The following is a 115,343-nucleotide window of genomic DNA, read 5'->3' on the forward strand; positions in this document are numbered from 1 at the left end:
CGTGCTGCGCACGATTGTTGCGCTCCGCTCCGCGGGAGCGCCAAGACCCTCACTGCGTGAGGGTCCATCAACTCGCCTGCGAAGCAGGCGAGTTGGACTCGTTCCGCTGCGCTCCACGAGCCACGGCCGCGATGCGGCCGGCCCGGCTCCCGTCCGATCCGGGGCCTCCGCTGCGCTCCAGCCCCAACAGTCCACGCCCCACGGGGAACGGTGGGGAAAAGCAGCAGCAGTAAGGGGAGGGGGTGGGGGGCGGAAAGCAAGGTGACAGGGAGTCAGGACGGCATGGAAACACTGGGTCGGGGGTGGAGTTGAAACCACGATCGCGTGACCTCCCGTCAAGCTGCTTTCCGGCCTGATAGGGACAGGCTAACAGGATCGCGCCACGTTCGAGGGATTTTCTCGCTTGTTGCTGCTTCATTTTGAAGCACGAGATAGACTCTGGACTCAGAGCACGCCACCCCAGAACGCTCAGAGGCTTATGGAGATCCACCGCAGACCCTTTTCGGTGATCCGGTGAGGCAGAGCAGTCAGTCAACCGAGCCAGTCCAACCCCAGCCCTCACAGCTCATCTACGTGCAGGTTTCCTGCTCACCGCCGCTCGAATCGACCGGACGACACCCAGCAGAAGGCAGACAGAAATGTCGACCACGAACCGCGCAGATCAGCGCGAGGCAGCCCAGCGAGAAGCAATTGACGCGGTCCTCCGTGCCCTCGAACTGCCTGCAAGATCGCTGGTGCCGGAGGGTGGCCTCCGGACTCAGGTGATCATGGCGACCGGGTCCGGGAAGACCCGGGTGGCGGTCCGCAGTGCGGAAGAGCTCCACGCGGGCCGCGTGCTGGTGCTCGTGCCCTCGCTGGACCTGCTCGCCCAGACCGAGGCCGCGTGGCGCGAGGGTGGCCGCCGGGGCGCGATGATCGGGGTCTCCTCCCTGCGGGGTGAGGAGGCGTCCTTCCCCAACACCACGGACGTGGACGAGCTGGTGGAGTGGACGCGGGGCCTGGACAAGGTCACCGTGTACGCCACGTACGCCTCGCTTGGTCTGGGCACGCTGGAGCGGGCGCACGCCGCCGGCCTTTCGGGCTGGGACCTGATCGTCGTGGACGAGGCGCACCGGTGTTCGGGCCGGATCGGTAAGCCGTGGGCGGTCGTGCATGACAACCAGAAGATCCCGTCTCTGCGCCGGTTGTACATGACGGCCACGCCCCGGGTGTGGCAGCTCGGGGACGAGGACCAGGACGGCGCGCCCGGCGAGCTGGTGGCGAGCATGGAGGATGATCCCAACTCGCCCTTCGGTAGCCGGTGTTTCACCCTGACGTTGTCGGAGGCGATCGACCGGGGGATCTGTGCGCCGTACCAGGTGGTGTGTGTGGACATCACTGACACGCAGTTCCAGGCGGCCATGCTGCTGGGTGCGGAGGGTCGTTCTGATGAGATGCGTGGGGCGCGTCTCGCTGCCCTGCAGACGGCGCTGGTGAAGGCGTCGTCCGAGGAGGGCTTCAAGCGCACGCTCACGTTCCATCACGTCGTGAAGGAGGCCGAAGCCTTCTCGGTAGGGATCCCGGATGTCGCGGCGCAGCTGCACGTCGATGATCCGGAGCTGTACCCGGCCACGGTGTGGGCGGACTGGCTGTGCGGCGATCACAAGCCGCTCCACCGCCGGCGGGTGCTCGGGGAGTTCTCCTCCCTGATCGCCACCGACGGCACGGTGGTGGAGAAGGCGTTCCTCAGCTCCGTGAAGGTGCTGGGTGAGGGCGTCGACACCCGCAACTGCGACTCCGTGTACTTCGCCGACGTGCGCGGCTCGATGCCGGACCTGGTCCAGGCGGTGGGCCGTGCGCTGCGGATGCAGCCGGGCGAGGGCAAGATGGCGTCGCTGGTCGTGCCGGTGCTCCTGGGTCCTGGGGAGACGGCGGACAACATGCTCACGAGTCGGGCGTTCGGCGGGCTGGCGAAGCTGCTGGAGGCGCTCAGGGCGCACGACGCCCGCATCGTGGAGCAGCTCGCTGAGCAGCAGGCCCCGAGCCGCTACAAGCCCGTTCAGAAGGAGTCCAAGGCCAAGCAGGGCGGTGGGGACGGGGCTGGGGGTCCGTCGGCTTCGGCGAAGGCGTTGTTGAAGTTCTCCACGCCGCGTGACCCGGCCGCGCTGGCCGCGTTCATCAACCTGCGGGTCCTCAACCCCGAGCACGAACACTGGCGGCGCGGTATCGAGGCCGCCGTGCTGTATGCGCGTGAGGCCGGCGACCTGAAGGTGCCGTTCACGTACCGCGTGCCGAAGGGGCCCGAGGCGGTGGAGGCGGGGTGGCCGGCCACGCTCGCCAACTTCCCGCTGGGGCAGTGGATCGCCGACAACAGGCGGTTCTACGCTCGCGGGGACATGGACGAGGATCGTGTCGAGCAGCTGGAGAAGCTGGGCATGGTGTGGTCGCACTTCGACGTCGCGTGGGAGGAGGGTCTGGCCGCCGCCCGTGGGTGGGCTGCCGAGAGCGGGCACCTCCTGGCACCGCTGGACGCCACCTACCAGGGTGCGAAGGTGGGCATCTGGCTCAAGAACGCCCGGGCCGCCGCGCGGAAGGCGGTGGACATCGAACAGCGGCGTGCCGAGGGTCTGCCGGTCGGTTCGGTGGCCGGCGCGCTGTCGGAGGACCGGCGGGAACAGCTGGAGGAGATCGACGCCTCGTGGTGCCCGGCCTGGCCCGTGGAGTGGCAGAGGGCGTTCCACCTCACCCGGCTGCACCTGGACGAGGCCGGCGAGCTGCCGACCGAGCCGGGTTATCTCCTGCGCCAGGGCGAGGATCTCGGACGGTGGGTCAAAGCGGTTCGCTTCGGCTGGGACAAGCTCACCACCGTGCAGCAGTGGATGTGTGAGCAGGTCCTCGGGATCGAGCCCGCAACCGAGGACGAGAAGCCGCCTCCGCGCCGCACGCAGGCCGACAAGTGGGCGCTCAACTTCGCCGCCGCACAGCAGTTCTACCAGCGCGAGGGACACCTGCGGGTACCCCGAAAGCACATGGAGACGCTGATGGTCGGCGGGGACGGCGACGGGGACCAGGAGGAGCGGGAGTTCAAACTGGGGGCCTGGATCGGCAACCAGCGCAGCAGGGCCGCGACGCTCTCCCCGGAACGTGTGGAGCAGCTGTCCGCGATCGGCATGCGCTGGGGGTAGAAGGTGCGTGTCACACAACGTAACAAGAGGTCGCTGACTGCCTGCTAGTCGATCGGCTCCTTCGAGCTTCTCCGAGGCCCGGACCATTCGGTTCGGGCCTCTGCGTTGAGCTACGGCCCTGTCCGCCCTTGTAGGAATAGAACGTCATCACGCAACGGCGACTTCGTCGCCTCGTAGGCGTAGTAGGGGCGGTAAACGATCGCTGTCGTTTCCCAAGAGCACTTCAAAAGCCTCGTCTCGCCCCGTCGAGGAAAACCACAACAAGAAAAAATCTTCGGGCAGTCGTGACGTTCTCGCTTTGGCCCTGCATAGGAGCGAGTGAGCGCGTACAACATGCAAGATGCTCACCTCCCGCGCGCGGCTCAGTAAATGGGGTCAGTTGAGGTGGCGTCACACACCGGAGTGAGATGTATGTCTGACATAGATGTGATCGCGGAGGCGGTGGGCGGCTTCCTCGCCGATCCGAGCGCGCTGCGGGTCCAGCACGATGCCGCCGTCGTCGCGGACCTCGCCCTGGGCGGCTTCCAGGGCCTGGAGTACGACCTGTTCGAGGAGCGTCTTCTCGGGGACAGCATGCCGATCTTGCGCGGCATGCTCCGCTCCGGCACGTTCATCACGCTCTCCGTCAAGAAGTTCGCGAAGCGGGACATCACCTTCTTCGTGAGCGGTGAGAACAAGCGGCTCCTGCACGACAGCGACGCCGACCGGGACGAGATCATCGTCGATGTCCTCATGGGCGCGCGGAAGACCTTCCGGAAGAAGGCCCTCGTCAACGGCGGCTGGAACCCTGACTTCAGGGGCCCCAAGGGGCCCTGCTGCCTGATGACGTACTTCATCGGCCGCTGCATGTGGGAGTTTCGCCGGGTCTACCTGCGTTGGGTCCGGCGGCGGGAGCGCATCGCGCGGGTGGAGGCCGCTCTGTTCGACCCGGAGGCGTTCTTCCGCCTGCTGTGCGCTCTGCCCCACCACGGGGAGCCGGAGGCGATCCTCTTCTCGGGGGACTTCACGGAGCTGCTGGACGCCCAGCCGGCCGAGAGCCGGGCCGTAGTCCGTCTGACGTGCGAGGGATACGCGGCCGGGGAGATCGCCGACCGGCTCAAGTCGACGCCCGGTGCTGTCCGCAACCGCCTGTACCGCTTCAGGCGGGTTCTCTACCAGGCCGCCAGCGAGGGGAAGATCTGGATCCCCGCGCAGTTGCACGTCAACGGTGCCCGCGAGCAGCAGGGGAGCACGACGTGAGCGTGCCTGACCTGGTGCTGCTGATCCTCGGGTTGGCCGTACTCGTCATAGCGGCCGTCCTGGTGGGCGTGATCGGCTTCGGTATCGCGCGGTGGGCCGGCTCGCCCGTCCCTGAGGCGGTGGTCAGTGGGGTGATGGCCTGTGCCGGCGCCTTGACGATCGGTCTCGCGGTGCTCGGAGTGCTCGTCACGGCCATCCAGTAGTCCTGGCCGCGCGTCACAAACGGGCGCCATTCCCCCATGACGTATGTGAAAGACACCGCTGGGGCCCCGACATGTCGGGGCCCCAGCGGTGTCTTTCGAACTTCCCCTTCTCCCCCGGTCCTGCCCGTGGCCCCGCCCGGTGCTTCAAGGGGTGATGGGACACCGGCATCCACGAGCCCGCGACCTAAGTACCAGTCATCGGTCATGGTGCCGCCCACCCGACAACACCACTACAGAAAGGTGCTGCTGATGAGCACTCACCAGCCGCCCAGGGGAACGAATCCCCACGCCGCGGATACTCTGGACGAGCCACCCTGGGCCAGAGCCGAGGCTTCACAGGGACGCTCTCAGGCAGAGAGCCGCAGGACCGCCGACCGCGCGGCGCACACCCCGCGGACGACACCACCGCAGGTGTCAGCGATCCCCGTTCTCCCCTCTCAGAGGAGTCCCACCATGTCCCGGGACATCGATCCCGCGCTGCCCGCGCAGCCCTGTCCCGACCGCCGGGCCGCCGTACTCGCCAACCCGAACCGAGCTCACCGCCTCACCCGGCGTCTGCGCATCATGACCGCCCGCATGCGGGCCATCACCTGGAAGCTGGTGACACTGTCCGGCGAGGAATTCGTCAAGGGCTTCGCCAACAAGGCCGGCGGGATCGCCGCACTCGTCCTGGGTGTGGCCGTCGTCGCCTACGTGCTGGGCGTGGACCCAGACGATGCAGTACGCCGCATGCTCGGCATGTAGCTGCCGTCGTGCCCGGAACCCGGCCGCCCGCGGTTCCGGGCACGACGGCGATATGCCACTCCGCTGCGGTTGTCCGAGCGGCCCTCGGGACGCCAGGCCAAGGACATCTCCACCTGGAAGGGCGTGCCCTTGGTAATGGGAGAGTCCCTCAGAAGGGAGGTTCGTCGCTGTATCCACCTGGTTGGGCGGGGGTCTTGGCAGGGGATCCGGTAGCCCATGGGTCGTCTGCCGGGTGCGATGCAGAACCACCCCACCCGCCGGAAGTCTGCCGGGCCGGCGGCACCGGCGCGGCGGGTGGAGGTGCCGGTGCTTCGTCCGGCTCGAGGCCGTCAATGTCGTCGTTCCACAGTCGGCGTAGATGTTCGCGGCAAGTCGTCGGATCGTTCTCGTCCCAGCGGTTGTCGTCCGGCTCCGGCCAGCGACGGCCGTCGGGATCCCGATGTTGCATCTGGCACAGGGCTCGCAGGAGAGCGTCGACTACTGGCCATTGGCTGGTGGTCTGTCCCTGCAGGAGACGCCGGATGGTTTCTCGGCTCACCTTGTAGGCGTCGGGCATGGTGCCGGTGAGCGCCTCGATCTTCGGGAGCGGGGGCCGTCCGGCTTCCCGGTAATGGAGGTAGAGCTCGGCAACGAAGTCCCGCTTGGGGCCGGGCGGCAGAACATCCTTACCGGGCATCCGCAGCATTCGTGGCATCCGGCAACTCTGTCACGGGCAGGCCCAGTTAGACACAGGAAGACCTATTTACGCCTGTTAGCACACCTCAGGAAACCCTATATCGCCTCATCTCAACCAGACTTTGCCTCGTATGAGCCTGTGTCAGCTGCTCTTAGACCACTGACGACTTGGGAAAACATGCTTTGGGAAAATGCTGTTTCCGCTGGTCAGAGGCCTATCCGAGGTGCTTTTGTTGGTGCCGTTCACCCTGGGACTTGCCATTCGTCCCAAGGAATGGACAGCGGCGCAGCCGTCACCGGAAACGGCGACGGCCCCCTGGGGCACAGGGAGCCGTCTGCAGAAGACCGAACATCCCCGACGAAGGAGAAGCCCATGTCCAAGCCCGAGAGTAAGGGCAACAGCCCGGACCCGGAACCCCTCCCCGCCCGGTGGATCCGGCGTGCCCGGCGGCTGCGCAACGAGGCGGGGCTGCATCTGCTCCGAGGTGCCGCAACCGCGGCCGGCGGCGCCGTCGTCGCGTACGGAGGCCTCTGGATCCAGACCCGCTGATACTCCCCTCCTGCTGGCGAGGAGCAGGATGACGGCGGTGGGCTCGAAGGCGCCCACCGCCGCTGGGCCGAACACCGAGCCCGCTCCATGCAGTCGACGGCGCTACGGCAGGTCTTCCAGTCGGGCGAGCAGGCCTGCGGCGGTGGCGACGGCCGAGAGGGCGTCGGCGCGGGTCCAGGTGAAGTTCTCCGTGGTACCCGAGTCGTCGTGCGGTGCGCCGCTGAAAAGGTTGTAGGCGCTCTGGGTGAACACCGCCCAGCGCTCCTCCTGGTTCCGTTCCCCGGCCTTCTTCAGCAGTGCCTGGTCGTGGAGCTTCTTGGTGTCGCAGGCCTCGCGTACGGGATCGAGGGCCGCTCGGGCCAGGGATACGGCGTGCTCGTACCGTCCGTCGCGGATCGCAGTCTTCGCCTCGCGGATGCGTCGTGCGCCGGTGGCTCGGGCCTCCACGGTGGTGACCGAGATGAGAACGTCGACGAAGGCGCCGGCATCGAGCTGGGTGAGGGTGTTGCTCCACTTCGCGTGCGGGATGCGGATGATCTCCTGGCCCTGAGCAACGGGCCAGTTCTTCGGGTCTGCCAGGGCGGTCAGGGTGAGGTCGGCGAGCAGGACCAGGTCCGCGCCCGCGCGCATTTTTTCCAGGCCGCGCAGCTGCTGGTCCGTCACGGTCGTCTCCAGCGTGAGGTGCTTCTTGAACGGCCTCAGCCCGACGGGTCCCTTGGGGGCGTGGAGGACGCCGATGTAGCTGGCGGGGTTGGGCATCTCGTGTGTCGAAAGGCTGCCAGAGACGAGGAAGGGCGCGTCCACGGTGTAGTTACCGCGGGCGGTCACCTCGAAGGCTAGGGCGAGACGGTGCACGTCCCAGCCCTGACTGAAGGTCACATCGTGCTGCGCCTGGACGTCGACGCTGTAGTCGTTCATGCCGAATGAGAAGTCGGTCATCGTTCCTCGCCTGGTTGAACCTTTGCCTGATGGTCGCAGGTCAACCGGCCCCGGCGGCAGCGGTTTTCCCCGGACCTGTACGTGAGGAACGCGGTCCGGCTCGGTGGCCCGGCGGGCGCCGCTCTGTCGAAGAACGCAGCCCGGGCCTGAGTATCTGCGAGTCGCACAATTCTCCAGATCCTCGTACCGGATGGTGTCCCTCCCACCACGGGCGGTACGCCGGACAGTCGGTTCGTGGACACCCGGCAAACAAGGTGAGGACCGCCGGATCACCGGCGGTCCTCACAGGAGGGTGTTGCCTCAGTTGCCCTTACACAGGGTCCGGATCTTCTGCTGCGCGCCCTTGATGGCCTGCACCAGGTCGATGCGGGCGCGCTCCTGCTTCATGGCGAGTTCGAGCCGCTCGATGTACTTCTCGACCGTGAGCCTCTGCGCTCCGATGGGGGGAAGGACCTTCGTGAGGTAGTGGTCGAAGCTCGTGGCGACGGCTACCAGCTCGGTGCGGATCGGCTTCATCTGGTCCTCGTCGGCGATGTCCTTGACGAGGTTGTGCAGCCGGGTCAGCGGGGTGAAGTCAGCGGCCTGGCAGGGCTTCTGTGCGTACTCGCAGAGCTTCTCCAGGAGCTCCTTCAGGTATGTAGTGGCGTTCTCGAAGTCCTTCGAGTCCTCCTGGTTCTTGTTGATCCGCTTCATCAGGGCGAAGACCTGCTGGTGGTGGCGCAGGGCGAGGTAGGTGAGGATGCCCGTGGCGGCGCCCACCACGACGGTCACCAGGAGAGAGCCTGCGCTGGTACCAATCGCCAGGATGGTGGGGTTCGTGATCATTTGGTGGTCCGTTCAAAAGATTGCTACCGCTTGCCTGGTTAGTGGCCAGGCATGTGAGCGGTGCGGATGGCGGGTCCGGTGATGCCCTATGCGCCAGCGGCGCTGTGGTGTAGGGCGTCGAGATCGTGGACGATGAACTTGCGGTACCCCACGTCGATCGTTTCGTCGGTGCGGAGAGAACGGATCGCGTTCTCCACTGAGGAGATACCGAGTTGCAGTGCGGCGGCCAGATCCTTCTGGGACGGGCCGACGATGATGGTGCTGCGTGTGACGGTGGGGTCGGGTACGCCGACGGTCTCGGCGAGATGAGCGAGAAGCATGGCGACGCGCTGGGACGGGGGAAGTGCGAAGGTCGCATAGATCCGCTCGTCCTCGCGGTTGCGGTCCTCAATGCCGCGCAGCAGCGCAAGTTGGACTTCAGGGTGCTGCCGCTGCAGAGCGATCATGTAGCGGGTGCGCCAGGGGATCACGCATGTCTCGGACAGGCATGTGGTGAGCACTGAGGAGTCGGGGTTGATGAGCTTGGCCTCGCCCACGAGTTGGCCGGTTCCCCTGAACCGGGTGATCGTGGGGTCCTTTCCGGGTCCCATGGGGAACCGTTCCTGTCGGAGGCACCCTTGTACGACGATGAAGACACTGCGGTCGTCTGGCCCGAGCGGGAGGGGTTCATTGCGTTCGAAGACGCGGACACGCTGGTCCCACTCGTTGGTCATCATCTGCCAGGTCTTCTGGGGGAGATGGTCCAGAAAGCTTCCTTCTGGCATCTTGTGCCGACCGAGGAGAAGGTCGGTCAGGCGCGGTGCGCGGGCAGTGAAGGTCATCCGTCACTCCCCAGTCCGCGAGGCTCCCGCGTCCTGCCGGGCGCGGAAGAGCAGGTTTCGTGACGGTGCGTCGCTTCCCGGATAGTTTTCCAACAGCCGGTCCAGCGGGACGACGCCGCCGACGATGGCGGTGTGCACGGGTCTGATGTCCTTTGGTCGTTCATGTGGTGGGTACGCCCGCTTTGTTGCGGGCGTACCCGGGTGGTGGGTCCGGCGCCACTCCCCCTGCGCTGGGCAGCCCGGTGTGGTGGGACCGGGCCGCGCACGGCGAGAACGTCAGTTGATAACGCTACCTTGAGCGGCAAGACAATATCCACCCACCCGGTCGCGGTCGGCGAAGATCCCGCTCACCGAGGGCTTTTCACTTTGGTTCCCGCTAACGGCCAATCGGTTTCACGGTGACTTCCGTCACACCGATTCCATAACGTCGCCACCAAAAGAAAGTAATTTAATTGCCGGACTGTCAAATGCAGAATTCCCGGATGTACAGATTCCGCCATCTATCAGATGAGCAGCACGTGGCGCACATGTAAACAAGGCGCAAAAAGGGGAGGTCTCGGAGCACCACACTCACGAGACCTCCCGGGAATGGCCCGGACCCACCAAGGTCAGACCAATGCTCAGTTAACACCATGACCCTGCCGAAGACACGGTGACGCCCTTCTTTTCCACGCCATCCGCCCCACTCGTAGGGCTTGCCCGTGCGTCAGCTGGGGGATCAAACAAGCACAGAGAGCGGGATCACATCATCACAAGGCGTGGGCGTTTTGCTCCGTAAGGGCGATTTACGCTTCTCGTGCCAGAGGGCCCCCAGGCACCGCTCGGACCACATGCGACAACTGTGATCACAAAACATCCGGCCCACCTGGCAAAACAAGGCAAGGGTCCCCTCACTTCCTCGACAGCCCTCGGTCCTTGAAATCTTAAGAATAAATCAATAGCGCCGCGCCGATTATCTACCCCCCCCCCCCCACGCATAGGGGATCAGCGCCAATTAACGGAACATCAAACGGAGGGGATTCCCGTACCCATTTTAAGCAGGATTCCCGCCGTTATCGCTTCGGTTAATACGCCAGCCGAGCACACGACAGATTGTCGATAGATGCCCTTGACCACTTGCGCCCCATTCACGCCCCTCGGGAGGACTCTCGCGCGGCGCACAAACTTTCACGCCGTCAAATTCTTTCTATAGGCGTGCAGTTACCGTCAGGTTCGTCCAGCCGTTACACAAAGTGCTCGCATACGCACCATCCGCCACAGGTTCGCCAGGGGGCGCACGGGGCTCGTAAGGCGCACTTGATCAGCGCTGCGCCCCCTGCAGAACATGGAGGTCGTCTCGGGCACGACAGCCACCGTCGGCGGGTGCCTCGTCGCCCGGACCCGGCCTGACCGTGTCGCCCGCCGACGTATGCGGGCAGCTCGGTCAGGAGACACGCAGAAAGGCGCCAGCCGGTCCGATCACGCCGGGCCCGAACTTGTCGCGGACCCGGTCGGCGGCTTCTTCCGTGATCAGGCGGGCGTCCCGGCCGGGATCGAGGCTGAGCTGCTCGACAACAGCATCGGCACCGACCGCGTCCTCGCCCTTCAGCGTGATCCCCCTCAGTCGCCCGCGCTGGAGACCGGCGGCGTCCATCAGCTGGTAGGCGGCCGTACGCAGGTCGTCCTCGTGCGCCGACGGCTCCCGGAGCCGCCGGCTCTTCTCCCACCGCGCGTCACCGGCGAAGACCAGCCGGAGCGTCACCCCGCGCGCCGCCTGGCCGCGGCGGCGCAGCGTGATGCCGAGCCGTACGACCAGTTCCAGCAGCCGGGCCCGTACCTCTGCCCCATCGAGGCGGTCCCGCCCGAAGCGATGCCCGACACTCACGGATATTGGGAGGGCTCTGGGGGTGACGGGTCGGAGGTCCCGGCCGCGCGCCCGCTCGGAGGCGGTCCGCCCGGCCCGGGCACCCGCTGCACGGTCCCCGCCGGTAGCGCGGCGAGCAGGGCCACGGTGTCGATGCCGTAGCGGCGCAGCGTCGCCGCGTGCTGAGGGCCGATACCGTGCAAAGCCTCCACCGGCAGCGTGGCGAGCCACTCCTCGGTGCTCTCCGGGCTGACCGCCAGGACACCGCCGGGCCCGGTCACCCGACCGGAGGCAGTCGCCGCGACCGTCCAGGAAGTCCCGATCCCGATCCGGAGATCCACCCCGAGAAGGGCGACCGACCTCAGCCGTACGACACCGGCGATCCCGCACTCGTCCATACCGAGGTACCCGACGGCGCCACGGAGTTCGACCAGTGCCGCGCCCGGCGGGATCACCTGCACCACCGGCGAGAACCCGTCCAGCACCTCCAGCACCCGGTGATACCCCTCCTCCGGCAGCCCCACCGGACACCGCACATGCATCACCGACCCCACCCTCCCCGCTCCCGTCCGCTGCCCCGCCATCCCGCACGGTCGACGCCGACCGCGACACCTGCAACACGAGGCAGGAGGTCCTTCTGGAGGAGGCCGTCACCGCCCCCGCCCAGGACGCCAACTGCGTGCTGAGCGGCGGGTCCTGGTAATTCCCCCTACGACGACACCTACTTCACGCAGGCCCGCGCCCTCGACATCGACCACCTGGTTCCCCTCGCCGAATCCTGGGACTCCGGCGCCTCCACGTGGACAGCGGCCGAACGCCAGGCCTACGCAAACGACCTCGGGGACGAGCGCGCCCTGATCGCGGTCTCCGCCACCAGCAACCGGTCCAAGTCCGACCAGGACCCCGCCACCTGGCAGCCCCCAGCGGTCGGCTACCGCTGCACCTACGCCGCCGACTGGATCACCGTCAAAACCCGCTGGAGCTTGACGATCGACCCCGCCGAACAGAAGACGCTCACCGACATCCTCTCCAGCTGTCCGAACAGCCCGATCGAGGTCACCCTCGCCCGCTGACCCGGCCCTCCTCAGGAAAATGCGTCCGGTTCGGCGGGCCGACGCGAGGAGAATCGTGTGTATGGTCCGTTCGTCCAGATTCCCCATCTCCGACCACGAGTACGTCCAGCGGGTCCGCCGTCACCCGCCCAGCTCCCTGCTGCCCCTGATCGCACAGGTGAGCTCGCTGCTGCCGACGAAGGTCGACTGGCAGCAGGACTGGGTGAGGCTGAACCGGCACCGGAGCATCAAGGGGCTGTACCGGCCGTGGGCGTTCGCCGACGCCGCATGGGTGTCACTGACCCGTGGGAACGAGCATCGGCAGCGGCTTGCGGCCATGGACGACCTAGAGGAGATCCATGCCCAGTACGTGGCGCTGGACGACCTCTACCGGCACTTGCCGGTCGGTGATCGGATGTCGGGACTTCTGTTGCGGGTGGCCGGGCAGCAGTTCACCTGGCAGGAGGACGACTTCTCCGAGCTTGCCCGCAGTGTGGCCATGTTGGTCCAGACGGAGCCGACGAAACCGCTGAAGGCCCTCGTCGACGGCTGGGAGCAGGAGGTGCTGGGCTGCCCCGTCTCGGACTACGTGTGGCTGGGGCAGCTGCTGTTCACCGCGGCGACCTACCGGCAGGGCCGGGTCGACCTGGACTGGGTGCCCGAGAACGAGCTCGCCGTGTTCACGGAGCTTACGAGCCGCGCCGCCGTGGAGGCCGTCCTCGAACGGCACTTCGCCACGGGGGCAGAGGAGGAACGCGCCCGTGCTGCCGCAGGACTGATCTCGTCCGACCCGCTGATGCGGAGGTACACGCCCAACCCGCTGCGCTCCAGGCCCCTGGTGAGGGGTTTCGGGTGCGACTACCTGATCCCGGTGACGCCCGCGGCGCTGGGCAAGGTCAGCCCGATGGGCCTCTACTACACAGGGATGGAGCACTTCGGCCCCGGCAGCAAGGCCTTCGAGCTGTTCGCGGGAGACCTGGGCGAGCTGTTCGAACAGTACGTGGGCCGGCATCTGCGGCTGCTCCCGGATGCCGAGGTCCATCACGAGATCGCCTACGGCAAGGGCGGCGGCCAGAACAGCGTCGACTGGATCGTGGTCCTGCCCGGCCTCGTGCTGCTGCTGGACGCCAAGGCGGCCCGGCCCACCGCAGGCCTGCGGCTCGGGCCGCAGGAGACGTTCGGCGAAGAGCTGAATCAGAAGCTGGGCAAGGCCATCGGGAAGCAGATCCCGAACACCGCGAAGCTCATCCGGGAGCGGCACCCGAAGTTCGCCCACATCCCCCACGACCGGCCGATGTTCGGCATCGTGATGACGATGGAGCCGTACCACCTGGTCAACACCCCCGAGTTCCGGCACGTCCTGCCGACCTCGGACGTGCCGACGGTGGTGGCCTCGGCAAGCGAACTGGAGGACGCGGTCGTCGCGACGGACCCCACGCTGGAGGAGGCAGTCCTGGCCCGGATCGAGCAGCCACCTCCCGCCGGATGGTCCCTGCGGGCCCTCGCCGACGGACGGCCCGTCATCAATCCGATCCTGGACGAGGCGTGGGCGCTCTACCCCTGGGGCGCGGAACCCGCCACGCCCCCAGGCAGCGGGGCTTCAGCAGAGTCCTGACCGGGAGCCCCGACAGCGGCCGGCCGCCGGAGGGGGAACTGGCCACCCGTGGCGGTGAACGCGCTCTGGCGGGTGCGGGGCCGTGGCCAGTACGTTCCCGGTGGCCAGACGACCGAGGGGGAGGGCCAAGGGATGAGCGAGCGCGGCGCGTTACTGGGACTGCGGGCCTTGATGTAGGTGGTGATCGCCATCGAGGTGCCGGTGTACCTGGTGTGGCTGGCCCAGGTCGGCTACCTGGCCGGGCAGCAGCTGCCCCGCGGCGACGTCGCGCGGTGGGCGCCGCCCGTGCTGCTGCCTCCGGCTGCCGTGCTGTTCTGCGTGATGGCGGGATGGACCTGGTGGATGAGCGTGATGGCCGGCACCCGTTCCCCGCTGCGGGAGCGGTGGATCGTCGCCTCGCTGGTGTTCGTCGCTGGCTTCTCGGTGTTCTGCGGGGTGGCCTCGGTCGACGACCCGTCGGTTTCGGTGAGCCTGCTGAGCGCCGCCGTGACCGGGCTCGGCATGACCGGGCTGTTCTTCATCCCGGCCGCCGCCTCCCGCCAGCTGCCCGACGTCATCCCCCGGCGCTCCCGGCGTACGGCATCCCCTCCGGGTGAAGCGGACCCGCAGTAGGCCCGGTCGGTCCGATTGCCCGCCGCGCCGGGCGGCGGGCATGCTGCGCGTTCTGGAGATGAAGGGGTGAACGTGTCCGAACACGACGACGCACATGCGACGGAAGCGTCGCTCAGGAAGGCCGTGGAGCAGCTGAGCGGCGATGGGACGCGCAAGGGCGGCGAGGCCGTCCAGGAGGTCGTACAGGCGCCCCATGAGGGCGCCGGGCAGAAGTGGACGCCCGAGCAGGAGACGCAGATCTGGGCCATGGTGGAGCAGATCCGCAAGGTGCGGGACCTGAACCGGCCGGACGCGGGCTGGTGGCGCCGACGCCGGGAGTGGCGGGCCCGGGAACGCCTGGTGGACCTGATGATGACCGGCGGCCCGGAGCTGCTGAACGAGGCGGAACTTCGCCACTGGAAGAGCCACGCGATGGTGGAGCTACTGCTGGAGCTCACCGGCAGTGCGATGAAGAAGGACGACACCACGAAGGCGCTGACCCGGATGGAGACGCTGCAGGCCGCGACGTACGAGGACTGGCAACAGGCCACGAAGACGCTGGCAGACCGGCAGGCCGCCGGCTGACCTTGCGGCGGTGACAAGGGCCCCGAACCGGAGCGCGGTTCGGGGCCTACCTGTGTACGGCACGGGCTACGGGTGTGTCCTGCCCGGAAATTCGGTCGGCGGCTGCGACAATGCATACAGAGGCAGCGGGATGCTGGTTGTGGGCCGATCCGCGTCTGCCTGTCGCCTGGCCGTGGCCGGGTTCGGACCTTGCGAGGTTCCATGTCTCTCAGCGAGTTCGTCGAGGTGTACTGCACCACCGGACAGCTGATCACCATCATCTTCACCTTCTTCAACGGCCGCGGTGGTGGTGGCAACTGAGACTGAACGCTTCCCGCTCCGTGCCGGTCGGCAGGGAGCGGGAAGCACAACGAACCTGTCAGCCATGACGGTGTATCTGCCCTCGTGGAATGCGTAAACGCCTCGTCCCCGGCAACTGAGTTGCCGGTGTGACTGAGTACTTCAGTTGGCCAGTTGAGCGTGCCGTCCAGTGCGCGGCCCGCCGACCCGACTGCCATCGCGTTACCCGACGTTGAGGTCCTGATCCCAGTCCTCGATGGTGCAGTCGCCTGTGTGTACCTGCGCTGGGTCATCGGCGAGGTCCCAGTCGGCCACAAAGGAGAACGTTCCGCTGACCGTAGCGTCGCCTTGCAGGTCGTCCGTCCCGCCCCCGTCTGAGCTGCTGCGGACCACGGACGCTGCGAAGCCTGCTTCGAAGGCGCCCTGGAAGGTGAACTCGACTTGCCCGGCGTAGCGTAGGAAGTCGAGAGAGTCGATGTTGAGGTTGATGAAGTCGCTGGTGGGCGGCCCGGCGGTGATCGGGTCACTCGTATCCATGGACTCGAACCCGGCTGTGACGCGGCTGCGGATCTCCTGGATGAGCTGCACTACCGGATCTTGGAGGACGTCCTCCAGTTCGGCGGCGCACAGGTTCTCCAGGAGTGCGATCGTGAGCCGTCCTCGGTCGTCCAGTGCCACGTCGATGCGCTGCCACAGCCCATCCTCGTCGTCGATGCATACCTCTGCCTCCCGGAACGACCGGTAGTCGCCGATGCCTTGGTCTGTCATCGCCAGGACCCGGACGACCGCGGGGGCGGTGTCCAGGAACTCACGCCGGATGTCGGGTTGGCTGAGATCGGCGGTGGCGGCCTCAAGCACGTGGGCGGCCACCTTGCCCGACCTGCCGAAGTTCTGAACTCGTTTGAGCACGGCAGGACGGCGCTTCTCCGCGCTGGCCAGATAGTTCATCGTGACGCCCGCTTGGCGTATGGAGTTGCTCTTGCCCTCCACTCCGTTGCACGGGCGGCAGATCGGGGCGAGGTTCTGCGGGTCATGGAGGTCGAAATCGGCCCGTAGACCGTAGGCCGTCTTGAGCTCTGCCAGGTCCGCTTCGGTGACGTCCTTGGGGATGATGTGGTCGATCTCGGAGAAGCTGAACTCCACGGGCTTGGTACACCAGTAGCACTTCGAATCCCACGCTTCCCACAAGGCCATACGTAGAACTCTGTTGGCCCGGCCTGCTCGATAGCGGACGACGGTGGCTGTCGTGTGTCCCATGCTCTTCCCCCCAGCAGGCACCAGTTGCGTGAGCAACCGTTGTACCGCAGGTCGTACGAGCGCGCCGACCAGTCCGACGAACGAAGATCTAGACGGCGAGCGCGGGGAGTAAGGTCCCGCGCAGGCCGGGTGGTCCCCCGCCGGGACGGCGGTAGGGGCCTGGGTTTTCAGAGGGGTACCGGCCTGTGAGGTTTCCGTCAGTGGCTCAGGCAGAACAAAGTGCCTCTCTTCCAGCAGATGAAGCTCCTCCTCGATGCCCAAGCCGAGCAGCTCTGCCACAACATCGACACGGAATACTCAACCGGCCAACCCGCACGCTCACTGGCCAACTGAAGCGCTCAACCGCGTTCGATGGTCGATGGTGGGTCACGCTGGTTCGACGGGGAGCCATAGCTCGCACGTCGCGGTGCTGAAATCGTCCGCGCGCTCGAGGACGGAGACGACCGAGGGGCCCGGGCGCAGCCGCCACGGGTTGGAGGGGAACCACTCGGTCGCGGTTGCCGCCCAGGTCGTCTGAAGGGCCTGTGGATGCGGTCCGCTGGTACGGAAGACTGCCCACATGCCAGGTGGTACCTCGATGGTGTCGAGCCCGTCCGGGACCGGTGTGTCCCGGCTGAGGGCGACTCCGTGCAGGTAGGTCAGTTCACTGCCCTCACGGCTGTCGGGATCGAGGTCGTCGGTGACCTGCAGCAGGCCCTTCGGTTCGGTGTCGCTGAGGGCCTTGAGCCGCAGATGCTCCTCCGGCGGCAGCGCGGCGATGTGCTCCTGGATGTGCGGGTTGACGCCCTGGTGAATAAGCGGAACCCGGGTTGCGTGTCCAGCCAGCCGGAATGCAGGGCGGTCGACGAGGCGGGTGTCCATGGGGATACTCCCTTCAACAGTCAGGCGGAACCTGAGCTGCGGTTGTGTGCGCAAGGGGCCTCCATTACGGCGAACGTCACCGGGGCCGACACCGTGGACCGCCCGGAACGCGCGTCCGAACGCCTCGCTCGAGCCGTATCCGTGCCGGACGGCGATACCCAGCAGATCCTCCTTGCCCCGCACGACGTCGGCGGCGGCAACTGTCATCCGGCGCCGCCGCACGTACTCCAACAGCGGCATACCGGCCAACGACGAGAACATCCGACGCAGGTGGTACTCGGTAGTGCCGAGCGCCCTGGCCAACTTGTCGACGTCGAGCTCCTCGACGAGGTGCTCCTCGACAAGATCGACAAGTTGGTTGAGTGCCGAGATCATTAGGAAGCCTCCCTTTCGACTCCCACCCTGGCAGCAGGCACCCCGGCAATACCCGACCGTTGCGATCCGATCCGGTCAGACGCCTGGACTGACGCGGTTCGCCACTTCCGACCTATCGATCTGGGGCTCAACTCGCCGACTCGACCTCTCACTCGCCAACTGAAGCGCTCAGTCACAGTTAGCGGGACTCTCGGGGCTTGGTCACTACAGCTCGATCTGGATGTGCTCCACGTCGGTGAACTCCACGCCCAGGCCGGCCGCCCGGGTGTTGTTGTTCCGGAAGTACATCTCCGCAAGTCCTTTGGCTGCGATGCGCTGGAGCTGCTGCTCGTTGGCGCCGCTGTCGCGGGCCTCGAAGAGGCGGTCCGCCCAGCGGGGCGGCAGGGCCTGGGTGATGTCGCGGATCCGGGCGTCGTCGGTCGTGCCCGGCGCGGCGGTGAATCCGAACCTCGCCCGGGTGGAGACGACCAGACCGCCCGTGCTTGAGGCCTTCTTCTTGGCTTTCGCCCGGATCTGCGGCTGCCACCGCTTCCTGACCTCCCGCTCGATGCGCTCGCGCAGGTCGCGGCGGGGCCGCTTGAACTTGCCCGCGACGTACCGCTCCACGGTGCGCTGGGAGATCCCGAGCGCCTGCGCGGCGGCCTTGGTGCCCTTGAGCTGCTTGACCAGGTACTTCACCTGCGCCTGGGCGCTTTGCGGGATGCGGCAGGCGAACGCCCCTTCCAGCGCCTGGTCCAGGCTGTCCCCGAGCGAGTCGGTCATGGTCGGCTATTCCCCTTCTCCGGCGGTCGGGTCGTTCTTGATGAGGTTGGCGATGTTGAACACCGCGCCGGCTTCCTCGAACTGCTGCTCTGCCCACAGCACGGTCTGGGTGCCCTGGTGCTTGACCATGCCCGGCGAGACCCCGAGCCGGAACGTGCCCGCCGCCAGCTTGCCCTCGTCCGTGTAGGGCAGGACGTCCAGCGGGGACGGGCCCGGGGAGGGGTAGACGATGGCGTCGGTGCCGATCGCGACCGGGTACAGATCGGCCGCGGCGGCGGTCTTCATCAGCTTGCGGTGGATGCCGACCCGCTGGCTCGCGAGCACGGCGGCCCGGATGTCCGGGCGCCACGTCTCCCGCTTGAGTGCCGGCCACGGCTCGTAGTACGCGACCTGGCCCCGGTTGCGCTGGCGCAGTTTGCCGATGCCGCCCTTCGCGGTTGCCTTGATCGCCTTTGCGAGCAGCGCCATCGTCGGGTCGGTGTTCCTCGATCGGGCCATCGCGTCCAGGAACTCCTGGCCGTTCATCGCGGTGGTGACACCGAGGTCGGCCATTGTCGTCACGTACGCCTCGCGCAGCCGCTTGTACCAGGGGTCCAGGTAGCGGCCGGTCTGGGTTCGCACGTGTGCCTCGATCGGTGCGACGTCGAAGCCGAGCTCCACCGCGTACGCGACGGTGGGTGTGGCGTACCAGGCCGGTCCGGTCGGGTGGTCGCCCTTCGGAGTGAACGGGCTCGGGAGCCGGCCGTGGTCGACAGCGCGACCGAACACGCGGGCGAGGTCGACGTGACTCAGGTCGACCAGCCAGGAGCCGGGCAGCGAGGCGTCGAACGTCGGGTTGTTCTTCAGGTGGGTCGGCCCGTTCAGCCCGACCGTGAGGCCGTTCGCGGCTGCGGCGAACGACATGTTGATGTCGATGGCGATCAGGTACGGATTCCGGCACTCGTCATCGGTCAGCGGCCGGCACCAGTCGTACGGCTCCTCCATCAGCATCTCTGCCGGGGTCCGCAGGTGGTGGCGCTCGAACTTCCCCTTGAGGACCGGGTGCTCGTCCGGGACTTCGCACTCCACGACGTCGTACACCGCCGTGAGCGCGTCCGCGTTGAACGCCCGCTCGAAGTTCCCGGTCGACTCGTCCTTCTCCGCGCGGGTCGGCGGGCGCAGCGCGGTCATCAGCTCCAGGCCGGTCGTCGACGCGGTGCCGCGCGGCGTGATCACCAGCTGCGCGTACGTGCCGAGATACCGGGCGAGGTCGGCGGGGTGCATGAACGGGATCTGCGGGTCGTCCTTGTTATCCCACTCCCTGGCGTCCAGCGCGTTCCACGAGGGGATGCACACCTGCACGCAGCGGCGCCAGGAGCCCTCCGGGTCCCGGTAGATCCGCGCCCACGGCCCGAACCCAAGCTGGGTGAGCTGGAGTTCGGCCTTCTTGATCTGCTTGACCACCTTGTGGCTGTCCGGGAGCCGGCCCGCGCGCCGCTCCTCATCCGACAGGGCGGCGGGCAGGCCGTAGCGCTCCAGCGCGGCCGGGGTGAGGACCAGGACCGGGTCGGCGTCACGGCCGTTGCGGTGCAGCCGGGCCTGCCCGAGCCGGGCTTCGGTCAGCGTCCAGTCGACCAGCGCCGGGATCGACTTGGCGGGCACGTCCAGGACCAGGCCGCCGACACAGTACGCCGACACCTGCCCGTCCTCGCAGTCGACGACCGCCAGCGGCCCGTTCTCGAAACGCGCGTCGGCCACGGCCGCCGTTGAAGTGGTGGCCTTCGCGGCCTTCTTCGCGCCCGGGCGCCGTGACGTCGACGACGACCTGGTCGTGCTCGCCGCCGGTCGGGCGGGTGCCTTCGCGGCGGCCGGCGCCGACGGAGCAGGAGCCGCCTCCGGGGCGGGCGCGGCGGTGAACGCTTCCGGCACGGCTGGCTCGTCAGCCGCCTCGATCTCGGGAGCGGGGAAGCGCGCGGCGAGGCCTTCGAGCAGCCGGGCGTAGGCGGCGCGCTTCGGCGGCCGCGGCTCGGTCCGCCCGGTCTCCCAGTTCCCCACCGCCTCCCGGCGCGCGTCCAGCGCCGTGGCGATCTGCGCCTGGCTCAGGCCCGCCGCCTCACGCAGACGCTTGCGCTCTGCGGGGACCGGTAGATCATCCTGCGCGACTTGCTCCAGCAGCGCATCGACAGCACTGAACAGCTCGTTCTCAGTGGACACAGAGGTCACCTCCAATGAACATCATACCTCAATCGCTCCCTTATTCGCGCATTGGATCGCTCATCCAATCGCACATCTCGTCAGATGTAACACGGGGTTGCGAAAGACGTGCAACGGCTTCCTCCCAGATCAGGGCTGCAACAAGGGGGTGTTGCACAGCGGCGTCGGGCACCGCGCTGCGGCATGGCGACGGTGCAGCGCCGGGGCCGACTGCCAGGCTGAGCGCGTCCGGCCCGCAGGTGATTGGGAGATCCGCCGTGTCCGTCACGTTCCGCATCAGGTGCTGCCTGTGCCGCAAGAACATCCCGCTCGCCGGGGACGTCATCGCCCTCGATGGCGAGTGGCAGCGCCGATACGCAGCCATGCACGGCACCCTCGCCTGCGAACGCTGCGCCATCGACTACGGCTGGAACTGCTGCACGACGACCAGAGGCGCCTTCGTCGACGGACACATCGCCGCGCCCGAGGATGAAGACGACGTCGACTCCATCAGCCACCAGCTGGAGCGCGGCACCCACCGCGCCCTGGTGACGCTCTACCCCCGCTCCGGCCTGCTCCAGGGAGCTGAGGCGTACCTGCGCAGCGTGGCCGCCCGCAAGAGCACCGACCCCGAGATCGCCGCAATGTTGCGCACGGCCATCCAGGAGTGGGACGAGCAGCACAGCACTGCCGGCGCCCCGCAGACAACCGGCTGAGGCTGCAGCCGTCCTCTCCGGCTCGGAAGCTACGAGGCCGTTGGCGCGGTGCAGGTCATCGGGCAGTGCTCTCAGCGGTCGCCGCGGGTCTCGTTCACCATGACCGTCCACTGGTCGGGACCCTGACCCGGCTTCGGCGCGGGGCGTCCGTGCACCGGGCGCGGGAAGGCGGAGGGCAACTCCGGGCTCGGCGGGGCCTCATGGTGCCCGGCGTGGAGGCGCTGTGTCCTACCGGCGGAAGCCTCGTCCGGGATCGCGGACGCTGTGGCTACCGAAGGGCTCGAACCAGGCGGCCGTCCTGAGGTCGCCCACACCCATGGACTGGTTCGCTGGGTCCTCCGGGTCTGCGATGCCGCCGAGTTTCGGGTCGAAGAGCATCAGGACGTCGTGGTCCTGGAACAGCAGTTCGGAACAGTCGTCCCAGCTGTAGTCGTCTCCGTGTTCGGGGAGCGTGTGGTGGGGGTCCGTGGGAGGGCGGTCTTCCAGGTGGGTGGGGGCGTCCTCGATGGCCAGGTGCAGGGCCATCTCCTCCGCGGTGCAGGTGGGTTCGGGCCACTTGCCCCGGGCGAGATCTGCGGCCAGGTCGTCGAAGGCGCGCGCCATGCGCCGCCGCCATCGGTGGTCGGCCGTCCAGGTGAGCGTAGGCAGCCGGTCGAAGACTTCCCAGGTGGTGGCGTTGGCGTCCGGCAGGAACTGGTCCCCCAGGCGGTGTGCGTCGTCGTAGGCCTGGTCTGCGAGGAGAACCAGGGCTGTGTGGAGCAGGTCGGCGGTGCGGGGGGTGAGCTGCCAGCCGCACTCCTCGCAGTCGGGGTCCTCGCCCTTGCAGGGGCAGTCCCGGACGGCGAAGAGGGCGGCGAAGTTCGGCGTCTGCTCACCGGCTGTGGGCCTTTTGCGCTGCTGGCGCAGGCGCCATCCGTGGACGAACCGGGTGACGACGGGCGCTGCGCTCCAGTCGGCCAGTTCGTCGCCGTCTTCGATGCTCAGCACCTCTGCCGAGCTTTGGTCTTCCAGCGTCTGGCTGCCGGTGACGTCGCTGTCCTCGGTGAGGGTGATCACGGCGCCGGCCAGGTCGCGTGGGTCGTCGTCGCCGAGTTCGGACGCCGGCAGCGGCTCCCAGCCGCGGCGGGCAGCGGCGTGAAGGAGCGCGTCTTCGTCGGTGATGTGGAACTCGCGCAGGTGGGTGATCCGCACGACCTTCCCCGGCAGGTCCTTAAGCCGGGAGTGGCCCGCCGCTGCGGGCGCTGCCGAGGAATCCGGTTCGTCGTCGAACGGCTCCGGGTCCGGGTCCGTCGCCGTGAGCAGGGTTCCGGGTTCCGCGGGCCAGGTCCCGCTCGCGGCTCGCGTGACGGCCTCGCGCAGGGAGCCGGCCGGTGCATCCGGCATCTGAGCCGTGAGAGCGGTCAGTTCGTCGTCGACGGCTGCGGCGTCACGCAGCGCCAGGACCCGGCGCAGAATGCCTGTCGCCTCGAAGGCGTGCTCGGGGTTTTTGCAGGTCAAAACGGCGGTCAGGGAACTGGGCCCGTAGTCGTGCACCAGCAGGGCCAGCACCCGACTCTTGCTGGAGGTGTGTTCGCACAGGAAGTCGATGGCCCGGGCCACGGACAGCGATGACGTCATCGCGGGACTCCAAAAGGGGAAGAACGCGGGGCGCACCGGACGGGCGGCGCACGCGCACAGACAGGAACCCGCTGGTGAACACGGTGCGGCCGCGTCCCCGGACGGTGAAAGAGGCAAGTTGGGATGCCAGTTGGTGTCCTCGCTACGAACGATGACCCTGACTCGGCTGACACAGACACTACCCGTGCCTGGCGGCGCGTACCCCGGACATCTGTAAAAGAGCGGGATCTGCCGGGGCACCGCCACCGCCCGCCAAAGGTCAACTCGGAGCAACGAAAGAGCGCCACGCTGCGGTAGGAGGTCGTGCAGCGTCTGTAACGACGGCGCGATGCAACACCCCGGCCGAACAGGTTGGCTCATCGTCCTACGGCTGCTGACCAGCCTGGACGGCGAAACGCACGGGAAGGCCCTCAAGATCCTCCCCGCAGCCCGACCAGTTCCCGATCCTTCTGCCGTGTGCAGACGCCGGTCCGCGCCCAAACGGTACGGCCTTTTCGTGAATGGGTGGTCAAGGTCGCTCAGCAGTGCAACCTGGCCTGCGACCACTGCTACGTCTACGAGCTGCAGGACACCAGCTGGCGGCACAAACCCGGTGTGATCACGGAGGAGTCGGCCGTCCGGCTCGCCGAGCGGATTGCCGAGCACGCCCGGGCCCACGCTCTGCCCGAGGTCCGCGTCGTGCTGCACCGCGGGGAGCCGCTGCTCGCCGGGAGACAGCGAATCGAACACATCGTCTCAGCCCTGAGGGCCACGCTGCAGGCAGTGTCGCGCTGTGATACCTCACTACAGCGCAACGGGACACTCCTCGATCCTGAGTGGTTGGATCTGTTCCGCCGGTACGGGGTGTCGGTGGGGGTCAGCCTCGACGGCGACCGCACGGCGAACGACCGCCATCGGCGTTCCAGGAACGGCCGGAGTAGCTACACCGCAGTTCTGAAAGGGCTGGAACTGTTGAGGCGACCGGAGAACAGAGCGCTGTACAGCGGTCTGCTCTGCACGGTGGACATAGCCAACGATCCGGTGGCGGTGTACGAGGAGCTGCTCTCGCACGAGCCCCCGATGATCGACTTCCTCCTCCCCCACAGCACATGGGAGCACCCGCCGCCAGGCCACGACACCGCGGCGACGCCCTACGCCGACTGGCTCCTGGCCGTCTTCGAGCGCTGGTACACCGCGCCGGTCAGGGAGACGGGGATCCGTCGCTTCGAGCACATCATGGAACTGTCGCTCAGCGGCCGGCTCCCGTCGGCGCCCGTGGTCTCCGACTTCATCGTGGTGGAGAGCGACCTGTCGGTGGAACTCCCCGACAACCTCAAAGCCGCCTACGACGGCGCCGCGGCGACCGAACTGAACCTGCTCGACCACGACTTCGACACGGTGGCGCGTCATCCGGGTGTGGTGACGGCCCGAGGAGCGCAACCGGTCCCGCTCGCCGCCGACTGCCTCGACTGTCCCGTCGTCCGGCTGTGCGGCGGAGGACTGCGGACCCACCGCTACCGCCCGCGCAACGGATTCGACAATCCGAGCGTCTTCTGTGCCGATCTCGGCCGGCTCACCACGCACATCCGGGACCGTGTGGTGGCCGACGTCAGGGAGCTGTTCGGGAGGGCCTCGTGACCGAACCCATGGCGTTACGCATGACGGCCGAGGACTTCCCGAGCGGGATCCGGTGCTGCTGACCGAGACCCTGCTCCACGAAACGAACCACGTAGCCCTGGCGGCGCTGACCGACCTGGTCGACCTGACCGACCCGCAGGACCGGACCCGGCACCGGGTGGGCTGGCGCCCCGATCCCCGGCCGTTGGGCGCCGTGTTCACCGGGACACACGCCCACATCGGCGTGCTGGAGTTCTGGTCGCGCGTCTACCACACGCTCGACGGCGCACCGGCCCGCGCGGCCGAGGCACGGCTGCACCAGTACGGACGGCAGGTGGCCGCGGCTCTGCGGGGCCTGTGGCGCAACGAGGCCGCTCTGACGTCCCGGAGAACCTACTTCCTCGAATGCATGACCGACGAGGCGGAGTTGCACGGCTTCCCTGTGCGCGGACCTCGCGTGATCCACCCATCCGTGAGATCGGGCGTCATGGGACGCACCCCCTCTCGGGTCGACCAACAGTGCGGTAAGCAGCGGTTCCGCCGTCGTGCAGAGCGCGGGCGGTGCGGTCGATCAGGAGGAGGAGAGGGCGTGGGCGGAAAAGGTCGCGCGGCGGTGCGCCTGCAACGAGCCGTGGAACTGCCGGGTGTGGCGGGAAGACGGCCGACGAGACGACACCGGGGGCGGATCCACTATGAGGATGCGGTGGCACGACGGAGACGCGACGGCGCGGCGGGTGGTCGCGGGCGCGCGGGAGGCGGCGGCAGGCGGCACGCTCCCGGCCTCTGTCCGGCGCAGCCCGAGGCTGCCCGCGCCATGGGGCCGTGCCAGGCAATTGGAGTCACCGTGAGCCACTTCTATCTGAGTCACGTTCGCACCGTCGACGAGGAGTGGGTCGCGTCGTTCTTTCACGACCTCTGCCGGGTCGTCGCTGAGCGCACCGGGCGCTCCCCGGAGGTCGTGGGCGTCCACGGGAAACCTCACTCGCCGGACGTGTCGGCGGATCTGCTGGCCCGGTCCACCGTCCTGGTCGTGCTCCACTCACCGCGCTACTTCAGCCAGTCCTACTGCCGGGCCGAGCTGTCCTACTTCCAGCGCCGGCTCAGCATGCAGCGGTCCAGGACCGGCCGCAGTGCCGACGCGGTCATCCCCGTCATGTGGGAACCCGACCCCGCCCACCCGCTGGACGCCGTCGCCCCGCAACTGCCCCTGCGCGCCCGGTCGGACGCTTTCAGCGCGACGGACTGCACCTCGGCAACCCCCGCACCGGCTTCGCGAACCCACCGTCTGCTGCGCCGTGTTCTGGGTCTTGTCCCGCTGTCGACCACCGTTTCGCCGGAACCTGTCGACGGCTTCGGTGGCGTCGGCAAGACACAGATCGCGCAGGAGTACGTCCACAGTCATCATTGGGAGCGCGAGGAGGGCAACGGCGCGTCAGCGAGCAGGCTGTGGTCCCCCGAGCCTGCCAATTCTCCGCATGGGGCCAAGTTTTGGGGCGTCGGCGTGAACCCCCGATAGATCGTCGTTGACACGAAGCGAGGTGAACGCGTAGCTCCCCAGGTCCTACGATGCGCCGTCATCAGACCTTGTTCTCCAGGTTAGGGAAGAGGCCCAACGCTGTGAAGGTCCTGCGCCATGTCGGTGATTCGAACCGCCGACGTGGCAGCCCACGTCTCGGGAAGCGTCCCGTTCGCTTCGAGTCGAATGGGGCCCCGGGCCGTCACCGGTAATGGGAAGCCGTCGCCGACCGAGCCGCTTCCCGCCCGGTACACCGCCTCATCGCCTCAGCCCGAACTACGCAAGGACACCCGCCGCTCCCCAGGATTCTCAGGCCACCAAGGAGCGGCGGGGCCCACACCAGACCCAACCCCCTGCAGGGAGGCAGGCCGTGTCAGGCCAGCATGCCATTTCAACCAAGGACGTCAGTACCTCAGGCCTTGATGGGCGCCGACCTCGCTCAGCTCCCGCGGACGCTGGTCCTTCTACCCGCAAGGCGCACGAGGGCTGGCCCGCACTGTCCCTGTGGGGCAGGCGCCTGATCGCGACCGCGACGCTAAGTACAGCACTCATGCTGCCGCACCATCCTGCACAGGCACTGCCAGCCGATCAGGTCACGTGGGTCGGCGTCACCTCCCCTGCACCGTGGGCGACGCCTCAGGAGGTTCCGCCTACCGTGCAGTCCCAGTCGTCCGATTGGACCCCCGCTGCCAAGGTCGCGGGCGCCGCTGTACTCGTCGGCGCCGCGGGGACGTGGGGCGTCTTCTGGTTCCACCGCCGGTGGCGCAGGAATGACCAGGCCAACAAGGACGTCGACAAGACCATCGCGGTCCTGGACGAAGTCTCCGTCGAAGCGTGGCGTATCAAGCGCCTCAACGGCAGGGCAAAAGATGATGATCTCGGCAAATTGGCGGACCTGATCCCCGGCATCGAGCACTCCACCACACAGCACCAGGACACCCTGCACGAACACCTCACCCACGTGAACAACTTGATGACGGCTCTGGTGAGCAACCCCGTGGAACTCGACACTGTCGAGAGCGTGCTCATCGCTTCAGCCGCCCTCGCCGACGTCCCCGAACCGATGCGCCTCGCCCATCTCGCCGAGCGCATCGGCCTCCAGATCCAGACAGTCGATCAACTGATCACGGCAGTCACCAACGCCACCACCGGAGCAAAACGACTCCGCAAATGAAGCGTGAATGGGCGACTGTTTGGGCGTCCGTGGCTCAGAAGCCATCCGCTTTCCGAACGTGATCGGTTGGCTCGGGGTGGGTGGGCATGATCTCCGGCCGGAGGCGGGAGAGATGGGCGTGGTTCGTCCGCTCGTCTGGCTCGTGGAGGTGGCTGGTGGCGTCGGTGCTTGGTCTGCTGGAGGCCCGGGAGAAGAAGGTCCGGGAGGAGATTGCGCGGTTGCGGGAGGAGGCCGAGCGGGTGCAGGCTGCGCTCGGGGCGGCGGAACGCGCGCTTGAGCGGCTGGTGGATGCCCGGGGGACGGTGGCCGAGGTGCTGGCCCAGCCGCCTTCCGCGGTCGCCGAGCCGCAGCGGGGTTCGGTGGCGGGATCGCCGGTGCCGCACCGGACCGACGGCATGGCGGCGTCGGTCCTCGCGCCGGACTACCAGCGGATTGTGTCGGTGCTGGGGTCGGAAGCGGGCCGGGAGGGCATGCGCTGCCAGCAATTGGCCGTCGCGTTGGGGTTGGAGGCGGTCCCGGCGAAGGTGGAGGGGCTGAGGTCGAAGGCGAAACGCCTGGTGGAGCGGGGGTGGGCCCTGCAGGTGCGACCGGGGGTGTTCACCACGCTCGCGGTGCCGGCCGGCTGAAGCCGGCTGGACGGTGTCCGGCCAGGCGGCTGCTCATGAGCATGGCCATCGACCACAGCACCATGGCTTCGTGCATGGCGGGCAGTGTCTCGTAGTCGCGCGCCAGGCGGCGCGAGCGCATCAGCCAGCTGAGGGTTCTTTCCACCACCCACCTGCGTGGCAGCACCACGAACCCCGTGGTGTCGTCAGTGCGTTTGACGATCTGAAGGGTGAGCCGGAGCTCCTCGGCCGCCCAGTCGACGAGCCGGCCTGCATAGCCGCCGTCCGCCCACACCAGTCGGATGGAGAAGTACTGCCGTCGCAGCCGCTCGAGCAGAGGGACGGCGGCGTCGCGGTCCTGGATGCTTGCCGCGGTCACCGCGACGGCCAGGACCAGGCCGAGGCAGTCCACCACCAGATGCCGCTTTCGGCCGCCCACCTTCTTCCCGCCGTCCCACCCGGACGTCGATCGCGGGATGTTCGCCGCCGCCCGCACCGACTGCGAGTCCACGATCGCGGCCGTCGGGTCCGGCAAGCGGCCATCCTTCTCCCGGACGCGGTCGCGCAGCCGATCGTGGAGTTCGGCGAGCAGACCCGTGACCTGCCAGCGGCGGGCGAAGGCATGCACGCGCCGATACGGAGGGAAGTCTGCGGGCAGATTGACCCACTTCACGCCGTTGTCCACGACATAGCGGACCGCGTCGAGCATCACGCGGTGGCAATAGCCCTCCGGCCGCCCGCCCCGCCCCGCCCCTCCAGCCAGGCCGGAACCGGAAGCAACGGCCGGACGACCCTCCACTCCGCCTCCGTCATGTCGGAGCCATAACTCGGAGTGCGCTCCGGCCCGTCCGCCGCGTTGCCGAACCTGTGCGCGAGGCAGTCACACGACGGTGGCAGCGAGTTGGACTCCACGCACGCGAGCGCGAAAGACTGCGGCAACAGGGCCTCCTGGTACTCGGTTTGGTTCGCACCCCCGAACTACCAAGAGGCCCTGCTCTTATGCGCGTGCCCCCGCGCGACCACCCGATCAGGAATCCTGTTCGACCAGACCAGCCCCGTGATCGATAAGCGGATGGCGTCTCAGAACAAGTGCTCGTAGGCGACGGCTGTGGTGATGGCGTGTTCGATGGAAGCACGGCCATCCGCGGCGCCTCTTTGCTGGCTTGCGCGGTGAGGGCGGGTACGGTGCGGGGATCAAGAGGGGCGACGCTCACGGGGGCATTGCATTGCCATGCTGATGTCATACGATGCAAGGGCACCCGGGGACTCACCGGGAGTGGACGGGACTCTCCGAGAACTGGCCACGCTGGAAGCCCCCGAAGGGCCTGATGCTGGGTGCAACCAGCAATCAGGCCCCTCAGAGGTGCCGCAGTCACGAGCCCGGCCGAGAATCAGGCGGTCGGGCTCACTGCGTGAGCGCCTACCAGTCGGCCGTACTCTGCTTCTGGTCAAGACCAGAAGGACTGCAGCAGTACCCATATGACCTTGACAGTCACCGGCGCCCAGTCGAGCAGCGTCTGTCGTTTCGACGGCCGGCTGCACCGTACGCAGTGACCATCAGGAGATTCCTCCCTGGCCATGTGCCTCCTCCTTTCAGCCCCAGTAGGGGTCCTGAGTACCGCTCAGGACTTCGCCTCGACATAAGGCGAACAACTCGGTGGGACTCTCCGGAAGGAAGCAGCCCCCAGCATACGATCCCGCCGAGGACCCGAAGACCCAGGGGACCACAACTTCTGGGCTACAGCAGCAATCCAACCACTAGATGTGGGGATTGGCTTGTGCATCCATCGCGTAGCGCGTGTCGCACAAGTATTGACGTATGCCGACCTGCCACACTGGCTGAATTCCCGTGTCTCCGCACACCGATCGCCGCCACAGGGCCTGCGGAAATACCGTGTGGGAGCCACAAAGACAAGTCGTACGCCTCGCGTCATCAAGGCGGCGGAGAGTCCAGCAATGGACCCGACTGCCCAGCAAGCGCCACGTCAGCGGTACGCCCAGCCACTTGATCGCGATAGTCGATTCGCGATCAACCACTCGAACGTCTGTTTGATGCAGCCTCCCGTAAGCAACTACCGTTGCACTGCACGGGAGACCATCGAGAGGGGCCGACGTGACCACCACCCCTGACAGTGCCACCATCACTGCCCAGGACCGCTCCCAGAGCCGAGCCGGTGCATGCGATGAACGAAGCCACGAATCCTGAGGGACCCAAGCGGTCTCTCCCTGGACGACCTCCAGGAATCCGAGCGGACAGCTCGGGACTCACCGACCGGCAACGGCGCGTGAATGAGGTCATCACGCCCCCACGCGCAGGGTGGAGATGTCCATCGCTGCCCTGCGCCGTGGGGCCGTGATGACCTCGTTCTGGTACTGGACGGACGTGATGTCGTCGCCGCCCAGGTCCATGTCGAAGCCCGCGTCACGCAGGGCGCGGATCTTCTCCTCTTCCTTCACCTTGGTCTCGATGAAGCCCTCGATGTCGGGGTGGTCGACGTCGAGGATGACCATCTTGGCCGCACGGCGGGTGGCGCCGCCCGACTTGATCGTTCCCGCCGACGCGTCCGCGCCGCGCATGAAGGAGACCGGGCCCGAGGCGTTGCCGCCGGAGGAGAGCAGCTCCTTGGAGGAGCGGATCCGGGAGAGGTTCAGGCCGGCGCCCGAGCCGCCCTTGAAGATCATGCCCTCTTCCTTGTACCAGTCGAGGATCGACTCCATGGAGTCGTCGACGGACAGGATGAAGCAGGCCGAGACCTGCTGGGGCTGCGGGGTCCCGACGTTGAACCAGACGGGGCTGTTGAAGCTGAAGATCTGGTGCAGGAGGGCGTACGCCAGCTCGTGCTCGAAGATCTCGGCGTCGGCCGGGGAGGCGAAGTACTTGTAGTCCTCACCGGCCTTCGTGTACGTCTTCACGATGCGGTCGATGAGCTGCTTGAGGCTCACCTCGCGCTGCGGGGTGCCGACAGCACCGCGGAAGTACTTGCTGGTGACGATGTTGACCGCGTTCACCGCCCACTCGGCGGGGAACTCGACGCCACGCTGCTCGAAGTTGACCGAGCCGTCGCGCCAGTTGGTCATGACGACGTCACGGCTCGCCCACTCGACCTCGTCGTACGGGTGCACGCCGGGGGTGGTGTGGATCCGCTCGATGCGCAGCCCGTTGCCATAGGCCTCAGCGATGGTCACGCTCTTCATCCTCACTCTCGGCTATCTGGTGTTGCAGGCGTCCGCTCGCTACGGCCCGCAACAGGTCCTCTCATTGCCGCCGCCGGCCGGATCCACAGACACAGGCTCCGGGTCCGGCCCGCCGGTCAGTCGGCGGCGTTGGCGAGCACGGGGACCTGAGCAGTCCCCCCGGACCCGCGATCGTCCTGCCGGCGCCCCACATCCGGGTCTTCGTCGTCCACGGCGGGGCGGCACGGCACTTCCCTGAGCTCCGCGATCGCGGCCTCGAAGTCGTCCAGCGAGTCGAACGCCCGGTAGACGGACGCGAATCGCAGATAGGCGACGAGGTCGAGTTCCTGCAACGGACCGAGTATGGCCAGCCCCACGTCATGGGTGGTCAACTCGGCACTTCCGGTGGCGCGCACCGCCTCCTCGACCCGCTGGCCGAGCTGCGCGAGAGCGTCCTCGGTGACAGGCCGCCCCTGACATGCCTTGCGCACGCCATTGATGACCTTCGTACGACTGAACGGTTCGGTGACCCCGGACCGCTTGACCACCATGAGCGAGCACGTCTCGACGGTCGTGAACCGGCGGGAGCAGTCAGGACACTGGCGGCGCCTGCGGATCGACGTGCCGTCGTCGGTCGTACGACTGTCGACCACGCGGCTGTCGGGATGCCTGCAGAAGGGGCAGTGCATGTTCTCCAACCCTCCCTCACAGCAGACTCAATAGCCCCGCAAGGGCCCTTGAGCCCCTCGAAGCAGCGATCTGCGACTGAGTCACCGTCCACCGCGAGCCGGTCGCCGAGAACGGCGACATCGTGGCCGCGATGCTGGACGGCAAAGCCACCGTCAAGCGCTTCAAGCGCGAGGACGGCCACGCCTGGCTCCTCCCGCACAACTCCGCGTATCGCAGCCTCCCTGCGGGCCGAAAAAGGGTCCCGCTCGACACACGCGAAACCCAGTACAGCCAGGTGATTCACGCCGCCCGGTACTGCCCGCGCTGAACGCGGACAACCCGGCCAGCCTTAAGAAGCCCGTCGATGTAGACGGACACCCCATTGCGGGTGCTCAGCTTGCCCGCCGCAGTCATCGCCTCCGCAATATCGCCGAGCGTCATGGGACCGTCCGCCCCCTTGAGGAGCGTGACAATGGCCTCAGCCTTGGTGAGCTCTTCTATCCCCTGACCAGGGATTACAGCAGTCTCAGCGAGCTTCCTGAGAGCATCGCGCTCAGCCCTCAACCCCTCGATGCGGGCACCAATCAGGTCACGCTCACGCTCCGCCTCGCGCAGACTCTTCTCAACACGCTCAAGGTCATCCGTGTAGTCACCCATAGAGGAATCTTAGACATAAAGCTTAAGAAAAATCTAGAGTTTAATTAAATCTCTTTAGGGTTCACTGGCGGTGCCCCGCACCCGGGTACGGCCGTCCGACCGAGCCGGCTGCAGGGGTGCGGAACCGGCCGTGCTCGGCCGTTCAGGAACCGAGACGGTCCATCCGCTGGAAGACTCTGCCCGTAAGCAGTCGCACCGAGCGGGGGATGTGTAGCTGTGGCGAAGGCGAAGAACCGCAAGGGGCACTACCGGGCAGCGCACTACGTGAAGCCATCCTCGGCATCCAGCCGATGGAAGAAGCCGTCACTGGGACTCCTTCTGGGCGCTGCTGTGCTGGCCATCGCCGCATGGAACACCCTGTTTCCAGACAGCCCCGACGACTCGGTCAAGACGCCCCAGCCGTCCGGTGTCTCAGCTTCCGCCGTACCCGGTCACTGAGCCCGCCCCCGGCGGAAGACCGAGAAAGGCCGCCGCCTTCCCTTCTCAGAGACGGTGCCGGGAGCAGCTACCGGGATCTCCGCGCCAGCCGACGCCTCCGCCGTGCGCAGCTGCTGCCAGACAAGCTGCCACAGCGCGATCCGGTCCTCGGGGACACCACAGGCCGAAAGGTAGGCCTCAGTTGTCTCCCAGGTGGCCGGAAGCTCGGCGCGGTTGACCAGCCGGCCGACGCTGCCAGCAGAAATACGCCCGTCAGAGCGCCGGCTCACTGCCTGCTGAGTCAGTCCGCTGACCACCCGCACGTCCGCGAGGGAGGTGAAAAACCCTGTGACGGTACGGATCGCAGCCGGATCCGGCCAGGGACGCTCCCCGACGGCCTCACCGGCCGCAACCGGTACGGCCGGCAGATCAGCGTGATTGCGTGCGAGCGCGACCTGGGCACCGCTGTTGCGGTCCCGGGCCTGCGGAACGGGGTGCCCCCTCGCTCCCAGCGTCAGACGCAGATGCCGGTAGAGGGAACCCAGATCGAGCAGCGCGGGACCGCCGGGTATGCCCTGGCGCAGCGTGTCGAGCAGCGCCCCGGTGAAAGCCGTATAGGTCTCCCCCACCGGCGCCAGAGCCGTACGGGTCTCCGCGGCGGCCGCCAGAAGAAAACTGCCCTCCACCGCCGCCTGGTCAGCAAGCCCCGCCCCGGCGCTCATTCTCCCCAGCGCCCGACCGCTGTAACAGCAGTCCAGGATCACCACGTGCCGCTCGGCCCTGGAATCCAGCAGAAGAACCTGGCGCACCCAGTCATACGGAAGAACCGTCTCGATACGGCCCGCCTCGGTGTGCGGCAGGGCCAGACTCAGCTGATCCTGCGCATCGACCAGCCCGTGCCCGGCGAAGTAGACGATCAGCGTGTCGGTGGCCTCGGCGGCTGCCTGCCGCACCGCGCCCACCACCGTGTGCGCGGCAACCGGATTCTCCACGACGCTCACATGCCGGTCCGGCAGCTGCAGCGACAGCGGCCCTCGTAGAAGACCGGCCAAGGCGTGCACGTTGTTAGAGACGGCCGGCAACTGCTCCAGATACTCGTACCGGCCCGTGCCCACCAGCACGGCCCGCGACGCCCCCGGATCCGGCAGCACGCTCACTGCTCCCCGCCCTCATCACCGTCAACAGCCTCCAGCACCCGAACCGCCCGCCCGAGTTCCTCCTCAGAACAATCCGTCAGGACGATGACCGTGGCCCCGCGGCGGATCTCCACACGTGGCCGATCCGGCCGGCTCTGCCGCCACGCCGCCACCGCCAAAACGAACGACGCCGCACTCCACCCGTTCCCCGTCACCAACTCGAGCACGTCAAGGACCGTGCCCATCTCCCCCGGCCCAGGCACACTCCCCCGCACCTCAACCACGGCAGACCGGCGCACCCCCGGATCGGCACGCAACCAGCCCTGCAACGAACGCAACTCCCCCGCGCCCAGCCCGACCCTCACCTCAAACCGCACCCAGACCTCCCCCGACCGACGCACAACACCCGACGACAACACACAACCGATCAGGAAACCCGCGACAACACAACACCCCAACAGTGACCAGGCAAAACATCGTTGAACAGCACGACTCATACGCCGGGCCCCGGAGGTGTCTTCACTCCCCGGGGGCCCATGGCGTCAGGTCGGGGGCTATCAGGATTAATTCAAGACACTCCCGCCATGGAAGCGTTCGGCCGGGCCTTCAACGCGGTCACCGCGCCGCGGCTGTGGTGGGCACATCGGCGTGCCGCACGCGTGACCTGACGCAGGAGTTCGTCGGGGCTGAGGCGTGTGAGCGGGCGGTTGACCGCTGTGTGTCAGTGGCGCTCGATAGCCTTTGCAGTATGGGAACTTACGACGACAAGTCACGTGACTACGACCGTCGCGCCGGCCAGGCGCTGGTCGCCTTCTACAACCTGGCCAAGGCTGGTGGCGGGCATAGCGGGGAAGCGGTAGCGCCTGCGTACCGCGACCTGCTGGATGCGGCTGAGTCCACGTTCCGAGCGGGTGTCGAGGCGGGTGACCTGGAGAAGGCCAAGGCTGGCTGGGACGAGCTCGTTGACGTGACTGCGCACATCGCGCACGCCAACGCCCGAGTTGGGACGGTGCTGCTGGCGACGGCGGTGAATCGTCTGGAGGAGACCCCGGAGGAGGTCGTCGCCCAGGTCATGGTGGAAGTGGAGAAGCACAGTTCCTGCCCCCCCGAGGCGAAGAACCCGTCAGCTGTGGCTGTGGATCTGCCCTCGCGGAATGCGTAAACGCCTCGTCCCCGGCAACTGAGTTGCTGTGACTGAGCACTTGATTTGGTGAGTTGAGCGCAAGGGGAGTCGCGTTGAGGCTGCTGCGTTCCCAGGGGCTTTGAGAAGGTGACGCCGTCGTGGGCGGACTCAGTCAGTGGACGGTCATAGGCGAAGGCCGGGCAGCGGTTACGCAACATCTGACGGTTGACAGCGTCGAAGGGCACCGAGACTCTGAGATATGGAGCCGCTTTCTTTGATCGCTACCGCCGTCATGGCCGGTGCGGCCGTCGGTCTGAGGAATACCGCGAGTGACGCGGTCAGGGATCTCTACGCGGGCCTGAAGAGAAGGATGAGCAACCAGGACGCCGAGCGCTTACCTGCCACGTCGGCTCTCGAGGGCGCCGACGAAGAAGCCGGGGAACCGGAGAGCACGGACGAAGTCACGGCGCAGGATGCGCCTGAGACGCGCACTACCGACCCGGCCGGTGCCCGGGGAACGTCCGGCGGACATCACGTCGCCGTCATAGACAGTGAGGGCATCGTTGTGGGAGACCACACCAGGACGCAAATGACCTTCAACGGCAAGAAGAGCCGGAAACGGCGCTGAAGACGTCCTTGGGTTTCGACTGCATGCGGGAAGGGATCGCCGTGCGCGTGATCGGTGCTGCCCTCGGGGTGATCGTGGTCGTGCGGCTCGGTGCATGGGCATGGTCGGCCGCTGGCCGGGCCTGGCATGCCTTCATGTCGGCCCTGCTGGACGCCCTGATACACGTTGGGTTGGCCGTCGGAGTCCTGTGCACGGCGGTGGTCGTCCTGTTCGTCGCCGGTTTGGTCGTGAGCGCGTTCCACGAAGCGCTGACGTCACGGCGTAAGAGGCGTACGTCGCCACAGCGACGCCCGGTTACGGCCGAGCCGGACGCCGTCCCGCAGACCCCTTCAGCTCCCGCGACGACTGGTCCGGTAACGCCGGTCATCACGGGCACCCCCATCTACAGTCCCGACACCTCAAACAGTTCCGAGACCACGCCCATGCCGGACACACCGGTCATCCTCATCATCGGCATCCCGGACACACCAACCACCCTCATGATCGCGGTCCCCGCGTCATCACCGACTTCCCGAGGCAAGCGCGCCACACCACCGACCACTTCGTTCCCACGGGACGATGCCGACGTCACTCGCGGGCGAAAGGTCCCTTCCCCCGGTGGCTCCCGGCCCCCGCGCCCCGTTCCCGCGCGCCCCAGCCGTACGCTAGACAACGCGGCGGCTGGCCAACAGGCACCAGCTCAGCAGGTCTGCTCGACAGGCCTGGAGCAAGCCAGTCCGGACGAGCCGGTTCCACCAGTCCTGATGCTGGAAAACTGCCGCGGCATACAGATAGGCGATCGCACCAAGAAGTACGTGCTGTATGAATACCGCGTTCAGGCCCCCGCACCCCAACTCGCCACACTGCTGCGCCGAGCAGACATCCGTGAGGACCTGGTCCGCCTGTGGCTGTCCCCCGGAGACGATGCCCGACGCGCAGCAGTGGTCAACAAGCTGTGTCAGGGACGTCCGTATCACCTGGTGCCCCGTGCCGCCCTCGACCTGGGTTCCGCACGGCGGCCGGGCTCCGCCCACACCTCACGTCCCTCGTCGCCAGACGTTCGCCTGCGGACAGTCCAAAGCCCCGACGGACCGGTCGTCATCCGCCGCTCAGAAGGAGTACAGATCGGCGACCGCACACGCCAGGACTGCCACTTCGTCTACCAGTGCAAGGGGCCGCGGATGGACACCCGCGAGCTGTTCGCCGCTTCGCCTTCCACTGCCTCCGCCCTTGTGGACGCCCTCATCAGCCGTAGCAAGTCCGTCGACACGGAACCTTTTCAGGCGGCGTTCACCGACGCTCTGCGGGACTGTCCGGTGTCGTCCTCCGAGCGGGGCACCGTGACCCGGACGCCCTCCACCACCGTCGTCGACGGCGTGGACGGCGTCAGCTACGGACGGAAGAACAAGATGACCGTCGATAGCGCCATCGACCCCGTGGTGTCGGCCCGGCGCGTGCACAGGGAGGTGGTGCGGCAGCAGCACGCCGTCCAGCGTTATGCCGAACGTCAGATGCGCTCCGCCCCGCCGGATAGCCGGCCGAGTGTCAGTGACACAGCGAGCGATCTCGACCGGACGGCATGGCGTCCTCAGCATCGGTACGAGTCACCGTCGGAGCGCGGCCCCGACCGGGACTTTCCCTCAGCACCCGGCATGTCGTTCTGAAGATGGGCGCCGACGGCCTGCCGACCTGGTCGCCACGTCACCGCCCGGCCTCGGTGAATGAGCGTCCCTCGGATTCTTGGGCCGTCCCGCCGCCCGTGTGCCTTCGCTCCACTGCTTGATGAGCTCGGACAGCGTCATGGGCGGGGCGAGCACGTCATGCAGGGTGTGGACGCGGGCCTTCGCTGGTTGTCGCGCTCCGACGATAGCTGAGTGCCACCCGGCGTTGATCAACAACTCTGAGCACCAAAGCGGCCAACTGAAGCACTCAATGGCCAACTGGAGCGCTCAGTCACAACAACCGGGGACGAGGCGCTGACGTGGGGCCGGAGCTACAACTCGATGTCGAGCCGTTCCACGTCGGTGAACTCCACGCCCAGCCCGTGCGCACGGCTGTTGTTGGCGCGGAAGTACATCTGCGCGAGGCCGTCGGCCGCGATCTGCTGGAGCTGCTGCTCGTTGGCGCCCTGCTCGCGGGCGGTGAACAGGCGGTCGGCCCACTGGGGCGGCAGGGCCTGGGTGATGTCGCGGATCCGGGCGTCCTCGGTCGTATCCCCGGCGGCTTCGAATCCGAAGCGGGCGCGGGTGGAGACGACCAGCCCGCCCGTGGACGCCGCTTTCTTCCGCGCCTTCGCGCGGATCTGCGGCTGCCACCTCTTCTTGACCTCGCGCTCCAGGCGGCCTCGGAGGTCCTGGCGGGGCCGCTTGAGCTTGCCCGAGACGTACCGCTCCACGGTGCGCTGGGAGATCCCGAGTGCCTGGGCTGCGGCCTTGGTGCCCTTGAGCTGTTTGACCAGGTACTTCATCTGCGCCTGGGCGCTCTGCGGGATGCGGCGGGTGAATGCCCCCTCCAGCGCGCGGTCCAGGCTGTCCCCGAGTGAGTCGGCCATGGGTTACTCCCCTTCTCCGGCGCTCTGGTCGGTCTTGATGAGGTTGGAGAGGTTGAAGACGCCGCCGCGTTCCTCGAACTGCTGCTCTGCCCACAGCACCGTTTGGGTGCCCTGGTGCTTGACCATGCCGGGCGAGACCCCCAGCCGGAACGTGCCCGGTACGGGCTTGCCTTCGTCGGTGAGCGGCAGGATGTCCAGCGGGGACGGGCCGGGCGAGGGGTAGACGATGGCGTCGGTGCCGATGGAGGTCGGGTACAGGTCGGCGGCGGCCGCCGTCTTCATCAGCTTGCGGTGCAGGCCCACGCGCTGGTTGGCCAGCACGGCGGCCCGGATGTCGGGGCGCCACGTCTCCCGCTTCAGCGCCGGGTATTCCTCGTAGTACGGGACCTGGCCCCGGCTGCGCTGGCGCAGTTTGCCGATGCCGCCCTTTGCCGTCGCCTTGATCGCGGTTTCCAGCAGCGCCATCGTCGGGTCGGCCTGCTTGCGCTGCGCCATCGCCTCGAGGAATTCCTGGCCGGTGAGGTCGGTGGTGACGCCCATGTCGGCCATCGTCTCCACGTACGCGTCGCGCAGCCGCTTGTACCAGGGGTCCAGGTAGCGGCCGGTCTGGGTTCGCACGTGCGCCTCGATCGGCGCGACGTCGAAGCCGAGCTCCACCGCGTAGGCGACGGTCGGGGTGGCGTACCAGGCCGGGCCGGTGGGCCGCTCGCCCTTCGGCGTGAACGGGCTCGGCAGCCTGTCCCCGTCGACGGTGCGGCCGTTGATACGGACGCGGGACAGGTCGACGTGGGAGAGGTCGACCAGCCATGAACCGGGCAGCGACGCGTCGAACGTCGGGTTGCCGGTCAGGTGGGTCGGTCCGTTCAGCCCGACGGTGAGGCTGTTCGCGGCCGCGGCGAACGACATGTTGATGTCGACCGCGACCAGGTACGGGTTCGCGCACTCCTCATCGGTCAGCGGCCGGCACCAGTCGTAGGGCTCCTCCATCAGCATCTCTGCCGGGGTCCGCAGGTGGTGCCGGGCGAACTTGTCCTTCAGCTTCGGGTGTTCGTCGGGGACCTCGCACTCCACCACGTCGTACCGGGCGGTGAGCGCGTCGTCGTTGAAGGCGGGCTTGAACTCGCCGGTCGCCTCGTCCTTCTGCGCACGGGTCGGCGGGCGCAGGGCGACCATCAGCTCCAGGCCGGTCGTCGCGGTGCTGCCGCGCGGCGTCATCACCCGCGCCGCGTACAGACCGAGGTAGCGGGCGAGGTCAGCCGGATGCATCGTCAGCAGCAGCTGCGGGTCGTTCTTCGTGCCCCACTCCCGGGTGTCCAACGCGTTCCAGGACAGGATGCACAGCTGGACACAGCGCCGCCGGGAGCCCTCGGGCTCACGGAAGACGCGGGCCCACGGACCGAGGCCGCGCTGGGTGAGCTGAAGGCCGGCCTTGGCGATCTGCTTGACCACCTTGTGGCTGTCCGGCAGCCGGTTCGCATGCCGCTCCTCATCCGACAGGGCGGCGGGCAGGCCGTAGCGCTCCAGCGCGGCCGGGGTGAGGACCAGGACCGGGTCGGCGTCACGGCCGTTGCGGTGCAGCCGGGCCTGCCCGAGCCGGGCTTCGGTCAGCGTCCAGTCGACCAGCGCCGGGATCGACTTGGCGGGCACGTCCAGGACCAGGCCGCCGACACAGTACGCCGACACCTGCCCGTCCTCGCAGTCGACGACCGCCAGCGGCCCGTTCTCGAAACGCGGGTCCATGGCGGCGGCCGGCGCCGTGGTCTTCTTCGCCACCGACTTCTTCGCACCCGGGCGCCGCGACGACGCGGCCGCCGGCTCGCTGCGGCTCGCTCTCGGACGCGGCGCCGCCTTGGGCGCCGGCGCTTCCGGCGCCGGAAGGTCAACCGGGACCTTCGGCGGGGGCACGTATCCCCCATCGCCGGTCTGCCCGATCGTCTCCGCGAAGTCCGGCATCGGCGGCGGCTTGTACGGGTCAGGAGTTGGGGCGGGGAACCGCACGGCGAGGCCCTCCAGGAGCCTGGCGTAGGCGGCGCGCTTCGGCGGCCGCGGCTCGGTCCGCCCGGTCTCCCAGTTCCCCACCGCCTCCCGACGGGCGTCCAGCGCCGTAGCGATCTGCGCCTGACTCAGGCCGGCGGCCTCACGCAGACGCTTGCGCTCCGCGGGGACCGGCAGATCATCCTGCGCGACTTGCTCCAGCAGCGCATCGACGGCGCTGAACAGCTCGTTCTCAGTGGACACAAAGGTCACCTCCAATAGACAACATACCCGATCGCGCATTGATTCGCGCCCTCACTCGCGCATAGATCGCGCACATGATTGAAATGCAACACACGGGCGGGTAAGCGGCGCAACGGCTGTTCGTACGACCGAGATTTTTACTTGGCGGACGAGCGCAGTAGTTGTCGGACGCCGTCAACGTCAGCGGCAGGTGTCAGCGCTGGGTGACGGCTCGGGAAGCATCCGCAGGCTGTAGAGCACGTTGTCGTGGAAGCGGTCGATGATGTCGCCGCAGGTGACCATCTCGGCGGCGGCGAGGTCCTTCGAGGGCCTGGCGCTGGGCGGCGTCGCGGGGGTCGATTCAGCCGTCGACCCAGATGCGGAGGAGGACCTCGGCCTCGGCGGGCTGGATGGGGCCGCGGATGTCGGGGCGGGGGTTCTTCCGCCCGGTGACGGCGTCGCCCTGGTGAGGGGCGAGGACGTCGAGGCGCGGTGTGGCGGTGTATGCCGCAGGCCGAGCGCACCGCCGGTGTAGCGGCGTCCCGCTCAATGAGGGCGTCTCGATGGATGCGCGTCGAGTGGCGGAGGAACGGGTCCAGCCATGCCGAGAGCGTCTGCCACATGGCAGGAAGCCGGCAGGCTCGCGATCCTGGGGCTATGTCCAATGTGACGGAGATCCGCGTGCACGGCGTCAGCGGGACGCCCCCGGAGAGTCTGCTGGAGGTTGTCGATCTCAGGCAGGTCGACGGGGATGACACCGCACGATTCCTGCAGCGCTCAGTGCCGCCGCCCGAACCGCCCGTGAGAGAGGCATTTCACTGGGGGAACATGACCTCCGGGTCGATCCTCAAGGCCATGTGGCTGCTGCTCGCGCCGTTCGGACTGATCAATCTGGCCCGCTACACCCTCCCCATGGCCGTCACGACTCCCGGAGTCGCCGACACAGAGCAGAAACGCTGGGCGCGTGTAACCGCCGACGTCTTGCTGCGGCTGCTCGGCCTCGTACTGACCCTGCTGCTCACCGCAGCGGTCGCCTTCGTCGCGCTCGACCTCATCGCGTGGCAATGCGGCAACAGCATCCGCTGCGTCGCCGACAACAGCTGGCTGCCCTTCTCCGACAAACACCCCTCAAGCTGGCGGCTGCGCATGCTCCTGGGCGTCGCGCCACCAGTCGCACTGACCATGCTGCTGGTTCAGTTCGGCCGTCAGGTCTACCTCTATCCACCCCGGGTGACGCCGGCACCTGGCGCAGCGCAGCCACCGATGGAGTGGCTGGACGGCGTGGGCGCCCTCGCTCAGAAGGAGTTCTGGGCCGCGTCGCCGCGCGCCCCCATGCTGCGGCTCTTTCACACCACTGCCTGCGTTGCCCTGCTCTCCATGCTCGTCGCCTTCGCCCTGATCAAACCGGTCGCCGGGCTGCGCGGCGGCGACGAGTGGGTGGACGAGGTTCTCTGGGCTCTGTTCGGGGCCGCCGCGCTGATCGGACTGCTTTGCACCGGCTGGACGGCATGGGGCTACCACCCCAAGGGCGACCGGCTCAGATCCGATCCCACCAGCAACGACGCCATCCAGATCCCGTGGGCCTTCCGCGTGGTCCGCTGGCTCACTTGGGGCGTACTGCTCGCCGTGTTGGTGATCGCCTTCTTCTTCGGACCGCGCTACTCCTCTCGGGGCACAGGTCTGCTGCCTGTCCATCTCAGCGGCTTCACCTGGGTGCTCAACCTTCTGTACGCAGCCGCTGCTGTCCTGCTGCTCTTCCTGGTGGGCATCACGTTCCTGCTGAGCCGCCTCATCCCGGATGCTGCTCCGACAAAACATTTTCGGCGGATGTGGGGCGGCATGGCCTGCCCCACTCTGGCGAGCTTGGCCGTTCTCCTGGCAACCGGCTTCACTGCTGGCTTCGCGATCCAGATGTCCAGGCTGCTGGGCGACCTCGTACAGCCGAAGGAGAACCCCAGCCAGGACAAGGCTCCGCTCGTCCTCCCCGACGTATTCCATCTCACCGCTCTGCTGTGGGCGGGCCTTGTGGCCGTCGCCTTTGTATGCGGGCTCTGCCTGTTCTTCTGGTACTTCTTCCCCGGGTTGGGCCGTTCTCTCAAGGGCCGGATCAGTGACGACTACAACGACGTTTCACCCGCGGACCTACCGGAGCGCACGGTGTCGAAGATCGCCAAGGCATGGCGGCGGGGCTCCCTGAAGTTCAGGCTGCCTTTCGTCCTGGTGGTCTTGTCGTCCTTCAGCTTCATCTTTTCGCTGGCTCAGGGGTGCCTCGCCGGCCATGCGCTATGGACGCGGTCCGGCGTGGCGTTTCAGCGAGTGCAAGAGCTGCTCTACGAGCGCGTCTGGTTCGACGTGAAGTTCTTCGGACTGGCCGATGACGTCGGAGCTTGGGCTCTCACCGGACTGGCAGCCGCACTGGCGTTCGTCGGCATGCGAGCCTTCCGTGATCCGCGGTGGCAACGCCCAGTCGGTGTGGTGTGGGACCTGCTGGCATTTTGGCCGCGTCTGGCCCATCCCATCGTGCCTCCCCCGTACGGCGGGCGGGCCGTACTGGCATTGGCCAAGCGCGTCCAGGACAAGACTGGCGGCAGCGGCAGGGTCGTTCTCTCCGGGCATAGTCAGGGCAGCGTGATCTGTGTAGCCGCCGTACTCCGGGTGGGTGCCGAGACAGCACCGCAGCCGACGACAGGGGCGCAGCCGCCGTTGTCCCGGGTGGCGTTGCTGACTCACGGTTCGCAGCTCTTGTGGGCATACTCACGGCTGTTCCCTGCGTACCTCGGGGAGCGCCTGTTGCGGGACGTGTACGAGAAGAAACTCGAAGGGCGCTGGCGCAACCTGCATCGATGGAGCGACTACCTCGGCGCTCCTGTCCTCGCCCACCCGGTCTCGGGACGGCTACGGCCGACACTGGACGACGCTTGGGAATCGATCGACGGGAACAGGCCCGCAATCAACCAGTACGGCACCACAGTGGGCCCTGACATCTGGTACCGCGCCATCGGACCGGAGATCCAGCTTCGCGACCCGCACCGGGTCGTCGCCACCGATGGCTACCCTGTGGCTCCGCTGTTGGCGCACAGTTCCTACTACTCCGATCCGGCCTACGAAGAAATGGTGCAGCAACTGATCAACCAGCTTTCCGGCTGACGTGTCCAGATCGTCTCCCTCGACAGCCCAACAGAGCCCTCGGGGCCGTACGCCGCGACCAGCGCGCCCTTCCCGTGGCAGAACAGACAGCGTGATTGCTCGTCACTTCGAACGACGCCTCGCAAGCGAAATCCGTCGGACTGACCAGCGCCTGGAGCAGCCCAAGCCCAGCCGATGGAACCCATGTGTTACCGCCCTCGGCATCCGTGGCAGTGAGCTGTGCCGCGGCCCGGGCTCCTATTCGTGACCCCGGATCATCTAAGCCGTCGCCCACTGACACATGTCATGTCGCCAGCACTGACACCACTCTCGCGTCGTCCGGCAGATCTTGCGGTGGTCGCGGGCTGGCGCCCCGTCTGGAGCGTCCTTGACCACTTGTCGTCGCGTCGGCGAACGGTGAGGGATCTGCTGGGCATGCGGGATCAGCTGCTGACGATCATGTCGCTACCATCAGTCACTCAAGGTGATCAGTGCGGATGCCGGTCTGCTAACTATCGCCCTCCAGATCCGCCAACCAGTTCCCTCCGCAAGCTGGCGACCTGCACCGAAGAGAGTGGTCTGGAGTGCCGGGCGCAGCATGACGACGGCATAGAACCGGGGCTGCCAGGCTGAGCAGGTCCGGCCCGCAGGGTGATTGGGAGCTCCACCGTGCCCTGGTGACGTTCTATCCCCGCTCCGGCCTGTTCCAGGGAGCGGAGCCGTACCTGCTCCGTACGTAGGACAACATCCGTCTGGCGATTCAAGCGAACAGTGCTGCGAGGGCTGCGGTCACGGTCGCGGCGAGAGTGAGGACCGCTGTGAAGGCGGCGGCGGCCCGGGTGAGTGCGGTGGGGTACGTGGCGCCCTCCATGCGGGCGAGTTTGCCCGCGCCGGCGGCGGCCAGCAGTGCGACAACGATCACGAGCGCGGTGGTCAGAAGGACGACGGCCACGAGGACTCCCGGTAAGTGGTGGGGCGTTGACGTGGTCGAAGGTCATGGAACCGGTGTTCGCCGGGGTTCGCCGGGACGAGAATGAACACCGGCGAACACATCGGAGCCTCGGGGAAGGTACATGGACGAGCAGAACGGCCACAGCCCGCAACTCACCAAACTGCGCGGGAGACTGGCCGACGGGCTGGCCCGGACCCGGTTGAACCAGACCCAGCTGGCCCGGCGGGCAGGTCTGGGACGGACCACCGTCTCGGAGGCGCTCTCTCCTCAGAAGCCGGTGCCGTCCGCGGAGACGGTGGCGGCACTGTCACGCGCACTGCAGCTGCCCGAGGCAGAAATGCTGGCGTTGCAGCGCACCGCGGTCCAGCAAGCAGGCACAAGTACGACAGAGGGGCCGGGCCGACCCATTGGAGAGTGGACGCCGCATGACCTGGAGGTCCACCGGGCCGGACCCGGCCCGACGGCCGCGGGCCCCGACATGTCTGCAGAGCGGGCTTGGCCCGCCTATGTGCGCCGCGAGCATGACCGGGTGCTGGACAAAGCAGTCGACGACACCATGGCCGGCCGCAGTCGGATCATGGTGCTGGTGGGCGCCTCCTCGACAGGCAAGACACGGGCGTGCTGGGAGGCCGTCCAACCCCTTGCCGATCAGGGGTGGCGGTTGTGGCATCCCTTCGACCCGACCAGGGCGCAGGCTGCGTTGGAGCAGCTGCACCGCGTCGGGCCCCGTACGGTGGTGTGGCTGAATGAGGCCCAGCATTACCTCGGCGACCGGGCAGTAGGTGAGCAGATCGCGGCAGCCGTGCACCGTCTACTGGTCAGCCGGGAGCGCGGGCCCGTGCTGGTGCTGGGCACGCTCTGGCCCGAGTACGCCACCCAGTACACGGCTCTGCCCTTACCGGCCGAGCCGGATCTGCACAGTCGAGTACGAGAGTTACTCGCCGGCCACCTCTTGGCAGTACCCGATGCTTTTGACGCCCCGGCCCTGGCTGAGGCCAGGGCTCTCGCCAAGGATGGCGACTGGCTGCTGGCCGACGCCCTCACCCGTGCACACGCCGACGGCCGGATCACCCAGGACCTGGCCGGTGCTCCCGAGCTCCTCAACCGCTACCAGCATGCCGGCCCAGCCGCCAAGGCAGTGCTGCAGGCCGCGATGGACGCGCGCCGCCTCGGCGTCAGCTTGCACCTCCCCCAGGCCTTCCTCACCGATGCCGCCACTGACTACCTCAGCCAGAGCGACTACGACCAGCTCACCGACGGTTGGGCAGAGCAGGCATACGCCGAACTCTCCAAGCCTGTCCACGGCAAACAAGCTCCCTTACGACAGACCACCCCCCGCCCCCTGCGACGCCCGCCCGCCCCTGCCTCCGCCGCCACAACGGGCGCAGAGGCAGGGAGAGGACCTCAGTTCCGGCTCGCCGACTACCTCGAGCAACACGGCCGCACCAGCCGCCGTCACCTGTGCCCACCTGCATCCTTCTGGCATGCCGCCCTCACCCATCTCGCTCACCCCGATGACCTGAACCGCATCGCGGATGAAGCTGAGAAACGCCTTCGGCTGCAGTGGGCTCACCACTTGCGCCACCAAGCCGCCGCCCACGGAAGCCCTGTGGCCCTGGCCTTACTAGCGGTGCTGCGTGCGGAGGCCGGGGACCCGGACGGCGCCGAAGTCTTAGCCCGGCAGGCCGCTGGCCATGGCAACACCGACGCCCTGCGCCAACTGGCTGAGATGCGGGAAGAAGGCGGGGACCGGGATGGTGCCGAAGCCCTGGCCCAGGAGGCCGCTGGCCTCGGCGACACCGACGCCCTGCGCCAACTGGCGGTGACACGCGAACTCGCCGGGGACCGGGATGGTGCCGAAGCCCTGCTTCGTCAAGCCGCTGGCCTCGGCGACACCGACGCCCTGCGCCAACTGGCTGAGATGCGGGAAGAAGCCGGGGACCGGGATGGCGCCGAAGCCCTGATCCAGCAGGCCGCCGACCACGGCGACACCGACGCCCTGCACCAACTGGCGGTGACACGCGAACTCGCCGGGGACCGGGATGGCGCCGAAGCCCTGGCCCGGAAGACCGTCGTCTACGGTGACGCCATCGCCCTGCGCCAACTGGCTGAGATGCGGGAAGAAGCCGGGGACCGGGATGGCGCCGAAGCCCTGATCCAGCAGGCCGCCGACCACGGCGACACCGACGCCCTGCACCAACTGGCGGTGACACGCGAACTCGCCGGGGACCGGGATGGCGCCGAAGCCCTGGCCCGGAAGACCGTCGTCTACGGTGACGCCATCGCCCTGTGCCGGCTGGCGGTGATGCGGGAGTCTGCCGGGGACCGCGCAAGCGCGGAAACCCTGGCCCGGCAGGCCGCCGACCACGGCGACACCGACGCCCTGCGCCAACTGGCGGTTATGCGGGAGAAAGCCGGGGACCGGGATGGTGCCGAAGCCCTGAGCCAGCAGGCCGCCGACCGCGGTGACACCATCGCCCTGTCCCAACTGACAATGATGCGGGAGTCTGCCGGGGACCGCGCAAGCGCGGAAACCCTGGCCCGGCAGGCCGCCGACCACGGCGACACCGACGCCCTGCGCCAACTGGCGGTTATGCGGGAGAAAGCCGGGGACCGGGCGAACGCGACAATCCTGGCCCGGAAACTTGCCGACTACGGCGGAGCCTCTATCGAATACGAACACACGGCCTGGGCATCGATGCTCCGCTTGCGATGGCCACACGGTATGGACCCGGACGGCACTCCGACGGCCCCCTGGCAACCGATGATGGATATCCCGTACAGCCCACTCACACCATCCGCCGCTTCATCGCCATAGGCATGCTGTCACTTCGCGGTTCGTTGGCCCGGTGCTGGTCACGGCGCGCATGAACCTCGAGCACGCCCACGAAACACCAGCCACGGCCGTCTAGCGTGCTCGGACGACGCCCCTCACTCGCTGGTCGTCATGGAATCGGCAGGCAGTGGTGCTGCGTCCCCGTACAGGCACACATGGACGCCGTCCTGGGGCCTCTGGCCGCTGGCGGCAGCCCCGGTCCTCGGCGATGTCGTCCTGATCGACTACAGCTGGAACTCCTGCACAACGACCGAGGGCGGCTTCGTCGATGGCCACGTCGCCGCGCCCGAGGGGGAAGTCGACGCCGACTCCCTGGAGTCACCACCTGAACCGCGGCACCCACCGCGCGCTGGTGAGCTCTACCCGCTCCAGGGAGCGGAGCCGTACCTGCGCTCGCTCGCCAATCGCAAGGACGTCGTCGCCAGGCTGCGTACAGCCCTTGCCGAGTGGGAGGAGGTGCAGCGCCGCGCCGTCCCCACCCCTGCGTCGGCGGTCGGCTGAGCGGCGCGCACTCTGCCGCCAGCCGCCCGCGCTCTCCAGAGCTGGCTTACGAGGCGGCCGGTGCGGTGTGCTGGAACGGCGCACTGGGCGCTCGCCGCGACATCGGCCGCCGGAGCCCGGACGGGCCTCGGACGCTGAGTTCGCCGTTGTCCGCCCGGCGCAGCATCTCGCCCGCGTTCTTCAGCGCCATGACGACCCGGGTGCGCAGGCGGGGGTGGAACGGCATGGCAAGCGGGACGAGAGCGGCGATGGCGGTCGGGTTGGGGATCGAGCTGTTACGCAGTTCGCGGACGACCTGGTTGAAGGCGTAGCCGAGCTTGTTCGGCAGCTGGACGTGGGAGCGCTGCAGAGAGGACAGCAGCAGCGCCAGCATGTCCTCGTACGCGGTGCGCAGGGCGTTGACGCTGTCGTACGACACGATGTTGGCGGCGAACAGCCCGCGGCCGCGCTCGAGGCGCTCGAGGATGGCCTTGAGCATCTTCAGGTCGATGTCGCCGGCGTACCGCAGGGGCTGTTCCACCCGGGCCAGCAGCTTGCCGCCCTCCACGCCTTCCCTCCAGGAGAAGCGACTCAGGAGGTGGAACCACGCCTCCTGACTGCGCAGCGAGTGGACACCGCAGCCGATAAGAATCTGGTAGAGGATCTTGGCCCGCAGCGGGCGCGCGCCGCGCAGGACGGCCCCGTACGTGACGTGGGAGTAGCCGGGGGCCTGTTGGGCGAGGGTGCGGTGGCTGAGCCCGTTGAAGTCCAGCAGCGTCTGCAGGAGCTCGCGCAGTTCGCCTTCGTCGGTGACCTGCGGCGGGATGAGGTTGCCGGTGCGATCCCACCGGCGCAGCGCCTCGCGGCACAGATCCCCGGTGACCCCGGCGGCGGCCAGGCGCAGGCTCTCCCAGCGCGCGCTCCAGTCTTCGGGATCGCCGCCGCAGGCCAGGACGTAGCCGTTGACGGTCGCCCAGGTGGGCAGTTTCTTGCCCGCGTGGGCGTTCGACAGCGTCGCGGTGGACATCCCGCTGTGCTGGGACATCATCGCCAGCGGCGGGTCGCCGGCCTTCTTGCGCAGCGCCTGGAGGTCGCGGGCGAAGGCCACCAGCGGGTCGTTGCTCTGGGGCAGTTGGTTCATGGGACGGGCCACGGCGTCCATCTCCTTCCCGAGCCCGGAACGGGGCCGGGGCCCGTCGGTGGGACGGGCCCCGGCAGGGGATCGGGTCAGAGCAGACGCTGACGTAGTTCGGCCGCCAGCAGTCCGCCGGCACCCAGGATGGCCAGGGCCTCCTCCAGCTTCATCCCTCGGGCGAGCAGGACGACCAGCGCGCCCAGGAGGATGACCAGCAGGAGTAAGGACGCCAGCGGCGAGGATTGCGTGGCGCTCGCCGGGGTGTGCGCGCACGGCCCGTTCTGCTCAGCAGGAACGGGCTCAGGAAGCAGGAAAGACAAGGAAGTTGACTCCCAACAGGAGGCGGGTGGTCGGTAGCGGTCCGGAACTTGGTGCTCAAGTGCCTTGCAGGGCACAGGACTTCACGCCGGTGGTTGCAGCCACATGCGTCAGCGAAGCCCACGTTACCCAGGCTTACGCTTGACGATGCCGATTCAGTTCCCATTGGAGGCAAGCCGTAAATAAAGCGCTGACCTGTTATTTAACGGCTGGAACGGAATTGTTTAAGGAATGGTTCGTCGCCGGATTGAACATCCCGCGAATCAGGCGCGTAGTCGCAGGCCGCGGCGGGTTTGGCCTGGCCACGAGAAACTATCTGCCTACATCTCTTGGCCAAGGTTAATTATCCCCCCATGATTGAGCTCGTTCCCACGTGCGCGTGACGTACGCGGCCCGCGGGTCGCGCATGCGCGTACAAGAGAGGCGCAGGTCCAACGGTCCGGACACGCACCGCAGAACGCAGGAGGCCCCGTTGCAGCGGGGCACCTCCGCAAGGTGGCACGGCCAACAGGTCAGCCACTGGACTTCCTTCCGCCCGACGATGACGACTCTCGCGGGCCGAAGGGCATACGGCAAGAGGGCAGGGCCCGGCGGAATCCGCCGGGCCCTGCCCTCTTGCTCACAGCCGCTCCCTCGTCACCGCCTGCCGGCGTGTCTCAGACGTCGGGACGGTGCGGGCCGCCGAAGTCCTCGTCGGTGAACGTCCCGAGCGCTGGCAGGAAGCGCAAGTCCCTGCAGGTCTCCCGGTTCTCCACTCGCGCGACGATCTCGTACGGCCTTCGCCAGGCTACGAGTCGACGAGGTACGCCTTCTCCCCCATCATCAGCGGCGCATCGGCGGGCCCCTTGATGTAGGGGCCACGCCAGATCACCCGGTGCTCCTGGCGACTGGGGTACCACTGCCGCACCTTGTGCATCCGCACCGGCCACCGGTGGTGATACTCCCGCTTGGTGTCCCCGGCCGGGTCCGATGGACGGGGCGAGGGTGCGACGAGCCGGATCACCCGCACATCGGGATCCTGCGGCACGGACGCGTCACTACTGCCCGCAGCCGTGCCCCCGGTGGCCCGAGGCGAGCTGATCGCCGTGATGCCCTGGGAGTTCAGCCGGAAGAAGGCGAACATGTAGCGGCCCACGAAGTCGTCGTACGGGTCCTCCACCCGGCCGCCGCCCCACTCGCCGGTCTCGGGGACCGGCTCGGCACGCCACTGGGAGGCCTGGGCGCGGGCGTTTTCCATCTCACGGTAGAGCTCGGAGAGGTGCGCGAGCGTTTCGGAGCTCTCCTCCGCGAGGCAGGCGTCGCCGCGCATCCCGTACATGCCGTCCGGCATCAACGGCGGCAGGGGGCTGCCGGAGGCGCGCGCCTGGGAGACCGCCTGGCGCCATCCGGTCGGCTGGACCGGACCGTCGCGGTCCATGAACGTGGTCACCTGCACGCCGGGGTACTGGGCGGTGGGCAGGATCTGGTGCTGGGTGACGAACTGCCAGCCGAACGCCTTGATGTCCGACAGTGAGCCGGTGCGGTTGACGACCACGACCGGTTCCGGCAGCACCAGCAGCGCGGTGGGTACGAGGATGTCCCGGTCGCGGTGAAGGGTACTGACGTCGGCCGGCTCGAGGGTGGCGGCCGCGGCCATGACCGCTGCGTGCGCGGCCGGGGAGATGACGAGGACCTCAGCCTGTCGCAACACTTTCTCGATCTGGCGGATCTCCCACCCGGCGGCTTCCCCGGCCGCCCGGGGCCACGGCGGCCGGTGGCCCTGTTTGCCCAGCGTCATCGACCATGCCGCATCCCGCGCAGTGTCCCCGGGCCGGTCCGCGATATCGGCGAGATTGCTGTGGAGCAGCACGGCGTACAGCTCGCTGACGACGTTTTTGATGTTGGAGGCGAGCATCGTCTGAACCCACGAGTTCCCGGCCAGAGACCGCCCGGTCTGCTCCCGCAGACGCCGCGCTGCCCGGGCAGCACCGGTCGCCGTCCACTGCTCGGCCTTGTCCCTGCTGCGCTCCTTCTTGCCCCGGCTCGCCTTGCCCACCCGACAGCCTCCCCCACCACCATGGCCAGTTGCCGAAGCCGTACCCGACCTCCGAGATCCGGACACGGCACGATCCAGCCGATGACCGCTGCCTTCAGGAGCTGGCTGATCACCCTGCTGACGCTGCCTCATCCTTTACGCCAGGGTGCGGTGATCGGAATCGACAGACGGAGGGGGCGTCCGTGGAAGCACGGATGTGGGACGCGCTGGTCGGCGTGATGAAGGAGGCGTACACCGCGGGACTGGGCGAGGGCGCCGTGCCGCGCCCGGTCATGATGCCGCTGGTGCACGGCGAACTGGTCGGGCTGATCTGGGTGTGTCCCGCCAGGTGGGGATGAGGTGGAGGGCGCTGAGGTGTTCCTCGCTGCGGCGTCTGCTCTGGTAGGCGGTGTGATGCTGGGTGAGGTCGGGGCTGGTGCGGGCGAGTTCGGCGGCGCCGGCGTGAACGGTTTCGACCAGGTGCTGGACGTCGTCGGGCAGCGTGAGAGTGAGGGTGCGCTGAGGCAGGCCGGCGAGGCGGCCTGCAGCGGCGTGTGTGAAGAGGGCGGGTTCCAGGGTGCGCCAGGCGGCCGGGATCAGGGTGCGGCCCCGGTGGTCGGTGGGCTGCAGGATGCTGAGGCGGGGCACCCCTTGGCGGCGCAGCCAGGCGGGCCTGCGGTCTGCGCCCGTTCCCCACAGGTTCTCGAACCGCCACAGCCGGCCCAGGCGTTGCAGGAGCTTCTCGAGGGAGGCGAGGTCGCTGACCATGACGTCGACGTCGATGTCGAGGCTCATGTCGAGGAGGCTGGTGGTGACGATGACCAGGCGTGCGGGGCGCTCGCCGGCGGAGCCGAGCCGTTCGCGGGTCAGGCGGGTGAGGGCCTCGCGCTGATGGCCGGGCAGGCGGGCGTGCAACAGCAGCAGCTGGCCCGCCGGGCCAGGGCAGGGTGTCGTGGAGGTGCTGGTAGGCGGCTTGGGCGTCGGCCATGGTCGCGCACGCCACCGCCGCGCAGCCCCCGCCCTGGACAACGGGGGCGATCTCGGCGCTGATGCGCTCCAGCCGGCTCTCCCGAGCGGGGGCATCGTCCGGGTCGGTGTGGGAAGAATGGCGTACCGGGTACAGGCGCAGGGATGCGGTCCGGCGGTGCCGTTGGGCGTGGGCCTCGCCCGCGCGGGAGTCCATGCGGGTCAGGGAGGCATCGGCGGCCGCGGCGAACAGCCAGCCCGGGTAGGCGGGTGCGCAGTCCAGACCGGACGTGCTGCTGGGCCGGTTTCCTGCGCCGGCGAGGTAGCTGCGCACCAGCTCGGTGCTGACGCGGGCCGGCATCGTGGCGGACAGCAGGACGACCGGGCAGCCCAGTGCGCCCAGCCAGTGCAGCAGCCGCCCCAGCAGCTGCTGCATGAACGGGGTCAGGGCGTGGGCCTCGTCGACGATGACGGTCCGCCCGGACAGGGCCAGCATGCGCAGCGCGCTGAAACGGACCGGGAGCGCCGCCATCAGGGCCTGGTCGTGGGTGGCGACGGTGAACTGTGCCAGCAGCGCCCGGTCCCAGCCCCGCAGCCAGCCGTCCGGCACGGTCACCCGCTCCTCAGGGCGCTGCGCCCCGTCCGGGTCTTCCCGGTCGTCGGGCCCCTCGGGCCAGAACTCGTCGGTGGTCGACGCCCCGTCAGCGGCGACCTGGCACTCGGTGTAGGCGGAGTTGTTCCAGCTGTGGCTGTACACCAGGGAGACCGGAGCCCGCTCGGGGCGGTGCGCGGCCACGTACCGCTCAAGGATCTCGTAGGAGGCGTCCGCGGTGGCGGTCGTGGGCAGCAGCCACACGATGCCGGCGGTGGCGCCGTCGGCGTTGAAGATCCGTGCGGCTTCCAGGCCGGTCACGGTCTTCCCGCCGCCGGTGGCATCGGTGACCACCACGATGCCCGGTCCCTTCTCCTCCACCACCTTGGTGAGCTGCCTGATCAGGGAGGCCTGTAGGTCGTTCGGGGCGGTAAGACCGCGGTGGGCCTGGGCGAAGGATGCCGGAGGGAGTGCGACGCGGGGCAGACCGGAACCGTCGAGCAGAACCGGGGCGTCCTTGACGGCCTGCGCGTAGTGCTCGCCTGCGCCGAAGGCGGGTGCTTGCGCCTTGGGCAGCCAGTAGTGGCGCTGGCTGGCCAGCCGGTCCGCGATCACTCCGACCCCGGTGATCAATACCGCGGCCGGCACCGGCACCCGCGAGGGCACCATGGTGACACCGGTCAGATGACGCACCAGGGCGAAGTAGCGGCGTCGCAGATCCTGCCACGCGGGGCCGCCCAGAACGAGGTTGACCCGGGATGCCCTGGCCGCGCCGTCGATGTCGAGCTGCAGGAACCGGCCGTGGTGGCCGCCCAGCATCTGCGCCACCAGCACCCCCGCACTGTCCGACGTGTCGACCTCATAGCCGGCCTCCGCCAGCAGCTGCAGCACACTGTGCATGGAGGCCCGCTCGTGCGGCATGCTCCCCCAGCTGCGTGTGTCCGCCCGCAGCACCTCACTCACCCGCGCCCAGGGATGCGCCTCCCGCTCCTGGAAAGACGACAGCTTGCCCAGATCATGCAGACCGGCGAAAACATCACCAGGCACCGGGCCTCCGCCACCGTCACGCCCAGCCCGTCGGCGATCAGCCGCCGCTGACCACGCGTCAGGAACCGGTCCCACACCTCACCGGCGACCGCCGCCACATCCAGCAGATGGAACAGCAGCGGATACACCGCCAGAAACCCCCGGTCGAACTTCCCCCACGGCGTCAAGTCGATCCCGCCGAACCGGGCATCCTCCCGCGCTCCCACAACCACTCCCCGCACTCAACTACACCATACTCAAGGGGCGTTGACACCATCCTGCCGCATCCGATCACTCATTTCCGCAGGCCGCTTCCCGGAACTGCCAAAGCGGGAGGCAGTGTTACTCTCCCGCGCAGGAAGGCGTACTCCCAACTGGGCCCGCCTCCCCATCGGACAGATACCGTGGAAAACTGCGGAACACACCGGCAGACACCCCGGCCGGGCCGGACGCCACAAGCGCGTCGCATTGCCCAACCGGCCTGGTACCGCAGCATCTTGTGAAGTGGGGACAGTTGAAAATACTCTCCCCCAAGCCGCGCGAGCCGTGCTCAGCTGCCAGCCCGGCAGTTCGGTACCGCTGCGGAAACAGCATCCCGGCACAACCACCACACCCGACCCGGTAAAGTGAATAGGTTGCGTCCAGGGAAGTGGTGTACGGGTTCGACCTGATCCGGGGGTTTGCTCCGGCTTCTGGCTGATGCCCGCATAGATGAACGGCCACCGGCTGATCTTCGAAGTGTCGAAGCCTCGAAGGAGATCAGCACGATGACCGCACCTGACAGTCTGCCCCTGCACGCCCTCGCCGAGGACAATCTCGCCGCGGCGAGTCCCGATCTGCTGCGCGCGATGGTCAAGACGTTCGCCGACGCACTCATGTCCGCGGAGGCCGACGCCCTCTGCAACGCCGAATACGGGCAGGTCAGCGACGAACGCGTCAACCACCGCAACGGCTACCGCCCACGCGAGTGGGACACGAGGGCCGGCACCGTCGAACTGGCCGTCCCCAAACTGCGGCAAGGCAGTTACTTCCCGCACTGGCTCCTGGAACGCCGCCGCCGGGCCGAGCAGGCCCTGATCTCGGTGGTCGCGACCGCCTACCTGCTCGGCGTCTCCACCCGCCGGGTCGAGAAACTCGCCGAGTCCCTCGGGGTCACCCAGCTGTCGAAGTCCCAGGTCAGTGCGATGGCCAAGCACCTGGACGAGCAGGTCGCCGCGTTCCGCAACCGACCCCTCGACGCCGGGCCTTACGCGTTCGTCTGGGTCGACGCACTGACCCAGAAGGTCCGCGAGGGCGGCCGGATCATCAACGTCCACGCGCTGATCGCGGTCGGCGTGAACGCCGACGGGCACCACGAGATCCTCGGCATCGACGTCGCCACCTGCGAGGACGGCGCCGGCTGGCTCGCCTTCCTGCGCTCGCTGACCGCCCGCGGCCTGTCCGGGGTTCAGCTGGTCGTCTCCGACGCGCACACCGGCCTGGTGAACGCGATCGGTGCGGTCCTGCCCGGGGCTTCGTGGCAGCGATGCCGCACGCATTGAAGCCGTAAGGATTCAACATGGTGTTTCGCTGTCTTCTGTGACGGATGCGAGTACGTCGGCGGCCGTGGCGAAGCGTCGTTCGGCGGGCATCGGGACGTACGGGTCTTGTTCGAGGAGGGGACGGACATCCTCGATGGCGTTGCGGATGGTGCCGCGGCTGACACCGAACAAGTCAGCCAGGGTCTGCTGGTTGCATAGATCTCGCTGCGAGAGGACCGTCGCCAGGATCCGGTCCGCGTCAGTGATCTTTTGGCGGAAGACGCCGCCACGGGTTCCCGGACGCCGGGCGCCGCCGCGCTGGTGATGCCGGCGTCGTTCGAGCGCGGCCTGGTAGGGCACGGTGATCCGGTCGATCAGCGCCTGGAAGTCCGGACGGGGCATGGCGGTGAGTGCGGGGTGGGACAGGGTCTGGGAGAGATCCATTCGGCTGGTCGTCGCGCCGTCCTGCGCCCAGTCGCGCAGTTCCTGGGCGGAGGAGAAGTAGTGCGCGGTCTGCGAGATGGCGATTTTCTGCGCGTCGATGAGTGTGCGGGTCTCGCCGATGACCTGGCCGATCGTGACTGCGTTGATGGCGAGCAGGTCGACTAGAACCTTCTGGGAGCAGACGCGGCGCAGGTAGATCACCGTGACAAGGATGCGGTCGGCGTTCGAGAGCAGGGGTTTGCCGTGCGCTCCGGGGGCCTGCAGGCGTCGGCCGCCGCGCTGCTGGAACTTGCGCTGTTCGGCCTGGGCGGCCTGCGCGGGAGCCAACTGGGCGCACAGTGCGTCCAGTTCGGGTGAGGTCATGCCGCTCAGACGCGGGTCGGCGAGTATCGCCAGGACCTGTGACCTGGTGTGGTCGCGATCGCTGGTGTTGATCGCGCAGTCGCCGGTGGTGTTGACCGGGACGATCGTGTAGTTCCAGGATCCGTGCCGGTCATGGTGTGTGATCGGCAGTGAGCGCAGGTGCTCGCGGCTGACGGAGATTCCCACCGGGTAGGACCCGGTGTCCAACTCGGCGTGAACGCGCAGGCCGGTGCGGGTTCGGGTCGCGGCGATGCTGTTGACCACGACTTCGTGGCTGGTCAGGGGCCTGCCACGCCAGTTCATGGAGATGTGGGAGAACAGCCGGTGCTCGATTTTGTTCCATTTCGAAGTGCCCGGCGGAAAGTGACAGACGCTCACCGTGAGACCCGTCTGGGCGGCGAACGCGGCGAGTTCGGCCTTCCACAACCGGTAGCGGTAGCTGTTGGACCCTCCGCAGTCCGCGGTGATCAGCAACCTGTCGGCATCCGGGTGGTCCACCCGGCCACGGGCCCGCCACCAGCGACGGATCGACTCGACGGCGAACACCGAGGTGTCGTGATCGGTACCGACGTTCACCCAGCCGCTGTCGTAGGCCAGATCGTAGATGCCGAAGGGTATCGCCACGTCGACGTCGGGGCCGATGAAGTAGAAGCTGTGGTCTTCGACCTGCACCGGATCGCCTGCGGGGCGCCATTGCCGCCCGGGGTTCGGCAGCTGTCCTATCTGTTCCTTCTTCTTGGCATCGATGCTGATCACCGGCTGACCGCCGGACTGGTGCTCTTTGACCTGTTCGTTGATGTAGCGGAACTGTGCGTCCCGGTCGGGGTGTTGCTTGCCCTCCAGCGTCTTGGCGCTGGTCTGCAGACTGAAACCCTGCTCTCTCAGCAGCCGGCCGTCGGGGCGGAGATCGGGTGCCCCTGCCTGGTCAGCTCCTCGGCGAGGTTGCGCAGGGACTTGGTGGTCCAGCGCAGCGGTGACATCGGATCGCCCCGTTCGTCCGGCTCCACCAGCTTCAGCAACGCCGGAACCAGGCAAGGATCCTGTTCCTCGGCCAACTTGCGGCCACCCCCCGGGCGCCGGACACAGCCGTCCCGCAGCGGATCCGCACCGGCCTCCAGCTCGAACACCCCGCTGCGGACCGTAGTCTCGCTCACTCCGGCCAGCCGCGCCACGGCCCGTACCCCACCGTGTCCGAGCAGTCGCGCCTCCTGCGCCAACATCAGACGCCGCTGACGCTCGTTCAGATGCGGCAGCAACACCGCGAAACGGTGGTCGAGTTGGGACAGCAACTCCTCCGTGATCGCCATACCAGGCCAACGAGCCGCTGACCGCGAAGCAACAGGTTGATTCTTGACGGCTTCACTACGCCCGAAATCTGCTCTGCCAGGTCCCGAAATCGGCCCAGCCGTGGGTGGCCACGCTGCTGCGGACCGTCTTCGAACAGCCCGACACCGACGCTGTCCAGGCCCAGATGCGGCACGTCCTGGACGCGTTGGAAGCCAAGTTCCCCAAGGCCGCAGCCCACTTGGACGCCGCCCAGCACGAACTGCTGGCGTTCACCGCGTTCCCGCGCGAGATCTGGCGGCAGATCTGGTCGAACAACCCGCAAGAACGCCTGAACAAGGAGATCCGCCGCCGCACCGACGTCGTCGGGATTTTCCCCGACCGCCCCGCCCTGATCCGGCTGGTCGGCGCGGTGCTGGCCGAACAGAACGACGAATGGACCGAAGCCCGCCGCTACATGGGACTCGACCTACTGGCCAAGGCCCGCCTCCACCCGATCGAGTCAGAAAACGACGAGACCGCCCTGCCCACCGAACTCACCGCATAGCCTCAAAAACGAGATCACCGAGTGGCCGTCAATACACCACTCCAGCGGACGTGACCAGTGAATAAAAACTGCCCCTTGGGCCAGAGAACCAGCAGGCCAGCAGGGGTCCTCCCCACACGCGTGGGGGTCCGTCTCAGGCATGGGAGACCGACCACATGCAGGCTGCGCACTTCCCACCCGTGGGGGTCTGCCCAGGACGTTGATGGTGCCGAAGGTGCGCTCGATGTACTCCCCACCGACTTGGGGGTCTATCCATCACCTGCGCGCACGCGGCCGCTCTGTCCGCGCCTTCCCCGCGCCTTCCCCGCGCCTTCCCCGCGCCTTCCCCGCGCCTTCCCCGCGCCTTCCCCGCGCCCGCGGGAGTCTCTCCTTCTGGATCATGATCACGACGACGAGGACGATGTCTTCCCCACACCCGTGGGGGTCTGTCCTACAACCGGAAGCTCTACCGCCAGGACTGTGGGGGTCTGTCAACCTTTCCCCGGTCGACAACGATCGTCTTGAGATGCTCCCCACACACGCGTGGGGGTCCGTCGTAGCCGCCGGTGCGCCAGTGCAGTTCGACGGCGTCTTCCCCCCAAACATGTGGGGGTCAGTCCTTCTGCCAGATGAAGATGCGCGATGCCAGCATGTCCTACCCACGCACGTGGGGGTCCGTCCATATCTTCCGGCGTTTCTCCGGGCTGGAGAAGTCTTCCCCACACGTGTGGGGGTCTGTCCGCGGGATCGACGAACAGCAACGAGGCCAGCACGTCTTCCTCGCGCTTGCGTAGGTCTCTCCGCATCCGTGAGGAAAGCCGAAAGCACCGTCCGGTCTTCCCCGCGCCTGCGGGGTCTATTGGCGCACTGGGCCCGCCAATCCAGCCCACAGCGTGTTCCCCGCAAAGCTGTGGCCCTGTCCATAGCGCGTGAGCCTGCAGCGGGCACCTGAGGCCGAAAGCCGTTACCGATCCTGCTGTGTGGACACCCGTTGTCAGACCCCGTGCCTAGTCTTACGGCGACAAGTCGGCTTCGGAGCAGGGGGTTTGCGTGGCGTTCGACGGTGGGCGAGTTGCTGCTCGCGGGTTCCAGTACCAATATCTGCGCACGGTGGAAGCGCTGCTGGCCAGTGCGCGGAACGGTGAAGCATCCGTGTGCCGTATCGAGGGGCCTGGGAACGCGGTGTCACTCCAGCATGCGGATTCAGTCGATTTCGATCTGGCCGACGCCGCTGGCCGCTCGCTGATGGCGGTACAGGTGAAGAGCGCCGGAGCGGGGCGGACTGTGAGGGCTCGAGAGGCGGTGACGGTGCTGGTGCATCTGGTCACCGGCTTCGAGGCCGAGCAGTACCGGTTGATCACCTCGGCTGCGCCGGACGAAGGATGTCTGCGGCTGGCTGAGGTGTTGCGCCGTCATGGCGGTGATGTTCCTCTACTCAAAGCGGACTTGCGGGAGCTTCTGGTTCGGTCGCCGGCCGTGTGGGGTATCTGCCAAGCTCTGTCCGAGGAGCATTGGGAACGTCTGGGGCGTGCGGGGATCGAGTTCGATGGCCGCAGCGACGGACAGTTGCGTGAGGATCTCCACAATGCACTGCGCACCGAACGGGAGCATGCCGGGCAGGGGTTGTCGCGCAGGGCCGGGGGGCTGGTGCTGGGCCATTTGGTGGCCGAGGTCATGCGCCGGGCGGCCGATCCTGACCTGGCGCACTGGGGCGTGCGGGAGTTTCGCCGGTCGGTGCTGGTCGGCGACGAAGAACTGATCTCAGCTGTCGGCCGGCACGGGCTTGGGATCGTCTACGGACAGGTGCCGCCCCTTCCTGAGGTTGAGCGCGCGGATCTCGTCGATGGGATCGGAGACATCCTCTCTTCCGGTGGGGACAGCGCCGTGGGCGTCCGGACGTGCGTCATCACCGGGCTGTCGGGGCTGGGCAAGTCGAGCCTGGCCGCGGCGCACATCGCTGATCAAGCCTTCCGCTATGACGCGGTGTTCTGGGTAGACGCCGAGAGCGAGGAGGCCTTGGTCGCGTCGTTTGCCCGCGTTCTGGCACATCTGACCGGCAGTGAGGAACCGGCCGAGGTAAGGGATCCGCGGCTGGTGCGCGAGCGGGTGCATGCCGAGTTGCAGTCCCTGCCGGGCCCGTGGCTCATGGTGTTCGACGACGCCAGTGCGCCCGTTGCCCGTGCCTGGATACCGCGTAGCGGGCGGGGCCGGATCATTGTCACCTCTCTGGGCGGCCACTGGCACGGGGTGCAAGGGCGCATCGATCTGAGCCCGATGAGCAGCGAGGAGGCCCTCCACTTGCTGCAGCTGCGGCTGGGCTTGAGTGAGGGTCAGGTTGAGCGGTACGCGTCGTCGCTGTCCAGGCTGGCCCAGGTCTTGGAGTGCTGGCCGCTTGCGATCGAGGTGGCCTGCGGCTATCTGGTCACCTGCGGTATCGGCGTGGACCGGCTTCCCGCTTACACGAATACGCTGATCCGCCGGGCCGCGGACGACGAGCGGTCGGTGCCTGCCGGCTATCCGCGGACGCTGACGGCGGCGGTCGCGCTGAGCACCGAGCGGCTGATCAGCAGTGCCCGCTCCCGTGGCTTGCTGCAGCCAACCCTGGCCACGGTGGCCGCACTGTGCTGGCTCGCCCCGCGCCGGGCGCCGGTGCATCTGGCGTTGGCGAGCGCGTTCGTCGGCCCCACAGATCTGCCGCCGGCTCCCGGATGGGTGGTGTTCGACGAGGCGCAGGTCCCGGTGCGCGAGGTCATCCGCGAACTGACCGATGTCTCCCTTGTCCGGTACGACGAGCCGCTACCGACCCGCGAGGAGGCATTTCCCGGCAGTGAGGACACCGTGTCGATGAACGCGGTGCTGCAGGACATCCTGGCCCGACACCTGGGGCTGTCGCAGTCGGACGTAGCTGCGGGTCTGGCACACGTGGCCTGCCACACCGACCGCTGGCTGCGCGGGGCCTTGTTCTCCGGGCAGGCCGAACGGTCCTGGGAACTGGCCCAGCACGCCACCGCACTGGTCGAACACATTCGCTCAACACACACGGCCAACGGGTACACGGCCCTGCTCATGGGCAATCTGGCCGCGTTTCACCATGCTCACGGCCAGTACGACGCCGCCCGTGCCCTGCTGGAGCTGGAACTGGAGTGGCTGGCACGAGCCGACGACCCGGACGAAGGGCTGGCCGCCCAGACGCACACCCTGCTCGCACACCTCACCCAACTGCGCAAGCAGGCCGACGCCGGCCACCGCATTGCTGCCCATTTACTGCCCGTGCTGTCCTATCTCCGCCGGCTCGACGGGCCGCTGCCCGAGCACGTCGCCCACCTCGCAGCCGAGGCGTCGCGGATCCTGCAGAGTCACCTGCGCGACGAGCCGGACCCCGCGCTCGCGCAGCTGCTGGAGGACTTCCGTGTCCTGGCAGATGCCCTGCCCCCCACCGAGTCAACGCAGGCGACGAAAGACCTCCTCGCCATCCAGGACCTGTTGGGCCACAACGAAGGCGAACGCGCCGAACACGCCGCAGCAGCAGCCTTGGCCAGGAGCACCGATCCATGGTCGCGGGCCACGGCCGACCTCAAACGCCTCCTCATCGAGGCGCTCGTCCTCCAGGACAAGTGGGAGCAAGCAGATGCCGCGCTCAGCGACTTCCTGCCCTATGCCGGCCCCCGCACCCTGTACGGATTCGCCCTGCACCACCTGGTGCACAACGTCGGCTGCCACTGCGCCTGGACGTGGGTGACCCGGGGAGAGCAGCGTGCGGTGGAACTGCTGGGACGGCTGCTGGAGGAAACCAGCATCGCCGAGAATCCGGCGCTCGAGACGGCCACCGATGAGGCCCGGTTCATCCTGCTCCACGTGGTGCACGACAGTTGGCGGGCCATGAACGGAAGCTCCCAGGACGAAGGGTTCCTGGAGCAGATGAGCCGGCTCAACGACAAGGCGTTCACCGAGCCGTACGACCCGGACAACGTGTGGGAGCGGATCTACTCCGGACTGATGCCGCGGCTGTCGGCCGTGATGGGTGAGACGGTGCACCGCCACTACCAAGAGGAGGCAGACGCCATCCTCGCCACCGGCCTGCCCATGCTCGATGGGGATCCAGCAGTCAAAGACGTCTACGAGGCAGCCCGCTGCCACGCGGTGCTGTCGCTGTCCACAGATCCGGTCTACGGCAGCCTCGCCGGACGCTCCACCATCGACCTCCTCCTGCCGGAAGCCCGAAAGTTCCTGCCCGGACCGAAAGCTCTGGTCATCCTGCAACCCCACAAAACGGTCGGCGCCACCTCCCCCGAGACTGGCGAATCCATCGAGCTCCAGGTCCACCGAGCCTGCGACAAAGGGCTGCGCCGACTGGCCGGACCGCAGCCCACCCTCATCTCACCCCAGCACCTCACCCTCGTACTGACCGGTCAGCAGCTCGCCCTCGAACACGACGACGGCACCGTCATCGCCCGCGCGACCGTGCAGACCTCCAGCCAATGGCGACAGGCGGCCCGCTCCCACCGCACCACGGTGGTCTACTTCGGCTACGGCTTCGCCCTCCACGACTCCCCCATGCACCGGCGACTCATGGCCACACCCGCCGAACTGGGCCACCACATAGACAACGCCAGCGACAACGGCCTCCTTGCCGCAGGCCTCGTATCCGTCCGCCTCCAGATCGCCCCCTCCGTTCAGCACCAGCCGCCGGTAACAGCCCGCCAGCAGCCCCGCCGGTCAACCCGCGCCCAACGCAAGAAACCCCACAGGTAAGCGCACCCACCGCACTACTGACGTCCCCAACTCCACTTACCAGTTGGGAAGTTCAAGCCGAACCACCAAAGGCAACCGCCGCCAGGCAGTGGTCCTCACCAACACGGTCAAGTCATGTAAAGTGAGCAAAAGATGACCTGCTGATCTTCGAAACTGCAGGTGGTTCAGGGTCTTCCCCACACGCGTGGGGGTCACTCCCACGCGACCTCTGGGTTATGAGCCCAGCGAGCGTCTTCCCCACACGCGTGGGGGTCGCTCCCCCAGCGAGCTCGCGCTCGTGTTCGATGACCTGTCTTCCCCACATGGTTGAGCGCTCCGAGCTAGCTGTCTCGCCTGGGCTGCGGGGCCGCTGTGTGGTCCTTACTCCTGTGGGGGCCAACGCGCATTTCGCGGTCACATTCCTACGGCGCCCAGGAGCAACGCGGCTCGGTCGTCGTCGGTGGTCTCCACAGCTGCTGTGAACGTGGTTTTCGGCTTGGGCGGCCTGGGCGGCACGGTAGCGCCAGGGGTCATTGCTGCTACTTGAGTGTCGGGCTTGGCGAACAGGTCGTAGAGGTTGGGCATGTGGCCTCCTTGGTGGGCTCGGGTGTGGTGCTGCCCGGGCTGTGCGCGAGGCCGGCCAGGACGACGAGGAAAGCAAGGGCAGAGGCTACCGTCAATGTGACGGCGTCGCGGAAGACGGTGAGGAAAGTTCTGACGGTTTCTTCTCCGACACCGGCCACTTCGGCGTAGGCCTCGGCAAGGTGATTGCGTACCGGCCGGGGGCCCTGGGCCGCCATCTGGGCATCGGTGCGCCCGAAGACGGCTCGTGCCGACAGGACGGATGCCGCTCCGGCTACTGCCAGGACGGCCAGAGTGCAGGAGCATGCCCACAGGGCGGTAAGGGCCCAGTGGTGCTGCAGGACGTCCGTGGCTTTGGTGGCGATGGCTGCTGTCAGTGCGAGGGAAACCGTGGCAAGCGCACCGGCCCGGTTGCGGATCCGGTCCAGGTCGGCGATCTGGCGGTCGAGTTGACGGCGGCCTTCCTCGATGATCAGCACCAGTTCGTCGTCGGAGTGGGTGTCCAAGCTGATGGTCGTCGGTGCGGGTTCGGCGAAAGTGGGCACTGTGTGGCCGGGGTGCAGCAGCGCAGCACAGTAGATGAGGTAGAGACGTGCTTCAGCGAATCGGCCGGTGACGGTGGGCATTCAGCTGCCCCGCAGCCAGGCGGCCAGATGGTCGGCGATCTGCGTGGTGAGGGAGTCGGGGAGAAAGAGCCACTGTCCGCCGGGGTTGAGGTCGATGAAGGCGGGTCCGGTGTCGTCGAAAATCCAGTCCTGGCAGGTGAATGCGGTCTGCAAGTGTCGGGCCAGGCGGGTGGCGTCGCGTTCCACGGTGTGCCAGCGAGTTGACGGTGTGAACGAGTGGTGGGCTCGGGCGACTTGGCGCCAGTCCAGGGGCAGTCCGTCGGCGTCGAGTTCAGCAGTCCAGGCACGGCCCGCGACGGTGACGATCCGCAGATGGGTGCGGGCAGTGAGCATCTGCTGTGCCAGGAACGGCGCATCAAGCAGATCGACTCCGGCCAGCTGGGCGGCGGTGACGGCCTGGGTGTGGATGACTTGTTCCTGACCGTCACCGCCGGTGAAGTTGCCGGGTCCGAGCGGCTTGATGACGAACGGTTCGCCCAGTTCGGCGGCCAGTACGCCAGGATCGCCACCGATGAGGGTGTCCGGGATCCGCAGCCCCAGGGTGTGGGCGGCGCGATATTGCACGATCTTGTTCTCGGCGGCGAAGAGTGCGTCCACACCGCACAACCACTCGGTGGCGTCCTGGCGCAGTAGCGCGGCCAGCGCGGTCATTCGCGAGGCCAGGCGAGCTGCGGCCTGGCTGCCCAGTACGACGTTGGCGTCCCACCCCGCGGGGGCCAGGCGTCGAATCCAGCCGCGGCCGGGCATATCCGGCGCAAGACGGGACGGTTCGCCAGCCAGATCGAAGACAATGCACTCTGCTGGACTCAGGCGGCCCAGTACAAACGGCAGCGAGGCGGCGTCGGTGACAATGGTCCCCTGCCGAGGAAGCCGGTCCACCACCACGCCGATGTGCGGGTCTTCCGCATCCCCTATCAGCAGGATCCTGGCAGGCCTTCCTTCCGGGGAGTGCACTGCGTCGGTGCCAACAGCGGACGCTCCCGAATGAGATCCCATAGCAAGAGAGCATAGAAGAAGAGCAAAGGAAGCCATCGGCGTATCCAGTTGGCGAGGACCTGTTCTGGGATCCTGCCAAGCAGGGCATTCCCCGGGTACGGGGCGGCGTCCTGTATTTCGTCGCCAAGAACCGCAGCCTTCACGCAATCCGCCTCGAGGACTCCGTATGACCGCCGTCGGCACCAACGAGCGGTGCGAGCCGGGCGCCCAGGGTGCACCCGACACAAACCTGGAACTTCCCCCGCCCAAGGTCTTCGCAGCGCAGTGTGATGGTGCCTATGCGCTTCTCGTAGCTGGAGTCACCGACCGCTTCGAGGTTGCCCGCCATGACTGAAGCGGATCCATGCCGGCCGCGCGGGCCCTGGGACTGGCTCTGCCGTAGTTAAGCGGCCCTTCAATATGGGCCACTTGGCTCCACCTGGCTGAAGAGCGGCGCGTGACGGCTCGAAGCGGCCCCACCGCCGTTCGCCTGCGGGTACGACCATGAGGTGGGGCCACCACCGACCGTCATCGAACACCGGTCGGCGCCCGCGATGACCACTTCGATGGGGCCAATCGCCGACGTCGAACCCACCTGGGACACACGTCTGGGTCAGTCTGTCTGCGTTCCAGGGGGTCTGCAGTCGAGGACTCTGGCTCGGACAGCGACATGGTGCTGCCCGGCCAGGCGCTCTTGCTCGTGCTGTATCTGCTGCCGGGTGTGGCGGGGTGAGCAGCGCCGCCGTGCCGATGGGTGCCACAGGTCGCAGTCGAAGAATCCGATGAGGAAGATCCCTGCTGTACGGGGTCGGCGCAGGTAGCGGGCTACCAACTGATCGGCAAGCGCAGTCGGCAGTTCTCGGTTCCAGCAGCCTTTGGATTCGATGACCACGGTGAAGGGCTCGATGTTCTGGGATGGGTCGGTCGCCTGGATGTGGATGTCGGCGCGGCTGCCTCCGGCGCCGGGGCGGTCGACTTGGACTTCGCGGTTGAGGATGACGCGTTGCCCGCCGAGGTGGATCTTCAGAAGGCCCATGACGAGGTCGCTGAAGTCTTCCTCCCACATCGGCCACATCGCGGCGTCGCCGGCCGGGGCGGCCCGGTTCCACAACAGGATGGCCAGCCCGTTGGGACCCGAGAGTGCCTCCTGGACACGGTCCAGTGCTTCCAGAACGACGTCGAGGAGCTGAACCTCGTCGTTGATCACGCGCAGACTGTGATCAGCCGCTAGTTTCCTCAGCTTGTCCACGGAAAGCGGCCCGGTCCGGCTATGGGCCGCCCGGCGGGCGGCGTCGCGTGCCAGACGCCGCAGCCGGGCCGGGTAGCGGGTAGTCGAGGCGGCCAGACGGCTCAGGTGGTCGGCGGCCTGGAAGGTGCCTTTGTCGCCGATCAGCCCGGGAAGGGCATCGGCCAGTTCATGGAGGGTCTCCTGCATGGTGATCTTGTAGGCGACGCCTGGCTCGTACTCGGGCCGGGGCTGGCTCAGTTCGTCTCTCGCGCACAGCCGACGGTAGAGATCGGCGAGATCAGCTTCGCCGAGCCCTTCCGTGCCCGCGGGCCAGCGGCCGGTTCCGAGCGATGCGATGCGGTCGGTCAGGGCACGAAACAGCTGAGGATCGTCGAGCCGCCGGCGGATGTGGGGCCAGTTCTCGTGCAGGCCCGGGCAGGCCATGAGGGTGTATGCGGCGGTGATCCACCGTTCTGGGTTCGGATGCGGCGCGCTGTGGGGTGGGCCGGCCACCGCAGTGTCCTTCACCAGGGTCTGGGCGACGCCGTCACCGAGGTGGAAGAGCAGGACCACCACGGTGGCCCAGGTTGCGTCATCGCGGCCGGGCTGCGCGGCCCAGTCCCGGACGAGGCCGACGGCGTCGTGCGCGCCCAGCGTGTGCAGGAGTCGGACCAGGCCGCCGAGCAGGTGGGACTCCAACGCCTCCAGGCATGCCACCAGTTCGGTCTCGAACGCGGCTCCCGCATGGCGGGCGGAGCGTTCGAACAGACTGCGGTTTAGCTCTTGGTCCTCTTCCAGCGGCATCATCGTGGCCAGCGACAGTGCCCAGCCCGCCCACCGGTCCGTGTCCGTGCCTCCTGCTGCCTCCCAGTCGCCCTCTGGCAGGAACGCGGCTGCGGACAGTTCCGGTACGTCGACCCACTCAGTGCCCCAGGCGGTGACGTGATGCGCTGTGCGCACGGGGGCTGTCGCCAGGACGCGGCGGGCGGCCGCGGCCAGTTTCCCGCCCAGGACGCTGTTCGCGTGTGGGAGGGAAGGTGCTGTGGCGACCGCACCGAGCCGTGAGGGCTGTGTGGCCGGAAGGCCATCGCTGGTTCGGTAGAGATGACCTACGACGGTGAGCCAGGCGGCGCGCACGGTATCCGGTCCGGCCGTGCGCACCACATCGAGGGCCGCAGTGAACTCGCCTTCGTCGAAGGTGTTGCGGCGCCGCTGTTCTTCCTCCCATTCTTGCCTGCACAGCTGCCACTCGGGGGGCGGGGCGTCCCACCAGGCGGTGGCGTCGTGGAGTTCTTCGTCGGCCTGCCGGGCCCTTTCGATGGCCTCGGTCAGTGTCTTGTCCCGGGGCCGGGGCCGGAGGCTGAAGAGCGGCTGGGCGGTACGCCGTGCCTCACTGGGGAGGTCCGGCCACCGCTCGGCCCAGTACAGCAGGTCCTCGTCCGGGAACAGGCCTACATCCGGCGTGGCAAAGGTGATCTCCAGGACGTCATCTTGGCTGCTGTGGTGCAGGACGTGCCCGGCGAGGCGGCGGCGCATAGCGGGGACGCTTCCCAGAACGTCACGCAGATCTTCGAACGGGGTGCGGGCTTCGATACGGTGGGAGAGTTCGGAGTAGGCCGCCGTGGCAGCGAGTGCTCGAGCCGCCTGAGCCTCCCGGGGATCCGGGCTCGTTGTCCCGTACCGGTTCAGGAGGCGGATGCACTGAGCCAGCAGCATCACGGCGACGAGTGAGCGAAATCGAAGCGCCCTGCGCCCTCCTGAGAGGCTGCGTCCAGCAGGGTTTGGCTACCCGCTGACGGTGTCCGGCCGACAGGGCGGGAAGGTCAGCGAGCAGCAGCACCAAGGGGGCGTGGTCCAGCAGCTCCTCGAAGAGATCCGGATCGCTGACCGCCACACGGGCCGCGACCTCCTCGTGCTCCGGCAATACATGACGTGCGGGGCCGTTACCCGCCCACAGCAGTTCGGCCCGCACTGCGGGAGCGATGCAGGAACGGAGGTATTGGGCCGCCAGGTGTTCCTGGTAGCTGTGGTGCGCAAACACCCAGCGGCGTCGGCCCACCGGTGTCAGCAAGCCGGACTCGGTCAGGTGCATCAATTCGCGGCGACGACAGTCCAACTCCGGGATGAGCCCAGGGATGCCGGAGCCCATAAGGCTGTCGAGGTGCAGTGCCCCGTGCACCGCCTCGCCGTCTGTGAGGACCTGGGCGCGGCTGAACTGGAGGGCGGCGGCGGCCCATCGGGCCACTTCCAGCAGGTGGTCCACCGCCGGTTGTTCCTGGCGCTGGGCGAATCCTTGCTGCCAGGTCTCCGTGCACAGGGTGCGGCAGGCCTGGTCGTAGGCTTCGGCCACAGTTTCCGGGAGCTTCTCGCCTCGTGCCTGGGCCTCCAGGAGCGGGTTGAGGGTGACAGGTTGCTGGGCCAGAGCCTCGGCACTGCGACCAGTGACCTGTTCGGTGAAGACGGTCGCGTCCAGGCCACGCTGCTCGGCCGCGCTGTGTACGTCGTCCCGGGTCAGCGCGGTGAGCGTCATGAGTGCCACCTGGCCGGTCTGCGGCCACAGTGCCCGCAGTCCCTCCTCCAGCGCGTCGGGCCAGCGGCTGGTACGGCAGGCAATCCGCAACCTCAGGCCCTGCCGCTGCCACGGTTCCATGACCCGTATCTGGTGCAGGAGGATCTTGTCGAGGCGGGGAAGGTCGTTCATGCCCTCGTCGAGCCCGTCCAGCAGCACATACCTTGCCTGGCCGTGGTCTTCTGCCTCATGCAGATGCCGGTGCAGGGTGCTGCTCGCGGAGGGCGTGTCGAAAATGTCCCAGCCCAGATGCAGCAGGGGTGCGGCTTTCAGACCCTCCTCGCGAAGCAGAGCATGTTACTGGTCCAGGGTCACGCTCTTGCCCGCGCCGCGCTCCCCCAGCATCACAACGACCGGCACGTCCCGAAGCTCGTCCAGACGTACCGCAGCGCTGGCATCAGGCTTGTCGTCCAAGGAATCAGACGTGCCGCTCGTACTGCCGTTCAGACACTGCAGGGACCGCCGCCACGAATACCGCATCACACCATTCTCGCCCCAGCCGAGGCACCTCCTGGCCCCCACCGCCAACACTCCCCGCGGGCGTGCCGGTCCGGTGTACGGATGCATTGGCCTTCAGGATCGTCTCCACCCGCGGCAGCCCGCATGTGCGGTGGTCGGGGCACGCACCAGGCGACCATCTCCGCCTCAACCCCTTGTGTTTCGCCTCGAAGTGGACCACGGCATCAGATCAGTCTGCGCGGACATAGACCCCTCGCACGGGAGCGTGACCTCGCGATACTGCCGGGGAACCGCCCCGGGCCCGGCACCGGGAAGCCACCGTGGGCATTCCCAGCCGAACCGCTCCGCCGACACGGCGAGGAAATGTCAGAAGCCGTATCTCAACCGATCATGGAACGTGTGGGTCGAACAGGTTTCGCGCCGGGGTGATCTTCCCGCTGTACGCGCATGAAGACAGGGCCTCTCGGTAGCTCGGGGATGCGAATCTGACCGAGCAGTGCCGGGAGGCCCTGATGTCGTTGTTGTACGCGTCCGAACCCGTTCAGTTCAACTCGGCTGCTCCATCGTGTGATTGCCTCGCGCATGTGTACGGCAACGCGGCCGACCATCCGGACCGGGTACGCCGGTATCCCTCCGACATGTCGGACGCGGAGTGGGCGGCCGTCCGGCCGTTGCTGCCGGTGCCGGCCTGGCTTCAGGGGCGGGGCGGGCGGCCCGAGGGTTACTGTCACCGCCAACTGCTGGACGCGATCCGCTACCTGGTCGCGGGCGGGATCTCCTGGCGGGCGATGCCCGCGGACTTCCCCGGCTGGGGCCGGGTCTACGCCTTCTTCCGCCGGTGGCGCGAGCACGGGCTGATCACAGAGTTCCACGACCGGCTGCGCGGACGGGTGCGTGAGCGGGAGGGCCGTGAGGCGGAGCCAACGGCCGGGATCGTCGATGCGCAGTCGGTGAAGGCCGCGGCCTCGGTGCCGTCCGTCTCACGCGGCTGGGACGGCGGGAAGAAAGCGGGCGGCCGCAAGCGGCACATCGTGACCGACTGCCTCGGCCTGCTCCTGGTCATCGCGGTCACCGCCGCGAACACCGGCGACCGCGACGCCGCGACGGGCCTGCTGACGCGGCTGCGCCTCATGCACCGCGACATCACCCTCGTCTGGGCCGACGGCGGCTACACCGGCGGCCTCGTCGACTGGTGCCGGCAGAAACTCGCGCTCACCCTCCAGGTCGTCAAGCGCACCGACGACATGCAGGGGTTCGTGGTGCTGCCCAGGCGCTGGGTGGCAGAGCGCACGTTCGCGTGGCTGATGCATTCGCGCCGGCTGGCCCGGGACTACGAGACGTTGCCTGCCAGCAGCGAGGCGATGATCCGGTGGTCGATGGTCACGCGGATGAGCCGGCGCCTGGCACGGCCACGGGCCGCCGGCCTGCGCTGAACATCCCCGACGTCTCCTGCACGAGCCACCCGCGCTCCGCCAGCCGCCTGGCCTTCGAGCGCACCCCCTCGACCTTCGCCGACGTCATCTGAAGGCCCAACTCCCTCGCGATCTCCCTGGCCTTCAGCGGTCCCTGACCCGACGGCTGCCGCTCATCGAGCACGCCCAGGATCCGCTGATAGTCCGGCACCGTCACCGGCAATCCCTCGTGCCAAGGAGGCACGATCGAGCCCGGCACCGGCGCGGGCGAGGGCACGGCTTTCTGCTCCGTCTCAGTCCCGGTCACGGCGGTGGTCTCGGCAGCCGAGGCTGCCAGGGCCTCGACCAGCTCCTCCCGCGCGATCACACGCCGGTCCAGCTCGATCTCGGCGGCCTCCAACACCCCAGCCAACCGGGCGACTTCCTCTCGCAGCCCTTCCACCCGCACACGGGCCGCTGTCTCCCGCTCCTCCAGCATTCCCAGCACCGACGCCATAGCGCACCCCTCGCTCACGGAGCGGAAACAAGACGCCGCATGCCTCCCTCGCTACGAGCGAAACCATGCCTGACCAGCAGAGATCAAGCGATCACGTTCGGTTGAGACACGGCTTCTCAGGCAAACCGCGATCCCCAGCTCAGGGCCTGAAGCGCCAGGAGGCCGGGGCGACAAATGACGCTCATGGTGTGCAGTTCACCGGCGTTCTCCCCCCAGCCTCATCCGCAGCTCCAACACTCAGGCCCGCCGACGAACACGACCCATGTAAAGATGGTGTACCGATCTTTAAAGCCCCAGTTCAGCAAGGGTCTTCCCCACACGCGTGGGGGTCTGTCCATGCTGCTCGGCGAGAGCGATTTCTACGGCCTGCCTTCCCCACACGCGTGGGGGTCTGCCCTACCCCGGAAGCGGATTGATCAGTGCACAGCCACCTCCCTAGATCAGGGGTTCTGCCCCGGGAGGATGTCCGTCAAAACGGATCATGCCCACTCCTAAAGCGGATGGAGATGGCTCGCCACTTGGGCGGGACCGCAGGAGCCGCGCCTAAAGCAAGCTGGCGCGCATCAGTACATGGCGGAACTGGTACGTAAGCCCTTCTGTCCGCAAGATCCCCCCAGCGTGTGCCAATTCGAGGAAGGCACTGTGCCGGGCAGGAAGATGTCCGCGCAGGCAGAAGTAAAGGTGCGTAGCGCGGAACACCGGCCACGCCGTGAACAGAGGCGGGCCCGATATCGCGCCGGCGATCGCCGCTGTGATAGCGAAGGCGACCATGCTGTTCTCGGGCGTGAAACCTCTCGGGTCCGTGGAGACCCATGCGGCCGCCGCCGCGACGAAGGTCGCGGCGAACATACACAGTCCCACCACTACCGATGTCATCTTGTCGCGTTCGAGGAGGTCGTGGGGGCTTTGCGCATGGCGCGGTGACCGCCCTGCGTCCGTGTGGGTTGTCCTGGTGAGGATGAACGCAGCGAACGAACCACCGAAGGATCCACACGCCACGGCTACCACGGCGCCGAAGCCGAGCATCCACCCTGCCTCGTGGGTCTGGTGGGGGGTGGCCAGACCGGTGGTGCACGTGACCACAGCGACGGCGCCGCACAGAGCCGGAGAGAGGCGTCCCAGCCGCCAGATGACGCCTTGTAGGTCCGCGTCGTCGCGGAAGGTGCCCTTCGTGGTCTGTCTGCGCTCGGCCTCGGAACGCCGTGCGATGCCGTAGGTGAGGGTGAATGCACCGCCGCACAGGGCACCCCAGAGGCTGCCTTCGGCCAGGGCGGTGGCGGTCAGCCGACTGGCCATACAGGCCAGGAGTATCGCGGCAACGAACAGTGCGCTATAGGCAAGGAGGATGTACAGCTGGGCCTTCCAGTGTTTGTGCAACCGCCACCACCGGATGCTGCCGTCTGCGGGCGAGGAATGCTGGGCAAGGAACGTCAGCCATCGGACGGCCTTGCGTGCTGGGAAACGGTGGTCGGCCGAGTGGCCGGCAGCTGGCTCGAAGACCGCCGGGACGATGGACGCCAGCAAGTGGCGCTGGATCTCTTCGGCTGTGGGGAACTGACGAATGTCGGCGAGGTCCATGGGGTTCTTGCGGTTGAACTCGAATACCTTCAGGCCGAGCCAGTGCATCAGCGGCGTCTCCAGGGCACGCGTGAGTGTGGGAGCGGTGCCGTTCTCCATCGCCGTGAGGAGAGGTTCCCATCGTTCCTGGCTGTCAAAGGCAGTCAAGAACTTACGGAAGTGACGCGCGGTGAGGGGTTCCAGGTGTACCGCGAGGGCGCCGCGCACCAGGTGGCTGCTGCCTGTGGCTTCCTCGAGCGCCTCTTCGCGGGAGGCGAGCAGGCAGGAACGGTCGGTGCTGAGGATTTCACTCAGCCGGGTGAGGAAGGTGTCGCGGGCGGTGACATGTATCTCGTCGAAGCCATCGAGGAACAGCAGCACTCGGTCGCTCTGCAGGGCCTGCTCGAGTTCACCGGCGGGCACGGTGCTGTCTTCTCCCACGAGTGCGGGGTAGCGCTCGGCCAGGCGTGTGGCGATCCATGAGTAGAAGGGTGTGCTGGCGTCCCAACCCGCCAGCGAGACCACCACGGGCACGGGAGAGGAACTGTCTTCTTCCAGGAGCTGTCGGGCCAGCAGAGCGAGCGCGACACTTTTGCCAGATCCTGCCGACCCGCTGAGCAGTAAGCGGGCGGGCTGGGCGTTCTTCCACAGGCTAAGCAGGTGGCGTACATGCCAGCCAGAATCGCTTCCGTACATCGAGGCAGAACTGTGGGCTGCCAGATCGTAGGCGGGGACCCAGGGGACGTCCGTGGAGAATTTCTCGATGCCGCGCAGACGGAGATCACTCTTGATGCGCTGCAGTTCGGCTCGCCGCAGGGCCGGAAGCCAACGGGAGTACTCCCCGCTCATGTCGGTACCGCCTCCTCTGCCGCGCTTGTTCAAGAGTCTGCTGACGAGCCAGGCCAGCAGCGTGAAGACGAGGACCAGTAGTACGTCGACGATGTTGAACTGTCCGCCGAGGATCCGTTTGAGGTTCACGAATGCGGCGATGATCGCGCAGCCGACCAGAACCGTGACAAGGATGTGGGCAGCCCCAGCCACCGCCCAGGGCGCAATTGGTGAAGGGGAAGCCTGCACAGCGTCGGGCCGCAGTGGAGGTAGCTCTCCTGCCGCAGGAGAGCCGGTCGTCTCGTGAGCCGCTGTCACCTCCTTCGTCGATGTGGTGGTGCCCGGGTGACCGTGCCGTTGTACGAGGTCGGCGAATCCGTGCTGGGCCAGCGCCTTATGGATAGGTACCGCATGCAAGCGCCGCCAGTCCATGCTCTGGTTGTCCTCGACTGCCACACCGACCAGCCGTCCGTGGCAGAACACCGCCGCCCCGGACGCGCCAGCCCAGGGACGCTCCCCGTCAGCGCAATGCGCGGGCCATACAGGGCAGTCGAGTACCCAGCCGGACGACGCGGTCGAGACGGCCGGCAATTCGCCGCGCAGGTACTCGAACTGCGCGTCGGACCCGTCGTCCTCGGCGGCGAAGGCAGGAAACCCTGCGCCTTCGAACGGAAGGGGTATCACCCCATGTGGTCGCCCCCAACGCACTGCTTCCCCGTCGATGTCCAGCGGGGTGTCGAGCCACAACAGCGCTACGTCCAAGGTATCCGGCGTCGGCGTCCCGCCGCGAGGGTCCGGCCAGCACACTCGTGCCTCGCGGATGACGGGATCGCTCCCGAAGAGTGGATGCCCCACGCGCGTCACTACCCGTTTGGCCCACTTCCCCTGGGGCAACACCACGTGCAGCGCGGTCAGAACTAGCTGTGGGCCCAGCAGGTATCCGGATCCCGAACTGCTGGACCCGCCGGTACGCACCAACACCAGTCGGCGTGGATCCACTTCTCTACTCCCACGGTTCGGGGTCCGCCGCCGCATCCTCTTGATCACTCACGGCATCACCGGAGGGGTCTTGCCGGCTCTCGTGGCGGCCGGGGTCGTTTCTGTCTGGCTGGCCGGTGCGGGGGTCGTCTTCGTTGCCCAGCCCGCCGGTCTTGCGGCTGATTCTGGCCCGCTGTCCCCCCAGCGCCTCGTCTCGTACCTGGAGTGTCAGCTTCAATGTCTGCCGGCGCGTGTTCCCCACATCGCCGCCCGCCTCCACACCCGCTTTGGCGCCCAGCGCCCCCACTTCGACCTTCACTCCGCCCTTGCCATCGCTGCGGAACTCCACATCCAGCGACAGCTCGGCCTGCTCCACCTCGAACCGGAACTGTTCCGCGGCCCCTTCGTCCTGAGCCTGGTAGAGCTCTCGCCGCAACTCGGCCAATGCCTGAGCCAGAGGAATACCCATGCGCCGCCCCCTGTCCAGCGCCCCCACGGACGCCTCCACTGCTATTTTGTCCCAACTGGCTCTCATTACGCAGCACTTCGGGCTACACCGTCTCCCTCCCGATGGCGGTCTACCTGCGTGTTCACCGTGTTCCTCTGCGGCATCGGTGTGGGCTGGGCGGACTACTGCAGTCCGTTGCCCTCATCAGGAGGCCAGCCACGCAGGCCAGTACATCGTGCGGGGTGTGCTGGGTGAGCAGCTTGTGCAACTGCGTGGCTCCTCTCCTGTCGTTCGCGCGCGAGGACGGCTGTGATTCGCTCGCCCACGACGTCTCGCGGGCGCCGGCCGCTGGCGGCTGCTTCCCTGCGGATGACGGCGTCGTTTGACTGAGGTCGACATTGAGCAGGGCGCGGCCCTGGCGGTCGGGGTAGTGCGTGGTCAACCCGTCGATCGGCAGAACGTCGTCCAGCCGGCACCGCAGCCGTTGTAGCGCGCGGCGGGTGACAGCGGCCATGCCAAGCTCCAGGTGGGCGGCCAGTTGAGTCCAGGCTGATGGCCATCAGAACCCACGGCCGCACACCGGGGTATCCCAATGGCCGTTGACAGGCGCAGCGAACGACCAGCGAGGCCACGCCACTTGACACCCCAGGCGAAGATGCCCCGGGGCACCGCCGGACGACAAGCCGTCGAACCGAGCATCCATTAGGGTTGGGAGAGAAAAACTGCAGGTCAGACGGCTACCCCTATGGCCTTCTCATCTCGCTGCGCTGGAGATTCTCAACTGATGTCACCAAGCCTCCTCATCTGATGTCACCGCTTATGCGCTGTGACCGGCATAGACGCATAGCATCCAAGTGAGAACTGAAAATGACATCGAAATGAGGAGTCGCACCGGACACGTGCCCGTCCCGCTGACCGGCCACGACTACCTCGAACTGCTGCCCGTGCGCTGGCAGGCCATCACCGCCTCCGGCATCCGCATCCACCACCGCACCTACGACGCGGACCCCCTCGCCCCCCTACCGCGGCCAGCCCTCCCCCATCACGGCGCGCGGCGGGAAATGGGAGATCCACCACAACCCCCACGACGTCCGCCAGATCTGGATCCGCCTGCCCGACGGCGAACTGACCGAGATCCCGTGGATCCACCGCGACCACGTCCACCAGCCGTTCAACGACCACACCTGGCAGCACATCAGAACGCTCGCCCTGCACGACAACCACAGCGATGCAGAACAGTACGAGGCCGACCTCGCCGACGCCCTCGACCAGCTCATGCGCCGCGTCCACAGCGGCCACGCCACCACAACCGAACAAGCCCTCATCGCCCGCACCGCCGCCATCCCCCTCCCCACAGCCCGCCATCCGGACCACGACACCCCACGACCCGCCGACAGCCCCGCACAGCAAGGCGCCGAGGGCGAGGACGACAGCATCGACGACCTCGACGACCTGCCCGACGACGACTCCCCCATCGTGGCCACCGGATTCGGGCTCTACAACGCACACGAGGAAGCCGACAAGTGGTAAACACGCACGCCCACCCCACGGCCCAGAACCTGAACAGCGCACCAGCCGACACCACCACCGGCACGGACGGCAGGGAAACGGCCGAGCCGTCCTGGCCCCTGACCACCTGGCAGGGCTGGCACCAATTCGTCACCACCGAACCCCCCACCCCGCCCCAGCCCGACCAGCCACCCCGCAGCCCGGAGGAACGCCTCGCCTACCACTCCGCGTTCGTCACCATCCGCACCCCCGCCATCAGCCAACTCGCCACCCAGGTCCGCACCCTGATGATCCTCGGCCGCCACCAACAGGCCACCGCACGGCCCTCGCTGATAGTCACCGGCCCCGCCGCAGCCGGCAAAACGACCGCCCTCCTGAACGTCGGCCGCACCTGCCACCTCGCCCACACCCGCAAAAACCCCACACCGCCCGGATCAGCACACGCCGCAGTACCGGTCGCGTACGTCCTCGTCCCGCCCGGCGCCACCGCGAAAACCCTCATCACCGAATTCGCCCGCTACCTCGGCATTCCCACCACCGCCCGCATGACCCAGACCCAGACCACCGACGCCGTCTGCCACACCTACACCCAAGCTGGTGTCCAACTCGTCCTCATCGACGAAATCCACCGCCTCAACCCCCGCACCACCACCGGCGCCCAGGCCGCCGACCTCCTCAAAGACCTCACCGAACGCCTCCGGGCCACGTTCGTCTACGCCGGCATCGACGTCACCGACACCCCCCTCTTCTCCGGCACCCGCGGCGCCCAGCTCGCCGGACGCGCCACCCTCATCACCTGCGGCCCCCTGCCCGCCCGCCACGGATCACGTGAACCCTTCCGCGACGTCATCACCGACATCGAAAACAACCTCGACCTCACCCACCACAAAAACGGCACCCTCCCCCGCCACACCCCCTACCTCCACCAACGCACCGCCGGCCGCATCGGATCCCTCACCCGGCTCATCCGCCAAGCCGCCATCACCGCCATCTGCGACGGCACCGAACTCATCACCAAGCAATCACTCGAGGCCATCCGCCTCGACCACCTCGCCGAGCAACACAGCCGCCCCACACCAAAGCCCTGACCGCCCAACTCAGGTGTCGCCCCATTCCCACAACAGTGCGAAATCGGCCGTACTGAACTGTTCAGGAAGCGACATGGCCCCATCGCTGGGAAACTCTGTCCTGGCAGGCAGTCGCACTGAACGGGGGCGTGTAGCTGTGGCGAGAGCAAAGATGAAGGCGCAGTCCCGCAAGGGCTATTACCGGGCAGCGCACTACGTGAAGCCATCCTCGACATCCAGCCGATGGAAGAAGCCGTCCCTGGGGCTCATCCTCGTCGCCGCTGTGCTGCTCATCGCCGCATGGAACACCCTGTTCTCAGACGGCTCCGACAGCTCGGACAAGACGCCTCACCCTCAGCCGTCCAGTGTCTCGGCCTCTGCGGTCCCCGGTCAGTGATCCCGCCTGCGGCGCAAGGCCGACAGGGGGCGCTGCCACGCTCTGGCCTTCTCAGGCCCGCCGTCATCGGTGACTTCCGGGCTCGCCGTCTTGGCCGGCAGGTTCTGCGCGCGCAGTTGCTGCCAGGCGGTCTGCCACTGCGTGATCTGTTCATCGGGAACACCGCACGCTGAGAGGTAGAGGGCCGTGGTACCCCAAGTCGTCGGAAGAGTGCTGCGGTTGAGCAGACCTCCGACGGTGCCGGCCGCTATGCGTCCGGCCGAACGCTCACTGACCGCCCGATGAGTCAGTCCACTGACCACCCGCACCTCCACGAGAGCGGTGAAGAACCCGGTCACGGTACGGATCGCGCGCGGATCCGGCCAGGGACGCTCCCCCGCATCAGTACCCCCCGCCCCAGCAGCAATGGGCGCGGCAGGCAGATCCGCGTGGTTACGCCCGAGCGCGACCTGGGCACCGCTGTTGCGGTCCCGCGCCTGCGGAACAGGATGCCCGCGCGCCTCCATCGTCAGGCGCAGGTGCCGGTACAGAGCCCCGAGGTCAACCAGCGCGGGACCGCCCGGTATGCCTTGCCGCAGGGCCTCCAGCAGAGCCCCGGTGAAGGCCGTGTAGGTCTCCCCCACCGGCGCCAAGGCAGTACGGGTCTCGGCAGCGGCCGCCAGCAGGAAACTGCCCTCCACCGCCGCCTGGTCGGCAAGCCCCGTCCCCGCGCTCATCCTCCCCAAAGCCAGGCCGCTGTAACAGCAGTCCAAAATCACCACATGCCGCTCGGCTCGGGAGTCCAGCAGCAACACCTGTCGCACCCAGTCATAGGGCAGACCGGTCTCGATACGGCCGAACTCGGTATGCGGCAGAGCCAGAACGAGCTGATCCTGGGCATCGACCAGTCCGTGCCCGGCAAAGTAGACGATCAGTGTGTCGCTGGCCTCGGCGGCCGCCTGCCGCACCGCGCCCACCACCACCTGCGCAGCAACTGGATCCTCCACGACCGTCACATGCCGGGCAGGCAACTGCAACGACAACGGCCCGCACAGCAGACCAGCCAAGGCCTGCACGTTCTGCGAGACAGCCGGCAACTGCTCCAGATACTCATACCGGCTCGTGCCCACCAGCACAGCCCTTGAGGCCCCCGGATCGGGCAGCACACTCATCGATCCCCGCCCTCACCGCCGCCGACGGCCTCAAGCACCCGAACCGCCCGCGCGATCTCCTCCTCAGAACCCTCCACAAGGACGATGGCCGTCTCCCCGCGCCGGATCTCCACCCGCGGCCGCTGCGGCCGGCTCTGCCGCCACGCCGTGACCGCCAGCACGAACGACGCCGCGCTCCACCCATTGCCCGTCACCAGCTCAAGCACATCCAGGACCGTGCCCATGTCCCCCGGCCCCGGCACACCACCCCGCGCCCCCACCGCAACAGACCGGCGCACCACAGGATCCGCACGCAACCAGCCCTGCAGCGAACGCAACTCCCCCGCACCCAGCCCAACCTGCAGCTCTAACCGCACCCCGGCCTCCCCTGATCCGTACGCGCACCCACCGACCATGCACAACCGATCAGGAAACCCGCTCCAGCACAACACCGCCCCCGACCATACAAAAGGCCCCTGAGCAGCCCAAACACCCGCCGAGCCTCTTGACCCTACCGATACCTACAACAAGCCCAACTCTCCTCAACACACCACCAACAACTCCAGCTCAAGCCCCTGACCACCCTCCACAAGCCACTCCCTCCAGCTTCTCAGCAAACCAACAACACACCAGGCCAGCCGCCGTCATGCACACCAACAAGCCCCCCTCCGAGCGTCAGCCGGGCCGCCCGCGACCGAGCCGCCCACCCGCTCCTGGGCGGTTTCACGATCGAAGACGCGCCCGGGCCCGGCCCTGCTGCGGCGGCCGCACCGTCCCGTGCGGCTCGGCGGCGTACCGCCCTCAGGCCGCGCCCGGACCCGGCCGCGCATCGCCCGTCCACGCGCCGCCGCACGGAACCGACTGCTCCCGCGGCGGCGGTGGGGCCGGTGTCGGGTGTGCAGCAGCTGCTCACGCTCGCCGGGCAGGACGGGGGTGCACGATGAGGGTGCCGATCCGTCACATTGCCGGGCACCTGGTGTGGTCGACGCAGGGCAGCGTGTGGGCCCTCTACCGCCTTCACCCGGGCCCCGACGCACGGGGGCAGTCCGAGGAGACCGTCCAGGGCACCCACGTGCCCGCCCAGGTCCGGGACGAACAGCTCGCCAAGATCACACACTTGGTGCGGTCCCTGACCGGGGCACCGCGGCTGTTCGGACTGTGCGCGCAGGTCGATCCCGGCGAGATCGCCCTGCGCATGATCGAGGGCATCGAGCCGGCCGACACGGCACCCGATGACGGCCCGCACCCATGGGTGGAAAACGTCGAAGCGACCCTGGATCTGCTGGACAGCCAGGAGATGCACCGCCGCACCCTGTGGCTGGCTGTTCCATTGCAGACCGAACAGGCCGGTTGGCAGATGTCCGCCTCCCTCGGCGCGGCGTGGGCGGAGCTGTCTGCGGTGCTGGGTCTGCGCACGGCGCCGGTGGCCCGGCGCGAAGTGAGCACCTACCGCGAGCAGGCAGCCCGGGTCGAGGCCGCACTCGCCGGCGGCATCGCCTTCCGCCCGGCCCGCCCCGCGGAGATCGTATGGATGATCCAGCACGCCCTCCATCGCGGCCTTGCCGAGCCGCTGCTGACGGAAGCCGAAACCAGCGACCTCTACGGCGGGCACCTGCGCGACGGTGTGCTGCGCTCCCCCAGCTACGCCGACCTCGGACAGGTCCGCCTGCAGGAAGGCGGCATCGATCCCGTCCTCGACGACACCACCGAACTCAAGAGCGCGGGCCCGATCACACGCTCGGGCCGCACGACCTGGTGGCGGCTGAACACCAGCTCACCGATCGGACGGCGCTGGCTACAGATCGAGTCCAACGCCGGGACCGGCTACGTCCGCGACCTGTTCTGACGTGCAGTGCATCGGCGATTTTCGCTCCCTAAGGAAGGGCCGCGCGGCCTGGAAGGTGTCATCATCGGCGACCATCCCGCGGTCCACTACGTCTTGGACGGCACCCGCCCGCACCTGATCCGGCCACGGCGCCGCAACGGCGTGCTCCGGTTCGTGGTCGACGGGCAGGTGGTGTACTCCGCCTACGCCAGGCATCCCGGCACACGCCCCAACAACTTCCTGGCGAGGGCCCTGCGCCTGGGGCGCTGAGAAAGAGGGACGATGGCCGATGTGCACCCGCGCCCCTCTTCACAGCGCCGTTGACGCCACTCAGCAGTTCTTCACCCAGTGGACCCAGTACCAAGGCGCATCGTCGTCCCAGCTGAGGGCACCTCCGTCGTGCCAGCGCGAGACGCCACTGTCGTCCAAGAAGTTGGCAACGGTACCCGTGGTTTGGTTGTTGATCCACGACCCGTTAGCCGTCCACGGGATCCTGTAGCGGGCGCAGCTGTACATGGGGATCGACGAGCCCGTGAAGTTGATGCCGCTGTAGGCGCAGAAGTATCCGTAGGGAACAACATCGTCGCAGACGTTAGCCAGGGCCCCCTTGGTCATGTCACGGGGGTGAGCTTCGCCAGGGACAGCCACGAACATGAGGTTCTTGCCACCCAAGTCGATCACGTTGGCGGCCACCTGCTTTCCGCCTGTCTGGGCGCGATACCGGTCTACCTCGTCCTGGAGCGCCGCTGTTTGAGTAGCGGTGAGGCCTGCCTGCTTGGCCTGGGCTGCGTAGGGACTGACAGAGCCCGGCGTACCGGCTGATGCGGCGCCGGTACCGAGGCTCAGAGCCAGAACGGCCGCAGCGACTGCGAGCATCGCCTTGAGCCTCGCCAATCTGCTTTTCATAGTGACCTCTTTCCATTTCGTGTCATGGATTGCTGCTGATGTCTCGACTTGGGCGCCACGAAGGCAGGCAGCAACGTTTTGAAGGCTCCTGCACGTGAGCAGGGGTGATGACAGGTCTTGAGACGACGACTCGATCAGGGTTCGGGTGGCCGAGCAGGCTCTAGCCTTCGGCACCTGCCACCGGGAGTCTTGTACGAAGACGCAATCACAGCGGGGGAACATCAACAATGACCGAACCGATCGACCGACCCGGCGAGTACACCGGCCGTCCGGCCACGTCCTTACGCGGCATCGTCATCCGCTACCGAGGCCACCACATGGGTGGCCCGCGGCCCGCACGGGTCACCCTTCCCTCGGCAGCCGTCACCGTCCTCCTGGGCTGGGGCCAGCCGCTGACCATCCACACCGGTCCAGAGCAAGCGGCCGTCGGTCGGTGGCCTGCGATGATCGCAGGCCTGCAAACCGCGCCCATGCTGGCGGGTTTCAATGGATCCGCATCTGCCGTCGAGATCGAACTCACGCCCCTCGGCGCGTACCGGCTCCTGAACCTCCCGCTGCACCACCTGGCTAAGACGGTCATCGACCCGGACCACATCATGGGGGAAGGCTGGGCGGCGAACGCCACCGAACAGCTGGCCGCTGCATCGCGCTGGCCCCGCCGTTGGCAAATTCTCGACGCCCTGCTCACTCGACGACTTCACGGCGAAACGCCTCCATCGCCTGCCGCCACCCAGACATGGAACCTGCTGCGTGATCGTGGCGGCGCTGTGTCCTTACCCAACCTGGCCCTGGCCATTGGCCTCGGTCAGCGCCGCATACAGGGGCTGCTGCGCGAGCACATCGGGCTGCCCGCTCAAACGCTCTCCCGCATCATCAGGTTCCACCAGGCGTTGGCGGTGGCACCGAGCGGCCTGGACTCGTGACGGCGGTCAGTAGATACTCCCCGTAGGCGGCCACTTAGCGCCCCATTCCTGGCCAAGGATTGCCCCACGGACGGCCATATATCTCCCCGGACCTGGACCGATACCGGTCGGCGAAGCTGACCGGTGTGAAGAACAGCAGGGAGATCATGGAGATCCTTGAGGCATACGACCTCACGGGGAGTTACCGAGCAGCGGCCGAGCTGGCCGGCTGCGACCACCACACGGTGGCCCGGTATGTGCAGGCTCGGGCCGAGGGCAAGAGCCCGACCGAGCGGCAGCACCGGGCCCGCCCGATCGACGAATACCTCGCGAAGATCGAGGAGTTGGTGGTGAACTCCCACGGCCGGATCCGTGCCGATGTCGTGCACCGGCGGATCACGGCGATGGGCTTCACGGGCGGGGAAAGGACCACCCGGCGGGTGGTCGCGGAGGTCAAGACGAGCCTGCGGGCCGGATCGCGACGGGTCTATCGGCCGTGGATCACCGAGCCCGGATTGTGGCTGCAGTGGGACTGGGGCGAAGGGCCGCGGATCGGCGGACGCCGTACTTCCTTGTGGTGCGCCTGGCTGGCCTGGTCCCGGTTCCGCGTCGTCATCCCGGTGTTCGACAAGACCCTGCCGACGATCGTGGCCTGCCTGGACTCCACTCTGCGGCGAATAGGAGGGGTGCCTGCCTATGCGCTGACCGACAACGAGAAGACGGTCACCACGATGCACATCGCGAACATCGCGGTCCGCAACCCGGACATCGTCGAGGTGGCCAGGCACTACGGGCTGACCATCCGTACGTGTCTGCCGGCCGACCCGGAAACCAAGGGCGGATCCGAGGCCACGGTCCGCATCGCGAAGGCCGACCTGGTGCCCACCGACGCCAACCTGCTCGAGCAGTACGGGTCGTTCGGACATCTGGAGGCGGCCTGCCGCGACTTCTGCGACGAGGTCAACAACCGGGTCCACCGGGCCAGCCGGCGCAAGCCCGCCGAGGCCCTCGCCGAGGAACGGCAGCGGCTGCACCCGCTGCCGAAGGAGCCGTTCGCGGTCGCGTTCGGCACCACGAGACGGGTCAACTGGGACGCCACCATCTCTGTTGAAGGCGTGCGCTATTCGGTCCCGCACCAACTCGTCGACACCCGGGTCTGGGCCCGTTTCAACGGCGACGAGCTGATCGTCACCGCCGTCGCGGACGACGGGCCGGCCGAGGTCGCCCGGCACGACCGCTCGACTCCCGGCAGCCCGCAGATCAAGGACGAGCACTACCCGCCCCGCGAAGACAAGGAGGGCGACCGGACACCGAAGGCCAACTCGGCCGAGGAAGCGGCCTTCCTCGCGCTCGGTCCCGGGGCGGCGTCCTGGCTGATCGAGGCCGGCGCGGCCGGAGCCCGCAGGGTCAAGTCGAAGATGGCCGAGGCCGTCGCGCTGGCCAAGCTCCACTCCGCCGCCGATGTCGACCGGGCCCTGGGCTCGGCGGCGGTCGCCGGACGGTTCGCGGAGAACGACCTGATCCGCATCCTCACCTACCAAGTCGGCCTGGAGACAGTCGAACCCACGCGGCCTTCCGAGAACCACAGCCTCCAGCCGGGCACCTCCGCCTGGTCCAACTTCGGCGTCGCCGACGAGAAGGAAGAGCACTGATGGCCACCCCGATCCGCACCGTCACCGGCACCCACGGCGATCCCCTCGCCGAGGCCATCGAGCTGACCCGGCGGCTGAAACTCCCGCACATCCGGAGGGCGTTGACCGACCTGATCCCCACCGCGAAGGCCCAACGCTGGGACCCCGCCGAGGTCGTCCGCGTCCTCCTGTCCGAAGAGGCTGCCGGCAGGGACGCCGCGAACCTCCGCACCCGCCGCAAGCGGGCCGGGTTCCCCGCGGGCAAGACCTTCGGCGACTGGGACGAGACCGCCTCCTCAATTCCCCGGCCGACCCAGGACTCGCTGAAGATGCTCGAGTGGGTCACCCGCAAGGAGAACCTCTGCATCTGCGGACCCTCGGGCACGGGCAAAAGCCACTTCACCGAAGCCCTGGGACAGGCCGCCATCGAAGCCGGCATGACCGTCGCCTGGTTCACCATCGAAGACCTCGGAGCCCTCGTCCGCCGCCACCGAGCCGACGACTCCCTGGCCAGAGCGATGGCCCGGCTGATCCGGACCGACCTGATCATCGTCGACGACATCGGACTGCTGCCGGTCTCACCCGATGCCGCCGAGGGCTTCTACCGGCTGGTCGATGCCGCCTACGAACGGCGGGCGCTGGCCGTCTCGAGCAACCTCCACCCCTCCGGCTTCGACGAGATCATGCCCAAGACCCTGGCCACCGCGACCGTGGACCGGCTCCTGCACCACGCTCACGTGGTGGTCACCCAAGGTGATTCCTTCCGGCTCAACCAGGCCACCAGCGGTCAGGGGGTGATCCCCTTGCGCTGATCCACCCACCAACAGCGGGGAGATATCTGGCCGCGGTTGGGGAAGATCTACTGGCCGCCAGCGGGGAGAATTACTGGCCGCCTCCGGGGAGAACTGAGTGGCCGTTGACAGACTCGCTGGCCGACCTGGCCAGCCGGGCTGGGTACTACGATCAGTCCCACATGTACCGCGACTTCAGGACCCTCTCTGGCCGGACACCACGAGAACTGCTCGACATCATGAGCCGCACCTCACCCCGGCACGGACTCGGGCACATCCAACCCTTCAACGACTTCGGGTCTGTGACCCAGCCAGCCCCTCTCCATGACCGCTGTCCACAAACAGATCACGACCAGAGCTCAAGGTGGGCGAGGACGACCCGGTGAGAACGCCTGGCGCCGGGCTTCCCGCCCCGCTCCCAAGGTTGGGACCTCCAGGACGCGACAGAGATCGCCTGGCTGCGGAAGCGGGAACTCGAACTCGCCGGACAGGGCGATCACGGCCAGGGCACCGTCGGTGTGCGGGACGTCGATGTGGAATGCGTCGGTCATGGGCGTGGGTTCTCCTGCCCGACGGAGACGTCGGCGGTCGGGGCGGCGGCGCTGTGGGCGGTGGTGGTGATGCCGGCGGGAGCGGCATCGGGGGTGGGGACGGACAGGGCCAGCAGGGCCACGTCGTCGCGTTCGGTGTCGGGGAGAGTGTCCAGGAGCGCGACGGTGTCGTCGATCAGGGCGCCGGCACTGACCGGCGCGGGCCGTCGGGCCAGGAAGTCGGTCAGACCCGTGTCGGCGAGCATGTCACCGTCGGCGGTGCGGGCCTCGGTCAGCCCGTCGGTGTACAGCAGCAGTCCCTCGCCGGGTGCCAGGTGCAGGGTGCGTGAGGCGAAGGCGGCTTCGGCGAACGCGCCGACCAACATGCCGCCCTCGGCGCGGACCGCCTCCACCCGTACACCGCCGCCCGGCGCGGGCATGGCTGCTGGCGAGGCGGCAGGAGCCAGTGCCCGTTCCGGCGAAGGTCCTTCGTCCAACCAACTAGGGCTGGCGGGATTCGTAATCATTCCTTGCAAATCGAACGCCACCGTCGCCCTCCGCGACCGCTCCCCAAGATCTGTGCTGTTGGTGATCTTCACTCGGTGGAGTGAAGTTATGTCGTGGTTGGCGTGTGGATCGGTGCGGTGTGCTGCGCTGGTCTGGGCGGGGTGGTTCGAGCGGTCGGAGGGGTGGCCGCGATGTCGATGGGTTCAGGGTCGGGGCGGACGATTCCGCCGTTGACGGTACGGATGGCGCGGGCGAGCAATCCACGGGGCACAGCGGCCATGTGGGTGCGTGACCGGTTGGACGAGCTGTTCACCGATGAACATTTCGCCGACTGGTATCCAGTTGACGGGCGGCGGGGGTTGTCGCCGGCTCGGCCGGCGATGGTGGCGTCCGCGAACGACGAAGGGTGCAGATCTTCTGGGGGTGCCTAGTTGTGGTGATTCGCAGAGGTTCGGGGGGGTGGCTGGTCGTACCGGCTTCTACCGTCGCCGGGGTCGAGCCCGCCGTGAGGCGTGCGGGTGCTGGGCGAGGGTGGGTGTGGTGTGCCGTCGTTGATGGAGGCGTTGGAGGCCAGGCGGGCCGAGGTGCTGGGCCAGGCCCGGCAGCTGCGTGAGCAGATCAGCTTCGACAACGCCGTTTCGGAGGCGTTCAACAGCGTGCTCAAGACGGAGTACGTACACCGGCACCGGTTCGCCAGCCGCAGCGAGGCCCGGCTGAAGATCGCTACGTGGACCACGGACTTCTACAACACCCGGAGGATCCAAAGCACGTGCGACTTCGTCAGCCCGGTGGATTTCGAGCAGCAGTACTGGGTTCAGTAAGTCCGGCAGCAAGCAGCGTAAACCGTCTCCACGCTGCGAGGGGATCGACAGGTCGTACCGGACCTACCCCCGAACACACGCAGAGGGGCAAGTCAGGGCAGGGTTCGGAAGGCGCGCCGAGCGCCGACTACCGACGCGGTGACACGGGCCGTGACGCACCCGCCGCGCCCACCCGTGCCGGGGCGCGCCCTCACGCGTGCACCGCGTGAGCTTGAAACCGCGCCACGCCCGCCACGCGGCACGCGTCGGGACCCTCCCGGAAACCATCGCCGGCCTCCCGTCCTACCGTCACGTCTCGCTGCACACATCCACTCGCACACGTGCGCACGCTTTCGTGCCCGCGACGCATCCCGGGCCGTAACAACACCGATCAAAGTTGAACGTGTTCAAATAGCTCTGTGCGGGCGACCGTGCAGCAGCTGGCGCGAACACGCGGCAGGCACCACTAGGAGGACATCGTGGGCGCAGGCATCATAATCTTTGCATTCTTCTTCTACGTGCTCCTCATGGCAGCGTTCTGCATCCTTGTCGGTGCGAAAACGTCCTCGCGCATGGGCTGGGTGATGGCAACTCCCCTAATTTTCCTGCCCCTTACCCTATTGATCGCCGCTCTGATCCCTTGAGTGGCTTACCAACTCCCAGGCGGGCGCGTCGGCCTGGCGAAACGCGGTTGGGTGTAGATCCAATGAAGGTGCTGTTGATCAGGCCGTGGGTATGGCCTGGTCGCGGTAGCGCGTCTGGTGGTTGCGGAAGAATTCCTGCTACTGGCGCCAGGTCCAGCAGGTGTCGAAGTCGCCGTTGGCGCGGACGGCACGCAGCTTGAGCACAGCTTCAGCTCCGGAGAGGCCCCAGCGGGCGCCGGTGACGTCCAGGCGGTCTGTGACCAGGTCGCCCTTGCCGAATACCTCATCCGCCGAGGTGGGAGCCGGTGTGCGGGATGCGCGGGTTCTCGGGCACGGACGCTCGAATCGGTACTCTCGCGCGGCTGGCGATCACCCCGGCATGATGGCTGGTCGTGCTGCCGCGACTGGCCTATCTGGGTGTGCCGAACGTGTTCGCCCTGCTGCGCCTGCTGCCGATGAGCGACCACGGCAAGGACACGGAGCTCCTCGCCCTCCGGCATCAGACAACGGTGCTGGAGCGCCAACTCGGCGGCGAGAAGGTTCGGTTCTCCCCGAGCGATCGCGCGTTCCTGGCGGCGTTGCTGCACCGCCCGTCCTCACAGGTGCTGCGCAGCATACGGCTGATGGTGTGTCCGGACATGGTGCTGCGCTGGCACCGCGATCTGGTCGCACGCCGCCACGCTGCGCGCTCGCGGCCCAAGCGCCCGGGAAGGCCGCGGACCGTGCGCTCCATCCGTCTGCTGGTGCTGCGGCTCGCCCGCGAGAACTCCAACTGGGGATATCGCCGCATCCACGGCGAACCCCTCGTTCTGGGCGTCAGGGTGGCAGCCTCCACCGTCTGGGAGATCCTCCTGGAAGCCAGGGTGCACCCGGCACCCGAACGCGCTACGAGCACGTGGGCGAACTTCCCGCGCTCCCAAGCCGACGCTCTGCTGGCGTGCGACTTCCTGGAAACGATCACCTTGTCCGGGCGCGGCTGTATGTACTTGCGGTGATCGAGCACGCCAGCCGGCGGATCCGGATCCTCGGCGCCACTGCGCACCCCACCGCATCCTAGGTGACGCAAGCCGCGAAGAACCTCGTCATGGACCTCGAAGACGCCGGCTGCCGGGCCAGGTTCCTGATCCGGGACCGGGACCGGAAGTTTCCCGCCCTGTTCGACACCGTCCTCAACCATGCAAGGATCGAGGCAGCACTCAGCGGAGCACGGAGGCCGCGCATGAACTCGATCATGAGCATTGGGTGCAGACCTCCCGGCGCGCGCTGCTGGACCGCACCCTGATCTGGAACCAGCGACACCTGCTCCACGCGCTACGCGATTTCGAAGACTTCCACAACCCCCACCGGCCCCATCAAGGCATCGTCCACACCCGCCCGCTACGCCCCTTGCCGATACCGATCAGCGATCCGGAGCAGATCACCCACCTCGACATACGACGACGCCAACGACTTGGCGGCATCCCCCACGAACACCATCATGCCGCCTGAACTGGGCGGATGAGGCTTTCGGCAGGCGCAACGTCCTCGTTCAGCCGGCCCCGCTCCACCGGACGCTTCGGCTGCCCCCGCGCCCGGTACACATCCGACAGCACCCCCACTGCCACCGCCACGGTAGAAGCAAGCCGCCCCCAGCACACGACCAGCACCTATCCGGCCCTGGGCTTTCGGCTGGGGCGATCAGTCACTCCCTTACGGGGTTGAACAACAGGCTCACAACGGCCAAGAAGCCTTTGTGAGCCACACGCACCCGGGTGTGCGAGCCCGCCGGGACTGGACAGCGTGCCGGCGGGCAATGACGTTACGGTGCCGGCGCAGTACCGTGTCCGGCCGCACCCACAGCCGCATCCGGCGCAGCACTTCCCGTGGCAGGCCATGGAGGAGCGACGCCGAAAGCGCCCGCTCACTCGCGTGGAACCGGACCTGCTGCCCGTTCAGCTGCCGTTCCACAACGCCGATCTGGTGGCACAGAGCGAGGATCTCGACATCATTCTCCCGGTCGCTCATCGGCAGCAGTCGCACCAACGTGAACGCGGTCGCCACCCCCAGGTACGCCGGTCACAGCAGCACCACCGATCATCATCCCGCGCCAACCGGCGCCCCGCGATACCGGCGACTCGTTCGGCCCCGGCCAACGCCCAAACCCGATCCCACCTGCGTGGACGACGTATTCGGCAAGGGCAAGGTCGTCGACAGTTGGTTCAGTTGCAAGGGAGGGCTGCCGCCGGCAGCCGGAGGCAGCCACACTGTGGGATACAACTGAGACAACTCGCCGACGGGGGACATATGCAAGACGACGCTGCGATGAGAGGTGGCCAGTCGGTCGGCGTGATGGAGGCGCTGCTGGTCATCGCCCCCGACCCGGAACTGGACGCGGAGGCCGCCGAGTTGCCCGTGCGTCAGTTGCGGGCCGAGATCGCCGGGCTCGACGTCGACTCGGTCCGCCCCGGCCCCGCCGACGCGGCTCCTGACGGTGCGAAGGGCACCGATCCACTCGCGCTGGGGGCGATCGTCGTGGCGTTCAGCGCGTCCGGTGGGGTGTTCACCGCCCTCATCGAGACCGTGCGTGACTGGCTCGATCGGTCCTCCGCTCGGCATCGCGTCTCGGTGACCATCGACGGCGACACAATCGAACTGGAGCGTGCGTCCGACGCCGAGCGCCGGGACCTGGTCGCCGCGTACATCCGCCGCCACACCGGCAGTTAGCGATGGGCCGCCGGCTGGCGCTGCTGATCGCCACCTACGACTACCGGGACACCGGACTGCGGCAACTGACCGCTCCGGCGCACGACGCGGAGGCGTTCGCCGCAGTGCTGCGCGACCCGGCCATCGCCGGGTTCGAGGTCACCACGCTGGTCAACGAACCGCATCATCGGGTCGGCGAGGCCATCGGCGACTTCTATCGCGACCGGCGACGCGACGACCTGACCCTGCTGTACTTCACCGGCCACGGTCTGAAGGACGACGCCGGTCGGCTGTACCTGGCGATGACCAACACCCGCCGCGACAGCCTGCTGTTCACCGCGCTGCCCGCCGAACAGATCGACCAGGCCATGTCCGGTTGCATGTCCCGGCAGAAGGTACTGATCCTCGACTGCTGCTACAGCGGGGCCTTCCCCGCCGGGCGGATCGCCAAGGCCGACACCGCGGTGCACGCGCTGGAGCGTTTCCAGGGCCGGGGCCGTACGGTGCTGACCGCTTCCGACGCCACCCAGTACTCCTTCGAGGGCAACCAGGCACACGGCGAAGCCGTGCAGTCGGTGTTCACCCGTTACCTGGTTGCGGGCCTCCGCGATGGCAGCGCAGACCTCGACGGCGACGGCGACATCACCATCGACGAGCTGTACAGCTACGTGCACGACCGCGTCGTACAGGAGATGCCCCAGCAGCGGCCCAAGAAGCAGGACAACGTCGAAGGCCGCACCGTCATCGCCAGGAACATCAACTGGACACTGCCGACCTATCTGAGCAATGCGATCGACAGTCCCATCGCCACCGACCGGCTCGCTGCCCTGGACGGCCTCACCCGTCTGTTCCGGATCGGCAACGACACCGTCCGCGGCCGGGTCCACGAGGAGATCCGGCGTCTCACCGACGACGACAGCAGACTCGTATCCGCTGCCGCCATCGCACAGTTGCGGGACATCCGGCCCGAGCCGCGGGAGGCGAGGGGCGAAACCCCCGAGAGGCCCGGCGAATCGTCAGCAACCCCGAGCGAACCGCCGACCACTCCCGCCTCCGAGACATCCGAGCCGGTGACGGACGCACCAGAGCCGGTGCCCCAGACACCCGAACCCGCGGCTGGGCCGCCCGATACATCGGCTCCCGAACCACAGCCGGACTCCCCCGCCCACGAACCACGGAGACGGATCCCGCGCCGCACGGTCCTGCTGGGCGCGCTCGCCGCCACCACTGCCGCCGGCATCCCCACCATGGTCGTTCTGTACGACTCCGGCAAAGGCACCGACTCGGCCAAGCCCGAGGCACCCGACCCGTTCACCTCGGTGCTGTTCAGCCCTCACGGAAAGAAGCTGGTCACCGCCAGCTATCTCGAACCGGTCGTCCTGTTCTGGGATGTGACCACCGGTCGGCGGACCGCTGCTGTCCGTACCAATACGGACGACAGCGGGGTCTACTCGATGGCCTTCAGCCCGGACGGCACAACCCTGGCCACCGCCCACGGAGACAACGCGATCCGACTCATGGACATCGCCACTCGTCGAATCACCACGACACTCATCGGCCACACCAACAACACCGCGACCGATGGGACCGGCGGTAGCGCAGCCACCGCGGTGGCGTTCAGCCCTGACGGCAAGACCCTCGCCAGCGGCGGCGTGGACCAGACGGTCCGGTTGTGGAACGTCGCCACCGGCACCAACTTCGTGACGATCACCGACCACACCGGCCGCATCAACTCGGTGGCGTTCAGCCCGGACGGCAAGACCCTCGCCAGCGGTAGCTTCGACGAAACCGTCGGCCTGTGGAACGCGGCCACCGGCCGCTCCATCAGCACCATCACCGGCTTCGACGCCGTTGTCGGTTCCGTGCTGTTCAGCCCGGACGGCAAGACCCTGGCCATCGCCCCGTACGGCTCACGAACCGTCACGCTGCGGGAGATGGCCGGCGGCCGCACCACCACCGTCGGAGACAGCAACAGTGGAGTGTCCGAGGTGGCGTTCAGCCCTGACGGCAAGACCCTGGCCATCGGGCAATACGACGGGACGGTCGTCCTGTCGAAAGTCGCCACCACCCGCATCATCGCCACCCTCAAGGGCGGCCATACGGGCCAGATCGCCGACGTACGGTTCAGTCCCGACGGTAAAACCCTGGCCACCTGCAGCTTCGACGGAACCGCCCGGCTATGGAACCTCGCTACCAGCCGCTCCACCTCCACCTTCACGTTCCCGGACCCGGGAGTGTCCTGATAGATCCTCCCCCGTAGGCATGCGGCCGCATGCCTACCCCTTGCTGAGGGTTTGGTGCTGTTTCATGTAGATACATTACGTTTTAGTGGCTCCAGTGGATTGAGGCAGGAGGGGCCACTGAGTGGCTGGGTTGCGGCGCGTCAGTCGAGGGTTGTCTCGTTCCGGCGTCTCCTGTCTCATCCCAACCCGGCCCGGCCCGGCTCCTTGGTTTTTGCCCCCTGGCCGGGTCGGTCACCGCGCGGTACATCGGAAACACGACCCCGCGCGACGGTTACCCCAGCGATCTGTCCGAAGAGCGCTGGGAGCTGATCGAACCCGTACTCACCCCCTGGCGGGCCCGGCGCCGCCGTGACGCCCTGGACATCGGCCGCCCGCCCGTGCACGATCTGCGGCAGATCATGAACACGATCCTCTACGTGGACCGCATCGATGCCCCCTGACGCTACCTGCCGCACGATTTCGCCCCGTGGGCCACGGTCTACGGCTACTTCGCCAAGTGGCAGCAAGACAGTGTGTCGAGCAGCTCACCGGCGTGCCGCGACGCCGGTCCGCAAGGCCGAGGGCCGTGGAACCGAGCCGTCCGCCTGCGTGCTGGACTCCCAGACCGTGAAGACCTCCGCCAACGTGCACCTCGCCGACCAGGGCACCGACGCCGGGAAACGGATCAACCGACGCAAGCGCCACCTGGGCTGCGACACCCTCGACCTGCTGCTGACCGTGCTGGTCATCGCTGCCAGCCTCTCCGACACCGCGGCCGGCGTGACGCTACTGTCCCGGCGGATCGCCGCCACCCACCCCAGCGTGCGCAAGGCCTGGGTGGACGCCGGCTACCGCACCACGGCCATCGACCACGAGCCCGGCTCGGCATCGACGTCCACCCCGCCCAACGCGAGCCCGGCACCAAAGGGTTCAAGGTCATTCCGAGACGGTGGACCATCGAACGGAGCATCGCTGGCTCATGCACCACCGACGCCTCGCCCATGACTACGAAAGACACCCACACCGCTCCGAAGCCATGATCCACCTCGCGATGATCGACCTCATGGCCCGCCGCCTCACCGACGAAGCCACTCTGAACTGGCGCGGAACCTGACCGGCGCCGGTGCCCTTGTACCCCCGGCCCCCAAACGTCAATCACCGGACCAAACGCTCAGTCAGAGGTGGGCCGGTGAAGACCCCGATCGACTGGTCGCACCTCCTGGGTTGCGCCGCTGGGCGCCGTGCACCTGGGACCGACCGGCCGCCGACGCGATGCTCGTCACTACCGCCCAACTGCGGGACTTCGTCGAGCGGTTGACGCAAGCCGCGGGCACTGGAGACCGGGCGGTCCGGAGATCCTGATCGTGATGGACACCGGCTACGGCGTCACCTGCTCCCACGCCTTGGCCGACCTGCCGGTCGTGCTCGTCGGTGTGGCCCGCGGCTGGAGCGCACGGAAGAGGAACTGCCCGTCCTGCACGGCACGTTGGTGCGACTTCAGGCCGAGCACCTGTTGGGCGACCGAGACCCGAAACCGGTCTGGCCGTGGTGCTCAGCCGGCGCCGCGACGCCGGTGGATGTGGACCGATGGAGGCAGTCGTTCCTCCTCCTTCTGTCGCGGTATGCGACCTTGTTCACCGGGGTCGTCCGCCCCATCGCCGGGTAATGGGATTCCAAAGGGAAACCCATGAGTAGGGATATTTGACCCTGTCGGGATGCCCTCGCCCGTGGTGAGGATGGGCGAAGGCGAGAACCCTAGCTCGCCTTCATCCAAGGACGGTAAGCCCATGACAACAGGACACGCGCGCAAGAAGAAGCGCTCCAGGACCGTCGCCATCGGCCTCGGCTCGGTCGTCGCCATTGTGGGAGGTGCGATCGCCGTCCCGGCCGCGATGGCTGCCCTCGTGCCTCCGCCGGCTTCCACACCGTTCCAGCTCAAAGGTGCCGAGACTTTCGACACCGACAAGCTGATGGCGGCCATCTGCCCGGGTCCGACCTCGGACCTGCCGTTCCAGGACGTCGTCTCCGTCTTCATCAACCTGAACACCGGGGAGGTGACGCCGGACACGGCGAACGGTGCCGGAGACCCGGGCAAGACCCCGGCGGGCACACCACCGCTCGCCCGCGTCTCCGCGCACTGCGAATACCCGGTGACCAGTGTGAAGACCTCGGTGGGCGCCCCGACCGACGCCTCCGACCTGATCATCAACTGCGGCAACGCCGTCGAGGCCGGTCAGCAGATCACCCAGAGTCTGTCGACCAGCAGCAGCGTCACCCACAGCGTCAGCGTCAGCGCCGACTTCAACCTCAGCATCATCAAGGAGGTGTTCTCGTTCGGCGGAGGCGCCGAGGTGACCACCGAATGGTCCTTCGGCGAGGAGGTCATCAAGGCCAAGACCGACACGATCAACGTACCGCCACGTACCGTCGCCTTCCTTGAGCGACTGCCGCAGCTGCGGACCGTCACCAGCACCCCGGTCGCGGTCATCGAGAACTTCACCACCATCACTCCCGACGCGGTCACGAAGGAGAACGGCTGGCGGGGCAACGGCAGCATCCGTATCACCTCGTCCGGGTTCACCATGGCCGCGACGGGCGACGTACTGGACAAGGGCGGATTCCCGGCCGGCGCGATCCGCACGCAGGACCGTTCCGTCACGGACGAGGACTGTGCCTGAGCGAACCGCCGATCGTCCAGCTCCATGGCCGGGGCGTACGTGAATCGATGTGGCAACGCACCGCCTCGGCCCCCTGCCGGTCCGACAGGCAGACCAAGAACTGCAGCACACGCGCGGTGGCCGGTTGGGCGGGGAAGATTCCCGGGTGTCCGCCGCGCGGGTACCAGCCGGTGACGTTCTCGTCGCACCGCAACTCGCCGAGGCGGTTTCTCACCCGCATCGCGGTCGTATCGCCCGGGTTGCCCGCCTGCCCGATCTGCGCGGTCGGAGACGGGCATTGCTCACTGGAACGGGGGCGGAGCGACAACGGACACCTCGCCGACTGCGTCCGCCTGCGAAACAGCCCCGAGCAGGTTCGCTGAACATGCCGTCGCGGCGAGAGAGTTCAAGCCTCCCGACAGAGTGAAGCCGAGGTGGACCGAGGCCTGTGGGGCAACCTCTTCTATTTGAGGTCTCCGACCGGCTTCGGTGAAGAAGGTGTGCACGTACCTTAACGATTGAGATTTCAAGATTATTTTCAGTGGGATGTCTGTGACATTGAGGTCCAGGGGGAAGTACTCGACTCCAAAACGACCTAACTGGATCCAGAGTTGACCTACAGAATTCACGGACCTTCCCGGACACTCGGCGTGCTCCTGGCTCCTCTCCTCACCGCGACGCTCACGCTGACCGGCACGTCATCCGCGTACGCCGCCGATGACGACCACGACGGCGCCGCCGCCACCTACGTGGTGAAGCTCGCCGACGCTCCGGTCGCCGCGTACCGGGGTGGACTGTCCCGCTTGATGCGCACTGCCCCGGTCCCGGGTCGGCGCCTCGACCCCGGCACGGGCGCCGTCAAGGCCTACCTGCGCCACCTCGACCAGCGCCGGGGCGAGGCACTGGACGCCGTACCGGGCGCCGAGAAGCTGTACGACTACGACTACACGTTCAACGGATTCGCGGCCCGCCTCACCGGCAGGCAGGCGGCGAAGCTGGCAACGACGCCCGGCGTGGTGTCGGTGACCCGCTCCAAGGTGGAGAAGCCGGTCCTGCCCGTACCCGTGCCTACGCCCGTTCCCGCACTGTCGGACCGGGTTTCCGGGGACCGGGTTCCCGGGTCCGGCGACGGCGTCCAAGCCCCAGCCCGAGCCCGAACGGGGTCCGCGCCGCAGGCGCCCGAGAGGTCAGCCACCTCAGGCTCGGCAACCCCCGCGAGCCCACCTGACGTACCGCGCTTCCTCGGTCTCAGCGGCAACAAGGGCCTCTGGTCCGCGCTCGGCGGCCCGACGCACGCCGGTGAGGGCATGATCGTCGGCGTCATCGACCCGTTCGACCCGACGAACCCGATGCTCGCCCCGCTCCCGGAACCCCGCCCCGACGCGGACGTCATCGCCAAGAAGTGGCGCGGCACCTGCGACGAGGGCGATGACAGCGACCCCGCCCACAAGGTCACCTGCAACAACAAGGTGATCGGCGCCGCCTGGTTCCGTGCCGAGGTGCCGGACCCCCAGCCGATCGACGTCCCCTCGCCGCTCGACATGCACAGCCATGGCACCCACATCGGCACCACGATCGCCGGCGACTACAAGACCCCCGTGTCGATTCCCGGCACCAACGTCAGCGGCGCGCTCAGCGGCCTGGCCCCGGCGGCTCGGCTGGCCTTCTACAAGACGTGCTGGAGCGGCGGCTGCGGCGGCGCGGACAATCTCGCCGCGATCGACCGCGCCGTGGCGGACGGCGTGGACGTCATCAGCTTCTCCATCGGCGGCACGCTGACCGACCCGTCGTCGGTGGAGGCCATGTTCAACGCCGCGAAGGCGGGCGTCTTCGTCTCCGCCGGGGCCAGCAACGGCGGCCCTGACACGGTGGAGAACACCGCCCCGTGGATCACCACGGTCGCCGCGGAGACCCACGACACGGGCTACGAGGCGACGCTGGTCCTCGGCGACGGCCGCCGCGTCACCACCCCCGCCTTCTCCGAAGGTGTCTCCCGGGCGCCGCTCGTCAACGCCACGGACGTCAGCAGGCCGGACGCTGCGCAGGCCGAGTACTGCGCACCGGGCACGCTGGACCCGGACCTGGCGAAGGGGAAGATCGTCATCTGTGACCGGGGTGGCACCGGCTTCGACTTCGACGGCAGGATCGACGAGTTGCGGAAGTCCGGCGCCGCGGCCGCGGTGCTGGCCAACACGCCGATCAGCTACCAGGACATCGCCGGCAACTGGCAGTTCCCCATGATCATGGTGGGTCCCGGGGACCGGGAGACGCTGAAGAAGTACGCCGCGACCGCGGGCGCCACCGCCGCCCTCACCCCCACCGCGAGCAAGCACGTCCGCGCCCCGGTCATCACCGACTTCTCCTCCTCGGGCCCCGACCCGTTCAGCGGCGGCGACCTGCTCAAGCCCGACATCGCCGCGCCGGGCAACCTGATCGCCGCGGGCACCGTGCCCGGTGGATTCGCCGGATACCAGGGCGAGTTCGGCTTCATGGACGGTACCTCGATGGCGACCCCTCACATCGCCGGTCTCGCCGCGCTGCTGATGCAACTGCACCCCGACTGGTCGCCGATGGAGGTCAAGTCGGCGCTGATGACGACGGCGACCACGACCGACAACCAGGGCAAGCCCATCAGCCGCATGCCCGACCCCGCGAAGGAGACCGAGCTCATCACGGCGGGCCCGCTCGACTACGGCTCCGGCACCCCCCGGATCACCCGGGCGGCCGACCCCGGCCTCGTGTACGACTCCACTCCCCAGGACTGGACGGCGTACCTCTGTGCCCTCGACGCCCTGCCGGCGGCCGGCGACGGCATCGACGCCTGCGCCACCGCACCTAAGACCGACCCCAGCGATCTCAACTACCCGTCCATCTCCGTCGGGGACGTCTTCGGCGCCCAGACGGTGACCCGTACAGTCACCAACGTCGCCGCCGAGACCGCCACCTACCGGGCGACTCTCCAAACGCCGCCCGGCTACAAGGCCCGGGTCACCCCGCAACGCCTCACGCTCCGGCCCGGTGAGTCGGCCACGTACCAGGTGAAGTTCACCCGGACGACGGCTCCTTACGACGCCTGGTCGAACGGCACCCTCACCTGGAGCGACGCGCACAGCCGTCACCGGGTGACGAGCCCGGTCACCCTGCGCGCGGCCCGCTTCGACGCACCGGCCGACGTCACCACCGAGGCCGACTCCACCACCCTCGCCACCCGGGTGGGCTGGACCGGCGAACTCACCGCGAAGGCCGGCCTGTACGCCGCCGAGAAGACCACCGGCACCCTCACCGGCGTCGACGAGTCCGACTTCGGGGCCGATCCGCACACCGGGGACGCCGTGGCGAAGACCAGTCTGCACGTCCCGCCGGACGCACCGTTCACCAGGGTCGCGATCACCTCCGCCGACCACCTGGCCGGCAGCGACATCGACCTGTACATCTTCGACAAGGACGGCGCGCGCGTCGGCCCCTGGCCCGGTACCGGATCCGACGAACACGCCGACCTGCCGCCGGGCGACTACGACGTGTATGTCCTGCAGTACGCGCTGCCCGAGGGAGCGACCGGCCAGCAGTACACCCTGCGCACCTGGAAGGTCGGCCAAGGCGACCCGGCCGTCCGCGCCATCGTCTCCCCGGCCACCCAACAGGTCACCTCGGGCGACCGCACCGAAGTGACGGTGTCCTGGCCCGACGCCGTACGGGACAGCGGACCGTACGTCGGCGAGGCCGTCTTCACGGACGGCTCCGAAACAGTCGGCCGCACGGTCCTGACGGTCACGCCGTAGCGTCCTGCGCCAGTAGTTGATTGTTAGTTGGTGTGTGACTTCTGCTGCTGGCGCGTCAGTTCCTCGTCGGGGCCCCAAGCTGGTGCCGTTGCTGCTGTCCGCTGAGGAGCGGGCGGTGTCGGAGCGGTGGACGCGTCGGGCAGCATCGGCCCATGCCCTGGCTCTGCGGGCACGGATCGTCCTGACGTGTGCGGGGTCGGAGGTGCCGCCGATGGTCGCGGTCGCCCAGGAGCTTCGGGTGACCGCGGACACGGTCTGCAAGCGGCGGCGGCACCTCCTCGCCGAGCGGCTGGCCTGTCCGACCGACGAGCCGAGGCCGGACAGGCCGCCCACCATCAGCGTCGATCAGGTCGAAGCGGTCGTGGTCACCACGCTGGAGCAGCTCCCGAAGAGCGCCACTCACTGGTCCCGGAAATCGATGGCCCAGCACAGCGGCCTGTCGACGGACCCGTTGTTCGTGGAGAAGGTCTACGACGTCGTGGGGCTGTACTTCAACCCGCCCGAGGGTGCGGTGGTCCTCTCAGTGGACGAGAAGTCACAGATCCAGGCGCTGGACCGGTCCCAGCCGGTGCTGCCGATAATGCCGGGCATGCCCGAGCGGCGCACCCACGACTACGTCCGCAACGGCCTGACCACCTTGTTCGCCGCGTTCGACGTCGCCACCGGCGAGGTCATCACCGCCCTGCACCGCCGCCACCGGGCAGCGGAGTTCAAGAAGTTCCTGATCCGGATCGACAAGGAGGTCCCCCGCACACCTACAGATCCACCTGATCGTGGACAACTACGGCACCCACAAGACCCCTGCGATCAGGGCCTGGCTGGCCAAGCACCCACGGTTCGAGCTGCACTCCACCCCGACTGGCTCCTCCTGGATCAACCAGGTCGAGCGGTGGTTCGGCTACCTCGCCCACCAGATGATCCGCCGCGGCGCACACAAGAACATCCAGGCCCTCGAAGCCGACATCCGAGCCTGAGGCAAAGACTGGAACAAAGACCCCAAGCCATTCATCTGGACCAAGACAGCCGAAGAGATTCTCGACTCCCTCGCCCGCTTCTGCCGACGGATCTCCGGCGCAGGACACTAGAACCCCGCAGGATGCTCCAACGACTGCAGCCACGGGCCCCGCTTCTCCCTTTGGAAGGGGGCGGGGCTCTTCGCTGCCAGGCACCCGACTGTGATGTCCACCGCAGTACGCATGGTCGAGTCGCCGGCCGCACGATCACCAGCACCTTGCGACAAAGCTCCGGCAGTACTTCGTCCCCGACCACTGCGGTCCACTCGACCACCGGCCCGCTCCCCGCCTCGCCGCCCGCGGCAGGGCCCCGCGATCCGGCCGGAGCCGAGCTGGCCCGGTGCCGGTCGATGTTCCATGTGCCTCTGCACTGCTCATGACCTTGCCCTGCAACAGAGCTTGACAGCCCTAGATAACCAGCGACCTCGGAGACTCCCGCGCACTCATCGCCGTGTCCGCCTGGATCGCCGTCTGAATCGCCGTCAGAACCCGCTGGGGCCTGAGTAGGGCCGGGGACTGGAAACTGAGCAGCAGCCACCGCGCCAGTCCCCGACCCTACTCAGGCCCGCCAGGACTAACCCCCCAATTTCGCGGGCGTCCGTCGGTGCAACCTCTCGTCGGTTCGGCAGTCTTACTTCCCGGGGTGCACATGACGACAGAGCATCAGGTTGCCTTCTTCCTGAGGGAGCTGGAAACGGGCGACACCTGGCGACGGGCTGCAGCGGCGAAGGGGCTCGGCAAACTCGGCGGCACCGAGCATGCCGCGGTGCTCGTCCGGGCAGCCGCCGACCCCGCGCCCGAGGTGCGAGAAGGCGCGGCGGCGGGCCTGGGCAGGCTGGGGGTCCCGGAGGCCGGGGCTAAGGTCTTGCCCGCGCTGATGGACGACGACGATCCGTGGGTGCGCAGGCGGGCCTCCTTGACGTCGATCCGGCTCGGGTTGAGCGACCGCGAGGTCGTGGATGCCTATGGGCGTTTGCTCGGCGATCCCGACCATCACCTGCGGATCAACGCCTTGGAGGCGTTGCGGGAACTTGGCGTGCCCGGTGATGTTCCCGCGCTCGTCCGGCTGATGGGTGATCCGGCACACCGCCTCTCGGGTCTGGCGTGGGCCATGGTCTGGGACTTCCGCAAGGACCCGGACGTCGAGGCGGAGCTGGTCCGTACGGCCCAGTGGGGCGGGGACGCCGTCCGTACGCGCGCCTTGTTGATGCTGCCGGACCAGCCCACTGAACGGCTGCTGCCGTCGCTGCTGAGCGTTCTGGCCGAGGACCCTTCCACCGAGGTGCGCTGCGCCGTGGCTTTCCGACTCGCATGGGTGAAGCGCCCGGAAGTGCGGGACGCGCTGTTCGCGACTCTGGAGGCGGAACGGGACCCGGAGATGGCCATACAACTGCTGTCCCTGCTCGGGCGATCCGGTGACGAACGGCTGCTGGATCCGGCCTCGCGCTGGCTGAGCGACGAGCGGGCCGGCCCGTCGGCCGCCATTGCCCTGGGATCCGTCGGCGGCAGGACCGCCACGAAGCTCCTGCGGGCCGCACTCACCACACAGGCAACGCACGCCCCCACACTCGCGGCAGCGGCCAAGGCCTACGGCAAGATGGGGAGATGGGACGCCGTGTGGCTGCTGCTCCCCCTGCTGGACCATGCCGCGCCCGAGGTGTACGAAAGTGCGCTCCGTGGCCTGGATGCCATGGCGGACCCCGGGTTCCGGCCGTGGGAACGCGCGGCGGTCGCCCGGGCGCTGGTGACCCGTCTCGACGTCGCCCCCACTCTGGTCGGGGTGACGGAGAGGGTCCTCACGGGTCTGGCGGAAGCCCTGCCCGGTCTGCGGAAACTGGTGGACCGGACCGCCTCCCCCATTGTCCGAGCCGCCGCGCTGTCTCTCCTGGACCCGCACAATGCGGCGGACGCCGGCACGCCGCACGATCTGCCGCTCTTCGTACGGCACTTGGACGACGTACATCCGTGGGTGCGCCAGGCCGCCGCAGAGGGGATCACCCACTGGGTGGATGAGACGGGCACGCTCCCTCCGGGCGAGGAGCGGCTGCGCGACCGGCTCACCGCCCTGGAATCGGACCCAGACGATTTCGTACGCGAGGCGGCGGCAGAGGCACTGCGGGCCCTGGACGACTGTCGGAACAACTGATGGCAGGGGTGACAGTGACAACACCGGTGACACCCCACCCGGCTCTCCGGATCCGCCCAGCTCAGCACAGGACCGTCTCGGGCTCGTGCAACTCCAGCCACGGCGCCAGGTCGAGGGGCCGATCCAACCCACGCCGCTCGGCCCGCGCGCTGATCGGGCCGTCCCAGTGAAGGGTGAAGGTGACGTCGACGATCCGGCCGACGAGCTCCAGGACGCGCGAGTCGTCGGTCAGCAACTGAAGCTCGGTGAGTCGATGTTCACGGCTCACTCCCGCCGACCCGCCTGACGAGCGAGCACCCCGTCCGGGTCGCCGGAATCCGCTTCGATCTGCAGTTCCTCAAGGACGGTCTTCCAGTGATGAGGATTTCGGCTCCGACCGCAGTTCCGTGAACCCGTTCAGAAGGTCTGGAAGATACCCTCGAGATCATCGTGAGCCCATGCCGCAAACTCCTCGAAACCCAGGTTCCCGATGCTCAGGTCAGTGGCTGGGAGTGCGCGGGCGTTTGCCCGGGGCGCACTTCCACGGTGCGGACCGCTCCCTGAACAGGAGGCGTGCCATCGCGTAACTCTCCTTGGTGTACGCCCAGTTCAACCACGAGGAGTACACGATGGCCCTGTCCCGGTCTGAACTGATACGGCTGCTGGAGTCACTACGCTCGACCGACGGAATCGAGCTCATCAGCGCCATCGCCGAACGGATGGTGCAGGAACTGATCGAGGCCGAGGCGACCGCACATGTCGGTGCGGAGTGGAACGAGCACACGCCGACGCGGACCAACGTCCGCAACGGGCACCGCGAGAAGGCGCTGACCACGCTGGCCGGCGACCTGGACCTGGAGATCCCCAAGGTCCGCACCGGCAGCTTCTTCCCCAGTCTGCTGGAGCGACGGCGCCGCATCGACCAGGCCCTCTACGCGGTCATCATGGAGGCATACGTGCACGGCGTCTCCACCCGCAGCGTCGATGACCTGGTCAAAGCCCTCGGCGGGGACAGCGGCATCTCGAAGTCGGAGGTCTCACGGATCTGCGCGGCGCTGGACGAGCCGCTGACCGCGTTCCGCACCCGCCCGCTGGACCACGTCCGCTTCCCCTACGTCCATCTGGACGCGACCTACTGCAAAACCGCGCGGGGCAGGCCGGGGCTCCGGTCCTGCCCCGCCACGGGGCTCACCGCGTGAGGGTCAGGCGGTCTTCACCAGCTTCCACTGCTGGTTGGTGCCGCCGGTGGTGGGCCACTGGATGATGGCCGCGCCGTCGGCGGTGGAATTCGCGGAGATGGCGACGTTGTAACCGTTCGAACGCGACTCGATGCTGAAGTTGCCGTTATCGGACGGGGCGATCTGCCACTGCTGGTTCGGCTGGCCGGTGGGGGTCCACAGGTGGAACTGGGTGTCGGGCGACGTGGTGGCGGAGGGGATGTCCAGTGCCTTGTTGCTGGCGACACCGGTGATGGAGTAGTAACCGGCGCTGTTGCGGGCCAGCCCCCACTGTTGGTTGGTGCTGCCGGTGTCGGGCCACTGGATGATGGGCGTGCCGTCGGCGGTTCCACCGCCCGAGGCATCGAGGGCCTTGCCACTCCTGACGCTGATGATCTTGTAGGTGCCGGAGAGGTCAGGGACGGTTCCGGGGGTGATGGACAGGTTGGCATACTGGACGGGGTAGTACCCGGCGGTGCCCAGGCCGGCCATGCCGCCGCTGTAGCTGTTGTCGGAGACTGTTCCGACCGTGCTGCCGTCGATCTTGGCGGTGATGGTGGAGCCCTGGAAGCCGAGGGACAGCTTGTGCCAGCTGTTCGTTCCAGGGGCGGACACGGTGCCTCCGGCCAGGGTGGTCCAGATCCACTGGTTGTTCGTGGTCCAGCTCGTCTTCAACAGCGACCATGCGCCGGTGTCGGACAGACGCAGGTGATAGGCGTTCAGACCACCGTTGTTACGGCCCTGGGTGCCGACCCTGCCGAGAATCTCGGCGGCGCTGCCGGCCTTCTCCAGCAGCACGTCCGAGCTGACCGTGTAGTTGCTCCAGCCCAGCTCCCCCATGATCGTGTAGGGCTGGGTGCTGTCCTCATGCGTCCACTTCAGCGGCTGGACCTGCGCCATCTGGCGCAGACACCGGCCGCTGCGGCCGCCGGCACACGAGGCCGACTCGAACGCGCCGTTCATGGTGGCGAAGTACTTGGCCTCGCGTCCGGCGCCATAGCCGGCGAAGGTGTCGGAGTACGGCAGCGCGAGCTGGCTGCGCTGAGGGGAGGTGACGGTGCCGGGGGCCTGCCCGCTGGTGGTGGTCACCGTGTAGACCCGCCCGGGCTGCAGGGTGAGTGTGTACGTCCCATTGCTCGCCGTCAGGTCGGAGCCGCGCACCATGCTGGGTGTGTCCTTGCCGGGCTGCGACAGGTCGGTGGACCACACCGGCAGGGTCCCGCCGGGCAGCCCGCCCGCCACCTTGAGCGTGACGGTCTGCGCCTCGGTGGCCTGCGTCGTCTCCAGGACGGTGCTCCAGGCGCTCTTGTCGGGCGCGGCGTAGCTGACGTAGCTGCCGTTGAGGCGGTTGCCGCCCAGGTAGCCGCCTGCGGTGTCGAGGTACTTCCAGCCGGGCGCGGTGAACTGGGTCGTCTGCGCGAGGACCCAGGCGGTGCGGCCCACGCGGTAGTTGCCCGACCAGGGCTGGTTGGCGTTGATCAGGCCAACGGTCTCGAAGTCGAGGTTCTGGTAGATGGACGCGACGATCGGCCAGTTGATGTAGGCGGTGGTCCTGGCGTCGAGGTAGCCGCGGTTGAGGGCGCGGGCCACCGGCGCGGCGCCGGTCTCGGCGTCCTGCGAGCCGTTCTCGCTGGCCCAGATCGGCTTGCCGAGCGTCTTGGCGTCGGAGGTGGACGAGCAGGTCGTCATCTCGGAGATGCCGTCACAGGTGTAGTGGCCGCCTGCGATGTCCACGGCGTCGTACAGGGCGCTGTTGGTCTTCATCTCGGTGGCGATCTTCCAGGCGTTGTCGCCCCAGTTGTCACCGCCGACCAGCTTGACCGAGGAGTAGCCGTTCGCCCGCAGGGCCGCCTTCAGGCTGACGTACCAGGTGGCGTTGTAGTCCTTCTCGTTCCAGCCGCCGAGGTAGTCGACCGTCACACCGTGCTGCTTGGCGCAGTCCAGCCACGAGAGGTAGTAGTCGATCATGTCCTGGGAGTAGAAGTTGCCGTTGCCTATCCAGCCGGGAGCGCCCCAGGGCATGCCGAGGACCTTGATGCCGGGGTTGCGGGCCTTGGCCTGCTCCATCAGCCAGAACTCGTAGCCGGCGTCGCAGTTGACGGTGCCCTTGGTGTGCTGGTGGCTGGCCTCGGCGCCGTCGGTGGAGTTGGTGTCACCACCCATCTCCACCTTGAGGATCTGCAGGCTCGCGCCGTAGCCCGGCTTGAACAGGTAGTCGAGAACCTGGCCGCGCTGGGTGGCCGGGTAGTCGTACAGCAGGCGGGTGTTGCCGCCCCCGCCGCTGATCGCGCCGACGCCGTCGAAGGTCCGGCCTCCGCTGGCGCCGTCCACTGTGATCGCGGTGGTGGTCGCGGCGTACGCGGGCGACGGTGCTCGCCCGGTGAGCAGGGCGAGCGTGAGGAACAGGACGGAGACGGCCGCGAGCCGTCCGATGTGCCGGTGAGGCCGGGGTCGGGGCCGAGGCAGGGTGTTGGGCAAGGGTCGGTCCTCCTGGGGAGCGGTGTTCCCGTGCCGCGGCTTCGGCACGTACGGGGTGGGAGGTGCGCGGGGGGTGAAGGCCATCCGGAGAGGCCCCGGGCCGTGTGCCCGGACCGCATACGCCGGCGACGCTGCTGCGGAGCGGGCGCCGGCCGGGTGCCCCGAAGGTGATGGCGTCGCCCGCCCGGCCGGCGTCTGTGCGGGTCAGGGCCCTGTCGCGGGGCTCAGGCGAGGGTCCACTTCTGGTTGGCCGCTCCGGTGCAGGTCCAGAGAATCAGCTTGGTGCCGTTGGCGGTTGCCGCGCCCGAGGCGTCCAGGCACAGGCCCGAGACGTTGTTGGTGAGGGTGCCGTCCGCGTGGGCGGTCCACTTCTGGTTGGTGCCGCCCGTGCAGTCCCAGATGATGACCTTGGTGCCGTTGGCGGTGCCGCCGCCGTCGGCGTCGAGGCACTTGTTGCCGTAGATCACCAGCTCGCCCCTGGATGTCTGCCGGAGGGTCTGGTTACGGCCCCCGGAGCAGTCCCACAGCTGTGCCTGGGTGGCGTTGACGTAGGTGTTCTTCTCGATGTCGACGCAGCGGCCCGAGGCGGTGCCGGCGAGGGCGGTGCCGTCGGTGCCGGGGATGCCCTGGACGCGCAGGGCGTCGATGTCGGGTGCGGCGCCGCCGGAGACAGCGGCGAATCGCACCGTGTTGGTGCCCTTGGCCAGGTGCGCGAGGACGGACACGGTCCGGTAGGTGGTGGCGGAGCCGGTCGGCGGGAGGGAAACGACGTACGGGTACTGGCCGTTGACCTGGACGGTGGCCTTGCGGCTGGTGGTGGCGCCGTTGGCGTAGGTGATGTCCACCAGCTTGGTGCCCGCCGACGAGGCGGTGACGCCGGTGAACGTCGGGGTGGTGGCGGTGGTGGTGTCCTCGTACGTCGTGCCGGGGGCCTCGGTGCCGGAGACGGTCAGCAGGACCGCGTCGTTCGCGGGGACGGCGGTCGTGTAGCCGGTGGCGAACGAACCGGCGTCGGTGCGGGTCCAGGCGTTGCGCACGGTCGCGGTGGCCGGGGTCAGGCCGAGGTCGGCCCAGCGGACGGTGATGTTCGCGGCGGAGTCGGTGCGGTTGAACAGCAGCACCGCGCGCTTGCCGGTGCCGGAGAGCACCTTTCCGTACACCTGCAGATTGCGGGTGTCCTCGGCGACCTTGACGCCCTGCAGGCCGCGCGTGTCCTGGTCGATGGCGAGGACCTCGGGGTTGGTGAGGATGTCGCGGGTCTCCGGGGTCATCGTGGCCACGTTGTTGCCGGCCAGCAGCGGGGCGCCGGAGATCGACCACAGGCTCATGTGCAGCCGGTTGCGTGCGGCGGTCATGCCGTTCAGGCCGACCATCAGCATGTCGGGGTCGTTGTAGGAGCCGGTGTGCTGGGCGGCGGGCTGCAGTGCCTGGTCGAAGTTGCGGTACATCTTGGCCAGGCCCGGCGTCTCCTTGTAGAAGAGGACGTCGTCGCTGGTGCGCCACAGGTCGCCGTGTCCGGTCGCCCAGTTCCAGGGCAGGCCGGTGCCCCACTCGCAGAAGGACAGCACCAGCTTGCGGCCGGTCACCGCCGACGCGGCCTCGTTGGCGGCGGAGATCTGCTTGTACTGGGTCTCCTGGTCCAGCTTCTCCACCCGGCCGCCGCACCAGTCGATCTTGACGTAGTCGAAGCCCCAGCGCTGGAAGGTCTCCAGGTCCTGCTGGTAGTGGCCCTCCATACCGCTGTTGGGGGTGGCGGGCCTGGTGGTGGGGTAGTAGTAGCCGCAGCCCTGCTTGCCCGCGTCGGTGTAGATGCCGGCCTTCAGACCCTTGCCGTGGAGGTAGTCGGCGATCGCCTTCATACCGCCGGGCCACAGGTTCTCGTCGACGACGATGTTGCCGTTCGCGTCACGGGCGCCCTGCCACCAGCCGTCGTCGAGGTTCACGTACTTGTAGCCGGCCGCCGCCATACCGGAGGAGACCAGGGCGTCGGCCTGCTGCTTGATCACGTTGTGGTCGATGCCGCTGAAGAAGCTGTTCCAGGACGCCCAGCCCATCGACGGCGGGGTGACGTCCGTCTGACTGGTACTCACTGCAGCCGGTACGACGGACAGCGGAACCGCCGGCTCCTGGTGGTCGAGGGAGGCCAGACCCGCGACCACGAGTCCGGCCGTGACGAGCTGGGCGGTGAAGGGTCTGGTCCGACTACGGGCATGGGTAGGCAACATGTGGCTCTCCAGGGGAGGCGGAAAGGGTGGGGGCTTTCGCAGCGTGGTCCGCCCGGCCTGCGCCGCGCTGCACCTCGCGTGTCAGGGCTTACTTCATTCCGGTGGTGGCGATTCCCTTGACGAGGTAGCGCTGGCCGACGAGGAAGACGACGAAGACCGGGATCAGCGTGACGACCGACATCGCGAACAGCGATCCCCATGAGGCTCCGCTGGTGGCGTCAACGTAGTTGCGCAGGGCCACCGGTGCCGTCTGCAGTTCCGGCTTGGTCAGGTAGATCAGCTGGCTCAGGAAGTCGTTCCACGTCCAGATGAAGGTGAAGATCGCGGTGGTGGCCAGGGCCGGCACCGAGATCGGGAGCAGGATGCGGAAGTAGATGCGCCAGTACCCAGCTCCGTCGATCTTGGCCGCCTCGTCCAGCTCGGTGGGCAGACTCCGGAAGAACTGGACCATCAGAAAGATGAAGAAGGCGTCCGTGGCCAGGAACTTGGGGACGATCAGCGGAAGGAACGTGTTGACCCATTCGATCTTCGAGAACATCACGTACTGCGGAATGATGAGGACGTAGATCGGCACCATGAGGGTCACCATCATCATGCCGAAGAAGAACGCACGTCCACGGAACTTCAGCCGCGCGAAGGCATAGGCGGCCATGGAGCAGCTGACCAGGTTGCCGAGCAGTGCCCCGAGCACGACGATCGCCGAGTTCAGGAGGTACAGGCCGAACGGGTGGGAGAGTGCGCTCCAGCCGTCGGCGTAGTGCCCGAAGTCGGTCGTGGTCGGCAGCAGTGAGGGATCGCGGAAGATCAGGGCGTCGGGCTTGATCGAGCTGGCGATCATCCACAGCAGCGGGTACACCATCACGAGCCCGAAGGCGATCAGCACGGCGTGCTTGAGTAGCGCGCGCATACGGGCCGCCCGCCTGCGGCGTTGTGCTACGGGCGACAGGACAGAGCCGGGCGAGGGAGCGGTTGCGGCCTGCATGGGTGTCATCTCACTTACCGTCACCGTAGAACACCCATCTCTTGCTGAAGTAGAAGTTGACGGCGGTCAGGGCGCCGACGATCACCACGAGCAGCCACGCCATGGCGGAGGCGTAGCCCATGTGGAGCCGGCCGAAGCCCTCGTCGTACAGGTACAGCGAGTAGAAAAGGGTCGAGTCCGAGGGCCCGCCCGTCCCGCCGCTGACGACGAACGCCTGGGTGAAGGACTGGAAGGAACTGATCACCTGGAGCACCAGGTTGAAGAAGATGATCGGGGTCAGCAGCGGCACCGTGACGTGCCGGAACTGGTGCCAGCGGCCGGCGCCGTCGAGCGCGGCGGCCTCGTAGTACTGCTCGGGGATCTGCCGCAGCCCCGCCAGGAAGATCACCATGGACGAGCCGAAGGTCCACACGTGCAGGACGACGAGGGAGTACAGGGCGGTGTCGGGGTTGGAGATCCAGCCGGGCCCCTGGACACCGAACAGTGCGAGGAACTTGTTCACCAGGCCGTCGATGCCGAAGACCTGCCGCCACAGGATGCCCACGGCGACCGAGGCGCCGAGGAGGGACGGTAGGTAGTAGACGGACCGGTAGAACGCCAGTCCCCTGATGCCCCGGTTGAGGACCATCGCCAGGGCGAGGGCGACCGCGAGCAGCAGCGGCACGCTGAGGACGACGTAAAGGAAGGTCACGCTCAGGGACTGGCGCAGGCGCGGGTCGTCGAGCATCTTGCCGTAGTTCTCGAAGCCCACCCACTGGGGAGAGCTCAGCAGGTTGTAGTCCGTCATCGAGAAGTACAGCGAGGCGATCATCGGGCCGAGCGTGATGCCGGCCATGCCGACGAACCACGGCAGAAGGAAGACCCACGCGGTCCGTTCTTCCTTTCTGGCCGCCTGGCTGAGGGGTTTGCGGAGCACGGTCATCGTCCTCGGGTTCTTGGAGCGGGATCGGGGTTCAGGAGTCGCTCGACGACGGCTCGGCCTGGCGCGGGGCGGCCGAGGTGCTGCGTACGACGGCCACGTCCGCCGCGTCGAGGAAGAGCGTCTCCCCGGCCTCCAGTTGGCGCCCGGTGATCAGGTCGGTGCCGGAGCGGTCGAGGGTGACGGCCACCTCGTCCTGCCGGTGGTTGAGCAGGAACAGGTACGTGCTCGTCTCCGTCCGCCGCTCGGTGACCTCGACTCCCCGAGGTGCCTCGTGCACGGGCAGCACGTCCGCGCGGTCCAGAACGTGTCGCACCAGCTCTTCGAGGGCGTCGTCGTCCAGACGGGTACCGATGTACACGGCGCGGCCCAGGCCGAGGTCGTGCTCGACCACCGCGGGCCTGTCGGCGAGATGGCCCCCGCGGTAGGTGGCGAGCGGTCGGGCGGTCTCCGTCACGAGGTCGTCCTGCCAGCGGGAGGCGGTCGCGGAGAATCCGTCCAGCGCGGAGTGGCCCGCCCCCTGGACCGGGACGGTGGCTCCGTCGGGCAGCGGGGAGAACTCCTGGACGTGCGCGCCGATGACCTCGCGCAGGGCACCCGGGTAGCCGCCTTCCACGATCCGGTCGTCCTCGTCGACGATCCCGGAGAAGCAGGAGACGACGAGATGGCCGCCGTCCGCCACGAACTTCCGTACCGCCGCGCTCTGCTGACTAGTCATCAGGTACTGATTGGGGATCACCAGGACGCGGTAAGGCGACAGGTCGCCGTCGAGGGTGACGACGTCGACGGCGACCTGGCTGTTCCACAGGGCACGGTGGTGACGGGCCACGGTGTCCCGGTAGTCGAAGGCGTTGTCCGGGTGGGCGCAGCCCTCCACGGCCCACCAGTTCTGCCAGTCCCACACGATCGCGACCTGTGCGGCGGTCCGTGCCGTGGCGACCTCGTCGACGGTCCGCAGCTCGTTGCCGAGCGCCTTGACCTCCTGCCAGGTCCGGGTGTTCTCACCGCCGTGCGGGAGCATCGCCGAATGGAACTTCTCCTGCCCCTGGCGTGAGGCCCGCCACTGGAAGAACATCACCGCGTCGGAGCCGTGCGCGACGGCCTGGTAGGAGCCCAGGCGCATCCGGCCCGTCTGCTTGACCTGGTTGTTCTTCCACTGGCTCACCGCGCCTGCCGCCTGTTCCATCAGCATCCAGGGACGGCCGCCTCCGAGTGAGCGCATCAGGTCGTACTGGAAGGCGGCGACGGCCATCGCGTCGGGCTTTCCCGGGTCGGGGTAGCAGTCGAAGGCGACGACGTCGAGTTCCTTCGCCCAGCGGTGGCTGTCGGTCAGCCGGCACTGGAAGAAGTTGGTGGTCGCCGGCACGTCGGGCGTGATCCCGTGGAGCAGGTCGCGCTCCTGCGTGACGAGTTCCAGCAGAAGGTCGGAGGTGAAGCGGGAGAAGTCCAGCTCACGGGAAGGGTTGACCCAGCCGCGTACGGGCTTGGGCAGGTGCACCTGGGACCAGTCGCTGTAGCGCTGGCTCCAGAACGCCGTGCCCCACCGGTGGTTGAGTTCGTCCAGGGTGTCGTAGCGCTGCCGCAGCCAGGTGCGGAAGCGGTCGTCGCACAGTTCGCAGAAGCAGTCGGAGTGGTACTCGTTGCCGATGTGCCACATGGCCAGCCCGGGATGCTGACCGTACCGCTCGGCCAGCGCGGTGGCGATGCGTCGGCTGCGGTCCCGGTAGACCGGGGAGGAGGGGCAGAGATGTCCTCTGCTGCCGATGCCGTGCCGCACTCCCTGCCGGTCCACCGACAGGGTTTCGGGGAAGTCGGTGGCGAGCCAGGGCGGCGGCGCGGCGTTCGGTGTCGCCAGGTTGACGTGGATGCCGTTCGCCCACAGCAGGTCCATGATCTCGTCGAGCCAGGCGAAGTCGAACCGGCCGTCGGCCGGCTCCAGCACGGACCAGGAGAAGACGCCGAGGCTCACCAGCCGCACGCCCGCGGCGCGCATGAGCCGGACGTCCTCCTGCCACACCTCCCTCGGCCACTGCTCCGGGTTGTAGTCCCCGCCGTAGACGACTCCCGGCAGTCGACGGCCAAAGGTGTTCATGCGCGAATCGTGCGCGCGCGGGTCGTTCATGCGTGGATCGGACACGGCGGGTGACTCCTTACCGATGCGCTCCTGCGACGGGCGGCTGACTGCTCAGAGCTCGGACTTGATCTCGGAGATGAACTTCTCGGCCGCCTCCTTGGGCGACAGCCGCTTGAACAGCACGTCCTCGTTGAGCCGCTGGAAGATCTCGGGGACGGCGGGCCCGGCCTCCGCGTTGGGAATGTGCAGGGCGGTCGGCTTCAGGGAGTTGACCCGGCCCAGGTAGTCGGCGATCCGCTTCTCCGCGGGGGACAGCTCCGGCGTGATCGCCTTGAGCACGTCGGGGTTGTTGGGAACACCGCGGTCGAACTTCTGGATTTTGCCCGCCTCGGGCGAGTTGACCAGGAAGTCGAGCAGCTCCGCGGCCTCCTTGGGGTGTTCGGTCCGCGCGGAGGCGCCGAAGAAGATGCCGGGCTTGGTGTAGGCGCCGACCTGGGAGGCCCCGCTCTCCCCGGGGAAGAGGAGCAGCCTGGCCTCGCGTCCGCTGGCGCCCTCGAGCGCGCCGAGCTGGGTGACGGACACGTCGGTCATGGCCGCCTTGTGCTGGGCGACCAGGCTCTGTTCGACACCGGCTCCCGACGACAGCGCCTCGACCGCCGCGTCCGCGCTGGTCGTGCCGCCGCTGTCGCGCAGCTTGACGACCCATTCCCAGTAGGCGGCCACGGTGCCCTCGGTGAACCCGATCCGGCTGCCGTCCTCGGTCCAGTAGTCCTCGCCGTGCTGTCGCAGCCAGGTCCCCAGGTCGTTGGGGTAGAGCGGCATCACCGTGCCGACCAGACCCTTCGTTCTAGAGACGGCCTGGGAGATCTTCACGTAGTCGTCCCACGACCACTTGGTGTCGTCCGGAAGGGGAACGCCGGCCTGCTTGAACACCGCCGGGTCCGCGGCGATGCCGAAGGCGCTGTCGCCGGCCGGGACGCCGTAGAGTCCGCCCTTCACGGTCGTCATCGCCATCGAGTTGGCGGGCAGCCTGTCCGTGTGCAGGACGTCCTTGACCTTCTTGAGGTCCATCAGCTGCCCGTTGTCGATGTACGAGTACATGAACGGGTCGGTGATCTGCAGGACGTCGGGCATGTCACCGGCGGCGGCCCCGGTCGACAGCTTCTTCCAGTAGTCGTCCCAGTTGGAGTACTCGGGCTGGACGTCGATGTCCGGGTGCTGCTTCTCGAACGCCGCGATGATCTGCTTGGTCATCTCGTGCCGGGAGTCCGATCCCCACCAGTTGAACCGGATGACGGTCCTGCCATCGCTGCCGGCGGAGTCTCCGGCGCAGCCCGCGGAGAGGACGAGGGCGAAGACCGAACAGGTCAGCCCGGCCGCGCGGAGTCGAGCGCGTCTGCCCGGACGGGACGAGTGGTTCATGGTGGGGCTCCTCTGCTGCCATCACTGGGCGGTGCGCCCAGACGGGGGATACGCCGTCTCGGGAAGTCGACGCAGGGCGTCGGCCGTCTCGCCGCGTGGCGGCCGACTGCACGACTGGGCTGCTTTGCTGGCCGCGAAAGTTACTTACGATCCGGTTGCCCGGGGTCGGCCCGGCTCATCGGATCCTGGCGGGCCGCAGCGGCTCTGACATTGGTTTTTATGAACGTACGCTGGAGCCTTGAGCCGGTGTGCCGAGCCGATCCGCGGAGTTGACCGCGAGTACCGTCCCGAGTTGATGGCTGTGTGCATCAGCAATAGTGAACGTTCACGCGGTGAGCGTAGTAATCGCCTACATCCCGGTCAAGACTTCTCCGCGTAACACTTGGGCCGTTGGTGCGACTTCACCACTTCCGGGAGGGGTGGGCGGAGGCGGAACGGACCGCGCGGGAGCATGCCGGGTCAACGTGTTCCCCGACGCGGCCGGGAGGTTCGGTGGTTTCCGTCCACCCGAACACCTCGTGCGCGACAGCCGATGGGTGGGGCCGACGGGTTACACGGCGTGGTTCGTCCTCGCCGGTCCGGACGACTCGCGCAGCACGAGACGGCAGTCGAGGTCCAGACGCAGCTCCGTCTCCGTCTCCTCGCGGATACGGGCGAGCAGGGCCCGCATGGCCCGCCTCCCCATGGCCTCACGGTCGAGGTCCACGGTGGAGATGGACGGATTGAAGTAAGCGGTGAACTCCTGGTTGTCCCAGCCGAAGACACTCACGTCCTCAGGGACGCGCCACCCACGGTCCTGGAAGCCGCGGATGACACCCATGGCGACGTCGTCGTTGGCGGCGAGCACCGCGGTGACGCCGGAGTCCGCCGAGAGCCCCCGGGCCGCTTCGTATCCGGACCGCACGGACCAGTCGCCGTCGATGACGGCGTAGTTCTCCAGGCCCCGATCGGCGACTGTCCGCAGATAGACCTCGCGTCGCTTGCGTGCCGACATCCAGTCCGTGCTGCCGGCGACATGGACGAAACGCCGATGGCCCAGGGATACGAGGTGATCGATGATCATGGCGGCCGGCTCACCGTCGGCCGTGATCCCGTGAGACCTCATCCGGTCGTCGTACTCGCCGATGACGACCGTAGGAGTCTGGTCCAGCCCCAGCTTCACCAGGTCGCCGATGGGGGTGAAGGTCAGGACCCCTTCGGCCTGGCCGGAGTCGAGCAGGGCGCGGACACGGTCGCCCCTGACTCGTTCGTCCCCTTCCAGGCCGACGATGTCGAGCAGGTAACCGGCCGCCTGTGCCTCGGCGGACGCTCCCCGCAGGATCTGCGAGGGCACGAAGGTCGTCATGGCGGGCAGGACCACGGTGACACGGTTCGACCTGCGGGTGCGCATCGACCGGGCCACCAGGTTGGGCCTATAGTCCAGGTCGGCCACGGCCCGCTCGATACGGGCGACGGTCTGCGGCTTCATGCCTCCGTTGCCCCGCAGAAAGCGCGAGACGGTCTGATGCGAGACACCCGCGTGCGCCGCGACGTCGAGAATAGTGGGACGCTTCCTGGACGGCGTCCTCGGCCGTCTCATGTCCCGCTCCGCTCTCTCCGGTCCCGTGTCCGCGTCCACCGTGCCGCCCCCCGCCGCATCTCAACGCCCACGCTCCGCACGCCCATCGGTACTGTACTGCCGGGTACGCCCTGGCAGGCCGGGGCCTTGGCCCTTGCCCTTCCGCCGGAGCCAGCCGCATCCGCCGGTCGGGACCGGCAGTTCGGCCGATCGTCCGGCCCGGTCGGCCGCATGCTTCCTGTCCTGGCCGTGCGGCCGGCCACCGGGTCCGCCGTCACCGGGCGGCACGCGTATTTCATGTCGGACCCTCAGTCCAGTGCTGGTTCGTGTGCGTCTCGTCGTTCCAGCAGGTGTACTGCAGCAGCCGCGCCCCGTCCGTCGTGAGGGCCCGGTCCACGTCGAGACACTTGCCGGAGTGGCGGGCGACGATCTCGACGTGGCCGCTGCCGATGTCGTTCAGCCGCCACTGCTGGCTGGTGCGACCGTCGCAGGTCTGCTGGACGATCGCGGCCTTGTCCGCCGTGGAGGAGCCGGCCACGTCCAGGCACAGTCC

Annotated in this window: 79 protein-coding genes and 13 pseudogenes (1 of these 92 running past the window's edge); 45 read left to right on the forward strand and 47 right to left on the reverse strand. The window is 67.8% G+C overall.

Annotated elements, in window-relative coordinates:
* The first annotated feature begins 638 nt into the window (after positions 1 to 638).
* The 4 genes from OHN74_RS00005 (at position 639) to OHN74_RS00020 (ending at position 5,350) form a co-directional block, all read left to right on the forward strand.
* Positions 639 to 3,164 carry a DEAD/DEAH box helicase gene (locus tag OHN74_RS00005; protein ID WP_327692397.1) on the forward strand — a complete coding sequence of 842 codons (2,526 nt, stop codon included), beginning with the start codon at positions 639 to 641 and terminating at the stop codon, positions 3,162 to 3,164.
* A gap of 411 nt (positions 3,165 to 3,575) precedes the next feature.
* Positions 3,576 to 4,403, forward strand: a complete 828-nt coding sequence (locus OHN74_RS00010) for an RNA polymerase sigma factor (protein ID WP_327692398.1) — start codon at positions 3,576 to 3,578, stop codon at positions 4,401 to 4,403.
* Positions 4,400 to 4,606, forward strand: a complete 207-nt coding sequence (locus OHN74_RS00015; RefSeq protein WP_327692399.1) for a hypothetical protein — start codon at positions 4,400 to 4,402, stop codon at positions 4,604 to 4,606. Before OHN74_RS00010 ends, OHN74_RS00015 begins: the two co-directional genes overlap by 4 nt.
* A 453-nt stretch (positions 4,607 to 5,059) precedes the next feature.
* Positions 5,060 to 5,350: a hypothetical protein gene (locus OHN74_RS00020; RefSeq protein ID WP_327692400.1), complete on the forward strand. Its 291-nt coding sequence runs from the start codon at positions 5,060 to 5,062 to the stop codon at positions 5,348 to 5,350.
* A gap of 148 nt (positions 5,351 to 5,498) precedes the next feature.
* Here OHN74_RS00020 and OHN74_RS00025 read toward each other — a convergent pair whose 3' ends face one another.
* A complete protein-coding gene (locus OHN74_RS00025; RefSeq protein WP_327692401.1) occupies positions 5,499 to 6,044 on the reverse strand; it encodes a hypothetical protein in 546 nt (181 codons plus the stop codon).
* 354 nt (positions 6,045 to 6,398) lie between these two features.
* Between OHN74_RS00025 and OHN74_RS00030 the strand changes: the two genes are divergently transcribed.
* The gene (locus tag OHN74_RS00030; protein ID WP_327692402.1) at positions 6,399 to 6,575 is read left to right on the forward strand and encodes a hypothetical protein; all 177 of its coding nucleotides are present in this window, start codon (positions 6,399 to 6,401) and stop codon (positions 6,573 to 6,575) included.
* 102 nt (positions 6,576 to 6,677) lie between these two features.
* Here OHN74_RS00030 and OHN74_RS00035 read toward each other — a convergent pair whose 3' ends face one another.
* From OHN74_RS00035 to OHN74_RS00055, 5 genes are all read right to left on the reverse strand, one after another.
* Complete coding sequence (locus OHN74_RS00035; protein WP_327692403.1) at positions 6,678 to 7,514, reverse strand: hypothetical protein; 837 nt, start codon at positions 7,512 to 7,514, stop codon at positions 6,678 to 6,680.
* A 300-nt stretch (positions 7,515 to 7,814) separates the two neighbouring features.
* Positions 7,815 to 8,339: a hypothetical protein gene (locus tag OHN74_RS00040; RefSeq protein WP_327692404.1), complete on the reverse strand. Its 525-nt coding sequence runs from the start codon at positions 8,337 to 8,339 to the stop codon at positions 7,815 to 7,817.
* Between the two features lie 86 nt (positions 8,340 to 8,425).
* Positions 8,426 to 9,160: a Crp/Fnr family transcriptional regulator gene (locus OHN74_RS00045; protein WP_327692405.1), complete on the reverse strand. Its 735-nt coding sequence runs from the start codon at positions 9,158 to 9,160 to the stop codon at positions 8,426 to 8,428.
* A gap of 1,423 nt (positions 9,161 to 10,583) precedes the next feature.
* On the reverse strand, positions 10,584 to 11,024 hold the full coding sequence (locus OHN74_RS00050) for a DinB/UmuC family translesion DNA polymerase (protein ID WP_327692406.1): 441 nt from the start codon (positions 11,022 to 11,024) through the stop codon (positions 10,584 to 10,586).
* The gene (locus OHN74_RS00055) at positions 11,021 to 11,548 is read right to left on the reverse strand and encodes a hypothetical protein (RefSeq protein WP_327700463.1); all 528 of its coding nucleotides are present in this window, start codon (positions 11,546 to 11,548) and stop codon (positions 11,021 to 11,023) included. The genes OHN74_RS00050 and OHN74_RS00055 overlap by 4 nt, the downstream gene beginning before the upstream one ends.
* Before the next feature lie 47 nt (positions 11,549 to 11,595).
* Here OHN74_RS00055 and OHN74_RS00060 point away from each other — a divergent pair.
* The 4 genes and pseudogenes from OHN74_RS00060 to OHN74_RS00075 all read left to right on the forward strand — a co-directional run.
* Positions 11,596 to 12,076, forward strand: a pseudogene (locus OHN74_RS00060) (HNH endonuclease family protein); the annotation flags it as partial.
* A 61-nt stretch (positions 12,077 to 12,137) separates the two neighbouring features.
* Positions 12,138 to 13,670 (forward strand): hypothetical protein, encoded by a 1,533-nt coding sequence (locus OHN74_RS00065; protein WP_327692407.1) that lies wholly within the window; start codon positions 12,138 to 12,140, stop codon positions 13,668 to 13,670.
* Between the two features lie 180 nt (positions 13,671 to 13,850).
* Positions 13,851 to 14,282, forward strand: coding sequence for a hypothetical protein (locus OHN74_RS00070; RefSeq protein ID WP_327692408.1), 432 nt, complete (start codon positions 13,851 to 13,853; stop codon positions 14,280 to 14,282).
* Between the two features lie 72 nt (positions 14,283 to 14,354).
* Entirely contained in the window at positions 14,355 to 14,846 is a 492-nt protein-coding gene (locus OHN74_RS00075) for a hypothetical protein (protein WP_327692409.1), read from the forward strand.
* A 501-nt stretch (positions 14,847 to 15,347) separates the two neighbouring features.
* Here OHN74_RS00075 and OHN74_RS00080 read toward each other — a convergent pair.
* The 4 genes from OHN74_RS00080 to tap (OHN74_RS00095) form a co-directional block, all read right to left on the reverse strand.
* On the reverse strand, positions 15,348 to 16,319 hold the full coding sequence (locus OHN74_RS00080; protein WP_327692410.1) for an HNH endonuclease: 972 nt from the start codon (positions 16,317 to 16,319) through the stop codon (positions 15,348 to 15,350).
* Between the two features lie 429 nt (positions 16,320 to 16,748).
* A complete protein-coding gene (locus tag OHN74_RS00085; protein ID WP_327692411.1) occupies positions 16,749 to 17,618 on the reverse strand; it encodes an AraC family transcriptional regulator in 870 nt (289 codons plus the stop codon).
* Positions 17,619 to 17,822: 204 nt separating this feature from the next.
* Positions 17,823 to 18,380: a telomere-protecting terminal protein Tpg gene (gene tpg, locus OHN74_RS00090; protein ID WP_327692412.1), complete on the reverse strand. Its 558-nt coding sequence runs from the start codon at positions 18,378 to 18,380 to the stop codon at positions 17,823 to 17,825.
* Positions 18,381 to 18,386: 6 nt separating this feature from the next.
* Complete coding sequence (gene tap, locus OHN74_RS00095; RefSeq protein ID WP_327692413.1) at positions 18,387 to 20,573, reverse strand: telomere-associated protein Tap; 2,187 nt, start codon at positions 20,571 to 20,573, stop codon at positions 18,387 to 18,389.
* 257 nt (positions 20,574 to 20,830) lie between these two features.
* Between tap (OHN74_RS00095) and OHN74_RS00100 the strand changes: the two genes are divergently transcribed.
* The gene (locus tag OHN74_RS00100) at positions 20,831 to 21,268 is read left to right on the forward strand and encodes a hypothetical protein (protein ID WP_327692414.1); all 438 of its coding nucleotides are present in this window, start codon (positions 20,831 to 20,833) and stop codon (positions 21,266 to 21,268) included.
* Between the two features lie 228 nt (positions 21,269 to 21,496).
* On the opposite strand, the gene OHN74_RS00105 is transcribed toward OHN74_RS00100, so the two are convergent.
* Positions 21,497 to 22,885, reverse strand: coding sequence for a hypothetical protein (locus OHN74_RS00105; protein WP_327692415.1), 1,389 nt, complete (start codon positions 22,883 to 22,885; stop codon positions 21,497 to 21,499).
* Positions 22,886 to 23,389: 504 nt separating this feature from the next.
* Here OHN74_RS00105 and OHN74_RS00110 point away from each other — a divergent pair.
* The 4 genes from OHN74_RS00110 (at position 23,390) to OHN74_RS00125 (ending at position 27,797) form a co-directional block, all read left to right on the forward strand.
* Complete coding sequence (locus OHN74_RS00110) at positions 23,390 to 24,502, forward strand: FxsB family cyclophane-forming radical SAM/SPASM peptide maturase (RefSeq protein WP_327692416.1); 1,113 nt, start codon at positions 23,390 to 23,392, stop codon at positions 24,500 to 24,502.
* A gap of 52 nt (positions 24,503 to 24,554) precedes the next feature.
* Entirely contained in the window at positions 24,555 to 25,997 is a 1,443-nt protein-coding gene (locus OHN74_RS00115; RefSeq protein ID WP_327692417.1) for an aKG-HExxH-type peptide beta-hydroxylase, read from the forward strand.
* Between the two features lie 550 nt (positions 25,998 to 26,547).
* Positions 26,548 to 27,171: a hypothetical protein gene (locus tag OHN74_RS00120; RefSeq protein WP_327692418.1), complete on the forward strand. Its 624-nt coding sequence runs from the start codon at positions 26,548 to 26,550 to the stop codon at positions 27,169 to 27,171.
* Between the two features lie 155 nt (positions 27,172 to 27,326).
* A complete protein-coding gene (locus OHN74_RS00125) occupies positions 27,327 to 27,797 on the forward strand; it encodes a hypothetical protein (protein WP_327692419.1) in 471 nt (156 codons plus the stop codon).
* Here the strand turns inward: OHN74_RS00125 and OHN74_RS00130 are convergent.
* Positions 27,769 to 28,485: an IS5 family transposase gene (locus tag OHN74_RS00130; protein WP_327699934.1), complete on the reverse strand. Its 717-nt coding sequence runs from the start codon at positions 28,483 to 28,485 to the stop codon at positions 27,769 to 27,771. The genes OHN74_RS00125 and OHN74_RS00130 overlap by 29 nt on opposite strands.
* 1,404 nt (positions 28,486 to 29,889) lie before the next feature.
* Here OHN74_RS00130 and OHN74_RS00135 point away from each other — a divergent pair.
* A pseudogene (locus OHN74_RS00135) lies at positions 29,890 to 30,076 on the forward strand (transcriptional repressor LexA); the annotation flags it as partial.
* A 64-nt stretch (positions 30,077 to 30,140) separates the two neighbouring features.
* On the opposite strand, the pseudogene OHN74_RS00140 reads toward OHN74_RS00135, so the two are convergent.
* Both OHN74_RS00140 and nrdR read right to left on the reverse strand, forming a co-directional pair.
* A pseudogene (locus OHN74_RS00140) lies at positions 30,141 to 30,971 on the reverse strand (vitamin B12-dependent ribonucleotide reductase); the annotation flags it as partial.
* Positions 30,972 to 31,087: 116 nt separating this feature from the next.
* Positions 31,088 to 31,639: a transcriptional regulator NrdR gene (nrdR, locus tag OHN74_RS00145; protein WP_327692420.1), complete on the reverse strand. Its 552-nt coding sequence runs from the start codon at positions 31,637 to 31,639 to the stop codon at positions 31,088 to 31,090.
* 80 nt (positions 31,640 to 31,719) lie between these two features.
* Between nrdR and OHN74_RS00150 the strand changes: the two are divergent.
* Positions 31,720 to 31,947, forward strand: a pseudogene (locus OHN74_RS00150) (LexA family protein); the annotation flags it as partial.
* On the opposite strand, the gene OHN74_RS00155 reads toward OHN74_RS00150, so the two are convergent.
* The 3 genes from OHN74_RS00155 to OHN74_RS00165 all read right to left on the reverse strand — a co-directional run bounded on the left by OHN74_RS00155 (position 31,920) and on the right by OHN74_RS00165 (position 34,206).
* Entirely contained in the window at positions 31,920 to 32,276 is a 357-nt protein-coding gene (locus OHN74_RS00155; RefSeq protein WP_327692421.1) for a hypothetical protein, read from the reverse strand. The pseudogene OHN74_RS00150 and the gene OHN74_RS00155 overlap by 28 nt on opposite strands.
* 431 nt (positions 32,277 to 32,707) lie before the next feature.
* A complete protein-coding gene (locus tag OHN74_RS00160) occupies positions 32,708 to 33,850 on the reverse strand; it encodes a caspase family protein (RefSeq protein ID WP_327692422.1) in 1,143 nt (380 codons plus the stop codon).
* The gene (locus tag OHN74_RS00165; protein ID WP_327692423.1) at positions 33,847 to 34,206 is read right to left on the reverse strand and encodes an effector-associated constant component EACC1; all 360 of its coding nucleotides are present in this window, start codon (positions 34,204 to 34,206) and stop codon (positions 33,847 to 33,849) included. The genes OHN74_RS00160 and OHN74_RS00165 overlap by 4 nt, the downstream gene beginning before the upstream one ends.
* A gap of 371 nt (positions 34,207 to 34,577) precedes the next feature.
* Here OHN74_RS00165 and OHN74_RS00170 point away from each other — a divergent pair, with 371 nt between their 5' ends.
* From OHN74_RS00170 to OHN74_RS00180, 3 genes are all read left to right on the forward strand, one after another.
* A complete protein-coding gene (locus tag OHN74_RS00170) occupies positions 34,578 to 34,991 on the forward strand; it encodes a hypothetical protein (protein WP_327692424.1) in 414 nt (137 codons plus the stop codon).
* Positions 34,992 to 35,211: 220 nt separating this feature from the next.
* Positions 35,212 to 35,580 (forward strand): hypothetical protein, encoded by a 369-nt coding sequence (locus tag OHN74_RS00175; RefSeq protein ID WP_327692425.1) that lies wholly within the window; start codon positions 35,212 to 35,214, stop codon positions 35,578 to 35,580.
* Positions 35,581 to 35,603: 23 nt separating this feature from the next.
* Complete coding sequence (locus OHN74_RS00180) at positions 35,604 to 37,223, forward strand: hypothetical protein (protein WP_327692426.1); 1,620 nt, start codon at positions 35,604 to 35,606, stop codon at positions 37,221 to 37,223.
* A gap of 329 nt (positions 37,224 to 37,552) precedes the next feature.
* Here OHN74_RS00180 and tpg (OHN74_RS00185) read toward each other — a convergent pair whose 3' ends face one another.
* On the reverse strand, positions 37,553 to 38,110 hold the full coding sequence (tpg, locus tag OHN74_RS00185) for a telomere-protecting terminal protein Tpg (RefSeq protein WP_327692427.1): 558 nt from the start codon (positions 38,108 to 38,110) through the stop codon (positions 37,553 to 37,555).
* Between the two features lie 3 nt (positions 38,111 to 38,113).
* Complete coding sequence (gene tap, locus OHN74_RS00190; RefSeq protein WP_327692428.1) at positions 38,114 to 40,348, reverse strand: telomere-associated protein Tap; 2,235 nt, start codon at positions 40,346 to 40,348, stop codon at positions 38,114 to 38,116.
* Between the two features lie 259 nt (positions 40,349 to 40,607).
* Here tap (OHN74_RS00190) and OHN74_RS00195 point away from each other — a divergent pair, with 259 nt between their 5' ends.
* Together OHN74_RS00195 and OHN74_RS00200 are read left to right on the forward strand one after the other, a co-directional pair.
* On the forward strand, positions 40,608 to 40,862 hold the full coding sequence (locus OHN74_RS00195) for a hypothetical protein (RefSeq protein ID WP_327692429.1): 255 nt from the start codon (positions 40,608 to 40,610) through the stop codon (positions 40,860 to 40,862).
* A gap of 122 nt (positions 40,863 to 40,984) precedes the next feature.
* Entirely contained in the window at positions 40,985 to 43,474 is a 2,490-nt protein-coding gene (locus tag OHN74_RS00200) for a hypothetical protein (RefSeq protein WP_327692430.1), read from the forward strand.
* A gap of 739 nt (positions 43,475 to 44,213) precedes the next feature.
* On the opposite strand, the gene OHN74_RS00205 is transcribed toward OHN74_RS00200, so the two are convergent.
* Positions 44,214 to 44,405 carry a hypothetical protein gene (locus tag OHN74_RS00205; protein WP_024126132.1) on the reverse strand — a complete coding sequence of 64 codons (192 nt, stop codon included), beginning with the start codon at positions 44,403 to 44,405 and terminating at the stop codon, positions 44,214 to 44,216.
* Positions 44,406 to 44,526: 121 nt separating this feature from the next.
* On the opposite strand from OHN74_RS00205, the gene OHN74_RS00210 reads away from it, so the two are divergent.
* Together OHN74_RS00210 and OHN74_RS00215 are read left to right on the forward strand one after the other, a co-directional pair.
* A complete protein-coding gene (locus tag OHN74_RS00210) occupies positions 44,527 to 47,223 on the forward strand; it encodes a helix-turn-helix domain-containing protein (protein ID WP_327692431.1) in 2,697 nt (898 codons plus the stop codon).
* A 129-nt stretch (positions 47,224 to 47,352) separates the two neighbouring features.
* Complete coding sequence (locus OHN74_RS00215) at positions 47,353 to 47,742, forward strand: hypothetical protein (RefSeq protein WP_327692432.1); 390 nt, start codon at positions 47,353 to 47,355, stop codon at positions 47,740 to 47,742.
* A gap of 46 nt (positions 47,743 to 47,788) precedes the next feature.
* Here the strand turns inward: OHN74_RS00215 and OHN74_RS00220 are convergent, their stop codons facing one another.
* From OHN74_RS00220 to OHN74_RS42795, 5 genes and pseudogenes are all read right to left on the reverse strand, one after another.
* Positions 47,789 to 48,874: a hypothetical protein gene (locus OHN74_RS00220; protein ID WP_327692433.1), complete on the reverse strand. Its 1,086-nt coding sequence runs from the start codon at positions 48,872 to 48,874 to the stop codon at positions 47,789 to 47,791.
* A 74-nt stretch (positions 48,875 to 48,948) separates the two neighbouring features.
* Positions 48,949 to 49,176 (reverse strand): hypothetical protein, encoded by a 228-nt coding sequence (locus OHN74_RS00225; RefSeq protein ID WP_327692434.1) that lies wholly within the window; start codon positions 49,174 to 49,176, stop codon positions 48,949 to 48,951.
* Positions 49,177 to 49,961: 785 nt separating this feature from the next.
* Complete coding sequence (locus tag OHN74_RS00230; RefSeq protein ID WP_327692435.1) at positions 49,962 to 51,209, reverse strand: hypothetical protein; 1,248 nt, start codon at positions 51,207 to 51,209, stop codon at positions 49,962 to 49,964.
* Positions 51,210 to 51,479: 270 nt separating this feature from the next.
* A complete protein-coding gene (locus tag OHN74_RS00235; RefSeq protein ID WP_443060529.1) occupies positions 51,480 to 52,271 on the reverse strand; it encodes a hypothetical protein in 792 nt (263 codons plus the stop codon).
* 1,114 nt (positions 52,272 to 53,385) lie between these two features.
* A pseudogene (locus tag OHN74_RS42795) lies at positions 53,386 to 54,014 on the reverse strand (CRISPR-associated endonuclease Cas3''); the annotation flags it as partial.
* Between the two features lie 525 nt (positions 54,015 to 54,539).
* On the opposite strand from OHN74_RS42795, the pseudogene OHN74_RS00250 reads away from it, so the two are divergent.
* Positions 54,540 to 55,310, forward strand: a pseudogene (locus tag OHN74_RS00250) (IS256 family transposase); the annotation flags it as partial.
* A gap of 15 nt (positions 55,311 to 55,325) precedes the next feature.
* On the opposite strand, the pseudogene OHN74_RS00255 reads toward OHN74_RS00250, so the two are convergent.
* Positions 55,326 to 57,406 (reverse strand): annotated as a pseudogene (locus OHN74_RS00255) (ISAzo13 family transposase).
* 47 nt (positions 57,407 to 57,453) lie between these two features.
* On the opposite strand from OHN74_RS00255, the pseudogene OHN74_RS00260 reads away from it, so the two are divergent.
* Both OHN74_RS00260 and OHN74_RS00265 read left to right on the forward strand, forming a co-directional pair.
* A pseudogene (locus OHN74_RS00260) lies at positions 57,454 to 57,930 on the forward strand (transposase); the annotation flags it as partial.
* A 1,029-nt stretch (positions 57,931 to 58,959) separates the two neighbouring features.
* Positions 58,960 to 62,661 (forward strand): hypothetical protein, encoded by a 3,702-nt coding sequence (locus tag OHN74_RS00265; RefSeq protein WP_327692437.1) that lies wholly within the window; start codon positions 58,960 to 58,962, stop codon positions 62,659 to 62,661.
* A gap of 518 nt (positions 62,662 to 63,179) precedes the next feature.
* Here the strand turns inward: OHN74_RS00265 and OHN74_RS00270 are convergent.
* The 4 genes from OHN74_RS00270 to OHN74_RS00285 all read right to left on the reverse strand — a co-directional run bounded on the left by OHN74_RS00270 (position 63,180) and on the right by OHN74_RS00285 (position 68,779).
* On the reverse strand, positions 63,180 to 63,848 hold the full coding sequence (locus tag OHN74_RS00270; RefSeq protein ID WP_327692438.1) for a hypothetical protein: 669 nt from the start codon (positions 63,846 to 63,848) through the stop codon (positions 63,180 to 63,182).
* Positions 63,849 to 64,733, reverse strand: a complete 885-nt coding sequence (locus OHN74_RS00275; RefSeq protein WP_327692439.1) for an ATP-grasp domain-containing protein — start codon at positions 64,731 to 64,733, stop codon at positions 63,849 to 63,851.
* A gap of 703 nt (positions 64,734 to 65,436) precedes the next feature.
* Entirely contained in the window at positions 65,437 to 67,587 is a 2,151-nt protein-coding gene (locus OHN74_RS00280; protein ID WP_327692440.1) for a hypothetical protein, read from the reverse strand.
* Positions 67,588 to 67,609: 22 nt separating this feature from the next.
* On the reverse strand, positions 67,610 to 68,779 hold the full coding sequence (locus OHN74_RS00285) for a hypothetical protein (protein WP_327692441.1): 1,170 nt from the start codon (positions 68,777 to 68,779) through the stop codon (positions 67,610 to 67,612).
* An 884-nt stretch (positions 68,780 to 69,663) separates the two neighbouring features.
* Here OHN74_RS00285 and OHN74_RS00290 point away from each other — a divergent pair.
* Positions 69,664 to 70,512 (forward strand): IS5 family transposase, encoded by an 849-nt coding sequence (locus tag OHN74_RS00290; RefSeq protein WP_443060324.1) that lies wholly within the window; start codon positions 69,664 to 69,666, stop codon positions 70,510 to 70,512.
* Here OHN74_RS00290 and OHN74_RS00295 read toward each other — a convergent pair.
* The 3 genes from OHN74_RS00295 to OHN74_RS00305 all read right to left on the reverse strand — a co-directional run bounded on the left by OHN74_RS00295 (position 70,460) and on the right by OHN74_RS00305 (position 74,819).
* Positions 70,460 to 70,987 (reverse strand): hypothetical protein, encoded by a 528-nt coding sequence (locus tag OHN74_RS00295; protein WP_327692442.1) that lies wholly within the window; start codon positions 70,985 to 70,987, stop codon positions 70,460 to 70,462. The two genes, OHN74_RS00290 and OHN74_RS00295, sit on opposite strands and share 53 nt — an antisense overlap.
* Before the next feature lie 543 nt (positions 70,988 to 71,530).
* Positions 71,531 to 74,134: an NACHT domain-containing protein gene (locus OHN74_RS00300; protein ID WP_327692443.1), complete on the reverse strand. Its 2,604-nt coding sequence runs from the start codon at positions 74,132 to 74,134 to the stop codon at positions 71,531 to 71,533.
* A gap of 241 nt (positions 74,135 to 74,375) precedes the next feature.
* Positions 74,376 to 74,819 (reverse strand): trypco2 family protein, encoded by a 444-nt coding sequence (locus OHN74_RS00305; protein ID WP_327692444.1) that lies wholly within the window; start codon positions 74,817 to 74,819, stop codon positions 74,376 to 74,378.
* Positions 74,820 to 76,073: 1,254 nt separating this feature from the next.
* Between OHN74_RS00305 and OHN74_RS00310 the strand changes: the two genes are divergently transcribed.
* Together OHN74_RS00310 and OHN74_RS00315 are read left to right on the forward strand one after the other, a co-directional pair.
* A complete protein-coding gene (locus OHN74_RS00310; protein ID WP_327692445.1) occupies positions 76,074 to 76,328 on the forward strand; it encodes a hypothetical protein in 255 nt (84 codons plus the stop codon).
* 98 nt (positions 76,329 to 76,426) lie between these two features.
* Positions 76,427 to 77,395 (forward strand): TniB family NTP-binding protein, encoded by a 969-nt coding sequence (locus OHN74_RS00315; protein WP_327699936.1) that lies wholly within the window; start codon positions 76,427 to 76,429, stop codon positions 77,393 to 77,395.
* 369 nt (positions 77,396 to 77,764) lie between these two features.
* On the opposite strand, the gene OHN74_RS00320 is transcribed toward OHN74_RS00315, so the two are convergent.
* Entirely contained in the window at positions 77,765 to 78,922 is a 1,158-nt protein-coding gene (locus OHN74_RS00320; RefSeq protein WP_327692446.1) for a caspase family protein, read from the reverse strand.
* Positions 78,919 to 79,317 carry an effector-associated constant component EACC1 gene (locus tag OHN74_RS00325; RefSeq protein WP_327699937.1) on the reverse strand — a complete coding sequence of 133 codons (399 nt, stop codon included), beginning with the start codon at positions 79,315 to 79,317 and terminating at the stop codon, positions 78,919 to 78,921. Before OHN74_RS00325 ends, OHN74_RS00320 begins: the two co-directional genes overlap by 4 nt.
* A gap of 524 nt (positions 79,318 to 79,841) precedes the next feature.
* Between OHN74_RS00325 and OHN74_RS00330 the strand changes: the two are divergent.
* Together OHN74_RS00330 and OHN74_RS00335 are read left to right on the forward strand one after the other, a co-directional pair.
* Positions 79,842 to 80,741 (forward strand): annotated as a pseudogene (locus OHN74_RS00330) (ATP-binding protein); the annotation flags it as partial.
* A gap of 99 nt (positions 80,742 to 80,840) precedes the next feature.
* The gene (locus OHN74_RS00335) at positions 80,841 to 80,996 is read left to right on the forward strand and encodes a hypothetical protein (protein WP_327692447.1); all 156 of its coding nucleotides are present in this window, start codon (positions 80,841 to 80,843) and stop codon (positions 80,994 to 80,996) included.
* A gap of 60 nt (positions 80,997 to 81,056) precedes the next feature.
* On the opposite strand, the gene OHN74_RS00340 is transcribed toward OHN74_RS00335, so the two are convergent.
* Positions 81,057 to 81,632, reverse strand: coding sequence for a hypothetical protein (locus OHN74_RS00340; protein WP_327692448.1), 576 nt, complete (start codon positions 81,630 to 81,632; stop codon positions 81,057 to 81,059).
* A gap of 227 nt (positions 81,633 to 81,859) precedes the next feature.
* Between OHN74_RS00340 and OHN74_RS00345 the strand changes: the two genes are divergently transcribed.
* The 3 genes from OHN74_RS00345 (at position 81,860) to istB (ending at position 84,977) form a co-directional block, all read left to right on the forward strand.
* Positions 81,860 to 82,555, forward strand: a complete 696-nt coding sequence (locus OHN74_RS00345; protein ID WP_327692449.1) for an AraC family transcriptional regulator — start codon at positions 81,860 to 81,862, stop codon at positions 82,553 to 82,555.
* A 125-nt stretch (positions 82,556 to 82,680) separates the two neighbouring features.
* Entirely contained in the window at positions 82,681 to 84,186 is a 1,506-nt protein-coding gene (gene istA / locus OHN74_RS00350) for an IS21 family transposase (protein ID WP_327692450.1), read from the forward strand.
* Positions 84,186 to 84,977 carry an IS21-like element helper ATPase IstB gene (gene istB / locus OHN74_RS00355; protein ID WP_266639805.1) on the forward strand — a complete coding sequence of 264 codons (792 nt, stop codon included), beginning with the start codon at positions 84,186 to 84,188 and terminating at the stop codon, positions 84,975 to 84,977. The genes istA and istB overlap by 1 nt, the downstream gene beginning before the upstream one ends.
* A 338-nt stretch (positions 84,978 to 85,315) precedes the next feature.
* Here the strand turns inward: istB and OHN74_RS00365 are convergent, their stop codons facing one another.
* Together OHN74_RS00365 and OHN74_RS00370 are read right to left on the reverse strand one after the other, a co-directional pair.
* Positions 85,316 to 85,507 carry a hypothetical protein gene (locus tag OHN74_RS00365; RefSeq protein WP_327700465.1) on the reverse strand — a complete coding sequence of 64 codons (192 nt, stop codon included), beginning with the start codon at positions 85,505 to 85,507 and terminating at the stop codon, positions 85,316 to 85,318.
* A complete protein-coding gene (locus tag OHN74_RS00370) occupies positions 85,504 to 85,926 on the reverse strand; it encodes a SpoIIE family protein phosphatase (RefSeq protein ID WP_327692452.1) in 423 nt (140 codons plus the stop codon). Before OHN74_RS00370 ends, OHN74_RS00365 begins: the two co-directional genes overlap by 4 nt.
* A 609-nt stretch (positions 85,927 to 86,535) precedes the next feature.
* On the opposite strand from OHN74_RS00370, the gene OHN74_RS00375 reads away from it, so the two are divergent.
* The 10 genes and pseudogenes from OHN74_RS00375 (at position 86,536) to OHN74_RS00420 (ending at position 101,936) form a co-directional block, all read left to right on the forward strand.
* Complete coding sequence (locus OHN74_RS00375; protein ID WP_327692453.1) at positions 86,536 to 86,814, forward strand: IS3 family transposase; 279 nt, start codon at positions 86,536 to 86,538, stop codon at positions 86,812 to 86,814.
* A gap of 458 nt (positions 86,815 to 87,272) precedes the next feature.
* On the forward strand, positions 87,273 to 87,437 hold the full coding sequence (locus OHN74_RS00380; RefSeq protein WP_327692454.1) for a hypothetical protein: 165 nt from the start codon (positions 87,273 to 87,275) through the stop codon (positions 87,435 to 87,437).
* A gap of 392 nt (positions 87,438 to 87,829) precedes the next feature.
* Positions 87,830 to 88,925 (forward strand): annotated as a pseudogene (locus OHN74_RS00385) (integrase).
* Between the two features lie 795 nt (positions 88,926 to 89,720).
* The gene (locus OHN74_RS00390; protein ID WP_327692455.1) at positions 89,721 to 90,140 is read left to right on the forward strand and encodes an effector-associated constant component EACC1; all 420 of its coding nucleotides are present in this window, start codon (positions 89,721 to 89,723) and stop codon (positions 90,138 to 90,140) included.
* Between the two features lie 2 nt (positions 90,141 to 90,142).
* On the forward strand, positions 90,143 to 92,362 hold the full coding sequence (locus OHN74_RS00395) for a caspase, EACC1-associated type (protein ID WP_327692456.1): 2,220 nt from the start codon (positions 90,143 to 90,145) through the stop codon (positions 92,360 to 92,362).
* A gap of 245 nt (positions 92,363 to 92,607) precedes the next feature.
* Positions 92,608 to 93,455: pseudogene (locus OHN74_RS00400) on the forward strand (IS5 family transposase).
* Positions 93,456 to 94,128: 673 nt separating this feature from the next.
* Entirely contained in the window at positions 94,129 to 95,019 is an 891-nt protein-coding gene (locus OHN74_RS00405) for a hypothetical protein (RefSeq protein ID WP_327692457.1), read from the forward strand.
* 629 nt (positions 95,020 to 95,648) lie between these two features.
* Positions 95,649 to 98,777 carry a S8 family serine peptidase gene (locus OHN74_RS00410; protein WP_327692458.1) on the forward strand — a complete coding sequence of 1,043 codons (3,129 nt, stop codon included), beginning with the start codon at positions 95,649 to 95,651 and terminating at the stop codon, positions 98,775 to 98,777.
* 34 nt (positions 98,778 to 98,811) lie between these two features.
* Positions 98,812 to 99,862 (forward strand): annotated as a pseudogene (locus OHN74_RS00415) (IS630 family transposase).
* 577 nt (positions 99,863 to 100,439) lie between these two features.
* Positions 100,440 to 101,936, forward strand: a complete 1,497-nt coding sequence (locus tag OHN74_RS00420; RefSeq protein WP_327692459.1) for a HEAT repeat domain-containing protein — start codon at positions 100,440 to 100,442, stop codon at positions 101,934 to 101,936.
* 61 nt (positions 101,937 to 101,997) lie between these two features.
* On the opposite strand, the gene OHN74_RS00425 is transcribed toward OHN74_RS00420, so the two are convergent.
* Positions 101,998 to 102,204: a hypothetical protein gene (locus OHN74_RS00425; RefSeq protein ID WP_327692460.1), complete on the reverse strand. Its 207-nt coding sequence runs from the start codon at positions 102,202 to 102,204 to the stop codon at positions 101,998 to 102,000.
* Between the two features lie 340 nt (positions 102,205 to 102,544).
* Between OHN74_RS00425 and OHN74_RS00430 the strand changes: the two are divergent.
* Positions 102,545 to 103,057 (forward strand): annotated as a pseudogene (locus tag OHN74_RS00430) (transposase); the annotation flags it as partial.
* Between the two features lie 60 nt (positions 103,058 to 103,117).
* Here the strand turns inward: OHN74_RS00430 and OHN74_RS00435 are convergent.
* The 8 genes from OHN74_RS00435 to OHN74_RS00470 all read right to left on the reverse strand — a co-directional run.
* Complete coding sequence (locus OHN74_RS00435) at positions 103,118 to 105,610, reverse strand: RICIN domain-containing protein (protein ID WP_327692461.1); 2,493 nt, start codon at positions 105,608 to 105,610, stop codon at positions 103,118 to 103,120.
* Positions 105,611 to 105,834: 224 nt separating this feature from the next.
* Positions 105,835 to 107,835, reverse strand: a complete 2,001-nt coding sequence (locus OHN74_RS00440; protein ID WP_327692462.1) for a ricin-type beta-trefoil lectin domain protein — start codon at positions 107,833 to 107,835, stop codon at positions 105,835 to 105,837.
* An 88-nt stretch (positions 107,836 to 107,923) separates the two neighbouring features.
* Positions 107,924 to 108,742, reverse strand: coding sequence for a carbohydrate ABC transporter permease (locus OHN74_RS00445; RefSeq protein WP_327692464.1), 819 nt, complete (start codon positions 108,740 to 108,742; stop codon positions 107,924 to 107,926).
* 85 nt (positions 108,743 to 108,827) lie between these two features.
* A complete protein-coding gene (locus OHN74_RS00450) occupies positions 108,828 to 109,739 on the reverse strand; it encodes a carbohydrate ABC transporter permease (protein ID WP_443060325.1) in 912 nt (303 codons plus the stop codon).
* A gap of 31 nt (positions 109,740 to 109,770) precedes the next feature.
* The gene (locus OHN74_RS00455; protein WP_327692466.1) at positions 109,771 to 111,828 is read right to left on the reverse strand and encodes a beta-galactosidase; all 2,058 of its coding nucleotides are present in this window, start codon (positions 111,826 to 111,828) and stop codon (positions 109,771 to 109,773) included.
* Positions 111,829 to 111,921: 93 nt separating this feature from the next.
* Positions 111,922 to 113,232, reverse strand: a complete 1,311-nt coding sequence (locus tag OHN74_RS00460) for an ABC transporter substrate-binding protein (RefSeq protein WP_327692467.1) — start codon at positions 113,230 to 113,232, stop codon at positions 111,922 to 111,924.
* A gap of 550 nt (positions 113,233 to 113,782) precedes the next feature.
* On the reverse strand, positions 113,783 to 114,811 hold the full coding sequence (locus OHN74_RS00465) for a LacI family DNA-binding transcriptional regulator (protein ID WP_327692468.1): 1,029 nt from the start codon (positions 114,809 to 114,811) through the stop codon (positions 113,783 to 113,785).
* Between the two features lie 274 nt (positions 114,812 to 115,085).
* A protein-coding gene (locus tag OHN74_RS00470) for an RICIN domain-containing protein (RefSeq protein ID WP_327692470.1) crosses the window boundary here: on the reverse strand, positions 115,086 to 115,343 show its end. Its footprint extends 1,545 nt past the window's final position; only the last 258 of its 1,803 coding nucleotides appear in the window; its start codon lies off the right edge, out of view; its stop codon occupies positions 115,086 to 115,088.

The organism is Streptomyces sp. NBC_00459, from assembly GCF_036013955.1.
Taxonomy (GTDB): domain Bacteria; phylum Actinomycetota; class Actinomycetes; order Streptomycetales; family Streptomycetaceae; genus Streptomyces.

What these genes read in the sequence shown, in the direction of transcription:
- OHN74_RS00180 (WP_327692426.1), top strand. Translation starts at nt 35,604, where the DNA reads ATGCGGGAAGGGATCGCCGTGCGCGTGATCGGTGCTGCCCTCGGGGTG.
- tpg (WP_327692412.1), bottom strand. Translation starts at nt 18,380, where the DNA reads ATGACCGACTCGCTCGGGGACAGCCTGGACCAGGCGCTGGAAGGGGCG.
- OHN74_RS00280 (WP_327692440.1), bottom strand. Translation starts at nt 67,587, where the DNA reads ATGCGCCGCCGCCTCGCCGGGCACGTCCTGCACCACAGCAGCCAAGAT.
- OHN74_RS00235 (WP_443060529.1), bottom strand. Translation starts at nt 52,271, where the DNA reads ATGCCCCCGCTCGGGAGAGCCGGCTGGAGCGCATCAGCGCCGAGATCG.
- OHN74_RS00270 (WP_327692438.1), bottom strand. Translation starts at nt 63,848, where the DNA reads ATGCCCACCGTCACCGGCCGATTCGCTGAAGCACGTCTCTACCTCATC.
- OHN74_RS00035 (WP_327692403.1), bottom strand. Translation starts at nt 7,514, where the DNA reads ATGACCGACTTCTCATTCGGCATGAACGACTACAGCGTCGACGTCCAG.
- OHN74_RS00460 (WP_327692467.1), bottom strand. Translation starts at nt 113,232, where the DNA reads ATGAACCACTCGTCCCGTCCGGGCAGACGCGCTCGACTCCGCGCGGCC.
- OHN74_RS00420 (WP_327692459.1), top strand. Translation starts at nt 100,440, where the DNA reads ATGACGACAGAGCATCAGGTTGCCTTCTTCCTGAGGGAGCTGGAAACG.
- OHN74_RS00080 (WP_327692410.1), bottom strand. Translation starts at nt 16,319, where the DNA reads ATGGCCTTGTGGGAAGCGTGGGATTCGAAGTGCTACTGGTGTACCAAG.
- OHN74_RS00120 (WP_327692418.1), top strand. Translation starts at nt 26,548, where the DNA reads ATGCTGCCGCACCATCCTGCACAGGCACTGCCAGCCGATCAGGTCACG.
- OHN74_RS00365 (WP_327700465.1), bottom strand. Translation starts at nt 85,507, where the DNA reads ATGACCGACGCATTCCACATCGACGTCCCGCACACCGACGGTGCCCTG.
- OHN74_RS00320 (WP_327692446.1), bottom strand. Translation starts at nt 78,922, where the DNA reads ATGAGTGTGCTGCCCGATCCGGGGGCCTCAAGGGCTGTGCTGGTGGGC.
- OHN74_RS00455 (WP_327692466.1), bottom strand. Translation starts at nt 111,828, where the DNA reads ATGAACACCTTTGGCCGTCGACTGCCGGGAGTCGTCTACGGCGGGGAC.
- OHN74_RS00195 (WP_327692429.1), top strand. Translation starts at nt 40,608, where the DNA reads ATGATGTCGCCGCAGGTGACCATCTCGGCGGCGGCGAGGTCCTTCGAG.
- OHN74_RS00020 (WP_327692400.1), top strand. Translation starts at nt 5,060, where the DNA reads ATGTCCCGGGACATCGATCCCGCGCTGCCCGCGCAGCCCTGTCCCGAC.
- istB (WP_266639805.1), top strand. Translation starts at nt 84,186, where the DNA reads ATGGCCACCCCGATCCGCACCGTCACCGGCACCCACGGCGATCCCCTC.
- OHN74_RS00340 (WP_327692448.1), bottom strand. Translation starts at nt 81,632, where the DNA reads ATGAAAAGCAGATTGGCGAGGCTCAAGGCGATGCTCGCAGTCGCTGCG.
- OHN74_RS00030 (WP_327692402.1), top strand. Translation starts at nt 6,399, where the DNA reads ATGTCCAAGCCCGAGAGTAAGGGCAACAGCCCGGACCCGGAACCCCTC.
- OHN74_RS00005 (WP_327692397.1), top strand. Translation starts at nt 639, where the DNA reads ATGTCGACCACGAACCGCGCAGATCAGCGCGAGGCAGCCCAGCGAGAA.
- OHN74_RS00305 (WP_327692444.1), bottom strand. Translation starts at nt 74,819, where the DNA reads ATGGGTATTCCTCTGGCTCAGGCATTGGCCGAGTTGCGGCGAGAGCTC.
- OHN74_RS00345 (WP_327692449.1), top strand. Translation starts at nt 81,860, where the DNA reads ATGACCGAACCGATCGACCGACCCGGCGAGTACACCGGCCGTCCGGCC.
- OHN74_RS00325 (WP_327699937.1), bottom strand. Translation starts at nt 79,317, where the DNA reads ATGGTCGGTGGGTGCGCGTACGGATCAGGGGAGGCCGGGGTGCGGTTA.
- tpg (WP_327692427.1), bottom strand. Translation starts at nt 38,110, where the DNA reads ATGGCCGACTCACTCGGGGACAGCCTGGACCGCGCGCTGGAGGGGGCA.
- OHN74_RS00175 (WP_327692425.1), top strand. Translation starts at nt 35,212, where the DNA reads ATGGAGCCGCTTTCTTTGATCGCTACCGCCGTCATGGCCGGTGCGGCC.
- OHN74_RS00200 (WP_327692430.1), top strand. Translation starts at nt 40,985, where the DNA reads ATGTCCAATGTGACGGAGATCCGCGTGCACGGCGTCAGCGGGACGCCC.
- OHN74_RS00395 (WP_327692456.1), top strand. Translation starts at nt 90,143, where the DNA reads ATGGGCCGCCGGCTGGCGCTGCTGATCGCCACCTACGACTACCGGGAC.
- OHN74_RS00210 (WP_327692431.1), top strand. Translation starts at nt 44,527, where the DNA reads ATGGACGAGCAGAACGGCCACAGCCCGCAACTCACCAAACTGCGCGGG.
- OHN74_RS00170 (WP_327692424.1), top strand. Translation starts at nt 34,578, where the DNA reads ATGGGAACTTACGACGACAAGTCACGTGACTACGACCGTCGCGCCGGC.
- OHN74_RS00295 (WP_327692442.1), bottom strand. Translation starts at nt 70,987, where the DNA reads ATGGCGTCGGTGCTGGGAATGCTGGAGGAGCGGGAGACAGCGGCCCGT.
- OHN74_RS00085 (WP_327692411.1), bottom strand. Translation starts at nt 17,618, where the DNA reads ATGATCTCGGCACTCAACCAACTTGTCGATCTTGTCGAGGAGCACCTC.
- OHN74_RS00010 (WP_327692398.1), top strand. Translation starts at nt 3,576, where the DNA reads ATGTCTGACATAGATGTGATCGCGGAGGCGGTGGGCGGCTTCCTCGCC.
- OHN74_RS00130 (WP_327699934.1), bottom strand. Translation starts at nt 28,485, where the DNA reads ATGCTCGACGCGGTCCGCTATGTCGTGGACAACGGCGTGAAGTGGGTC.
- OHN74_RS00155 (WP_327692421.1), bottom strand. Translation starts at nt 32,276, where the DNA reads ATGGGTGACTACACGGATGACCTTGAGCGTGTTGAGAAGAGTCTGCGC.
- OHN74_RS00445 (WP_327692464.1), bottom strand. Translation starts at nt 108,742, where the DNA reads ATGCGCGCGCTACTCAAGCACGCCGTGCTGATCGCCTTCGGGCTCGTG.
- OHN74_RS00390 (WP_327692455.1), top strand. Translation starts at nt 89,721, where the DNA reads ATGCAAGACGACGCTGCGATGAGAGGTGGCCAGTCGGTCGGCGTGATG.
- OHN74_RS00310 (WP_327692445.1), top strand. Translation starts at nt 76,074, where the DNA reads ATGCGCCGCGTCCACAGCGGCCACGCCACCACAACCGAACAAGCCCTC.
- OHN74_RS00065 (WP_327692407.1), top strand. Translation starts at nt 12,138, where the DNA reads ATGGTCCGTTCGTCCAGATTCCCCATCTCCGACCACGAGTACGTCCAG.
- OHN74_RS00215 (WP_327692432.1), top strand. Translation starts at nt 47,353, where the DNA reads ATGGAATCGGCAGGCAGTGGTGCTGCGTCCCCGTACAGGCACACATGG.
- OHN74_RS00045 (WP_327692405.1), bottom strand. Translation starts at nt 9,160, where the DNA reads ATGACCTTCACTGCCCGCGCACCGCGCCTGACCGACCTTCTCCTCGGT.
- OHN74_RS00105 (WP_327692415.1), bottom strand. Translation starts at nt 22,885, where the DNA reads ATGACGTCATCGCTGTCCGTGGCCCGGGCCATCGACTTCCTGTGCGAA.
- OHN74_RS00025 (WP_327692401.1), bottom strand. Translation starts at nt 6,044, where the DNA reads ATGCCACGAATGCTGCGGATGCCCGGTAAGGATGTTCTGCCGCCCGGC.
- OHN74_RS00370 (WP_327692452.1), bottom strand. Translation starts at nt 85,926, where the DNA reads ATGCCCGCGCCGGGCGGCGGTGTACGGGTGGAGGCGGTCCGCGCCGAG.
- nrdR (WP_327692420.1), bottom strand. Translation starts at nt 31,639, where the DNA reads ATGCACTGCCCCTTCTGCAGGCATCCCGACAGCCGCGTGGTCGACAGT.
- OHN74_RS00405 (WP_327692457.1), top strand. Translation starts at nt 94,129, where the DNA reads ATGACAACAGGACACGCGCGCAAGAAGAAGCGCTCCAGGACCGTCGCC.
- OHN74_RS00040 (WP_327692404.1), bottom strand. Translation starts at nt 8,339, where the DNA reads ATGATCACGAACCCCACCATCCTGGCGATTGGTACCAGCGCAGGCTCT.
- OHN74_RS00465 (WP_327692468.1), bottom strand. Translation starts at nt 114,811, where the DNA reads ATGAGACGGCCGAGGACGCCGTCCAGGAAGCGTCCCACTATTCTCGAC.
- OHN74_RS00440 (WP_327692462.1), bottom strand. Translation starts at nt 107,835, where the DNA reads ATGTTGCCTACCCATGCCCGTAGTCGGACCAGACCCTTCACCGCCCAG.
- OHN74_RS00450 (WP_443060325.1), bottom strand. Translation starts at nt 109,739, where the DNA reads ATGACCGTGCTCCGCAAACCCCTCAGCCAGGCGGCCAGAAAGGAAGAA.